The sequence below is a fragment of the Streptomyces sp. NPDC048636 genome (assembly GCF_040650655.1).
GTDB lineage: Bacteria > Actinomycetota > Actinomycetes > Streptomycetales > Streptomycetaceae > Streptomyces.
Map to the genome: position 1 here is coordinate 281,587 of NZ_JBEZHR010000001.1, position 114,894 is coordinate 396,480.

Sequence of the window (114,894 nt, forward strand, 5' to 3'; positions counted from 1 at the left end):
CGGACGGTGCCCGGCTCCGTATCGCCCGATGACACGACGATTCGCCCCCGGGTTCGCAACCGCCGCCTTCGCCAGAGAGAATGCAGGATGCGTGCCGCCGGACGGTTTGTCGGTGAGACGCTGCACGGGGCTGTATTTTTTCAAGCCCCCACGGGGAGGTGGCAGGCAAGTGGTGGAGCAGCTGACGCAGCACGATCCGAGGCGGATCGGCCCTTTCGAGGTGCTCGGTCGACTCGGCGCGGGCGGCATGGGGCTGGTCTATCTGGCCCGCTCGGCATCGGGCCGACGGGTCGCGATCAAGACGGTGCGGACCGAGCTCGCCGAGGACCAGCTGTTCCGCGTCCGCTTCACCCGTGAGGTGGAGGCGGCCCGCGCGGTCAGCGGCTTCTACACGGCCGCGGTGGTCGACGCCGATCCGCGGGCGGCGGTGCCCTGGCTGGCCACGGCGTACGTCCCCGCGCCCTCCCTCGAGGAGATCATCAACGAATGCGGGCCGATGCCCGCCCAGGCGGTGCGCTGGCTGGCGGCCGGGGTCGCCGAGGCGCTCCAGTCCATCCACGGCGCGGGTCTGGTCCACCGGGATCTGAAGCCGTCGAACGTCCTGGTCGTCGAGGACGGTCCGCGCGTGATCGACTTCGGTATCGCCTCCGGTGTCTCGAACACCCGGCTGACGATGACCAACGTCGCCGTCGGCACCCCCGCCTATATGTCGCCCGAGCAGGCGCGTGACTCCCGCAGCGTGACGGGCGCGAGCGATATCTTCTCGCTCGGCTCGACCCTGACCTTCGCGGCCACCGGACACGCCCCCTTCCACGGCGCGAACCCGGTGGAGACCGTGTTCATGCTGCTGCGCGAGGGCCCGGACCTGGCCGGGCTGCCCGATGAGCTGCGGCCGCTGATCGAGTCGTGTATGCAGATGGAGGCCGACCGCCGTCCCTCCCCGGCGGACCTCCAGTCGCAACTGGCCCCGCACCTCTTCGCCTCCAACGCCGACGACAGCGGTACGGCCTCGGCCTGGCTCCCCGGTGGCGCCGTCGCGCTCATCGAGCGCAAGCGCAGCGGGCGCAACCAGGTGCGCGGCGCCTCCGGCTCGCGCCCCGCGGCCGGTGGCGGCCGCTCGCCCCAGGGCGGGGGCAGCGGCGGTGCCGGACGTGGCTCGGCCCCGCTGCCGCCGGAGCGTCCGCCCACACCGCCGCCCTCCTACGCGCAGCCCGCCGGAGCCGCTGCCGGGGACGGCCCCGGCGGCCGCCATGGCGCGGTCCAGTCCGGAGGTGCCAGCGGCTGGGAGCCGGTGGGTGTGGGCGATCCGCGCGGCGGTCTGCGTGCGCCGGAGGCCGCGAGCCCGCCGAGCGCCCTGGGCTCCATCGGACCCGGGCGGCACGCCGCCCCCGCCGGACCCCCTTCCTCCGTACCGTCCGCGCCGCTGCCCGCCGCGGCCGACGGCCCGGTGCGGCTGCCCGGTTCGCAGGTGCCGATCGGCCCCGGGCTGCGGGCCGCCGACACCCGCGATCCGCAGCCGCGGCAGGACACGGGCCCCGCCACGGGCTGGGTGCGTCCGCCAGGCGGTATGACCACCGGCGGGGTGAACGGCGGGGAGGCCGCGGCCACGGGCGCCGTGCCGCCGCCGTCCCACGCCGCCTCCGCCGACGCGGCCGACGGACCGGGCGGCGGGGGCGCCTCCGGCCGCTGGCGGCCCTGGCGGTTCCGGATGTCCAACGATGTCTGGGGTACCCCGGCCGTCGCCGACGACCTGCTCTACGTCACCTCCTTCGAGGTGCACGCCCTGGATGTGGCCACCGGGCGGCGGCAGTTCAAGACCCGCGATGTGGCCTGGGCGATGGCCGTGGCCAACGGCCGGATCCACGCCTCCGACGGCCCGACGCTCTACGCGCTGGACGCGGCGGACGGCGCAGAGCGCTGGCGGCTGTCCACCGACGGCTGGGTCTACTCGCTCAGGGTGGACCGCGGCACGGTCGTCACCGGCACCCGCGGCGGCGGAGTCCAGGCGTGGGAGGCGGCCAACGGCGAGCTGCTGTGGGAGATGCAGGGCCTCCAGACCGACTTCGAGACGCCCGAGTCCGGTCCGGTCATCCACGACGGCACGGTCTATGTCTGGTCGGACGCCCGGCTGCGCGCCCTGGAGGCGCGCACCGGCGCGGAGCGCTGGTCGTACCCGATCGGCGACGCGGCGTCCTGCGGCGGCGTTCCGATGCGGCTGTTGTCGGCGCCCGACGGCGCCGTCTACGTCACCGCCGGGACCCGGGTGCTGGCCATCGACATCGCGCGCGGTGAGGTGCGGTGGCGTTTCGAGGCGCCCGCGGTCTTCCTGTGCGCGCCCGCGTACGCGCCGGGCCCCGCGGTGACCGGCGGCGGCGTCTACATCGCCGACTACCTCGGCACGGTCTACGCCCTGGACGCGGCGAACGGCCGCGACCGCTGGCGGATCGCCACCGAGTCGCGCCAGTCGGTCGAACCGGTGCTGGTGGCCGACGGCTCGGTGCATCTCGGCAGCGGCAGCGCGCTGTACACGCTCGACGCGGTCACCGGCACCCCCAAGTGGCGGTTCGCGGCGGGCGGCGAGGTCATCGGTTCCCCGGTCGTCGCGGACGGCCGGGTCCACTTCGGCTCGGCCGACCACTGTCTCTACACGGTGGACGCGGCGGGCGGACAGCTGCGGTGGAAGCTGGCCACGGGCGGTGAGATCACCGGCTCCCCGGTGGCCGCCGGAGGTGTGGTGTACGCGTGCAGCAAGGACCGCTGTGTCTACGCCCTGGACGCGGTCAAGGGCACCGGCCAGTCGCGCCCCTCGGCCAACCGCCCCTGACGGGCGAACGGCCCGACCGGCGCGTCCCGGGGCCCGGCGGCGGTGCCCCCGACAACTCCTGTTACCGTGACGCGCGTTCAGCGACCTCCCGGGGGAGTACGGGAGGTCGGTGAACCCTTGCGGGGAGTTCCCGTCCTGAGCACCGCGACGGGGCCCCGCCTCCTTCCTCGGTGGCAGCTCCGGTGGAACCGCGCGGCCCCCCCCGGAACCGCGGTGACGGGTGAGGTCGTCTCCGCCTACTGAGGAGCCGGGCCGGGTCCCCGATGTGACTTTGGGGTAGGAAGTGCCGTTGCTAGGGTGGCGTGCACTTGTCAATTGGGGTGCCGGTTGGCTCGTTTGTGTCTTTCAACGGGGGAGAATTTCATGCAACGCCGCTCTGTACGCCTGCTTGCCGTCGGCCTCATCGGACTGATGGCGCTCACCGGATGCGGAAAGAAGGGCAGGAGCCACGGCGGGGGAGGCTTCGGCGGTATCGGCTCGGGCGGCAGCGGCGGCGACTCCCCGGCGTCCGACCCCAGCGGTCTGCCGAGCGGTGTGCCCACCGATCTGCCCTCGGGGATGCCGTCGGGCGTCCCGTCGTACACCCCCGGGTACCCGTCGCCCTCCAGCTCCTACAGCTACTCCGCACCGCCCACCTACAACCCGGACGCCACGACCGAGACCAGCGGCTCCAACTGCCGCTACGACCAGTCCACCGGGCAGTTCAAGTACGACGTGAGGGTCACCAACACCGACACCAGCCGCAGCTTCCGCTACTCGGTCAGCGTGAAGTGGAACGAGTACGCGGGGGACGCGCTGCTCGGCTACGACAGCGAGTATGTGACCGTGCTGCCGGGCCAGAGCGAGACCGTCACCGCGACCGCCAGCTACACCATCACCAAGCGGATGCAGTACACCTGCCAGATCAGCACGGCCAGCAAGTCCACGACCAGCTGACCCGGCCGACCCGGGCCGACCGGCGCCGCCTCAGCGGAGCCGGAAGCCGGACTTCCGGGCCGCGAACCGCGCGGCCTGGCGCTCCGGCGGCAGATTGCCGAGCGCGATCAACTGCGGGGCGTGGGCGAGCGCCTGGTGCAGCGCGGCCTCCTTGGCCGCCCACAGCGCCCGTACCGTCCCCTGGACCGCCTCCGTCGGGTACGACGCCATGACGGAGGCGGCGCGTACGGCGGCCGCGGTGGCCTCTCCGGCCGGGACCACCTCGCTCACCAGGCCCGTCTCATACGCCCGGTGCGCCGAGACCCGCTCCGCGGTGCCCATCAGCGCCATCCGCGCGACCTCGCCGAACGGCATCCGCTGCGCCATGTAGACGGCCTCGTAGGCGCTGACCATCCCATAGGTGGTGTGCGGATCGAAGAAGGCCGCGGTCTCGTCGGCGACGATGAACTCCGCCTCGCCCAGCAGATAGAACGCCCCGCCGCAGGCCATCCCGCCCACCGCCGCCACCACCGGCTTCCACAGGTCGTTGGCCTTCGGGCCGACCGTGCGCAGCGGATCGTCGAGGGCGTAGGGCGACGGCGGCTGGGGCACCTCCACCGAGCGGTCGACGCCGGTGCAGAAGGCCCGTTCGCCCGCGCCGGTGAGGACCACGGCCCGCACCGACTCGTCCCGGCGGAAGCGGCGCCAGACCGCGACCAGTGCGTCCGCGGTCTCCAGGTCGATGGCGTTGTGCCGCTCGGGCCGGTCCAGGGTGACCACGGCGACGCCGCCCTCCTCGGTCCCGACACGCACCGTCACGGCCGCTCCAGCAGCCAGCGCACCACGGTGAGTCCGTCCGCCGCCCGGTGGAAGGCCGCCTTCACCGGGGCGCCGATCCGGATCCGCCCCGGTTCCACGGAGTCGAGCGGGGCGTCGGCGGATTCGACCACATTGCCCACCAGCCGGATCCGCGGATGCTCGGCCAGCTCCACCAGCGCCACGTTGTACGGGGCCTGGGCGGCGTAGCCGGGCAGCAGCGGTGGATGGGGCAGCACATACGACCAGATCCGGCCACGGCCGCTGGTCCTTGTCCACAGGTGCTCGAAGGACTGGCAGGACGGACAGCAGGGCCGCGGCGGAAAGCGCGGTACGGCGCAGGCGGCGCAGGTCTGGACGCGCAGTTCGCCTCGGGCCGCGTAGCTGAAGAAGGGCGCGCCGTCCTCGTCGGGAACGGGCTGGAGCAGCTCGGTCGTCACGGTCTCTCAACTCCTCAGCAGCAGAGCGGATGTGGGAACCCCCTCGCCCGCCGTGACCAGGCAGGTGGCGGCGCCGGGCACCTGGGCGGTGCTGGTGCCGCGCAGCTGGCCGACCCCCTCGGTGATGAGGTTGAAGCCGTGGACATACGCCTCGCTGAGCCCGCCGCCGCTGGTGTTGAGCGGCAGTCGGCCGCCGATCTCCAGCGCGCCGCCCTCGGTGAACGCGGCGCCCTCGCCCCGCGCGCAGAAGCCGTAGCCCTCGAGCGACAGCGGGATCAGGGCGGTGAAGGCGTCGTAGATCTGTGCCACGTCCACGTCCTGCGGTCCGAAGTCGGCGGTTTTCCACAGCTGGCGGGCGGCGGTCCAGGAGGGGCCGGAGAGCGGGTCGTCGTTCCAGTAGTTGACCATCCCGTGGTGCTGGGCGGGCAGCCCCTGGGCGGCGGAGTGGATATAGACGGGCCGCTGCCGGCAGTCGCGCGCCCGCTCGGCGGAGACCACCACACAGGCCAGCGCGCCGTCCGTCTCCAGGCAGTTGTCGAAGAGGCACAGCGGTTCGCTGATCCAGCGCGCGGTCATATACATCTCGCGGGTCAGCGGGCGTTCGTACATCATCGCGGCCGGGTTCTGGTTGGCCCGGTTACGGCAGGCCAGGGCCACATTGAAGAAGTGGTCACGGGTGGCGCCGTACTCGTGCATATAGCGCCGGGCCAGCAGTCCGATCTCGTCGGCGGGGCGCAGCAGTCCATGCGGCCGGGTCCACTGGGCGGGGGTGGGCAGCTGGACGCGGGTGTTGGTCCACGGCCGCGTACCGCTGCCGCGTTTGCGGGAGCGCCAGGCCACCCCGACGTCGGCCTGTCCGGTGGCGATGGCCGCGGCGAGATGGGCGACGGTGGCGCAGGAACCCCCGCCGCCGTACCCCACCTTGGCGAAGAAGGTCACATCCCCGGCGCCGATGGCCTTGGCCACCTCGACCTCGTCGGTCTCCTCCATGGTGTACGAGGCGAAGGCGTCCACCTCGGAGGGGGCGATCCCGGCGTCGTCCAGCGCGGCGAGGATCGCCCGGCAGGCGAGGGCCTTCTCGGATTCGGGGAGTCGTTTGGCGAAGGGTGTCCGGCCGATTCCGGCTATCGCCGTCGCGTCTTTGAGGGTCGCCGCCATCGCCACCTCCGTGGTCGCGGTTCCCCGGTGCCCGCGGTCACCGGTGCTGACAGCGGGGAAGGCTACCGCTAATCTGACGCTCAGTCAGCTAGAGGGTGACCGAAGGTCGGTTGGTGAGGTGCGGGCGGGCGAGAGCCCGGCGGGAGGCGGCTCATGGCGGAGGACACCATTCCGGCGCTGGTACGGGCGGCGGTCGAACGGTACGGCCCGACCGAGGCCGTGGTCGAGGGACGCTCCCGGATCTCCTACGCGGAGCTGGGCGCGCGGGTCGAGCGGGCCGCGGCGGCCTGCCTCGCCTCGGGCGTGGCGCCGGGCGACCGGATCGCGGTGTGGGCGCCCAACACCACCGACTGGATCGTGGCGGCGCTGGGCGCGGTCACCGCGGGCGGGGTGCTGGTGCCGGTCAACACCCGCTTCAAGGGCGCCGAGGCGGCGTATGTCCTGCGCCGCACCCGCGCCACCCATCTGTTCATCACCGGCACCTTCCTGGGCACCTCGTACGTGGCCTCGCTGCGCAGGGCGGCGGGGGAGGGGCCCGGCTCCGGTCCGCTGCCGGGGCTGCCGAGGCTGCGGGAGGTGGTCGTCCTCGCCGCCGACGCCCCGGACGACTTCCGCACCTGGAAGGATTTCCTGGCCGCCGGTGACGCCGTACCGGATTCGGCGGTACGGGACCGGGCCGACGCGGTGCGCCCCGACGACCCCTCCGACATCACCTTCACCTCGGGCACCACCGGCGACCCCAAGGGCGTGGTGATCACCCACGGCCAGACCGTACGGGTCTACCGCACCTGGAGCGAGATCACCGGACTGGTGCACGGTGACCGCTACCTCATCGTCAACCCGTTCTTCCATACCTTCGGCTACAAGGCCGGGATCATCGCCTGTCTGCTGCGGGGCGCGACGATGGTGCCGCAGCCGGTGTTCGGCGTGGAGACCGCGCTCGCCAACATCGCGGCCGAACGCATCAGCGTGCTGCCCGGACCGCCCACCCTCCACCAGTCGCTCCTGGACCATCCGGCGCGCGCCGCCCATGACTTGTCCGCGCTGCGCCTGGTGGTCACCGGTGCCGCCGTCGTCCCGCTGGAGCTGGTGGACCGGCTGCGCGGTGAACTGCGCATCGCCACCGTGCTGACCGCCTACGGTCTGTCGGAGGCGTCCGGAACGGTCAGCATGTGCCGCCGCGGCGATCCGCCGGATGTGGTCTCCGGCTCCTCCGGGCGCGCCATCCCGGACACCGAGATCAAGGTGGTGGGACCGGGCGGCGCCGCGGTGCCGCCGGGCACCCCGGGCGAGATCCTGGTCCGCGGCTACCACGTGATGCGGGGCTACTTCGAGGACGAGGCCGCCACCGCCCGTGCGATCACCCCGGACGGCTGGCTGCGCACCGGCGATATCGGGGTGCTGGACGCGCGCGGCAACCTCCGGATCACCGACCGGGTCAAGGACATGTTCATCGTCGGCGGTTTCAACGCCTACCCCGCCGAGATCGAGCGGCTGATCGCCCGCCACCCGGAGGTGTCCGACGTGGCCGTGATCGGCGTCCCGGATCCCCGGCTGGGGGAGGTGGCCAAGGCGTACGCCGTCCGCCGCCCCGACTCCACGCTGACCGCGGACGACCTGATCGCCTGGTCACGGCGGGAGATGGCGAACTACAAGGTGCCGCGGCAGGTGGAGTTCCTGGCGGCCCTGCCGCGCAACGCCAGCGGGAAGGTGCTCAAGACCGCCCTGCGGACGCGCTGACGCCGACCGCGCCGGGAAGGACGGTGTGCGGTCGCGTGCGGGGCTCCTCTCACGGCCGGCGGATCCGGCGCTTCGATGAGCCCTTCGCAGACCGTGGCACCGGTGTCAGTGTCAGGGTCAAGCCGGCCGGGAGAGGGAGCGTGCGGACGCCGGGGGCGTCAGCGGGGGCTGGGGGCCGGTGAGTGGCCTTCGCCCTGGGCACTCATGGTCGCGCTGCTGATGGACGAGTCCGCCACGACCACGGGGGTGTGGCTGTCATTCGCGAGCGCGAAGGAAGCGGACTGGCCGGTGCCGGCCGCGACTCCTATCGCAAGGGCCAAGGTAGCTATACCTTTTGTGGTACGAGACATTCCAGTTTCCTCCGGTACGGGGGTGGTGGATTTTTTGTAATGCAAATTGGCCATGGATGGGCTGATGGGTTCAGTCATCTGGCCTGAAATGAGCGAAGCTTGGCGCGTTGTGCCTCGCCCACGACATAGAGAGGAGCCGGTGCCGATGACGTCCCCTCCGCGTCATCGACACCGGCTCCTCAGGTCACCTCATGGGTGGCTTCGGAGCCCGATCTACTCGGGCGCCGACGGGGTGTGGCCCTCCCCCTCCGCGGCCTGCTTCGGCGGCGGCGGCGTGTGGCCTTCACCCTGGGTCGACAGCTGCGGCGGCGCGGGGGTGTGGCCCTCGCCCTGGGTCGACAGCTGCGGTGGTGCGGGGGTGTGGCCCTCCCCCTGTGTCGAGAGCTGTGGCGGAGCCGGGGTGTGGCCTTCGCCCTTGGTGGAGAGGGAGGCGGGAGCCGGGTCGGCCTCCAGCGGCCGGTAGGCGTCGGACTCGGGCTTCTTGGCTTCGTTCGTCACGGTGAACTCCATCGGATGCTGGTCGTTGGGGGGCCCGTCGGGCCCGCCCGGCGACTCCCCCGTGGGTCGCCGGACGAGCCCTGCAAGGGCCGCCCACACTACGGTGTGACCTCACAACCGACCCGTCTGCCCCCCGCGGGGACGGATCGACAGTTAAGAGAATCGCGGACGGCGATAAACGATTGATGAACGGGGGCGCCGTAGGAGGTCAGAGCGCTGCGGCGGGGGCCAGCAGGCTCTGGACATCCTCCGCCTCCGGGGTTCCCAACCGTTCGTGGATAGCCAGGGCTTCACGCCAGCAGGCTTCCGCCCGCCCGTCCTGCCCCAGCTCCAGCAGGGCCCTGCCGAGCAGCGTCAGCACCACGGCCCGACGCCAGTCGCCGCCGATTCCCCGCAATGCCAGGGCCTGTTCGGCATGGGTGGCGGCCTTGGCCGGGCTGGGGACGGCCAGATGGGCTTCTGCCAGTCGCTGGTGGGCCATTCCCTCCCACAACGGCTGGCGGTGCTCGTGGAACAGGTCGCGGGCTTCGTTGAGCTGCTCCAGCGCCTGGGCGAGCAGTCCGGCCCCGGTCAACGCGATCCCCAGCGCGTACTTACCGTTGGCGACACGCAGGGTGCGCCCCTGGCTCTCGTAGATCTCGACACCCTTCCGGGCCAGTTCGATCGCGCTGTCGATGCGGTCCATCTCCACATAGGCGCGGGAGAGGTTGCACAGCGCGCTGGCCTCGCCGGGCCGGTCGTCCACTGCCCGATACGCCTCGATCGCCTGGAGGAAATGGCGTTCCGCGTCGTCCCAGCGGGTACGGCTGAGGTGCGCCAGGATGCCGCGCTCGGTACGGGCGCGTCCCACAATGACGAAATCCTGTGCCGCGGTGCCCAGATCCAGGGCACGCTCGGCCTGCGCGTCCGCCTCGTCGAGCCGCCCGGCCAGTTGGTGCACCTTGGCCAGGCACACCCGCGCGCGGCCCTCGGCCCGGGTGTCGCCCGCCCCGCGTGCGGCCCGGCTGATGACTTGGGCCAGTGCCTCGTAGCGGGGGGCGTTGGCGCCGGACTCAGCGAGGTCGATGGCGGCCAGCAGCACGTCCGCGGCCCGGCGCAGCGTACCCCCGCGGGCGGCCTGCTGGGCGCACATCAGCAGGCAGTCCGCCTCGGTGAACAGCCAGTCGAGAGCCGCGTCCTGGTGAGGGAAGTCCAGCCCCGGGTGGGTGGTTGGCGACAGGTGGTCCACCAGCCGGTCGCCCGGCCGCTCCATCGCGTGCACCCGGGCCGCGGTGGCCAGGTAGAAGTCCAACAGCCGCGACAGAGCCGCCTCGCGGTCGGCGGTCGGCTGGTGACGCTCCGCGCAGTCACGCGCGTAGAGCCGCACCAGATCGTGGTACCGGTAGCGGCCCGGTGCGGCTGACTCGAGCAGCGAGGCGTCGACGAGCGATTCGAGCAGTTCCTCGGCATCGAAGGGGTCCAGATCCAGGGCGACCGCCGCGGCGGCCAGCGAGATGTCCGGCCCTTCCGCCAGCCCCAGCAGCCGGAATGCCTTCGCCTGTTCCGGTTCGAGCTGGCCGTAGCCGAGTTCGAAGGTGGCCCGCACCGCCAGGTCGCCGACCCGTAGTTCGTCCAGGCGGCGGCGCTCGTTGGCGAGTTTGAGTGCCAGCGTCGAGACCGTCCACATGCGGCGGGAGGCCAGCCGGGATGCGGCGATCCGGATGGCGAGCGGAAGGAAGCCGCAGGCCGCCACCACGTCCATGGCTGCCTCGCGCTCGGTGGTCACCCGTTCCTTGCCGACGATGCGGGTGAAGAGCACCAGAGCCTCGTCGGGGCTCATCACGTCGAGGTCGACGAGGTGGGCACTCTCCAGGTCCACCATGCGGCTGCGGCTGGTGATGAGGGCGGCGCAGCCTTCGGTACCGGGGAGCAGGGGCCGCACCTGGGCGGCGTCGCGGGCGTTGTCGAGCAGGGTGAGGACGCGGCGGCCGTCGAGGGTGGAGCGGTAGAGGGCGGAGCGTTCCTCGGCCCCGTCGGGGACGGCGGATTCCGGGAGGCCCAGGGCGCGCAGGAAGGAGCCCAGTACGGCCTCGGGCTCGGCGGGCACCGGCCCCGCTCCCTGGAGGTCCACGTACAACTGGCCGTCCGGGAAGTGGTGTCGGGCCGCGTGGGCCACGTGCACGGCCAGCGTCGTCTTGCCGACTCCGCCGATGCCCGCCACTGCTGACACGGCCATGACATGTCCGTCGGCGGAGGCGAGTTGATCGCTGAGCTCGGTCACGAAGGCTGCCCGGCCGGTGAAGTCGGCAACGGTCGCGGGCAGCTGGGCCGGGCGGACGAATGTGGGGCCCGCGGCCGCGCGACTGTCCGGAGGCGCCGCCAGCTCCGCGTCCGCTTGGAGGATGCGCTGGTGCAGCTCGGACAGCTCCGGGCACGGATCCACCCCGAGGTCCTCGGCGAGCAGCCGTCGGGTGTCGTTGTAGACGGCCAGGGCCTCGGCCTGGCGTCCGCTGCGGTAGAGCGCCAGCATCAGAAGCTCGCGCAGCCGCTCTCGCAGTGGATGAGCCGCAGTCATCGCCGTGAGGTCGGAGACGACATCGGTGTGGTGGCCGAGCTCCAGGTCCAGGTCGAGCCGGGTCTCGGTGAGGACCAGCTGCCATTCTGACAGCCGCGCCCGCTGCACCTCCGCGTACGGGCCAGGGAGGTTGGCCAGGGACTCGCCGTCCCACAGGTCGAGCGCCTTCGTGATGAGCTCACGGGCCTGGAGTCGGTCGCCGGAGTTCCGTGACTTCTCGGCGTCTGTCACCAGCCGTTCGGCCATCTCCAGGTCCAGTGCTCCCGCTCCCGCTCGCACCGCGTAACCGCCCGACTCGCTCACCAGGACGTCCGAGTGCGGTGCGAACGCCTTGCGCAGCCGGGAGGCGTAGGTGCGCAACGCCGCGATGGCCGCGTCCGGCGGTTCCTCACCCCAGAGGGCGTCCACCAGCTCGGGTGCGGTGGCAGTGCGTCCGCTCCGCAGCAGCAGAGCGGCGAGCAGTGCCCTCTGCTGGGGAGATCCCGTACTGATCTGCTGCTCGCCCCGCCATGCGCGTACCGGTCCGAGCACGGTGAAGCGCAAGGGCTGGTCCTGCGCTCGCTCCTTCTCGCCGGCCATGGTCTCCCCCTGCCTCTGCCTCCCAGTTGCAGGGGCCAGTTTGCCTTGTCGGCGGGCTTTACGTCAGTAGGGGCTGAACCTCTGCACAGGGCCGACACGGTTGGCGACGCTTCGTCGGTCAACGGGTCGTCAGATGGGTGGACGCCTTTCGGTCAGGGAGCCTCCCGGCAGGGACCCGCTGGTGTGGCCGGGAAAAGAATCCCCGTCCGGCAGGGGCATCCCGGGCGCACCGGCGAGCAATTGGCGCACCTCGGTGGGCTCCGGGGAGTCCAGCCGCTCCCGGAGCTCCCGCGCTTCCCGCCAGCACTCCCGCGCACGTGTCTCCTGTCCTAGGGCCATCAGGGCCTTTGTCCGCACGGTGAGGAAGGTGAAGCGGCGCCACTCGCCGCCGAAGCCCCCCAGGGCCAGCGACCGCTCGGCATACGCCAGCGCCTTGGCGGGTCGGCCGGCCGCAAGGTGGATTTCAGCCAGCCGGAAATGGGTCATCCCTTCCCATAGAGTCTGGCGGGCGTCCCGGAACAGTCCGAGGGCCCGGGTGAGCTGGACGATCGCCTCGTCCAGCCGATGGGCCCGGGTGAGGGCGATCCCCAGCGTGTACATTCCATTGGCCAGCCGAAGGGGCGCTCCGAGTCGCCGGTAGATCGCCAGCCCCTGTTCGGCCAGGGTGACCCCGGACTCGGTGCGCCCGAGCGTCACGTGCAGCCGCGAGAGGTTGGCCAACGCGCTTGCCTCGCCCGCCTCGTTGCTGTCCGCGCGGAACGCGGCCAGTGCCTGTTCCAGAAAGCCTTCAGCGTCCTCGTGCCGTCCCTGGCCGCTGACCACGATGCCAAGCTGGTTCGCGGCACGGCTCGCGACGACCGGGTCCTCGGCGGCGAGCGTCAGAGCGCGCCGTAGTTCCCGCGCCGCCTGCTCGAAGTGGCCGGTGAAGCCGTACAGATGCCCCAGGGCCGAGCGGGCGCGCGCCTCGGTGTGGCTGTCCCCCGCAGCGTGCGCTGCTTCGCTGACGGCCAGTGCGGCGCGTTCGTACTGGCGCGGGCGCGCACCGGACTCGGCGAGGTCGAGGGCGGCCATCAGCAGGTCGGCAGCGCGGCGGCGGGTGTCCGGACCGGTGCACTGTGACACACAGTTGATCAGCCCGTCAGCCTCGCTGAACAGCCAGTTCAGCCCGGCTCGTGAGGAGGGGAAGCTCAGGGCGGAGGCGCTGGTGGGTTCAAAGTGCTCCACGGTGCGGTCGCCAGGCCGCTCCAGGGCATACACCCGGGCGGCGGTGGCCAGGTAGAAGTCCAGCAGACGGGAGAGCGCGGCGTCCTGCTCGCCCGGCTGCTGGGCTCCGCGCTCCGCGCACGCCCGTGCGTAGAGTCGAACCAGGTCATGGAAGCGGTACCGGCCCGGTGCGGTGGCCTCCAGGAGTGAGATGTCCTCCAGCGAGGCGAGGAGCCGCCCGGTGTCCTCATGGGGCAGGCCGAGGACCGCCGCGGCGGAGGCGAGCGCGACGTTCGGCCCTTCGGCGAGCCCAAGCAGCCGGAACGCCCGTGCCTGCGGGGGCTCCAGCTGCCCGTAACCGAGCTCGAAGGTGGCCTTGACGGCCAGGTCCCCGGCGCGCAGTTCATCCAGCCTCCGGCGCTCGTCGGCGAGCTTGCGGGCCAGGACCGAGACGGTCCAGGTGCGGCGGGCCGCCAGCCTGGAGGCGGCGATGCGGATCGCGAGCGGTAGATGGCCGCAGGCGCTCACCACCTCCATGGCCGCTTCCCGTTCCACCTCCGCGCGCTCTTCCCCCACGATGCGCGCGAAGAGGGCGAACGCCTCGTCCGACCCCATCACGTCCAGTGCCACCCCGTGGGAACCGGCGAGGCCGGTCATGCGGGTACGGCTGGTGACCAGAGTGACGCAGCCGCTCCCGCCGGGCAGCAACCTGCGGATCTGCGCCGCGTCGCGCGCGTTGTCCAGGAGGACCAGGACACGACGGCCGACGAGTACGGACCGGTAGAGCGCCGCGCGCTCCTCCAGGCCGTCGGGTACGGCCGAGTCAGGCGTCCCCAGGGCGCGCAGGAAGCCACCCAGCACGCCATCCGGCTCGGCGGGAGTCGGGCCGGCCCCACGAAGATCGGCATAGAGCTGGCCGTCGGGGAAGCGGTGCCGCGTGGCATGGGCGACGTGCACGGCCAGCGCCGTCTTGCCGATGCCACCGGTGCCAGTGATCGTCAGCACGGTGCCGGCCGGCTCCCCGGCGGCGACGCGCTCGCTGAGCTCGGCCAGGAAGTCCGAGCGTCCGGTGAAGTCGGCGACAGTGGCGGGCAGCTGGGCGGGACGCGTCGGTGCCGACCCGGGCGCGGTGGAGATCTGGGTGAGGGCGGGGTCGGACCGCTCCATGCGCCGCCGGAGCCCGGTGAGTGTGGCTCCCGGTTCCACCCCCAGCTCCTGTGCGAGCCTTTGCCGGAGATCGTCGTACACCGCCAGCGCCTCGGAGCGCCGTCCGTCGCGGTACAGCGCCAGCATCAGCAGCCCGCACATTCGCTCGCGCAGCGGATGGGCCGTGGTCAGGCCGGTGAGCTCGGGAAGGACGTCGGCGTGGCGACCGCGCTCCAACTCCAGTTCGATGCGTCCTTCATCGAGGGCCAGGCCCAACTCTTCGTCCCGCCAGGCCCGTTCCGGACCGGGCGTGGCCGAAGTTCCCCGCCCTTCCGGTCGCTTGCCGCCGCCGACCATGGTGCCCCCCGCACGTGCCGTCTCGCTATACGGCCAGTCTGCCGCCATCGCGGCCGTACGTCAGCACGAAGCGCGGGCTCGGCGGATTCACCTAGCTGACGATCCGTCAGATCGGCGCTACCGTGACACCCATGGAGAGCTTCCCCAAGATCATCTCGGTGGACGACCACACGGTCGAACCCCCTCACGTCTGGCGGGACCGCCTCCCGTCGAAGTACCGCGACACCGCCCCGCGGATCGTCCGCGCGCCGCTGAAGGAAATGACCTTCGTCGGCGGCCGGTTCGCGCCGAAGATGGGCGCGCCCGGGGACGACGGGCCGCTCGCGGACTGGTGGGTGTACGAGGAGCTGCGGCGGCCGCTGACCCGGCTGGACACGGCGGTCGGCTACGACCGGGACGAAGTCCGGCTGGAGGCCATCACCTACGAGCAGATGCGGCCGGGTTCCTACTCGGTGCCCGACCGGCTGGCGGACATGGACGTCAACCATGTGCAGTCCGCGCTCTGCTTCCCCACCTTCCCCCGGTTCTGCGGGCAGACCTTCACCGAGGCCCAGGACCGCGAGCTGGGGCTGCTGGGGGTGCGGGCGTACAACGACTGGATGGTGGAGGAGTGGTGCGGCCCCGAGGCGCGCGGACGGCTGATCCCGCTCACCCTCATCCCGCTGTGGGACGCGGAGCTGGCCGCCGCCGAGGTGCGGCGGAACGCGGCGCGCGGAGTACGGGCCGTCTGCTTCTCGGAGATACCCCCGAACCTGGGGCTGCCCTCCGTCCACACCGACGACTGGGATCCGTTCCTCGCGGCCTGCGACGAGACCGGCACGGTCATCGCCATGCATATCGGCTCGTCCTCGCGGATGCCCTCGACCTCCGCGGACGCGCCCCCGGCGGTCGGCTCCACTATCACCTTCGCCAACTGCTGCTTCTCGATGGTCGACTGGCTGATGAGCGGGAAGTTCGAGCGCTTCCCGAACCTCAGGATCATGTACGCCGAGGGGCAGATCGGCTGGATCCCGTACATCCTGGAGCGCGCCGATGTGGTCTGGGAGGAGAACCGCGGCTGGGGCGGGGTGGCCGACAAGGTGCTGCGGCCGCCGTCGGAGCTGTTCGCGGAGCATGTGTACGGATGCTTCTTCGACGACGCCTTCGGGCTGCGGAACCTGGACGCGATCGGAGTGGGCAACGTCCTCTACGAGACCGACTATCCGCACTCCGACTCCACCTGGCCCAAGTCCCGGGAGGTCGGTGAGGCGCAGATGGGTCATCTGGCACCGGATGTGGTCGAGCGGATCGTCCGCGGCAACGCCATCGACCTGCTGGGGCTGACGGACGACGGGCTGTGGGCGGGGCCGGGGTCCTGAGCCGGTGAGGCCGTCCCGGGGCGCTGTCGGTGGTGGCCGGTAGCGTCCCGGGCATGGCGATGATGCTGCTGCCCCTCGACGACGCATGGCTCGACCGGATCCTGGAGTTCGCGGACCTGCCCTGGAGCCGGCAGGCCCATGACGACGTCTTCGTGCGCAACGGCTGGCATGTGGAGGGCGAGGACGGCGAGCCCGTGGTCGGGTGGGTGGACATGTGGCCGCTGGCCGGGGATTTCGACGAGGGCTGGCATATCGCGCTCGGCGAGTACCCCGGCTGCGCGGAGGAGCGCGCCGTGCCCACCGTGGTGTGCGACCACCCGGAGTGCCGTACGGACTGCTCGGTGATGCTGCCCGTCGCCTACAGCGCGTTCGGGGTCACCGGCCACGACGGGGCCCCGATACCGCCCGAGGAGTACTGGGACCTGGACTCCATGGGCGGCGGCACCTGGCTGCCGCGTGCCGAGGAGGACGACTGGGAGGCCGAGTACCGGCGGGTCGAGGGGCTGCTGCGCGGGCGGCTGGGCGAGCCGTCGGCGGTGGAGCCGCCGGAGCCGCTGGGCGCGGAGCGGGCGCTGAGCTGGGAGCGCGGCGGGTACCTGGTCACGCTCTTCTCCGGGCTCGAGTGGTACGCGTACGGCAAGTACGACTGGATCGGCGTCGACGTGCGCCCGCGGGTCTGAGCCGCCCGCGGGTGCGGGTGCCCTCAAGCGTCCGCGAGGCGTCCGGGGGCACTGACGCGTCCGCGAGGCGTCCGCGGGTCCGGGGGTCTCAAGTGCCCGCGCGGGGCCGCCGGTCTGAGGCGTCCGCGAAGTGTCCACCGCTCCGAGGTGCCCGGCGGGCGGCACCCTCCGGTCCGGCCCCGTCCGCCGTTCCGGTGCGGGCGGGGCCTTGTCTGATGGACCGTCAGATACGACGATGGCGGTCCACCGACAAGGAGGCACGCCATGCGCGTCCTGCCCTCGGGGCGGCTCAGTTACGGAATGCAGCTTCCGGTCCAGTCGCAGAGCACCCTCTACGCCGAGCCCTGGGAGGCGGCGGCGGGCCCGGCCGATCTGCTCGCGCTCGCCCGCGCCGCCGACCGGCTCGGCTTCGGCTATCTCGCCGTCTGCGACCATGTCGCGATCCCGCGGCGGCTGGCCGGTGCGATGGGCACCGTCTGGTACGACCCGGTGGCCACCCTCGGCGCCCTCGCCGCGGCGACCGAGCGGATCCGGCTGCTCAGCCATGTGGCGGTGGCCGCGCTGCGCCATCCGCTGCTCAACGCCAAGCAGTACGCGACCCTCGACCACCTCTCCGGCGGACGGCTGATCCTCGGCGTCGGGGCCGGGCATGTGCGGGAGGAGTTCGACGCGCTCGGCGTGGACTTCGCCGCCCGCGGGCCGCTGCTGGACGAGTCGATCGACGCGCTCAAGGTGCTGCTCGGACCGGAGGAGTTCGCCACGTTCCACGGTGAGCGGTTCACCTTCAGCGGGCTCGCGGTGGCCCCGCGCCCGGTCCAGACCCCGCGCCCGCCGATCTGGGTGGGCGGCTCCTCGCCCGCCGCGGTGCGCCGGGCGGCGGTCCGGGGCGATGGCTGGCTGCCGCAGGGTGACCCCCGGGAGCTGCTGCCCGCCCAGATCGCGCGGCTGCGCACGCTGCGCGAGCGGGCCGCCCGGCAGGACCCCGGCTGTGCGCAGCCGCTGGAGATCGGGGCCATCACCGAACCGCTCTACGTGGGGGAGCCCGGCTGGGAGGTCGGGCGGCGGACGCTGACCGGCGCCCCGGACCGGCTCGCCGACTCGCTGCGCGCGTACGCGGCCATGGGGGTGCACCAGATCCAGGTGCGGTTCCGCAGCCGCGGCCGCGCCGAACTCCTCGACCAGATGGCGGCGTTCGCCACCGAGGTCGCTCCGCACCTCGACGACTGATCGATGCGACTGATCGATACGACGGATCGATACGACTGACCGACACCGCTGACCGGGAGGCAGAAGTGGGCAAGCTGGACGGACGGGTCGTCATCATCACCGGTGCGGCGCGCGGACAGGGCGAGCAGGAGGCCCGGCTGTTCACCGCGGAGGGCGCACGGGTCGTGCTCGGCGATGTGCTGGACGGACAGGGTGAGGCGCTGGCCAAGGAGTTGGGCGAGGAGCGCGCCCGCTACGTCCATCTGGACGTGGGCCGCGAGGAGGACTGGGCGACGGCCGTCACCGCCGCCAAGGACGCCTTCGGCGCGGTGAACGGCCTGGTCAACAATGCCGGAATCCTCCGTTTCAACGAGCTGACCGGCACCCCGTTGGAGGAGTACCTGACCGTGGTACGGGTGAACCAGGTCGGTGCGTTCCTCGGGATGCGGGCGGTCGCCCCGGAGCTGGCGGCCGCGGGCGGCGGCACGATCGTGAACACCGCCTCCTATGTCGCCCTGTCCGGGATGGCCTTCCTCACCTCGTACGCCGCCACCAAGGCGGCCGTCGTGGGGATGACCCGGGTGGCGGCGATGGAGCTGGCGGACAAGGGGATCCGGGTCAACGCGATGTGCCCGGGCGCCATCGACACCCCGATGACCAACCCCGCCCGGCTCGACCCCGAGGCGGATCCGGCGGAGGCGTCGGCGGCGGTGGACGAGCTGTACCGGAAGCTGGTGCCGATGGGGCGGATCGGGCGCCCGGAGGAGGTGGCGCGGCTGGCGCTCTTCCTCTCCTCGGACGACTCCTCGTACATCACCGGCCAGCCGTTCGTGGCGGACGGCGGCTGGCTGGCCGGGGTGTCGGTGTTCTGACCCCCGGTGGTCCGCCCCGGGGTGGGAGCACCGGTCTTGACGCTCCACTCTCGCGGTGCCAGAGTCAGTCAAAATCTGACGGTCAGTCAGATAACCGTGAACGGGCGATGCCAGAGGCGGTGAACCTCCATGGAATTCGGACTGTTCGTGCAGGGGTACGTACCGGAGCGACGACGCCGCACCGACCCCGAGGCCGAGCACCACGCACTGGTCGAGGAGACCGAGTACGTCATCCAGGCCGACCGGTCCGGATTCAAGTACGCGTGGGCCTCGGAGCACCACTTCCTGGAGGAGTACTCCCACCTCTCCGCCAACGACGTCTTCCTCGGCTATCTCGCCCACGCCACCGAACGCATCCACCTCGGCTCCGGGATCTTCAATCCGCTGCCGCAGGTCAACCACCCGGTCAAGGTCGCCGAGAAGGTCGCGATGCTCGACCACCTCTCCGGCGGGCGGTTCGAGTTCGGCTCCGGGCGCGGCGCGGGCAGCCACGAGATCCTGGGGTTCATCCCGGGTGTGACCGATATGAACTACACCAAGGAGATCTGGGAAGAGACCATCGGCGAGTTCGCCAAGATGTGGCTCCAGGACGAGTATCCGGGCTTCGACGGCAGGCACTGGTCGCTGCCGCCGCGCAAGGTGCTCCCCAAGCCGTACGGCGCCGGGCACCCGGCCATGTGGTACGCGGCGGGCTCGCCCTCCTCGTACGCGATGGCGGGCGAGAAGGGGCTCGGCGTCCTCGGCTTCTCCATCCAGAAGGTCTCCGATATGGAGTGGGTGCTCGACTCCTACAAGACCGCCGTCGAACGGGCCGAACCGGTCGGCGGATTCGTCAACGACAACGTGATGGTGACCTCGACCGCGATCTGCGCCGAGACCCACGCCAAGGCGGTCGAGATCGCGGTCGGCGGCGGACTCAACCACCTCCAGTCGCTGCTGTTCCGCTACCACGACACCTTCCCCCGGCCCGAGGGCATCCCGGAGTGGCCGGAACTGCTGCCGGAGTACACCGAGGAGATCATCGAACTCCTCATCGCCGAGGAGCTGATGATCTGCGGCGACCCGGACGAGGTGTTCCGCCAGTGCAAGCGGTGGGAGCAGGCCGGGGCCGACCAGCTGTCGTTCGGACTGCCGATCGGCATCGGCTACGAGGACACCATGAACACCATCAAGCTCATCGGTGAGCAGGTGATCCCGAAGATCGACACCGATCCCGTCCACCGGACCACGCGCTTCCGCGGTACGGCCGGCCGCTAGGCGCTGTCCGGCCGCCGAGACGAAGGGACTTCCAGCCGTGCTCGACCACCTCATCCAGGGCGCCACCGTGGCGGACGGCACGGGCGCGCCGTCCCGCACCGCCGATGTCGGCCTCCGCGACGGGCGGATCGTCGCCGTCGCCGAGCCCGGGGCCGTCGGCGAGCCCGCCCGGTCCACCGAGGACGCCACCGGGCTGGTGCTCGCGCCCGGGTTCGTCGATCCGCACACCCACTACGACGCCCAGCTGTTCTGGGACCCCTACGCCACCCCCTCCATGAACCACGGGGTGACCACCGTGGTCGGCGGCAACTGCGGCTTCACCCTGGCGCCGCTCCACCCCGACCGGCCCGGCGACGCCGACTACACCCGGCGGATGATGAGCCGGGTCGAGGGGATGTCGCTGGTCGCGCTGGAGGAGGGCGCGCCCTGGAACTGGCACGGCTTCGGCGAGTACCTCGACGCGCTGGAGGGCCGGATCGCCGTCAACGCGGGCTTCATGGTGGGCCACTGCGCACTGCGCCGCCATGTGATGGGCGCCGACGCCATCGGCGGCCAGCCCACCGCGGCCCAGCTGGAGGCGATGCTGCGGCTGTTCCACGAGGCGATGGACGCGGGGGCGTGGGGGCTGTCCACCACCCAGTCCGCCACCCACGCCGACGGCGACGGCCGACCGGTCGCCTCCCGGCACGCCCGGCCCGAGGAACTGATCGCGCTGTCCCGGGCCGTCGCCGACCACGAGGGGACGCAGATCGAGGCGATCGTCGCGGGCTGTCTGGACAGGTTCGCGGACGAGGAGATCGACCTGCTGGTGGAGATGAGCGCCGCCGCCGGACGGCCGCTCAACTGGAATGTGCTGACCGTCGACGCCGCCGTGCCGGAGCGGGTGCCGCGCCAGCTCCAGGCCAGTGAACGCGCCCGTAAGGCGGGCGGCCGGATCGTCGCGCTCACCATGCCGATCCTCACCCCCATGAACATGTCCCTCGGCACCTTCTGCGCGCTCAACCTCATCCCCGGCTGGGGCGACGTCCTGGCGCTGCCGGTCCCCGAGCGGATCGCCCGACTCCGTGAACCCGCCGTACGGGAGGAGATGCTGCGGCGTGCCCAGAGCCCCGAGGCCGGGGTCTTCCGGCGGCTGGCCGACTTCGCGCGCTATGTCATCGGCGACACCTACAGCGAGGCCAACACCGGGCTCACCGGCCGGGTCGTCCGCGATATCGCCGCCGAGCGCGGTCAGGACCCCTTCGCCGCCCTGGTGGAGATCTGCGCCGCCGATGAACTGCGCACCGTGCTGTGGCCGATGCCGACCGACAACGACCCGGCCAGCTGGGAGCTGCGGCGGCAGACCTGGGAGCACGAGGACGTTCTGCTCGGCGGCTCGGACGCCGGGGCCCATCTGGACCGGATGTGCGGCGCCCCGTACACCACCCGTTTCCTCGGCGACTGCCTGCGCGGGCGGAAGCTGGTCGGTCTGGAGCGGGCGGTGCGGATGCTGACCGACGACCCGGCACGGCTGTTCGGGCTGCGGGACCGCGGCCGGATCGCCGAGGGCCACCACGCCGACCTCGTGTTGTTCGATCCCGAGCGGATCGACGCGGGCCAGGCCACCCTGGTCCACGACCTGCCCGGGGACAGCCCCCGGCTGGACTCGCGGGCGGTGGGCCTGGTCAGCGTCCGGGTGGGCGGGGTGGAGACCGTCCGGGACGACACGATCACCGGCGCCGTCCCGGGAACGGTCCTGCGTTCGGGCCGCGACACCGCGACGGTGAGCACCAGGGACTGATCCCTCGCCCCGCACCGCCCCGGTCGGGGGCGCCTCGCGGAACCCCCCCCTGGCCCTGGCCGCCGGTGGGGCCGCGGGTGAGGAGGGGCAGGCGGCGCCGCCGAGGCCCTCGGCTCGCGGGTGACCACCAGCCGGTCCACCGGGGTGGACCGGCCGACCGCTGTGGCGGAGCGGGCGGGGGAAGCCCCTACCGCTCGCCGAGCCAGATGGGGTTGGTCATGGCGGCCATGCGGCCGGGGATGCCGGATGCCCCGCCGTCGGCCGGGGCGTGGCGCACCTCGGCGCGTACATAGGCGGCGTACGAGGGCGTGGTGCGCCACTCCGCCGTGCCCGCCCCGGAGCCCGGCAGCGCCGTGCCGTACAGCTGGCCCTGGTCGGTGAGGAACCGCACCGAGCAGTCCGGTCCGGCGCCCGAGACCTTCAGCCGGACCGTGACCTCCTCCGCGCGGCCGATCTCCAGCCGCTCGCCGATCCCCGCGTGCTTCCCCCGGCCGCCGACCGCCTCGAAGGTCAGGTCGATCGAGGAGGACTCGGCGATCCAGCTGCGGCCCTTGCGGATGCCCTCCTGGATCGCGGTGCGGGACAACTCGTCGGCGAGCACGACCGTCTGCGGCAACCCGACGACCTGCGGCTCCCGGTGGGCGTCGCTGTTGCCCATCGCCGGGAGCCAGCGGCCGTCCCCCCGGGCCGCGGCCACCAGCGTGTTGTCCCATTCGGCGACCGTGGCCTCGTCGTCCGGGGTGAAGTCCGCGTTCCACACCTCGACCGCGTCGGCCTCGTTGAACCCGAACTTCCAGTTGCAGCCGACACAGGTGCCGTGCGGATGCGCGGGGACGACCAGTCCGCCCGCCTGCCGGATCTTGCGGGCGTAGTGGCCGAAGCGGTTGTCCCGGGCGCGGTAGCGCCAGTCGATGAAGACGCCGGGGTCGGTGCCGAGGGCCACCACATGGCCATTGCGGGTGGTGACCTCCTCACCGGTGAGGATCAGCAGGTCATCGCCCCACAGCCCGGCCCAGGCACCGTGCCCGGAGGTGGTGTTGTGCTCGGTGGTGGTGAGGAAGTCGAGCCCGGCGGCGCGGGCCGCGGCGGCCACCTCGGCGGGGGTGCGCTTACCGTCGGAGTGCACGGTGTGCAGATGGCAGTCGCCCCGGTACCAGGCCCGGCCGCGCCCCTTCGCCCGCTGCGGCGGGTGGACCGGCTTCGGGGTGTGCCCCGGCTCGCCGAACCGCACGGTCACGGTGACCTCGTAGGTCAGCCCCTGCGGGGCGACGGTGTACGGCCCGAGCACCACATGCCAGGTGCCCGCCCGCACCGGCCCCGCCAGATACCCCGGTGTCGCCTCCTCGGCGCTGATGGCGAACTCCGTACGCGCCCCGCCCGACCAGCCGCGGAAGCCGCGCCCGCCGAGATCGATACCGCGCTCGTCGAAGATGCCGATGTCACAGGCGTTTCCCTGGGTGCCGGTCGGGACCGACGGCTTGTCGTAGCCGTACGACACGGCGATCTCGCGGACCCCGGGGGGCACTTCGACCGGCAGATAGACGAAGTCCGGTGCGCCGGTGGGCAGCTGGCCGGTGACGGTGCGCGTCTTCTCCCGCTGCCCGCCGCTGCCGCTGTCACCGCCGTCGTCCCGCCCCTCGGCCCGCGCGAACGTCACGGGGTCGAGCGTGAACACCCCCGTCGCGCCCGCGAGCGCGGAGAGCCTGAGTACGTCGCGTCGCTGCATGGTCGCCCCCACCATCGAACGTGCCCGCCATCGGATCTGCCCTGTGCCGTGCCGTGCCGCGCCGTGCGGTGCCGTACGACACCCGCGTGACACCGTTGTACGCGTGGGTGACTTCCACGGAAAGCCCTGTGGATAACTCCATGGCGACGGGGGAACATACGCGCAGCCCCACCCGGCCCACGCGGAGGTGCAGCCATGCGCATCGCTACCACCGTCTTTCTCACCGATGAGACCGTCCGGCCCGCCCGGCTCGCCCAGGAGCTGGAACAGCGCGGTTTCGCCGGGCTCTATCTGCCCGAGCACACCCATATCCCCGTCAGCCGCGACACCCCCGCCCCGACGGGTGAGCCGCTGCCGCGTCAATACGGCCGCACCCTCGACCCGTTCGTGGCGCTCGCCCAGGCGGCCGCCGTCACCGAAGTACTCGGCGTCGGCACTGGTATCGCCCTCGTCGCCCAGCACGACCCCGTCAGCCTCGCGAAGCGCGTCGCCACCCTCGACCACCTGTCCGACGGCCGTTTCACCTTCGGTATCGGCTACGGCTGGAACGTCGAGGAGGCCGCCGACCACAACGTCTCCTGGTCCGACCGCCGCGATCTCGTCCAGGACCGGATGGCGCTGATGCGGGCCCTGTGGACCCCCGAGCCCACCGCCTACCGGGGCCGGTTCGGATCGGTGCGGGCCAGCCTCGCGCACCCCAAACCGGTGCGCAGGCGCTCCCCGGCCGATCCGCTCACCGGTCCGCGCACCCTCGTCGGCGGCGCTGCCGGGCCCAAGCTGTTCGCCCACATCGCCGCCTACGCGGACGGCTGGATGCCCACCGGGGGGCGCGGTCTGACGGAGGCGATCCCCGCGCTGCGCCGGGTGTGGGAGGAGGCGGGCCGGGACCCGGCGGCGCTGGAGGTGGTGCCGTACGGGGTGCTGCCCTCGCCCGGCAAGCTGGCCCACTACGCCGACCTCGGTATCGAGGAGATCGTCGTCCAACTCCCGGTGCCCGGGCCCGGGGCCACCGGCGCGGCCGTCGGGGCGGAGATCCTGCGTACCCTCGACGACTACGCCCAGTACCTGTGACCCACCCCGCGACCCGGGTCCGCACATGCGCCCCGCGACCCGCGCGCGGCGCCCACCCGCGCCTCGGTCCCACGATCCGCGGTCGCGATCCGCGCACGGCGCCCCCGCCGCCGCGCGGTCCGTATTCCCGCCCGCACCCCCGAACCGCCGTGACCAGACCCACAAAACCGCAGGCCCGGGCGGTCTGGTAGTGGTGGGCGCCACTCGTATCCTCGGAGGATGACCACGAGCGCGCAGGGAACCCCATCGCCCGGCCCGAACGGCCCCACCGCCAACGCGATGCGCCGCGCGCTCAAACGGGCCCGCGACGGCGTGGCGCTGGACACGGCCGAGGCGGCGGTGCTGCTCCAGGCGCGCGGTGACGACCTGGCGGACCTCACCGCCTCCGCGGCCCGGGTCCGTGACGCGGGCCTCGAGGCCGCGGGCCGCCCCGGCGTCATCACCTACTCGCGCAGCGTCTTCATCCCGCTCACCCGGCTCTGCCGGGACAAGTGCCACTACTGCACCTTCGCGACCGTGCCCGGAAAGCTGCGCCGTGCCGGACACGGGATGTTCATGTCGCCCGACGAGGTCCTCGCCATCGCCCGCCGCGGCGCCGAACTCGGCTGTAAGGAAGCCCTGATCACCCTGGGCGACCGCCCCGAGGACCGCTGGCCCGAGGCGCGCGAGTGGCTGGAGGCCGAGGGCTACGACGACACCCTCGCCTATGTGCGGGCCATGGCCATCCGCGTCCTGGAGGAGACCGGGCTGCTGCCCCACCTCAACCCCGGCGCGATGACCTGGACCGACTTCCAGCGGCTCAAGCCGGTCGCGCCGTCCATGGGCATGATGCTGGAGACCACCGCCGAGCGGCTGTGGAGCGAGCCCGGCGGTCCGCACTACGGCTCGCCCGACAAGGAGCCCGCCGTACGGCTGCGCGTCCTGGAGGACGCCGGGCGCAGCTCCGTCCCGTTCACCAGCGGACTGCTGATCGGGATCGGCGAGACCCATGAGGAGCGTGCGGACTCGCTGTTCGCGCTGCGCCGGGTCTCCCGCGCCTACCACGGCATCCAGGAAGTCATCATCCAGAACTTCCGCGCCAAACCGGACACCGCGATGCGCGGTATGCCCGACGCCGAACTGGCCGATCTGGTGGCCACGGTCGCGGTCGCCCGGCACATCCTGGGCCCCTCCGCCTGTATCCAGGCGCCGCCCAACCTGGTCGACGCGGAGTACGAGCGGCTCATCGGCGCCGGGATCGACGACTGGGGCGGCGTCTCCCCGCTCACCCCGGACCATGTCAACCCCGAGCGCCCCTGGCCCCAGCTGGACGAGCTCGCCGAGCGCTCCGCCGCCGCGGGATTCGCCCTGCGCGAGCGGCTGTGCGTCTACCCCGAGTACCTCCAGCGCGGTGAACCCTGGCTGGATCCGCGGCTGCTGCCCCATGTCCGGGCGCTGGCCGACCCGGACACCGGACTGGCCCGTGAGGACGCCCTCCCGGCCGGGCTGCCCTGGCAGGAACCCGAGGAGGCGTTCACCTCCACCGGCCGTACCGATCTGCACCACACCATCGACACCGAGGGCCGTACCGGCGACCGCCGTGAGGACTTCGACGAGGTGTACGGCGACTGGGAGGCGCTGCGCGAGGCGGCGGCCCCGGGGATGGTCCCCTCCCGGATCGACGCCGACGTCAAGTCCGCCCTCGCCAAGGCGGCGGACGATCCCACCCGGCTGACCGACCCCGAGGCGCTGGCCCTGCTGCACGCCGACGGTCCGGCGCTGGACGCGCTCTGCCGGATCGCGGACGACCTGCGCCGGTCGACCGTCGGCGACGAGGTCACCTACATCGTCACCCGCAACATCAACTTCACCAATGTCTGCTACACCGGCTGCCGCTTCTGCGCGTTCGCCCAGCGCCGCACCGATGCCGACGCCTACACCCTCTCCCTGAGCCAGGTCGCCGACCGCGCCCAGCAGGCGTGGGACGTGGGCGCGGTGGAGGTGTGCATGCAGGGCGGTATCCACCCGGACCTGCCCGGCACCGCCTACTTCGACATCGCCCGCGCGGTGAAGGAACGTGTGCCCGGGATGCATGTCCACGCCTTCTCCCCGATGGAGGTCGTCAACGGCGCCACCCGCACCGGGCTGTCCATCCGGGAATGGCTGACGGCGGCGAAGGAGGCCGGGCTGGACTCCGTTCCCGGGACGGCCGCCGAGATCCTGGACGACGAGGTGCGCTGGGTCCTCACCAAGGGCAAGCTGCCGACCGCCACCTGGGTCGAGGTCATCAAGACCGCCCATGAACTGGGTATCCGCTCCTCCTCGACGATGATGTACGGCCATGTGGACCAGCCGCGCCACTGGCTGGGCCACCTCCGGCTGCTCTCCGCCATCCAGCAGGAGACGGGCGGTTTCACCGAGTTCGTCACCCTGCCGTTCATCCACACCAACGCCCCGGTCTACCTCGCCGGTATCGCCCGTCCCGGACCCACCACCCGCGACAACCGCGCGGTCACGGCCATGGCCCGGATCCTGCTGCACCCCCATATCCCCAATATCCAGACCAGCTGGGTCAAACTCGGCGCCGAGGGTGCCGCCGAGATGCTCCGCTCCGGCGCCAACGACCTGGGCGGCACCCTGATGGAGGAGACCATCTCCCGGATGGCGGGCTCCTCCTACGGCTCCTACCGCTCCATCCAGGACCTGATCGCCATCGCGGAGCTGGCCGGCCGCCCCGCCCGCCCCCGCACCACCGGCTACGGCCCGGTCTCCGAGGAGCGCCAGGCCGCGGCGCTGGCCTCGGACGGCCATCTGCCGGAGCTGCTGCCGGTGCTGGGGGACTGAGCGCCCGTCGCCCCGGACGGCGCCGTACCCCGTAGGTCATGGCGGGGGACGGCGCCGTCGGCCGCCGTGAGGGCCCTCTGTCGCCCACGCCGCCGGTCCGCGAAACTGTTGCCTCCGCCCGACGTCCCGAACGTCCCGACGGGCCCCGGGTGTGCCCGGTGGCCCGGGCAGAGAGGTGTGGTGCCGTGCTCGACCGCAGATCCCTCGTCGAGAGGGAGTACCGGGACGACAGCCGTCTCGCGGCGCGTCAGGCGCTGTACGCGTACCAGCGCCCGCGGCACGACTTCCCGGGGCTGGCCGCCGCCGCGTTGCGCGGGGTGCGGGGCGCGGTGGTGGATGTCGGCTGTGGCAATGGGGTGTTCAGCGCCCGGCTGCGCGCGGAGCGGCCCGATCTGAGGGTGCTCGGGCTCGATCTGTCGGCGGGCATGCTGACCGGGTCGGCGGGCCGGGCCGCGGTGGCCGACGCACAGGAACTGCCGCTGGCCGACGGGGTCTGCGGCGGGGTGCTGGCGATGCATATGCTCTACCACGTACCGGACATTCCACGGGCGATCAGTGAGCTGCGCCGGGTGCTGGCACCGGACGGGATGGCCGTGGTGTCCACCAACGGCCGCCGGGACAAGGCCGAGCTGGCCCGGCTCTGGGAGCGGGCCGCGGAGGAGGTGTCGGGCGGCGCGGGCGGCTCCGAACGCCCCTCGTTCAGCGGGCGGTTCCCGCTGGAGGAGGCGGCCGGACTGCTGCGCGCGGCCTTCGCCGAGGTGCGCACGGTGGAGCTGGCCGCGACGCTGACGGTGCGCGACCCGGCGCCGGTGCTCGCCCATCTGGCGTCCTACGGGACCTGGGCCCGGGCGCGCGGGGTGGCCACGGACGAGGTGCTGGGCCGCGCGGAGCGGCTGGTGTGCGAGGAGATCGAGGAGAAGGGCGCGTTCCAGGTCTCGACCCGGGCCGGGCTGGTGGTCTGTTCCGGCTGAGCCGCTCTCTCCCGCTCCGGCCGGAACGGACGGCGAAACGCGAAACGCATGACGGCGGCGCTATTCGCGGCAACGCCGTTCCGCATTCCGAACACCTCGTGCGCGGCGCGGTCAACGGTGAGGAAAGCGCGCGGATATGGCGGAGGAATTACCGGTGCCCGCGGCGGGTCGGAATGGGTGGGTCCGCCGGTTTCCGCGTGATAGCGCCTTCACATTCGGTTTCACCACGGACGGTGGCTCAAAGCGATCATTCCGTGTCCATTACAGTGCGATGGCAGTCGGGTGCAGTGGACACCACCGGGAAAGAAATGGGGAAGGGTCGTGACCGCAACCGCCAGCGCAGCGACCGGCGTATGGGGCCGCGCCGAGCAGCAGGATTTCCGCAGCAGGGTGCGCGGCTGTCTGCTCGGGGGCGCCATCGGGGACGCGTTGGGGGCGGCCGTCGAGTTCTCCTCCCTGGACGACATCAGGGCGGCGCACGGCACGGACGGCGTCACCGACTTCCTGTCCGCCTACGGGCGGCGCGGCCGGGTCACCGACGACACCCAGATGACCCTGTTCACCGTCGACGGGCTGATACGCGCCCAGGTGCGCCGGGACACCGGCGCCTGGCACCCGCCCACCGACATCCACGCCGCCCACCGCCGCTGGTACGCCACCCAGCGCGACTGGGGGCCCGACGAGCGCCGTGAGGACGCCGGCTGGCTGGCCCGCGAGGAGTGGCTGTACGCGCAGCGCGCCCCCGGCCGGGCCTGTCTGAACGGGCTCGCCGACGAGACCATGGGCACCCTCGACGCCCCCAAGAACCCCGACTCCAAGGGCTGCGGCGCCGTGATGCGCTCCGCGCCCTTCGGACTGCTGGTCGGCTGGGAGCCCCAACTGGTCTTCCAGCTCGCCATCGAATGCGCCGCGCAGACCCACGGCCACCCCACCGGCTATCTCGCGGCCGGGGCCTTCGCCCTGATCGTGCACGGTCTGGCCCGGGGCGAGGGGCTCGACGGCGCGGTCCAGCGGGCCCTCGCCCACCTGGCCACCCGGGCCGGCCACGAGGAGACCACCCAGGCCCTCCGGCAGGCGCTCGGCGCCGTACGCCAGGGGCTGCCGACCGCCGAGCGCGTCGCCTCCCTGGGCGAGGGCTGGACCGCCGAGGAGGCCCTGGCGATGGGCCTGTACTGCGCGCTGGTCGCCGAGGACGTACGCCATGGACTGCTGCTCGCGGTCAACCACGGCGGGGACAGCGACTCCACCGGCTCCGTCTGCGGCAACCTGCTGGGCGTTCTGCACGGTGAGACGGCCCTGCCGCCCGCCTGGCTGGCCGAGGTCGAGGGGCGCGGCACCATCCTGGAACTGGCCGACGACTTCGCGATGGAGATGACACAGGGCCCCGCCCTGCACGGCCCGGGGGGCTCGTCCCCGGCCTGGCTCACCCGCTACCCGCGCGCGTAGGACGACGAGTCGCGCGGGGCCTCGGCCGGGCGGGGGAGGGACCGGGCGGCGGGGCCGCGGGCGGCGCGCAGGGTCAGCCGGGCCAGGACGGCCAGGAAGACCACGCCGATCAGCGGATAGACCGCGGTCAGCAGCATCTGGGCCGGGTTCTGGTGCAACTCGACCCGGGTCGGCCGCGCGTGCGGCACGTACCAGATCATGAAGGAGCAGAACAGCTGCCAGGTCACCACCGCCCCGGCGATCCACACCGCGGTGCGCCGCCGCGCCGCCTCCAGGGCGAGCAGCAGCGCCATCGGCACCGCCCAGACCCAGTGGTGCGACCAGGAGACCGGGCTGATCATGAGGGCGGTGACCGCGCAGCCGAGGGCGGCCCACGCGCGTGCGTACGGCAGCCGCCGTTCATCCGTGACCTGGGCCGCGACCGCCGCGGCCAGCCCCACACAGCCGATCACCGCCGCGGTGGCGACCCACCACGGCCCCGGATCGGTGGTGTGCAGCAGCCGGGCGAGCACACCACGGAGGTTCTGGTTGCCCGCGCCCTCGACCTCCCCCGGGCGGTCGGCCGAGAACACCACCTCGGTCCAGAACCGCCGTGAGTCGTGCGGCAGCGCGAGCGCCGAGAGCCCGACCGTGGCCGCGAAAACGGCGGTGGCGACGGCCGCGCGCCGCAGATCGTCGTTGCGGAACGCGGCGAGCGGCCCGAGGGACATCCGCAGCCGCCGTACCCCCGTCACCAGCCCGGCCAGGGCCAGGAAGACCACGAAGAGCCCCGGGGTCAGCTTGATCCCGGCCGCGATACCGGTGCCGATACCGGCTCCGCGGTGGCCCGCCCGGCGGGTGAGATCCCACAGCACCGCCACCGTGACCAGCAGGTTGATCTGCCCGTAGCGCAGCGTCGTCCACACCGGCTCGCACCAGACCGCCACCGCCGCCAGCGCCAGGACGGCGGCCGGACGCGGCAGCGCGCGCGGCAGCCCGGTCAGCCGCAGGGACAGGTGGGCGAGCGCGACCATCAGGGCGAGGTTGAACGCGGTGCCGAAGACGCGCAGCGTGCCCGTCGCCATCAGGGTCAGCGGGGTGAACAGCATCGAGGCGAAGGGCGGATAGGTGTTGGGCAGACTGTGGACGGTCGCCCGCATGTCATAGAGATCCGCGGCGTTGCGCACCGTCCAGCCCTCGGCCCGGTAGACCAGCAGATCGACCATCGACACCTGGGCGGCCCGCTGGGCGATCCAGAACCCCGTGAAGGACACCAGACACAGCACCGCCGCGCACAGAGTCGGACGGTGGAGGACGAAGGCGCGGACCGGATGTGTCCGGGCAGGGCGGCGCGTCTGTGTCGAGGTCACGGGGGAGGCTCCAGAGGCGGCCGTGGGGACGGCGGGTCGGCGGATCGGAGGACCAGCGGATCGGCGCGGACGGCAGACCCTCGTACGCTCCGGAGGATGACCCGGAAGCGGGAGAGGTTGCTCCGGAAGCGGGCAAGTTGACCATGGCCCGTGAGGTCATCGACATGCCCGCGGCCACCGGGTCCACGAGGACGGCCCGCACCCGCCGCCCGGACCCCGGCGGCCCGGGGCACGGCCCACCGTCTACGGTGGCGCCATGAGCGCGACCGCCGTGGAGATACGCGACGCCACCCCCGCCGACCTCGACGCGGTGGCGGCGATCTACGCCCACTACGTCACCGAGACCGTGGCCACGTTCGACGAGACACCGCCCACCACGGCCTTCTGGGCGCGGCGGCTGGCCGAACTGACCGAGCGCGGGCTGCCGTTCCTCGTCGCGGACACCGGCACCGGGTCCGGACCGGGCGGTGCCCTCGCGGGTTACGCGTACGCCGCGCCGTTCCGCCCGAAACCCGCCTACCGCCACACCGTCGAGGACACCATCTATCTCGCCCCCGGCCACACCGGCGCCGGTGTGGGCCGCGCCCTGCTCGAGCCCCTGCTCGACCGCTGCGCGCGGGCGGGGGTGCGCCAGGTCGTCGCGGTCATCGCCGACGGCGGCGACAACGCCTCGGTCGCGCTGCACCGCCGCTTCGGCTTCACCCCGGCGGGCCGGCTGGCCGCCGTCGGCCATAAACACGGCCGCTGGATCGACACCACGCTGATGCAGCGCGACCTGACGGCGGCCGGTCCCGGTACGGCGGCCGTCCCCGGTACGGCGGCCGGGGACGGCACCGGCTGATCAGGCGTCGGCCGCCGCGTACACCCGCTCGCCGCCCACGAAGGTCTGGAGCACCCGCCGTTCGGCGATCTCCTCCGGCGGGCCGTCGAAGGGGTCGCCGTCCAGCACGACAAGATCGGCGAGTTGGCCCGGGGCGATGGTGCCCGTGTCGTCCGCGTGGTTCACATACGCGCTGCCCGCCGTGTACGCGGCGATGGCCGCCTCCAGGCCGATGCGCTGCCCGGCCAGGAACGCGGGGGTCCCCGGGGCCGCGTCGGGCAGCCGCCGGTTGACCGCGACATGGATGCCCGCCAGCGGATCCGGGCTGCTGACCGGCCAGTCGCTGCCCGCGGCGAGGGTGGCCCCGGCCCGGAGCAGCGCGCCGAACGGGTACTGGTTTCCCCCGCGCTCGGGGGTGAGGAAGGGCAGCGTCAGCTCGTCCATCTGCGGTTCGTGCGCGGCCCACAGCGGCTGGATGTTGGCGGTGGCGCCGAGTGTGCGGAACCGCGGTACGTCGGCCGGGTCGACCACCTGGAGGTGGGCGAGGTGGTGCCGGTTGTCGCGGTGGCCGTTCGCGGTCCGCGCGGCCTCGACCGCGTCCAGCGCCTCCCGTACGGCGCGGTCGCCCAGCGCGTGGAAGTGCACCTGGAAGCCGTGCGCGTCCAGTTCGGAGACATACGTCCGCAGCTCCCGCGGATCGACGAAGCTGATCCCGGAGTTGTCGGAGGCGCAGCCGCAGCGGGTGAGATAGGGGCCGAGCATCGCCGCGGTGTGGTTCTCGGCGATCCCGTCCTGCATGATCTTCACGGTCGAGGCGCGGAGCGCCCGGCCGCGCCCGGTGGACTCCCGGCGGGCGATCAGCTCCGGTATCTGCTCGGCGCCGCGCGCCCGGTCCCACCACAGCGCGCCGACCACCCGGGCGGTGAGCAGCCCGCCGTCGATGGCCGCGTGGTAGACGGGGGTCGGGTCGGCCATATTGGCGTAGGCGCCGACGATCGCGTCCTGCCAGGCGGTGATCCCCAGCGAGTGCAGTACGGACTGGGCGCGCAGCAGCCCGGCGAGCTGTTCGTAGAGCGTGGCCTCGGGCAGCAGCGAGCCGACGAGTGCGGCGGCGCCCTCCTGGAGCATCCCGGTGGGGTTGCCGTGTTCATCGCGCTCGATCCGGCCGTCGACCGGGTCGGGGGTGCGGGCGTCGATGCCCGCGAGCTCGAGGGCGCGGGTGTTGGCCCAGGCGCCGTGGTGGTCGCGGTTGGGCAGATAGACCGGCCGGTCCGGGACGACGGCGTCGAGCATCGCGGCGGTCGGGGTGCCGCCCGGGAAGGCCTCCATGGACCAGCCGCCGCCGGTGATCCAGGCGGCGTCCGGATGGGCCTCCGCGTAGGCGGCGATCGTCGCCAGATAGGTGTGGGCGTCGGTGGAGTCGGCGAGGTGGCACTGTCCCAGCTCGAGACCGGCGCCCAGCGGATGGACATGGGCGTCCTGGAATCCGGGCAGCAACAGCCGCCCGGCCAGGTCCACCACCTCGGTACGCGGTCCAATCAGCTCGTCCACCGCGTCCTGGCCGACGGCCTCGATACGGCCGTCGCGTACGCCGACGGCGGTGACCCGGCCGAGTGCCGGATCGCCGGTGTGCACCGGGCCACCGGTGAAGACGAGATCGGCGGTGGTGTCGGACATCAGAAGAGCTCCAGGGGGGTTGGTCGGACGGGTCGGGAAAGAGGGCTCAGGGGGCGGGGGTCTCGGGCGCGGTGCGGGCCGGCTGGTCCATCGGCAGTCGCAGCAGGTCGCCGTCGGTACCGCGCCCGGTGACGAAGTACGGCGAGCGCCGCCGGTACTTCGCCCACGCGGCCATGACCAGTCCGCTGGCCACGATCGCGCAGGGCAGGGAGAACATGAACCAGCCGTTGTCCGGGTCGAGTTCGAAATGGTCTGCGCTGGTCAGATACGAGTAGCCGAGGTAGCCGCCGATCCCGAGCAGGGCCGCCCCGGACGCCGCCGGCACCCCGACCGCGAGCACCGCCTCGCGCATCCCCCGGCGCGTCGAGGAGCGGAAGCGCACGGCGCAGGCGAGCGCCGTCAGGCCGTAGTAGAGGGCGACGACCAGGCCGATGGAGTTGACCGCGGCCAGGATCATGTCGTTGAGCTTGGGGATGGCCAGGGCGAGCAGGGCGACGCCGGTGGAGATGGCCATCACCAGGACGGTGCCGGCGGCCGGGGTGCCGTGGCGGGGGTGGATCCGGGTCCACACCTGTCCCATCGTCCGGTCCCGGCCCATGGCCAGCAGTCCGCGGGCGGTCGGGATCACGGAGGACTGGACGGAGGCCACGGCCGAGAACATCAGGGCGAGCAGCGGCAGACTGGCCCAGGGCTCGTCCGCCAGCTTCGCGCCGAGGTAGGTGAAGCCCTGCGGACCGTTCTCGATCAGCTCGGACAGGCTCATCTCCCGCTGGAACGCGACCGAGGCGAAGATGAAGAGCCCCAGCATGGCGAAGAGCGCGATGAAGCCGCCGCGCGCCGAGTGGCCGACCTCCTTGGTCTCCTCGGTGATGCTGAACGCCGCGTCCCAGCCCCAGAAGAAGAACACGGCCAGCACCAGACCCTGGGCGAACGCCTCACCGCTCTCGATCGCGAACGGGTTGAACCAGGAGAGCGATATCGAGTGCTCACCGGTGATCAGCGCCCAGCCACAGAAGAACAGCAGCACCGCGTATTCGAAGACCAGCAGCCACGCCTGGAGACGGGTGGCGCTGCGCACCCCGCTGACCGCCATGACGGTGACCCCGGTGAGCACCACAAGACCCACGACGGTGGTCACGGCGGTCGAGTTGGGATCCAGGGTGATCCCGGCGACGCTGTTGAGATGCGCCTTGTTGGCGAACTGGAGGATCACCGATCCGGTCACCGCGCTGGTGTACGCGAGAAAGATGATCACCCCGACGACATTGACCCACCCGGTGAGGAACCCGGGCCAGGGCCCCAGTGAGGTGCCGACCCATGTATAGCCGCTGCCGCAGTTGGGCTCGGACTTGTTGAGCCGGGCGTAGGCGCAGGCGATGCCGAGGACGGGAAGGAAGGCGAGCAGAAGCAGGATCGGGGCCTGGAGACCGACGGTCAGGGCGAGGGTGCCCATACCGATGGCGATGCTGGTGGTGGCGGCCGTACTGGACGCGGCGATGGCGACGCCGTCGATGACGCCGAGCGAGCGGCGCATCTCGGGGGGAGTTCGGGACATGACGGGCTCCTCACGGAGGGCTGGGGAACGGGGAAGAGCCGTACGGGTGCCACGCATGGAACAACGGGCGCCAAGTTGCGTCAATGGTGTTGACATAAGAAGTCGGGAGGCTTTCACTGCCCAGAACGACAGCAGAGGTGAGAGCGGGGCGGCAACCGCGGAGAGGGGCCCACGATGACCGACGCAGCGGATGAACGCGTCCCCCACCAGCGCAGACGCCGTCGGCCCACCCGGTCGGGCACGCTGCTGTCCGCCGAGCTGATCGTCGACTGCGCGCTGCGGCTGATCGGTGAGCACGGCCCCGAGGCGCTGAGCGTGCGCCGTCTCGGGGCGGCCCTGGGCTGTGATCCGAGCGCGGTCTACCGCTACTTCCGCAACACAGATGATCTGCTGCTGGCGGTCGCGGACCGGATCATCGGCGATTCGATGCGGGGCTTCGTTCCGGGCCCGGACTGGGTGGCCTCGCTGCGCGAGATGGGACGGCGGGTGCGGGACGGCTATCTCGCCCATCCGCGGGCCGCCGCGCTGGCCTCGTACCGGGTCACCCGCAGGGAGAACGAGTTCCACTCGGTCGAGACCGGGGTGGGCATCCTGCTGGGAGCGGGCTTTCCCCCAGCCCGCGCCCTGCGGCTCTATCTGGCCTTCGTGGACACCGTGCTCGGCCATGCCGCCCTGGACGCGGCGACCCTGGCGCTGCCCGCCGCCCAGCGGGAGACGGACCGGTGGGCGTCACCCCTGGCCTACCGGTCGGTCGACGCCGCCGAGTATCCGGTGCTGGCGTCGGTCCGCGACGAGCTGGACATCCTGGCCGAGAGTTCCTTCGAGGACGCCCTCGAACTGGTCCTCGCGGCCCTGGCGGCCCAGGCGCCGGGCGGGGGCGGGCGCCCGGCGGTGGGGCCCGAGACCTGACGCGTCGACTAACGCATCAGCTCACCGGCGTTGACCAGCAAGGACTGCCCGGTGATCGCACGTGCCCGGTCGGAGGCCAGAAACACCACGGCCTCCGCCACCTCGCCGTCCGTCGCCAGTTCGGGAAGGGCCATCCGGTGTGCGAGCCGGTCCCGTACCGCGTCCTCGGACACGCCCTCGGAGCGCGCCGCGAGGGAGACATAGCCCTGGACCGGGGGTCCCCACATCCAGCCCGGCTGGACGGTGTTGACCCTGATCCGGTGCGGGCCCAGTTCACGCGCCAGCCCGTACATGGCCGAGACCAGCGCGCCCTTGGAGGCGGCGTACGCGGTCTGGCGCACCTCGCTGGGGGCCGCGACCGACGACTGGGTGCCGATCAGGACGACCGCGCCGCCCTGCCGTTTGAGCGCGGGCAGACAGGCCCGGGTCATCCGGAGGGTGCCGAGCAGATTGATGTCCACGACCCGGGTCCAGGCGGCGAAGTCCGCGTCCTCCAGACCGCCGAAGTGGCTGTCCAGCGCGGCCACCTGGACCACGGCGTCGATACCGCCGAACCGCTCGACGGCCAGGGCGGCCAGGGCCTCGCACTGGTCCTCGTCCGCGATGTCGGTGGCCCGCCAGGCGGTGTGCGCGCCGTCCGGGTCGAGCTCCGCGGCGGCCCGGGACAGCCGCTCCTCGGTGCGGGCGCCGAGCACCGCGTTGGCGCCGTCGCGGAGGGCCGCCGCGGCCACCTGGTGTCCGAGGCCCGGGCCGACTCCGGAGACGACCACGGTCTTGCCGCGCAGCAGCATGGCGTACCTCCTGGGGGGCCGGACATGGCTCCGAGCTCTGACGGTGCGTCAGATTAGAGCTGCCGTCCGGAGAAGGCCAGAGTCCGGCGGAAGGGAACGCGGCTGCCACACCCCTCGCCAACTGACGTAACGTCAGCTAAAGCTGGGAGGATGAGAAGCGAAGCCAGCGATCCCGGCACCGAAGCCGACCGGTACGCGGAACTGGCCGCCACCGGCCCGTACGGAACACGCCCCGGACACGCCCTGATCACCTTGGTCGAACCGCATCCGGGCCATGAGTACGCCTACAACCGCTGGTACGAGGACGACCACTTCATCGCGGGCGCGATGGCGATGCCGTGGATCTTCGCCGGGCGCCGTTGGGTGGCCACCCGCGATCTCCAGCTGCTGCGCTATCCGGAGCGGTCGGCGGTGGCCCGGCCCGTCACCGCGGGCTGCTACCTCAGCGTCTACTGGATCACCGAGGGGCGCTATGCGGAACATATGCGGTGGACCGTGGCGATCAACAAACGGCTGAACCGCGATGGCCGGGTGCACCGCGAGCGCACCCATGTGTTCACCGCTTTCCAGGACCATGAGCTCACCGTCTACCGGGACGGCGCGGCCGGTCCGCGCGATCACCATGCCCTGGACCACCCCTACGCCGGGCTGGTCCTGGAGGTCATCGACACCGACGGCCCCGAGCGGCGCGCGGAACTGCTCGACTGGCTCGGCTCCCGCCATCTTCCGCGACGGCTGGCGGGCTCCTCCGCCGCGATGGTCATCGTGTTCCGGCCGACCCCGCTGCCGGGCGACCGGATGTCGTATGTGAAACAGGTCGAGGGCGTCGACACCCGACTGACCCTGCTCTGGTTCCTGGAACGTGATCCACGGGAATGCTGGGAGAGTTGTCTGACCGGCCTCGACGGCGAGGTCGCGGACTCCGGGCTCGGCCGGGTGGAATTCGTGGCGCCGTTCATTCCCACGATCCCCGGTACGGACCGATTCGTCGAACAGCTCCGCTGAAACCGGAAATGCCACGAGCCCTCTCGGCAGGGACGGCGGCCGGTCGAGAGGGCTCGGAGGCAATACGTGGATCCGCACCGCCGACCGCTCTACCGCGGCCGTGCGAAACGGGGGTCAGCCGAGGTCGAAGGCGCCCCGACGGACGTCGGACACAAAGGCCGACCATGACGCGGGGGCGAAGCCGAGCGTCGGCCCCTGCGGATCCTTGGAGTCGCGCACGGCGATCTCGTCCATGACCGGGGAGGAGATTTCCACGCACGCGCCGTTTCCTGCGGAGTACGAGGACTTCACCCACATACTCGTCTTTCCCTGCTGAATGCCCTGCTGAATGGACACGGTTGCTCCGATGCGTTTTGTTGAGGAAGTGCGCCCCGTGTTTGGAGGCGAGACCGACGTTACTCGGCAACATCGTTGGCGCAGGGGGCCGTTCACTCGACCGGATGGCATATTCCCCTGGCCCCTTCCTCGGTGCGGTGCGGAGGTGTAACCTCCGCTCGCTTCAACCGCTCGGAGCCGCGTTGTCAGCCCTCCCCGTGCTGACGCGCGTGATCCCGGGCCACGTCGCTGATGAACTGACGGCTCTGTTCCACATTGAGCGCCTGGGCGCGCAGATGCTCGTACATCATGCTGTAGCTCTGCACGTCGCTGAGTTTCTCCAGATAGAGGTCGCTGGTCACCCCCTCGAGATAGACCACGCTGGTGTCCGACTCGTCGGAGAACTCGAGAATGGTGAACTGCCCGCTCATCCCGGGATGGGAGCCCATTCCGAACGGCAGCGCCTGCACGGTCACATGCGGCTCATGGCTCATCCGCACCAGATAGTCCAGCTGGTCGCTCATGACCTTCGGACTCCCGACCACCCGCCGCATCGCCGCCTCGTCCACCACGACCCACAGCCGCAGCGGCGCCAGCGGATCGGTGATGCGCTCCTGCCGCCGCAGCCGGACCTGTACCCGCTGGGCGACATGCTCCTGCGGCACCTCCGGCAGCGCGCCGCTGATCACCGCCTCCGCGTAGTCCGGCGTCTGCAACAGACCGGGCAGCACCTGCGGTTCGTAGACCCGCAGCGAGGCCGCGTCCGTCTCGAATCCGATATAGACGCTGTACGGAACGTCACCGAAGGCGTTCCACCAACCCTGCTGGCGCGACTCCTTGGCCATTTGCATCAGGGAATCGACCAGCGCTTTGTCCTCGACCTTGTAGGTCCGGCAGAGGTCGCGCACATCGCGCTGGCTGATGCTGCGCCGTCCGTTCTCCAGTCTGCTGATCTTCGACTGGGAGACCATCAGCTCCTCCGCCACCTCCTCCGCCGTCATGCCCTTCTCCTGGCGGAGTCTGCGCAGCTCCTGCCCCAACCGGCGTCGCCTGACAGTGGGGCCGACGTTCGATGTCACGGGACGTGCACCTCCGGCTTCATAGCGCTGATTTGTGCTGCTCAGCCTGCCACTACCGGCCGGGGCCGCGCTGGGAAATGGCTTCACAAGGGCGTGCGAACGCACGCGCGGGGTGGTGGGACGGCCGTCGTCCGGGTCGGCCGTCCCACCACCCCGCGCGCTTCAGCGGCTCCCGAACCGGTCGGTGGGGACTGCGGTGCGGTCGGTGGAGCGGATGTGGTGCTCGGTGTCGCTCGATGTCGTGCGGTTGTCACTCGACGCCCCGGTGGTGCCGGGAAACGCCCCGGACATGCCGGGAACGCCCCGGTGGTGCCGGGAACGGCGCCCACCGCCCTGCTGGTGGGTCCGGGCGCGCCGGGGTGCCCCGAGAGGCGTCAGCGCGCTCCGACGCGGGCCATGCCCGCGCGACGGGACGGCTGGGCCGGAACGCCGGCCGCGGGCTCCGCGGCCGGTGCCCCGGGCTGCCTGCCCGCGGCCGGTGCGCGCCGTGGCTGCGCCGCGACACCGTTCTGCACGTCCATCACGGCGTGCGCCACGAGCCCGCCCATCGGGTCGTGCCGGATCAGATCCCGGAGCCTGGAGCGCGAGGAGCGCCCCTCGTTCCCGGGGTACAGGTGCTTGCCCAGCCCGACCGCGTGGGCCAGGGCGGCAAGCGCGGCGGTCCGCGGGTCCGGCGGTACGCCGGTGCGGATCGCGTTGTCCAGCCGGTTCCTGATCTCCCGGCTGATCGCCGTGTCCGTCGCCTGGTAGCGAGTGGTCGGCAGCACCCCGCACATCTGGCCCGCCACGGCATGCACCATGCCGCAACGCTCCAGGTGCGTGAGGTACGTCTGGCGCAGCCCCAGTCGGGGCCCGCCGATCCAGTGGACGGCCCGAACCGGGCTGCCGCGACGGCGCAACAGCTCCAGTGCGGAGTCCAGAGTCGGATCTCCGGTCGGCCGTGGCAGCACCACGGCGATACGATCCCCGTCAGGGGCTATCCGTCCGGCCAGAGCCAGCTCTACTAGCTGCGCTCCGGCCAGACCCAGGTCGAGCGACTGCGGCTGCGCCGTGGTACCCGTGGTCGGGTCCAAAGCGAGCAGCAGAAGCTCCTCCGGAATTGTTCTGCGGCTCCTGCCCATCCATGCCTCCCCGCGTGGATGAATGACAGGGTGACCCCTCTCACATTGGTCTGTCGAGAGTGCCTGGGGGATTTAAGTGGGAACCAGTAGGTATGTCGTTCTCGTCTAGCAGGTGGGCGGCCCCCTGAAGCCGTCTCCGGCGGTGCCGCTGCGCGGCTGCGCGCCGGACACACAGGACACTGGTAGAGGTTGAGTCGCGGGACGCGGCGCCAGGGAGGCGCCGGACGTCCCGCGCGACGTACGAGGAGGCATCGGTGGCGGGCGAGTCCCCCGGCAAGTCGGAGCAGCAGAAGTCGTCGGGGGAGTCGGCTCGGGGAGAACGCGATCCGCGGCTCGCGGTCTTCCGGGAAGGCGAGGCCGCCGGGGGAGCGTCGGCGGTCGCCGTCGCGTCCGGGAGCCCGGAGGCCGAGTCCGAGGCGGCTCCCGAGGAGACCGGTTCGCCGGAGGCGGACCGGGCGACGGCGGTCTTCCGCACGGCGACGGACGCGGAAGGCGCGGAGGGCGCGGAAGGCGCCGAGGACTCCTCGGACGCCGAAGCGGAACCTGAAGCGGAATCCAAGCGGCCGGATGCCTCGGCGGACGGTGCGGACGGCGAAGACGCCGATGACGCCGAGGCGGACGACGTTCGCGATGGCGAATCCGGTGAAGGTGACAGCTCCGCGGAGGAACCGTCGCCGGAGTCCGAGCCGGAGCCCGAAGCGGAAGCCGGGGCCACGGCTTCGGGGCTGCCGACCCGGCCCAAGGCCGGTGCGGCCGACCAGGAGAGCGCAAAGCCGGAAGGCGAATCCGGCAAATCGGATGATTCCGGCAAAGCGGCTGCCGTCGATGCGGCTCCCGAGGAGCGCGACGCCCGGCTGCGTCAAGCGGTGGCGGCCTGGGTCGCCAACACGGACACGGATGCGGACGCGGAGTCCGATGCGGACGCCGACGGGGACTCCGGCGCGGATGCCGATGACAGCGCCGACGCGGCCGACGACAAGCCCTCCGCGCCGTCGGTCGACCAGCGGACCGCGGTGTTCCGCACCCTGAAGTCCACCTCCGCCGCCAAGGCCGAGGCCAAGGCGGACCCCGAGGACGAGGACGAGGCCAAGGACGAGGCCGGGGACGACGAGGATCAGCCCGTCGACCGGGCCACGGCCGCCTTCGGCGTACTCCCGGCCAAGGGCAAGGGCGCCAAGGGTAAGGACGCCAAGGACGCCAAGGACGCCAAGGACAAGGACGGCGAGGGCGGCGGGAAGCGCGTCGACCAGCCGACCACGGCCTTCAAGGCGCTCAGCACCGACAGGCCCGGCACCGACAGGCCCGGCACCGACAAGCCCGGCACCAAGAAGCCCGCGGCCGAGTCCGTGAACGAGCGGACCAGCAAGTTCGTACCGCTCCGCTCGGCCGACGCACCGGCCGCCAAGCCCGCCGCGCCCGCGAGCCCGCCCGCGCCCGCCGAAGAGCCGTCCGCCAAGCCCGCCGACGGCTCTTCGAAGGCGCCCGCGCTTCCCGAGGCCGAGCGGACCAAGCAGCAGCCGCTGCCGCCCCAGACGCCCGACGGGAAGCAGCCCGCACCGCTCGATCTGCTGGCACAGCTGACCAATACGCCGCCCAAGCCCGTGACTCCGATGCGCACGATGGTGCGCCGGGTCAAGATCTGGACGCCGCTGGTCCTGCTGCTCGTGATCGTCGTGGGCGTGGCCCAGGCCGTGCGGCCGCTGCCGGAACCGGCGTTGAAGCTCACCGCCGACGCCACCTACTCCTTCAAGGGCGGCAAGCTCTCCATGCCCTGGCCCGGCCAGGGCCAGTCCGCCGTCGAGGTCGAGGGCGTGGGCAGTCTGGGCACCTCGGGTGCGCAGAAGCCGGTGCCGATCGCCAGTGTCACCAAGGTGATGACGGCCTACGTGGTGCTCAAGGAGCATCCGCTGAAGGCCGACGCGGAGGGCCCGCCCATCAAGATCGACAAGACGGCCGCGGATGAGTCCGGTTCCTCCGACGAGTCGCGTGCGTCGGTCAAGGAGGGGCAGACCTTCACCCAGCACCAGCTGCTCCAGCTGCTGCTGATCAACTCCAGCAACAACATCGCCCGGCTGCTGGCCCGCTGGGACGCCAAAACCCTGGACGCCTTCGTCAAGAAGATGAATGATGCGGCCAAGGACCTGGGCATGAAGAACACCACCTACACCGACCCCAGCGGTCTGAAGGCCACGACCAAGAGCACCGCCGAGGACCAGCTGAAGCTGGCCAAGGCGGCCATGCAGTCCGATGCGTTCCGCTCCGTGGTGGCCACCCCCAACGCCCAGATCCCCGGTCTCGACGACCGGATCTACAACAACAACAATCTGCTGGTGAAGCCGGGTGTGATCGGTATCAAGACCGGTTCCAGCACCCCGGCCGGCGGCGCGCTGATGTGGGGCGCCGAGAAGACCATCGCGGGCAAGAAGCAGCGGATCCTGGGTGTGGTGCTGAAACAGCGCAGCGGCGGCACCCTGGACGAGAGCCTCCAGCTCGTGCAGACCAACAGTTACAAGCTCATCACCGCGTTGCAGAACGGCCTCACCTCGGCCACGGTGGTGAAGAAGGGCGATGTCGTCGGTCATGTGGACGACGGCGTCGGCGGCACGACACCGGTCGTCGCCACCAAGGACCTCACGGCGGTCGGCTGGTCCGGGCTGACGGTGGACCTGAAGCTGACCGACGGCGGCAAGAGCGTTCCGCACTCGGCCAAGGCGGGCACGGTCGTCGGCGAGCTCACCGTCGGCACCGGTCCGGGGCGGCTCAAGGCGCCGGTGGCGCTCCAGGGCGACCTCTCCGAGCCGTCGTTCGGCTCGAAACTGACCCGTATCACCTGACGGGCGGGGTAGTCCGGGGGCAGGCGACCGGCCCCGGCGCGGGACGCGCGCCGGGGGCCCGAGGCGGTTCACCGCACGCCGCGCGTGCTAGCGTCGCTCCGTCCCCGGCCCGTACCCGCCGTGACGAACCCGGGGTAGCCGGTACAGGGTTGAAAGACGATGGGGGCAGACCTCGGGGGAAGACGGGGAGAGCCACAGTGACCACCGTGGATCCGACACGGGCCGACAACGGCGGAAGCTCGGAGGAGAGCACCGCCGCGCGAATACGCGTACCCGCGCAGCGCTGGCCAGCCGAACCGGACGGGCAGCGGACGGGAGGTGATGGCGGGGGCCCCGCTCCGAGCGGACCGTTCAGACGGGCCTGGCGTGCCCTGTGCCATCCGGTGCCCGCCGCCCTGGCCGTCGCCGCGCTGCTGCACCTGCTGTGGGTGGCGCTGCTCGCCAACAGCGGCGGTGACCTCGCCGCGCAGGACGCCTGGGCGGAGTTCGCGCTCCAGCACCCGGACTCGGCGTACAACCTGGCCTGGTACGGCGGGATGCACCCGGTGTCGTACAGCGTCATCTCGCCGTATCTGATGGCGATCCTCGGCGTCCGCTCGACGATGATGATCGCCGGGACGCTGTCGGCGGGGCTGCTGGCCCTGCTGCTGGTGCGCAGCCGTGCCGTGCGCCGCCCGCTGTGGCCCGCCCTGTACGGCGCGTTCGCGCTGACCTGCAACGCGATCTCGGGCCGGGTGACCTTCGGGCTCGGCGCCATGTTCGGACTCGCCGCGGTGGCCGTGATCTTCGCCTGGCCCGCGAAGTGGCGGTCCCGGCGCTGGCACCACCGGACCGGGCGGTTCCTGCTGGCCGCCGTGCTGGCCGCGCTGTCGACCATGTCCAGCCCGGTGGCCGGGCTGTTCGTGGGGATAGTGGCCGCCGCGCTGTGGCTGACCAAGCGGCGCCCGGCCGCGTACGCGCTCGGGATCACCCCGGTGATCGTGGTGGGCCTGTCCGCCTGGCTGTTCCCGTTCTCCGGTGAGCAGCCGATGGGGATCGGCTCGGTGATCCTGCCGCTGATCACCGGTACCACCATCTGTCTGTGCGCGCCCAAGACGTGGACGACCGTTCGGGTCGGCGCCGGGTTCTACTCCGTCGGCGTGATCCTCACCTGGCTGATCCCGTCGCAGGTCGGCACCAACATCTCCCGGCTCGGCATGATCTTCGGCGGTGTGGTGCTGATCGCCGTGCTGCCCGCGCTGCGCAAGCCGCCGCGGGCCGAGCTGCGCTCGACCGGCGCGGGCCGCCGGTGGATGGCGCTGGCGCTGGCCCTGGCCACCGTCACGATATGGCAGGGGATCAAGACCGGTGACGATGTCATCCACACCACCCCCTCCGCGTCCTGGGCCCGTGAGCTGGCCCCGCTGGTCGACACCCTGAAGCGGGAGAAGGCCGACCGGGGCAGGGTCGAGGTGGTCCCGGTGCGCAGCCACCGCGAGTCCTCGGCGCTCGCCCCGTACGTCAACCTGGCCCGCGGCTGGAACCGGCAGCGGGATCTGGACCGCAATCCGCTGTTCTACGACGACACCCTGTCCGCCGACAGCTACCACGGGTGGCTCAAGCGCTGGGCGGTGCACTTCGTGGTGCTGCCCGCCGACGACCCGGACACCGCGGCCGAGCAGGAGGCGGCGCTGCTCGCCACCGATCTGCCGTATCTGCGGGAGGTCTGGTCGGACGCCAACTGGAAGCTGTACGAGGTCAAGGACCCCACCCAGATCGCCGACCCGCCGGCCTCCGTGCAGCGCGCGGGCGCCGAGCAGCTGGTGCTGAAGGTGCGCGCCCGGGGCCCGGTGCTGATCCGTATCCCGTACTCGCCGTGGCTGGGCCTGGTGGACGAGGAGGGGCGCGGCGTCCACGCTCCGAAGGCGGACAGCGAGGAGACGCTGCCGGTGAACCGCGAGGGCTGTCTGACCAAGCAGCTCCAGCCCGGTGCGGAGGGGCAGCCGGAGGACGAGTGGACCGTGCTGCACGCCCCGCGCGCCGGTACGTACCGGATAGCGGGCAAGTACCAGCTGCCGCGTGGCACCCCCTGTCCGGAAGAGATGGCACCGTAGGCCCGGGACGTTGAACGCGGACCGCCGCCGGGCCGTAACGGATAACGGCGGTCCCGACCTCCCGTGCCTGGTCCGCCGTGCCACCCCGGGCTCCGCACGGAAGGACCTACGGCATGCTGCCGCTCTTCTCGCGCTCTCGTCAGCGGCCCACGACTGACGAGACCACCTCCGCCGACCAGGACGGCGCCGCGGAGGACACCGTCGGTGCCCGGCCGCGGCGGCCGGATACCGGCGGCTGGCGGCAGCGGTATCCGGCCCTGGCACGGACCGTGGCCTGGACGGTCACCGGGCTGTCGGCGGGGCTGGTGTTCTTCGCCCTCCTGATGCCGAGCACCCTGCCCCGGCTCACCCTCGAGACCTTCCTCCGGATACCCGTGGAGGCGATCTTCGGCGCGGCCCTGCTGCTGCTTCTGCCGCCGTTGCCCCGGCGGGTGCTGGCGGCGCTGGGCGGGGCGGTCCTCGGCGCGCTGACCATCCTGAACATCCTGGACATCGGCTTCAACGAGTTCCTCGGCCGCGGGTTCAACGTGGTGCTCGACTGGATCCTGCTGGACGACGCCCAGTCGTATATGAAGGACTCGCTCGGTCCGACGGCCACCACCGTCGCCTCGATCGGTGCGGTGGTGCTCGCGGTGCTGCTGATCGTCCTGATGGCGCTGGCGGTCGTCCGGCTCAGCAATGTCATGGCCCGCAACAGCGCGGTGGCGACCCGGGGCACCCTGGTGCTCGGCACCGTGTGGGTGGTCTGCGCGGCGTTCGGGGTGCAGTCGGCCGGAGGCCAGGCCTTCGCGTCCCGCACCACCGTCGCACGCGTCAAGGACCGCGCCGAGCGGGTGGGCAAGACCCTGGAGGACGAGCGGAAGTTCGCCAAGGAAGCCAAGATCGACGCCTATGGCAGCACTCCGGGTGACCAGCTGCTGACCGGGCTGCGCGGCAAGGACGTCATGTTCACCTTCATCGAGAGCTACGGCCGCGCCGCCATCGAGGACCCGCTGATCGCGCCCGGCGTCGGCAAGGTGCTCGACCGGCAGACCGAGCGGCTGAACAAGGCCGGTTTCGCGGCCAAGAGCGGCTGGCTCACCTCCGCGACCTACGGCGGCAGCAGCTGGCTCGGCCACTCCACCTTTCTGTCCGGGCTGTGGATCGACAACCAGAACCGCTACCGCACCGTCACCGCGGGCGACCATCTGAGTCTGACCCGCGCCTTCAAGCGCACCGGCGCCTGGCGGACGGTGGGCATCATGCCGGGGGTCACCAAGGGCTGGCCGGAGGCCAAGTTCTACGGTCTGGACAACGTCTACGACTCGCGGGAGATGGGCTACCAGGGGCCGAAGTTCAGCTGGTCCACCATGCCCGACCAGTACGCGCTGAGCGCCTTCGAGCGGCTGGAGCACGGCAAGAAGCACAGCAAGCCGCTGATGTCGGAGATCATCCTGACCTCCAGCCACCAGCCCTGGGCGCCCATCCCCAAGACGATCCCCTGGAACAAGGTCGGCGACGGCTCGGTCTACAAGCCCATCGAGGAGGCGGGCAAGGACCCCAAGGACGTCTTCACCGACTCCACCCAGGTGCGCACCGAGTACGGGCGCTCCGTCCAGTACTCGGTCAACAGCCTGATCGACTACGTACTGAAGTACGGCAACAAGAACACCGTGCTGGTCTTCCTCGGCGACCACCAGCCGCTCGCCCGGGTCAGTGGGGAGAACGCCAGCCGGGACGTACCGGTGGCGATCGTCGCCCATGACAAGAAGGTGCTGGACCGGATCTCCGACTGGCACTGGCACGACGGTCTGAAGCCCGGTCCGAAGACCCCGGTGTGGAAGATGAGCTCCTTCCGCGACCGCTTCCTGCACGCCTACGGGCCCAACGGCGACGCCGGTGCCTCCCCCTCGGCCTCCCCGTCCGGGAAGCCGTCGGAGAAGCCGTCCGGAAAGCCTTCTGGGAAGCCGTCCGACGACCCTTCGAAGAAGCCGTCGAAGCCGTCGGACTCCGCGTCGAAGAAGTGACCCGGGGCGGTGCCGCGCCCGGTCAGCCGCATACGGTCGACAGCCACGGCCGGCCGGGCTCACCGCGGATCTCCCCCCGGACCCGCTCCAGACTGCGCAGCAGCCGGGCGGGGCCCGCGCCGGTGTCACTGAGGTACTCCAGGACGGCCCGCTGGAAGGCGAGCCGCATCCGGGTCGGCATCGCGTCCGAGGCGTCCAGGCACAGCGCGCCCGAGTCCCGCAGGGCGTGGGCGATCCGCCGGGCCACCGGGTCGTGGGACTGGACGCCGAGCGGCACCTCGCGGTTGGCGAAGAACGGCCGGGTGCGGCCCGGTTCGGTGTGCTCGGCCCAGGCGCGCTGGGCGGTGGCCGAGGCGAGATAGCGCATCAGCTCCCGCGCTTCCGGGGAGTCACCGAACATCGCCGCGAAGTCCCCGGAGACCTCCCGGGCGGTCGACCGCCGGTCGGCGTCCGGCAGCAGCCCGGCGGAGAACGCGAAGTCCGCCCGGGAGGGCGGGCGGTAGCCACCCCGGATGAACGAGCCCTGGTGCTCCAGCGCGCACGGCCGCCCGGCGCCGCCGAACAGTCCGCGGCCCGCCGCGCGGAAGTCGGTGATCAGCGCCCGCTCGGCGTCCGCCGCCCCGAACAGCGCACCCCAGCTCTCCCAGGCCCGCACCATCCGCGGATCGTCCCAGGCCAGCCGTCCCGTCGCCCACCGCTGATAGACCTCCGCGCCCTGCTGCTGGAGCAGCAGGTCCTCGATCCAGTCGGTGCCCGGCCAGCCGGAGGTCGCGTCCCCGCCCATCCCGACGCACCAGCGGCGGCCGTCGGCGGCGAGCGCGGGCAGCTCCCCGGGCCGCCGCCGGGTGTCGTACCAGACGATGCTCTTCAGATCCGCCTTGATCGCCACACCGTAGGTGCGCTCCGCTCCGCCCACCCGCACCCGGGGTGTCCACAGCCGCCCGTACGCCGCCCGCGGCCGGGCCGGAACCACGTCGTCCAGCGGGATCAGCCGCCCGCCGGCGGCGTAGGCGGCCAGCTCGCCGGAGCTGGGCAGTACGGCGATATCGGGCGGGGTGCCCGCGTCCACCTCGGAGGAGAGCACCTCGCGCAGCGCCGTGGTGCCCTGGTAGTCCACATGGATCCGGTGGGTGCGGCTGAAGGTGTCCAGCACACCGCGGAAGGCGTCGCCCTCGTCCCCGGTCCAGGTGGCCAGCACACTGACCGTGCCGCGGGACTGACGGCCGCCCATATCGCCCGCGCCGAGCACGGCCAGCGCGATCAGCCACAGGCTCAAGCCGACCGCGGTCACGCTCCGGGAGCGGGGCGCGGCGCTCATCGGGGCTGGAACCTGTACTCGTCGATCCGCGGCTGGAGTCCGACCAGGATCAACGCGGCAAGGGCCGTACCGCCCAGCGGGATCCAGCCGACCGCACCGGCCCGCCAGTGGGTGTCCCGCATGGTGTCCGCCACCTCCTCGGCGGTCCGGGCGCTGTGGCGGCCGATGTCCTCCCGGCTCAGCGTGGCGCGCGCGGAGGCCAGCCGCTCCTGCGTCTGCCAGGTGAACAGGGCCAGCGGCACCACCGCCAGCAGCAGTGCGCCGGCCGCGGCCAGCCAGGGGCTGACCAGTCGCCGGAAGCGGCGCCGTACGAAGCGCTGGGTGGTGACCAGCAGCCCGGCCAGGGTCAGGAAGAGCACCGGCACCAGCACCCACCAGGCGAACGACAGCAGCCAGCCGAACGAGGTCTGCCGGTCCAGGACGGCGCGCTGGGTCCGCTGCACCCCGGCCAGCCGCTCCAGGATGCCGCCGTCGGCGCGCCGCAGCATGGTCTCGGCGTAGCTCAGATAGGCGTCGCGCAGATCCTCGTTGGCGCGGTGCACATACGCCTGCTCGATGATGTCGCCGTAGGAGGAGACCAGTCCGGCGACGGTGAGCAGCGACTGCCGCGCCACCTCGCCCCCGGTGGTGCTCTTCACCGCCTGCGCCAGGCTCTGCCCGGCCGCCGACAGCTCCTTGCGGTAGTCCTCGCCCAGCCCCTCCACATCGGCCGTGGAGCCGGTGAGGCTGCCCTCGGCCTCACGGTACGAGCGCTCGAGGGCGGTGTCGGCCGCGGCCACCTGGAGTATGGCCGGGGTCGAACGCCCGGTCACCGCCCGGGAGTTGCGGCTGACGCCGTAGTACGCGCCGAGCAGCGCCGTCACGGCCAGCGCGGAGACCACCAGCAGCGCGGTCAGCCTGCGGACCAGGAACGCGCGGGTGCCGCTCATGGCGCCCCGCCCGGCCGCCCCGGGCGCAGCGGGGTGTCGCACCGCTGGCAGAAGGCGGCGGAGCCGGGCGAGGTGCGCCCGCAGCCGGGGCAGTCCACATCCGGTCCGGCGGGCGCGCCGGGGCCGGGGAGCGCGGCGCCGGTGAAGCGGACGCTCTCATCCGTCACGATCATCGCGGAGTTGAGGTCGAGCGGGCGGACGGTCTCCCGGATCCGTACGGTGCCGGTGGCGGCGTCGTCGATATGGACCAGACCGCGCAGCCGCGCCAGCGTCTTCCCGCCGCCCAGGTGGTGCGCCAGCCGTACGGCCAGCCCCCACTGGCGCCGCGCCTCCTCCCGGTCGCCCGCCTCGTAGGCGTCGCAGCCCGCGGTGATGGCCCGGCCCAGATCGGCGTCGGCGCCGTAGTGCAGCAGCCGGGGATCGACACGGGACGACAGCAGGACGTCGTCGGTCCACCGCACCAGTACGGACCGGGGCTCGGGCGGGGTGAGCCCGGTGTCGCCGTCCAGCGCCAGCTCCACCACGGCCAGTTCGACCTCCTCGTCCGCCGGATCGCCCCGCGGATCGGCCAGCACGCACAGATGGAACTCGCGGAGCTCGTCGCCCCAGGCGTCGGCGCGCCACTCCCAGGTGCGCGCGTCCGGCCGGGTGCCCTCGGCGGTGAGCTCCACCCGGGTGGGATGCACCTGTGTGAAGAAGCCGACGCGACCGCCCGCGCGGGTGCGCACCCGGATCCGCACCCCGGCCGCCGCCCTGGCCATCGACGCGCTCACCACCTCCTCGAACGCGGCGCCCAGCGCGGCGTCCTCCAGCACCGCGTCCGCCCGGCCGTGCAGCCGCCGTACGATCTCTCGCAGCTCGGTGGCGTCCCAGCCGTCGCCGATCCCGCGGGCGTCACAGGTGAAGTGCCGGGCGCAGGCGCCCAGCACCTGGTCCAGACGGCCGGGCGGATCGTGTTCGTTGCGGCCGTCGGTGAGCAGCAGGGTGTGCCGGACGGCGGCGGGCCGCTCCAGATGCAACCGCCGGGCGAGATCGAGCCAGCTGCCGATGGCCGTACCGCCGACGGCGGGCAGGACGGCCGCGGCGCGGGCGGCGGCGGCCCGGGTGTCGGCACCGGCGACCGCCATCCCGCCGCCGGGCGGATAGGCCACATCCGCCCGCTCGGTGCCCTGGACGATCGCGAAGCGGGTGCCGTCGCGCAGCAGTTGGACGGCGGCGGCGGTGGCCCGCCGCGCCGCCGCGATCTTCGTGGGCGGCCAGCTCATCGAACCCGAGCAGTCGATCACGATGACCTCGGAGGCGGTGCCGCGGGCGGCGGCCCGGCCGAGGCCCCGGGTCTCGACGCCGATGACGGCGTGCATCTCGGTGGGGCCCGCGGCGGCGGGCAGATACGGGTTCTGGTGCACCCGCAGGGTGATGGCGGCGTCCCGCGCGGCCGCCGCGTCCCGCTCCGCCGCCGCGTCCCGCTCCGCCGCCGCGTCCCGCTCCGCCTGTTCGTTCATCCGGTCTCCCTGTCAGACACGGGTCATGGGCCGTATGGCGTTGGCACGGTCGACCAGCGCCTCCAGCGCCCCGGGGCTGTCCGCCTGCCGGGCCAGCCGGCGCAGCGTCCGCTCCAGCCGGATGCGCACCGACCGTTCGTCGTCCGCCTCGCCGAAGAGCAGACCGGGCTCGGCGCCGTCCGCCCCGGCGGTGGTGAGCGCCAGGTCGAGCGCGGTCTCCAGCACCTCGGCGGTCAGCCGCTCCCGGGCGGGTCCGGAGGGGCGCCCGTCGTCCAGATACAGCCGCGGCAGCCGGGTCAGCACCTCCACCAGCTCCTCGGCGGTGGGCAGCCCGGCCCGGCCGCCGAGCCGTCCCGCGAGCACCCGGACGGTGGCGATCCGCGCGGCGTCGTGGTGGCGCGAGACCTTCGGCACCCCGCCGAGGATGTCGGCCGCGCCGCCGCGGTCGCCCGCGGCGAGCCGCAGCCGGGCCAGCCCGAAGGCGGCACTGCCCTGGGAGCGGTTGCGCTCCCACACCGCCTCGTAGAAGCGGTGGGCGGCGTCATGGTCGCCCAGGTGCTCGGCGCAGTAGCCGAGCGCCAGCTTGGGCGCGTACTCCCCGGGCAGTGCGCTGTAGACGGTGTCGAACGCCGCCCGCGCGGCATCGACCCGGCCCTCGGCGAGCCGCACCAGGGCACGGTGCCACCACAGCCGCCAGTCGTGGCGGGCGGCGCCTCCGACGATCCGCGCGGCGGCCGTCAGCTCGCGGTCCGCGAGGTCCACCTCGCCCAGCTCGAGATGGGCCCGGCCGATCCGGAACCGTATCTCCGCCGACGGCCGCGGAAACGCCCTCAGCTGCTCGATCAGCCGCCGCGGACCGCTCTCCGTCGGTGTCCTCAGCAGCGCGGCACCCGGGTCCGCCTCGTCCGGGAACGGCACCGGAAGCCCCGGCGGCACCTGTTCTGGCCGGGGCGGACCGTGGTCGAGCGGCGGGCGCGGATCCGCCGCGAGCCAGCGCTCCAGCCCCGGGACCCGGCCGAGCGCCGCGTCCAGCAGCGCCGCGGTCGGGGCGAACAGCGTGGACGGCTCGGGCTGTTCACGCCGCAGCCGCAGTGCGTGGATCTCCCGCAGCACCCCCCACAGCTGCTCGGACATCTCGGCCGCGGAACCGAACCGCCGGGCCGGATCGGGGTCGGTGGCGCGGGCCAGGACCCGGCGGTAGGACTCGGCGCCCAGGCCCGGCGGACGCTGCGCCGCGCGGACGGCCTTGTCCGAGAGCGCCTTGAGGGTCATCCCGACGCCGTAGAGGTCATGGCGCTCGGTGAGGGCCGCGGCCCCCCGCGCCAGGACCTCGGGGGCGGCGAACTGCTCGGTGATGACCGGCTGTTCGCCGTCGTCCCGGCCGAGCCGCCGGACCGCGCCGAGGTCGATCACCTTGACCCGGTCCTCGTGGTGCATCACATTGCTGGGCTTCAGATCGCAGTAGAGCAGCTTCTCGCCGTGCAGATAGCCCACCGCGCGCAGCGCCAGACAGCCGTAGGCCAGCAGGTGTTCATACAGCCGCGGCCCGTCGAAATGCGGTACGGCGTCCGCCACACAGTCCCTGATCTGGGCCAGTGTCATCCCGCCGACGAACTCCATCACGATGTGCCCGGTCAGCCGGTCGCCGTTGCGGGGGTCGGGCCACGCGACGTAGTTGATGATCCGGACGATGCCGGGATGGTCGAGCATGGTCAGATAGCGCCGCTCCTCGACCGCCGCCCGCAGCGCCGCCTCGTCCTCGTCGTCGATCAGCCCCTTGATGGCGACGGGCTGATCGTCCAGTTGGGTGTCCTCGGCGAGATAGACCCAGCCCAGACCGCCGTACGCGACACAGCCCACCACCCGGTACTGATCACCCAGCAGATCCCCGGGGCGCAGCCGCGGGGTGAAGTCGAACGGATGGCGGCAGCGCGGGCAGTAGCCCGCCGGGAGCGCGGGCTGACCCGCGTACGGCGCGCCCACCGTCGCCCCGCAGCCGGGCCGTCCGCAGATCCGGCCGCGGGCCGGGGGACGCGGATCGCGCAGGATCAGGTCGCGCAGCGAGGGCAGTTCGACACGTGGCAGATCGAGCAGCCCCTCGCCCGCCGGGCGCACCCTGAACCTCCGCGCGGCGTCCCTCCGCCGGGCGCGGTCGGTGTCCGCGGTCGCCTCCGACGACAGGCTCCCGGCCGAGCCGGGGGAGCGCGATCCGGGCACCCGGGCCGGAGGCGGCGCGGCCGGGGGAGGCGCGGCCGGGGGAGACGGCGGGGGCCTGCGGCCGCACTCCGCGCAGAAGCCGCGGGAGTTGATCCGGGCGCCGCCCGCGGCCCCGCAGTCCGGGCGGACGCATATCCGGTCCGTCATACCGGCCCTCCCTCCGGTGGCGGCTCCGGCTCCCCGGGCGGGGTGTGCACGGCGCGGACGAAGCGGTCCACGGCCCGCCGCGCCTCCGGTACATCGCAGGGCAGCGCGTCCAGCCGGGCGTGCGCCTCGCGCTGGAGCGGGAACAGCTCCGCGCGCTCCGAGGCGGCCATCGCCCCGAGCATCGCCGAATACGCCGCGAGCAGCCCCCGTAACTCCGCCACCGCCGCCCGCTGGACGGCCGCCGCGCGCAGCGCGGCCTCGGCCCGCGCGCCCACGGTGCGCACCGCGTGCTCGAAGGCGGCCAGTTTGGCGACGATGTGGTGGGAGCGCAGCTCGGGATCGGCGCGCAGCCGTAGGAGGTTGAGGCGCAGCGCGGAGGTGTGCCCGCGCGGGGCGGGCACCGAGGTGAACCGGGCGCCGCACCCGGCCGCTTCCCGCTCGCGCTCCCCGGTGTGGGCCACGCTCGCGGCCAACTCCTCCAGCCAGGCGTCCACCTGGGCCGGATCCGGCCGGAACAGCCGCTCGGCGAGGAGCAGTCCGGGCGCCCCGGGATCCCGGAAGACCAGCATCAGCCTGCTGCCCCGCTCGGCGAGCAGCCGCATGAAGCGGACCAGCGCCTCCTGGTCCACCGCCCGGTCGAGGCCCACCGCCACGATGGTCAGCGGCACCGCGTTGGCCCGGATCCGGCTGAACGGGGAGGTGTCGCCGTCCGCGGGCAGATCCATCCGGTCCGCGACCCGCCGGGCCACATCGGTAGCGGACCAGCCGCTCACGTCAATGGCCAGATGCAGACTGCCGATCGGCGGCACGGTGCCGTGCGGGGCGGCCGACACCGCGTCCCCGTCGCCACCGGGCAGCTCCCGGTCGGCGAGGGTCACGGCGCGGCTCAGCGCCTCATAGCGAGCGCTGTCGCCGTCCGCGATCACCACGGTCTCCACATCGACGATGCCCTCACGGCCCACCGGCCCGCCGCGCCGCAGCCACAGCGCCAGCCGCTGCGCGAAGCCGATGTCCTGCACCCCGCCGACGAGCCGGGAGACCAGCGGGGGATCCACCCCGCGGTCCCCGCTCACCCAGCGCCGCACTCCCGGCAGATGACGGACGATCGTCTCGACCGGGATCATGTACGAAAGCCGTCGGCGCTCCGCGCTGGGCACCCGGCAGGAGTCGTCATAGCGGCTGACGATCATGCCGATGATGTGGCGGCTGGTCTCGTCCTGCACCCCGGCGCCGCTGAAGCCGGGCCGCACCACGTCCCCGGGGGAGTCCGGGTTGAGCTGCACCCATTCCGAACGCGGTCCCGCGGGCCCGGCGATCCGCGCGGTGAACCACAGACCGGCGGGGTTGTCGTCGGGAAAGCCGAACATCCACACCGGGCGCCGGGGGAGCGGCGGCAGCCGGTAGAGCGGCGCCGCGTGCTCGGCGGGCTGTGGTGCGCTCAGCCGCAGCAGCGCCACATCGCCGCAGCTGTCGGGGAGTTGGGGCACCCAGCAGCCGTCGTGCACCCGTGCGGGCACCGGGCGGGCGTCACGCACCCCGACCAGGTCGACCAGGACGGGGGTGGCGGGCGGGGCGCCTCCGTCGTCGGGGATCACATGGGCGCAGGTGAGCACCGTGTCACTGCCCAGCAGAATTCCGGCGCCCAGCACCTCACCGGACGCACTCCGGATCCGCACCCGCCAGGTGCCCCCACCGAAGGGATCATCGACGGGAATGTCCGTTTCCGCCCCCATGTGGCACGAGGATACGCCCGGTATCGGCGGAAGGACCCCGTCCGGCGGGAGGGTCACGGGAAAGGGTGAGGGGCGTGCCGGACCTGGCCCCGGGGCGGGGTGTCGGGCCCGGCGCATCCGGTACGACGGCCACCCCGCGCCGCGCGCCCGGCCATTCGGGTGACGTGGCGTCAGTCTTCTTGTCGGGAACTACGTCAGATGGATTACTGAATGTGCGCGGCAGGTCCCCGTCGGTGTCTTCGGCGAAGGGACGGCCGTCGCATCCCTCGTCGGTCCCGGGCGCCAGGTGCACCGCGAGCGGGCACAGCCCACCATCCCCTTCGAACGCGTCCCCAGGACGCCGTCATCGAGGAGACATCGTCATGCCCATCTCACCCAGCCAGGGATCCACCGGCGGTGGTACCACGGTCACCATCACCGGCACCAACCTCGGCGGAGCCACCGCCGTGCACTTCGGCAGCAAGCTGGCCACCATCACCGCGAACACCCCCACCTCGGTCACCGTGACCTCGCCCTCCGGCACCGGGGTCGTCGACGTGACCGTGACCACCCCAGGCGGTACCAGCAACCCGCTCCAGTTCTTCTATGTGGGCGCGCCCTTCAAGTCGTCCCTGAGCGCCAGTTCGGGCCCGCTGATCGGCGGCAACACCCTCACCATCAACGGCACCGGTCTGTCCACCGCGACCAATGTGGCCTTCGGCACCAACAACGCCACGCCCGCCATCGTCTCCGACAGCACCCTCACCGTCACGGTCCCCGCCGGCACCGGGGCGGGCTCGGTCCCGGTCACCGTGACCACCGCGGGCGGCACCAACAACGGGCTGACGTACACCTATGTGGACGTTCCCACCGTCACCGGCTTCGCCCCGACCTCGGGCCCGGCCTCCGGCGGTACGGCGGTGACCATCACCGGCACCAACTTCGGCACCACCCAGTCGGTCACCTTCGGCGGCGTCGCGGCGCCGTTCACGGTCATCAACTCCACCAGCCTGTCCGCGGTCACCCCGCCCACGCCGGACGGCCAGCCCGGCCCGGCCACCGTCGCCGTCACCAACGCGGCGGGGAGTGCCGCCGCGGCGGCCCCGTTCACCTACCTCGCCAGCCCCGGTATCTGATCACTAGTGGGACGAACCGCCGAAGGAGAAGCACGTTGAGCATGCCCTATTCAGGTGCGGACACCGGCCCCGCGGCGGCCTTGGCATCCCCTCCCGTGATCAGCTCCGTGAGCCCCGCCGCCGGTGCACCCGGCGGCGGGACGCTCGTCACTCTGACCGGGATCAACTTCCAGCAGGCCACGGCCGTACGGTTCGGCACCACGATCGCCACGTCGTTCACGGTGGTGTCGCCGACCCAGATCACGGCCGTGTCCCCGCCGGGGACCGGTTCGGTCCAGATCACCGTCACCACGCCGAACGGCACCAGCAACGGTGTGCCGTTCAGCTTTGTGGGCGCTCCCGCGCCCGTGCTGACCTCCCTGGTGCCGAACCAGGGCCCCGCCGCGGGCGGCACCGCCGTCACGATCACGGGTACGGCGCTGTCCGGCGCCACGGCGGTGCGGTTCGGCGCCACCAACGCCACGTCCTTCCTGGTCGTCTCGGCCACCCAGATCGTGGCCATCGCGCCTGCGGGCAGCGGCACGGTCCAGGTCACGGTCACCACCGCGGGCGGCACCAGCAACGGTCTGGCGTACACCTATGTGATGGCGCCGTCGCTGATCTCGGTGACACCGAACCAGGGCCCGGGCGCCGGTGGTAACACGGTGACGATCACGGGCTCCGGACTGTCGGGCGCCACGGCCGTGCGGTTCGGCTCGACCAACGCCACGTCGTTCACCGTGGTGTCGCCGACGCAGATCACCGCCGTCGCTCCAGCGGGGGGCGGTACGGTCCAGGTCACCGTGATCACCCCCGGCGGTACGAGCAACGGGGTGTCGTACACCTATATCTCGGTGCCGTCACTGACCTCGGCGGTGCCCAATCAGGGCCCGACCGGTGGCGGCAACAATGTGACGCTGACCGGCTCCGGGCTCTCCGGCGCCACCTCGGTGATGTTCGGATCCACCCCCGCCACGTCGTTCATCGTGGTGTCCCCGACCCAGATCGTGGCCATCGCGCCCCCGGGCACCGGTACGGTCCAGATCACCGTGGTCACCCCGGGCGGTACGAGCAACGGAGTGTCCTACACCTATGTGGTGGCGCCGTCGCTGATCTCGGTGACACCGAACCAGGGCCCGACCGCCGGTGGTAACACGGTGACGATCACGGGCTCCGGACTGTCCGGTGCCACGGCCGTGCGGTTCGGCGCGACCAACGCCACGTCGTTCACGGTGGTGTCACCGACCCAGATCACCGCCGTGGTCCCGGCGGGCAGTGGCACGGTCCAGGTCACGGTGATCACTCCGGGCGGTACGAGCAACGGAGTGTCCTACAGCTATGTGGTGGCGCCGTCGCTGACCTCGGTGACACCGAACCAGGGTCCGGCAGCTGGCGGCAACACGGTGACGCTGACCGGTTCCGGGTTCACGGGCGCCACGGCGGTCTTGTTCGGTTCCACCCCCGCCACGTCGTTCACGGTGGTGTCGCCGACGCAGATCTCGGCGGTGGCTCCGGCGGGCAGTGGCGCGGTGCAGATCACGGTGGTCACCCCGGGGGGTACGAGCAATGGGGTGCCGTACACCTATACCTCGGCGCCGGTGTTGACGTCGGCGGTGCCCAATCAGGGTCCGACCGCTGGTGGCAACACGGTGACGCTGGCGGGTTCCGGGTTCACCGGTGCGACGTCGGTGTGGTTCGGTTCTACTCCGGCCACGTCGTTCACGGTGGTGTCGGCGACGCAGATCGTGGCGGTCGCGCCCGCGGGTACCGGTACGGTGCAGATCACGGTGGTCACCCCGGGCGGTACCAGCAATGGGGTGCCGTACACCTACACCTCCGCCCCGGTGCTGACGTCGGTGTCCCCCCCGCAGGGCCCGGCCACCGGCGGGAACACGGTGATCCTCACCGGTTCCGGGTTCACCGGTGCCACCGCGGTGATGTTCGGTTCCACGCCCGCCACGTCGTTCACCGTGGGGTCCCCGACGCAGATCAGCGCCGTCGCGCCCCCGGGCACCGGTACGGTGCAGATCACCGTGATCACCCCCGGCGGTACGAGCAACGGGGTGAGCTACACCTACACCTCCGCGCCCGTGCTGACCTCGATCTCGCCCAGCCAGGGTTCGGTCAACGGCGGGAACACGGTGACCCTGACCGGTTCCGGGTTCACCGGCGCCACCGCGGTGACGTTCGGCTTCCAGCCGGCCGTCTCGTTCACCGTGGTGTCGTCCACCCAGATCACCGCCGTCGTCCCGCCCGGCAGTGCCGGGGCGGTGCCGGTGACGGTGACCACCCTGGGTGGCACCAGTGGCAGCGTCACCTATATCTATCTGGCGGCCCCCGCGCTGACCAGTGTGGTCCCCAACCAGGGGCCGACAGCGGGCGGTACGACGGTCACCCTCACCGGCAGCGGGCTCCTCGGGGCCACGTCGGTGCTGTTCGGTGCGACGCCCGCCACGTCATTCACGGTGGTGTCGGCGACCCAGATCACGGCCACCGCTCCACCCGGGAGCGGCACGGTCCAGATCACGGTGACCACCCCGGGCGGTACCAGCAACGGCGTGCCGTTCACCTATGTGCCGCAGCCCGTGCTGACCTCGCTGTCCCCCACCCAGGGGCCGACCACCCCGGGGACGACGGTGACACTGTTCGGAACCGGTCTGACGCTGACGAACGGGGTGCTCTTCGACTCCACGCTCGTCGCCTTCACGGTCGTCTCCGACACCTGGGTCACCGCCACCGCCCCGGCGGGGCCCGCCGGAGCGGTCTCCGTCACGGTGACCTCGCCCGGCGGGACCAGTAACGCCCTCATCTACACCAGGGTCAACGGCCCCGGTATCTAGGGCGGCGGCCCCTTGTGCGTGGCGGACAGGGGGCGGTCGGCGCACGGCCGGGACCACCACACTCCCGCGCCGTGCGTCAGACCGGGCAGGGCCCGCTCGACGCCGTGCACCCGGCGGGCCGGGAGCTCACCCCGGATCAGCCACCCCATGTCACCGTCCACGCCCTCCGCGATGTCCGCCTCGGCGGCGGAGAGGGGCGGTGACCGCTGCGAGCGCGTCCGCCGGAGCCTCCGACTCGAGGCTGACGGGTGTCGGTCGCCGACATCCTGGGCGGGGCGGTGCGGGGGCGCAACCGAATCAGGGGCCGCCGCCGGTCGTCCTGGCGAGAGCGCGGATCAGGGGGTCGCGTCTCCCGGTCAGCCAGGCGAACGCCCAGCGGACGGGTGCCGCGTCGCGGACGGGGACATAGACCAGATCGGGCCAGGCGTAGAAGCGGGCGGCCTCGGCCGCGGCGGCGGAGACGGACTGCCCGACGCTGGCCGTCTTCAGCTGGTCCTCCCAGTTGGCGATCTCGGGGCCCCGGGCTACGGGGCGTCCCGAGGGGGTGCGGAAGGGCTGGAAGACCTCTTCCATGGAGGCCGGAATCGGCGAGCGGTGGGATACGAAGGTCAGATCGCCGTAGTCCTCCAGGCAGACCGAGTCGCGGTCGGCGTAGGGGTGGCCGGCGGACATCATCAGCACGATCGGCGAGGTGTGGGTGACCGGGCCGGTGGTGATATCGGGTTCGTGTACCGGCAGCCATACGTGCGCCACGTCGATATCGCCCGATCTCAGCGGTGTGAGCGGGTCGACGGCGCTCAGTTCGCGGTGGACCAGTCGCACGGTCGGATGGTGGGTCTGGAAGCGGTCGACGAGGTCGCGGATCATCCAGCTCTGTGGGCCCATGACGCCGAGGGTGAGGGTGCGGCCGGTGTCGGCCGCGGCGGCCTTCACCGCGTCGATGCCGTCGACGATCTGGTGGTAGGCGGGGTGAATGGCCCGGTAGAGCTGCTGGCCGAGTGGGGTGAGACGGATCCGGCGGCGGTTGGAGCGGTCGAACAGCCGCCCGCCGAGGCGACGTTCCTGCTGGCCGATCGCCTGGCTGACACGGGCCTGGGAGATGTGCAGGCGGTCGGCGGTCCGGCCGAAGTGCAGCTCCTCGGCCAGGGTCAGGAATATTTCGATGTCCCGCAGCTCCATCGGTGTCCCCCCCCCGCGGTCATAACGCGCGTGTTATCGATGGGAGTTCGCATCGTACGTTGATCCGGACCCGGCCCGGGGTGAGAGTGGGTGCCCGTCACACCGGGTGGAGGTAGCGAGAGATGAGTGCTCGTCGGGTCACGATGCGGGCGTCGTATTACGCAGCGCACACGTACATGATCACGGGAGTGGTCTCCGGGCTCTTCTACCGCGAATTCACCAAGATCAATGAATTCACCGGTGAGACCCAACTGGCCGTCATCCACACCCATTTGCTGGCACTGGGCATGCTCGGCTTCTTGATCGTGCTGGCGCTCGACAAGCAGTTCCAGCTGTCGGGGACGCGGCTGTACACGAACTTCTTCTGGTTCTACAACGCGGGTATCGCGGTGACCGTCGGCATGATGGGTGTGCACGGCTGTCTGACCGTGCTCGATGACGACGTGCCAAAGGCCGTGCCCGCCATGGCCGGAGCCGGCCACATCCTGCTCACGGTCGGGCTCATCCTGCTCTTCGTCCTCCTCGGCAAGCGCCTGAAGGAGCCGGTCCGCGAGCAGCCGTCACCTGAGCAGCCGTCTCCCGAGGAGCGGGAGCGCGCCACGAGTTCGATCTGAACCGGGCGCTACCGCGGAGCCTCGTCCTCGTCCTCATCGCCGCACATATCCGGCTCCGATGACCGACAGGGCGCGTCGTGGGCCGCCAGGCGGCGTACGACCCGCCGCAGCTGCTCCGCGTAGTGCTCGCGGAACTCCGGTGAATCGGGGTCGGCGCCGAAGAACCGGCGTACGGCGTGCGGCATCGAGAGGGGCGCGGAGACCAGGCTGACGCAGAGCAGCATCGCCATGGCCGGGTCGATGTCCTCGGCGAGCTCGCCGTCCGCCTGGCGGCGCCGCAGATCGGAGAGGTCTTCGGGGTCCTCCTCCGGTACGGCCCCGGCCAGACCGCACCACGCGTTGAGGCGGGTGCCCCGGGGGTCGGCGAAGGCTTGCCGGAGATAGCGGAGGACCAGCTCGTCGAGGGGGAGAGCGGGGTCGTTGAACTCCGCCTCGCGCCGCAGCCACTGACGGCCGAGCTCCTCGTAGAGACCCTCCTTGCCGCCGAAGTGGTAGTTGATCAGCTGCTTGTTGACGCCCGCGCGGTCCGCGATGTCCTGGACGCGGGCGCCCGCGTACCCCTTCTCGGCGAACTCGTCCATGGCCGCGTCCAGCAGCAGCCGCCGGGAGCGCTCCGGGTCCAGCTTGCGCTCCTCGGGCGCGGGGGCACGGCGGGGCTTCTTCGGCGACCCCTGCATCTCGCTCATCTCCTCTGTCCGGCCGGGCATCTCAGCTGACCGCCCGGACCAGGCTAACCGGGTCGGCCACACCTTCATCCAGCTATATGTTTGACAACTTCATCCGGTTGGATGAATCTAAGAGGGCGTCACCGCAACACCGCTTCCAAGCAAGGAGATTCGTCATGTTCGTGGTCACCGGAGCCACCGGAAACGTCGGCCGCTATGTGGTGAAGGAGCTGGCCGAGGCGGGCGCCGAGGTCCGCGCGCTGACCCGGAACCCCGAGACGGCGCGGCTGCCCGCGGGCGTCCGGGCCGCCCGTACCGAGGATCTGCCCTTCGAGGGAGCCACCGGGCTCTTCCTCAACCCCGCCGTGGTGCGGAGCGGCGCGGACGCGCTGCTCCAGCGGGCCAAGGAGGTGGGGGTGCGGCGGATCGTGCTGCTGTCGTCCTCCTCCGCCCTCGACCCCGGCCCCGGCAACCCCATCGGCACCCTCCACCGCGACCTGGAGCTCGCGATCGAGGCGCTGGATGTGGAGTGGACCTTCGTCCGGCCGGGGGCCTTCGCGGCGAACGCGCTCCAGTGGGCGGACGAGATCCGGTCCGGCGACGTGGTCCATGGCCCCTACGCGGAGTGCCGGACCGCCCCGATTCATGAGGCCGACATGGGTGAGGTCGCCGCCCGGGCGCTGCTCGGTGACGACCTCGTCGGCCGGGCGCCGGTGCTCACCGGACCGGAGTCGCTGTCCTTCGCCGAGCAGGCGCGGATCGTCGGCGAGGCCCTCGGGCGTCCGCTGCGGTACGAGGAGCTTCCGCGCGAGGTGGTGCGCGAGGGGATGATCAAGGGCTTCGCCACCCCGGAGATCGCGGACTCACTGCTGGACATGTTCGCGGCGGCGGTCGGGCAGCCCGCCGAGATCTCCCCGGAGACCGAGCGCGTCACGGGACACCCGGGGCGTACGTTCGCCCAGTGGGCGGCGGACCACCGGGCCGACTTCAGCTGATGGGGTCTGCGCGGGTGGCTGTCAGGACGCGGTCCTGGAACCCCGCCTGCCGGTCGTCTTCTTGGCCGCGGTCTTCTTCGTAGCCGTCTTCTTCGCGCTCGCGGCCGTCTTCTTCGCGGCCGTCTTCTTGGCGGGCGTCCGCTTCTCCGCGGTCTTCGCGGCCGACGTGGCGGTCTTCTTCGCCGCCTTCCCGCCCGTCGAGGAGGCGCTCCGCTTGGCCGGGGCCCTCTTCGCCGCCTTCTTCGCCGTCTTCTGTCCCGCCTTCTGCTCTGTCTTCTTGCGTCCGCGCAATTCGGTGACGGTGGCCTCCGCCCCCTCCTCGGCCGGTTCGCCCCGGGACTGCCGGGCAGTGCGGACGCTGTCCTTCAGGGCGGCCATCAGGTCGACGACCTGACCGCCCTTCGGCTCCTCACCGGGCCCGGCGGTGGTGGTGACCCCGGAGACCTTCGCCGCCACCAGGGATTCCAGCGCCTCGTGGTACTCGTCGTGCAGCTCGCTCATCTCCACTTCGCCGAGCGTCGCCATCAGGGTGTCGGCCAGGTCGAGTTCGGCGGGCTTGACCTTCACCTTCTCCTTGGGCGCCACGCCCGCGGACTCCCGTACCTCGTCCGGCCAGAGCAGCCGGTGCAACGCGAGGGTGTCGCCCACCACCCGCAGCATCCCCAGCCGCTCCCGGCCGCGGTGTACGTACTTGGCGATGGCCACCTTCTCGCTGCGCCGGAGCGCCTCCCGCAGCAGCGCGTACGGCTTGGCCGCGGCCGTGCCGTTGACCCCCAGGTAGTAGGCGTCACCCATTTGCAGCGGATCGATCTCCGAGGCGGAGACGAACGCCTCGATCTCCAGGGCGCGGGTGGTGGGCAGCGGAACGGCCGCCAGGTCCTCCTCGGTGATCGGGATCAGCGCACCGTCGGCGTCCTCGTAGGCCCGGCCGATCTCGGCCGCCTCGACCTGCTTCTCCTCGAGCTCGCAGACCTTGCGGTACCGGATGCGGCCGCCGTCGGTGGTGTGGATCTGCCGGAACGAGACGGAGTGGTCCTCGGTCGCCGGGTACATCTTGATCGGGATGCTCACCAGACCGAAGGAAATGTTCCCATTCCAGATAGATCGCATGCTTGATCCCTTTCGTGAGATTCTTATCCTATGTCCCCGATCACGGAGGTGGAGGGGCGGCGGATCGCGCTCAAGAACCTCGACAAGGTCATCCATCCGGCCACCGGCACCACCAAGGGTGAGCTGCTGCACTACCTGGCCTCCGCCTCCGCTGCCCTCCTCGGCCATCTCCACGGGCGGCCGCTGGCGTTCCTGCGCTACCCGGACGGCCCCGACGGCCAGATGTTCTTCACCAAGAACCCGCCCCCCGGCACCCCCTCCTGGGTGACGACGGCCGAAGTCACCCGCCATGAGGGGGAGACCGCCAGCCAGGTCCTCGTCCAGGACCTGCCCTCGCTGATGTGGGCGGCCAATCTGGTGGTCGAGTTCCACGCCCCCATGTGGCGGATCGAACTGGGCGAGGGCATCGCCGACCGGCTGGTGCTGGACCTCGATCCCGGCCCGCCCGCGACGATCGTCGACTGCTGCGCCGTCGCCCTCTGGCTGCGGGAGCGGCTGGCCGCCGACGGGCTCACCGGCTACGCCAAGACCAGCGGCTCCAAGGGGCTGCATCTGCTGGTCCCGCTGGAGCCGACGCCCTCCCGGCAGGCCACCGCCTACGCCCGGCGGCTCGCCGCCGGGGCCGCCGAGGCCCTGCCCGACCTGGTCATCCGCAAGATGACCCGCTCCCTGCGGACCGGAAAGGTCTATGTCGACTTCAGCCAGAACGCGGCCGCGAAGACCACCGCGGCCCCCTATACGGTCCGCGCCCGCCCCGAGCCCACCGTCTCCACCCCCGTCACCTGGGACGAGATCGCGCGGACGGCGCAGGCGCGGGGCGCGGACGCGGCCGGGCGGCTGGTGTTCCGGATCGATGACGTCTCCGACCGCCTCGAGCGCCACGGAGATCTGCTCGCCCCGCTCCTCGACCCGGGCGAGGCCCATCCGCTGCCCGCCGGTGACGACCGATGACCTCGCCCGCGCCCCTGCTGCCACCGGTGGAGGTGGCGCTCGCCCGCTCCGTTCCCGCCCTGCCCGTCGCCACCGAGGGGCGACGGCTGGCGTACGAACCGAAGTTCGACGGCCATCGGCTGGTGATCTTCCGGCTGGAGGACGCCGTACGGATGCAGGCACGCTCCGGCCGCATCGTCACCCGCGCCTTCCCCGACCTGGAGGCCGCCGCCCGGGCCCTGCCGGCCGGTACCGTCCTGGACGGCGAGGTGGTGGTGTGGGCGGGCGGCCGCACCGACTTCGCCTCCGTCCAGAAGCGCGCCTTCGCCGCCACCGAGGCCCGCGCCGCCCGGCTCGCCCGCGAACTCCCCGCCTCCTACGCGGCGTTCGACCTGCTCGCACTGGCCGGTGCGGACCTGCGGCCGCTGCCCTACGAACAGCGCCGCGCCCGGCTGATGGCCCTCCTGGAACCCCTCGGGCCCCCGCTCCAGGCCGTCCCCATGACCACCGACCCGGAGCTGGCCGCCACCTGGTACGAGGCGCTCACCGCCATCGGGGTCGAGGGACTGGTGGTCAAAAGCCTCGACGCGCCCTACCGGGTGGGCCGCCACTGGCGGAAGGTGCGCCACGCGGAGACCCGGGACGCGGTGGTCGTCGGCGTCGTCGGCCCGCGTCTGCGTCCGCGCTCGCTCGCCCTGGTGCTGCCGGGTGACGACGCCCCGGTGGTCTCCAGCCCGCTGTCCCCGTCCGTCCGCGCCCAGCTCGCCGCCGCCCTGCGAGACCTTCCGGCCTCCGGACCTCCGGCCCCGGCCGCGGACCTGCCCACCGCGCTCGACACGGTGGGCACGCGTATCGCCTACCGCCCCATCCCACCGGAGCTGACGGTCGAGGTCCGCCAGGAGAGCACGGTCCGCCACGCGGCGACGACGGTGATCCGACTGCGGGGCGGGGAGTGACGGAGCCGCTGCCGCGCCCGGCAGCGTGTCCCCGTGAGGGCCGTACCCGCGTGGCACCGCCCCTGGGGGACGGCTACGCGCCGGACGTGACCGGGTCCGGGGGGCCGGTGATGACGGCGGTGATCCGGGTCGCGGGCGGCAGCGCCCCCCGCTCCGCCAGGTCGTACACACACCACAGCATCTTCGCCACGTACCGCCGCTCCACCGCGATGCCGTGCCGGTCCTCGAACTCCGCCGCGAAGGCTTCGAGTTCGGCGGGGACCCGGCCGTAGCCGCCCCCGTGGTGGTCGTGGTCGATCCACCAGCCGTCGAACGTCCGCCCCCACCCCTCCCGGTGCAGCCGCGCCACCTCGTCGTCCAGATACCGGGCGCCCCGGACCACCGCGACTCCCAGCGCGCGTGCCCCGGCCGGGAGCCCGGCGGCGATCCCGGCCAGCGTGCCGCCGGTGCCCACCGCGCAGCACAGGACGTCACGCGCGCCGAGGTCCGGCAGTTCGGCGGGAAGCTCCGCGGCGCCCCGCGCGGCCAGTACGTTCGTGCCGCCTTCCGGCAGCACCCAGCAGCGTCCCCACCGCTCCTCCAGCGCCCGTCGCGTGGCAGGGTCGTCCAGGGTGCGCAGGATCTCGCGGTAGCCCGTACGGTCCAGGAACGCCAGCTCCATGCCCTGCGCCTCGGCCCGCGCCAGCGACCAGTTGCGCGGCGCGTCGGCCAGCTCATCGCCCCGGACGACCCCGACGGTGGCGAGCCCGTGGGCGGCTCCGGCGGCGGCCACCGCGCGGAGGTGGTTGGAGTACGCCCCGCCGAAGGTGAGCAGCCGGGTGTGGCCGTGCTCGAGCGCGGCCCGCAGGTTCGGGGTGAGCTTGCGCCACTTGTTGCCCGGTACCAGTGGATGGATGAGGTCGTCCCGCTTCAGCCGCAGCTCCAGGCCGAGGCCGGCCAGCCGCTCGTCGTAGACGTCCTGCAACGGGGAAGGCAGCCGGGGCTGACAGCGGGCGGCGAGGTCTGTCGGGGGTCTCACCCGTCCATTCTGGCCGCAGCGTCCCACCCGAGCGATCTGCGCCATGGCGGAGGAGGGCCGGGCCATGTCAGCCGAAGCGGGTGAGCACCGTCATCGTCGGCCGCAGGTTCCGCACCACGGGCAAGCGGTGGATCAGCGGGGCCACCGCCCCGTGGTACAGGCCACGGCCACGTGGCGCGGGCAGTTCGCGGACCTCGGTGATGGCCGGATGGGCGGTGCGCACCTTGGGCAGCTCCCCCGCGTCCATGCCCCATGGCATGGGCGGCGTCCGGTAGCCCTGCGCGGTGCGCATCCCGCCGCGCAGCGTACGCGCGCTGAACCAGCGCGGCACCGCGTCGAAGACCAGCGCCCCGCCCCGGAAGCGCTCGGCGCACCCGGCGATCAGGTCCCGTACCTCGCGCGGCCGCAGATACATCAGCAGCCCCTGCGCGGTGATCAGCACCCCGCGCGAGGGATCGATCTCGTCCCGCCAGGAGAGATCGAGCGCCGAGCGGGCGAGGGTGCGCCGCCGGTCCTCGTCCGGCAGCAGCGCCCGGCGCACCTCGGCGGTCTCCGGCAGCTCCACGCACAGCCAGTGCGCCCGCCCGTTGTCCACCCGCCAGTACTGGGTTTCCAGCCCCTCGGCGAGTGCGACGACCGTGCCTTCCGGATGCTCGTCGAGGAAGGCCCGCACGGCACCGTCGAAGGTACGGACCCGCAGCGCCTGGCCCTGCGCCAGCAGCGGGGCGGGCGGGCCGAAGGTCTCCTCAAAGGGGTAGTCGACGCGCTCGACCAGCTCCACCGCCTTGGGGTCGTCGAGCACCGGCCGGGGCCGACGGGCCTCGGCGGCACGCATATAGAGGTTCCACAGCAGGGTCTCGGGCACCCCGCTGAGCTCGACGCTCCGGCCCCTGCCGGCGCCGTCCGCTGCCTCCGCCATGGCGCTGCTCCTCGGATGTCGCGTGCGCGGTGCTGTGCGGTTCTCCCACTCCATTCAACCTCTCATCCACGCATCCACCCCACTCAAGGGCTGCCGGAGCGTCGAACGCCCCGTTCCGGCGAGGACGGGCCGGAACCGGGGCGTTCGGGAGGGGGAGCCGGAGGGCAGTCGGTCAGGCCGACTCCTTCGGGACCGGGCCGATGGCCCGCCCCGCCCACTCCGGCGCCTTCTCGACCAGGGCGGACAGCCGCTCACGGACCTCGTCCGGGAAGGGAGCCGCGCGGCCCTCGTTCCGATCGGTGTGGAGGGCGAGCAGCTCGATCGTGGCGACCGGCGCCCCGTCCGGCTGGCCCACGTGCATCTCGTGCGAGAACCGCACCTTCTTCTCGTCCACCCCCAGCACCCGCGTGCGGATGGTGAGTTCGGCGCCCTCCGCGACCTCGCGCAGATACCGGAGGTGTGACTCCACGGTGTAGAGCGAGCAGCCGGTCCTGGCGCGGTAGCTGGAGTCGAGCCCGGTCTCGACCATCATCTCGTCGGTGCTGTGGCCGAAGACAAGGACGTAGAACGCCTCGCTCATATGGCCGTTGTAGTCGATCCACTCGGGCCGGACGGTCTGCTGGTAGTCGGGGAGCGGGGTGCTCATGAGTCGCCTCCCTGGGGCGCGTGGGTGGTGCGTTGCCGCGGCAGCGGGCTGGTGTTCTCGGTGGGGTCGGTGGTGTCGGGGTCGGTGTCGGGGTCCGTGCGTTGTCCCGGAAGGCGTCCGGTGGCCCGCAGTACGTTGATGACGCCCTGGTCGCGTTCGGCGACGAGCTGGGCGATGCTGCGGCCGTCGGCCGCCGTCTCGCAGCCCTCTACCATCGCCGTGCGCAGCGCCTCGTCCAGCTCCGGCGCCTCCAGACGGGTCCAGGGCGACTTCAGCGACGGTCCGAAGTGGTCGAGCATATGGCCCATCCCGCCCTCGCCGCCCGCGAGGGCGAACGTCAGACAGGGGCCCATGAACGCCCACCGCAGCCCCGGCCCTTCGGTGATCGAGTCGTCGATCTCCCGCACCGTCGCCTCACCGCTGGCGACCATGTGCAGGGCCTCGCGCCACAGTGCCTCCTGGAGGCGGTTGGCGATGAAGCCGGGCAGCTCGCGCTCCATGGTGATCACGGACTTCCCGGCCACCGTGTAGAAGCGCGAGGCCCAGTCGACGGCCGCGGCGTCCGTCCGCTCACCGCCCACGACCTCCACCAGGGGGATGAGGTAGGGCGGGTTGAAGGGGTGGCCGACGAGGAGCCGGCCGGGGTCGGCGGCCTCGGTCTGCATATCCGTCATCGGATAGCCGGAGGTGGACGACGCGATGACCACACCCGCGGGCGTCGCGGCGTCGAGCTCGGCCAGCAGCCGTCGCTTCAGCTCCAGTTTCTCGGGAGCGCTCTCCTGGACGAACTGTGCCTCGGCCACGGCCGCGTCGAGCGTCGCGGCGAAGGTCAGCCGGTCGGGCGAGGCGCCCTCGGCGAGGCCGATCTGCTCCAGCGCGGGCCAGGCGGCCGTGACCAGACGGCGCAGTCTTTCCTCGGCGTCGGGGGCCGGATCCCAGGCGGTGACGTCATAGCCGCGCGCCAGGAAGTGGGCGACCCAGCCGCCGCCGATGACTCCGGCGCCGATACAGGCGACCCGCCGAACACCCTCGGGCGGGCAGGGGGGAAGGGGCATGGGGGCGTGGTTCCTCACGGTGGGGGACAGGAGCGGGGGAGGGGTGCTCGGGGATCACCCGGCGGAGCGGGCGCGGGGTCCGCGGGTTCCGCGGGCTCACCCGGGGCGGTCAGCCGCGGGGTTTGAGCCCCAGCCGCTGCCGCGCCTCGTCGGGGGTGGCGACCCGGGCGCCCAGCAGCTCGGTGATCTGGACGGCCCGTTCGACGAGCTGACCGTTGGTGGCCTTCACACCCCGGCTGAGGTAGAGGTTGTCCTCCAGCCCGACCCGGACGTTGCCGCCGAGCAGGATCGACTGCGCCACCCAGGGCATCTGCATCCGGCCCAGCGCGAAGCTGGCCCACTGCGCGCCCTCCGGCAGCAGATCGACCATCGCCTTGAGGACGCCGGGCTCGGCCGGGGCGCCCCAGGGGATGCCCATACAGAGCTGGAAGACGGTCGGATCGTCCAGCAGCCCCTCGGCCAGCAGCTGTTTGGCGAACCACAGCTGCCCGGTGTCGAAGATCTCCAGCTCGGGACGTACGCCCAGCTCCTGGATCCGCTTGGCGCCGCTGCGCAGCATGTCGGGGGTGGAGACGTAGAGGTTGCTGCCGTCACCGAAGTTGAGCGATCCGCAGTCGAGGGTGCAGATGTCCGGCAGCAGCTCCTCGACATGCGGAAGCCGCTCGAGCCCGCTCACCAGATCCGTGCCGGGAAGCTGCTTCAGCGGCTCCTCGGGATCGATGACCAGGTCACCTCCCATCCCCGCGGTGAGGTTGATGACCACATCGGTCCCGGTCTCCTTCACCCGCTCGACGACCTCGCGGTACAGCCGCGGATCGCGCGCGGGCGCGCCGGTCTCGGGATCCCGGACGTGGACGTGGACCACGGCGGCCCCGGCCTCGGCGGCCTCGACGGCGGACCGGGCGATCTGGGCGGGCGTGACGGGGACATGGGGACTGCGGCCCACGGTGTCACCGGCGCCGGTGAGGGCGCAGGTGATGATGACGCTGTCGTTCATGGGCATGGCTATCACTCCGAATCTGCGGAACCGGAACCTAGGGCCCGTCGGCGGGGTGGTGGGGCGGGTCGGATATGTCGGCGGCGGTGGCGGCGGGGCCGTGGCCGTGACCGGTGTCATCGGCGCCGGTGCCCGTACCGGTGGCGGGGCCGTTGGCGGTGTCCGCGCCGGTGGCCCCGGACCACGTTTCGCCCCCGTCGGCGCGAGTGGCACGGGGTCGCGTTTCGCCCCTATCGATGCCAGCGGCACCCGTCCGCGTATCGCCACCGTCGGTGGCCGTGGCCCCGGATCGCGTATCGGCCCCAGCGGCACCGGTGGCCCCGGACCACGTTTCGCCCCCGGTGGCGGGCCGCCGGCGGCCGTGTTCGGTGGCCAATACGGTGTCCACGTAGCCGACGCAGGCGGTGTGCATGGCTCCGGCGCTCATCCCGACGCCCTCCGCCCCGGCCTCGCCGGGGGCGGCGGCCAGCACCTGCGCCGCGAGCCCGTCCATCAGCGCGGTCAGCCGTACCGCGCCCGACTCCGGGTCCACACCGCGGAAGACGCCCTGCGCGATCCCGCGCCGGATGACCTCGGCGACGGTCTGCCGCCACTGCCGGTAGAAGTCGGCGTGCAGCCGCCCGATCGCCGTGGACCGCGCGGCCTCCGCCCACAGGTCCATCCACACCAGCCACTGTCTGCGCTGCTGCGCGGTATACGGCACCTGGAGCGTGATCAGCTGCCGCAGCTCCTCGTACGCGTCGTCGGCGTCCGCGATCCGGGCGGCGCGGCGCGCGGTGTCCTCGTCCATGCACCAGCGCACCGCGGCTTCCAACAGTTCGGCGCGGCCGGGGAAGTGGTAGTGGATGGCGGCGGTGCTGGTGTCGCAGGCGGCGGCGATATCGGCGACGCGTACGGCGTGGAAGCCGTGCTCGGCGATGAGCCGCACCGTCTCCCGCACGATCTGCAACGGCCGCCCGCCCTCGGGCGCGGCGGCGGCGCGCCGCGGAGCGGACTCGGTGGCCACCGCGGACTCGGCCGGTTCGGCCGGTTCGGCGGCTGTGGCGGTGCCCAGCAGCCAGCCCGCGTCCACGTTCCCGGCGTCGGCGATCCGGGCCAGTTCGGCGACGGTGAACCGGCGGCTGCCGCCGAGCGAGCGCGACAGCTTCGACGGGTCCATCACGACCCGCCGCGCGAACTCCCGCTGGCTGCACCCGACTTCGTCGATCACCTGGCGCACGCGTGCGGCCACCTCGGTGCCGGACTGCTCCTGCATGGCCGTCACCGTACGGATGCGTTGAGATAAGCGCAATGGATGAGTGTCGCGTATGCCCACTAGGAAGAGAAATGCCAGCTAATTGACGTCGGTGGCCCTTCGTACCTCAACTGACTCGAAGATCAGTTCCGCCGGGGGCGACCGCTCACGGCTCGCGGCTCCCGCCGCCACCTCACCGCTTCCGCCCCCGCCCCGGCTTACCGTTCGGCGCGGGCCACGGCACCTCGGGCCGTACCAGCGCACGGGCCAACGGCTCACCGCTGTCCCGCGCGTACGCGATCCGCTCCCGTACCTCGGCCCAGGTGCGCGGCCGGTACCCGGGCCCGCTGCTGCACCCCATGTGGAACCCGATGCCCGCGTGCAGCAGCGGCGAGAGCGTCCGCCATCCCTCGGTGTCCCGGCGCGGGGGCGGTGCGAAGGCGGCCCCGACATGGATCAGCGGCTGCGCGCAGCGCGGACAGCGCCGTTGCGGAAGGCCGGTGCCCCGCGGCTGCTTGCAGGAGGTCCGGCAGGGAAGGCAGACCCATGAGGTCTTCACCGACGGCATGGGGCCGAGCGTAGGTCCGCCGCGGACCGCCCCGCCAGGCGTTTTCCCCGTCCGCGGCCGCCGCGGCCACCGCTCAGAGCTGTTCCTTCTTCTCCTTGAGCTTGGTCCACACCCGGCTGAGGGCGGTGAGGTCGTCCTCGTCGAGGAGGTCGGTGAAGACGGGGGCGAGACATGCCCGGCGGGTGGCGTCGGCCTCCTCGAAGAGCTGACGCCCCTCGGCGGTGAGGCTGATCTCCACGGAGCGGGCGTCATGCGCGGCGGGCGTACGGGTGACCAGTCCGCGGTTCCGCAGGGCGTCGATCACCCGGGAGACCTGGCTGCGGCTGAGCATCGTGCTGTTGCCGAGCACGGACGCGGGGACCGGATCGGGGCTGGCGGCGAGCCAGAGCATCACCTCGAACCAGGAGACCGGCAGGTCGTGCGCCTTGATCAGGGCACGGTCCACACGTTCGGTGAGCACTGTCCCGGCCCAGACCAGCCCGTAGAAGGCGTGGTCGGCGACGGGCATCTCCGCCTGGGTGAGTTTGCGCTGTGCCATGGCCCGAGCATACCCGGGTTGCGTGTGCACGCACACAATGCTTAAAGTGTGTGTGCACGCACATAAACGGGTCGCCTCGGCGGCCCCGAAGAAAGGCCCTCGTATGTCCGCCACCGCCCCCGCCGCCTCCACCGCCCCCTCCGCGATCGACCCCAAGGTCGTTGTGATCACCGGCACCTCGTCCGGTATCGGCCTGGCCGCCGCCGTCGCCGCGGCCGAGGCCGGCTGGCGCACCGTCGCCACCCTCCGCGACCCGGCCCGCGCCGACGCCCTGCGCCAGGCCGCCTCGGACGCGGGTGTCGAGCTGGACGTCCGCCGCCTCGACGTCACCGACGAGGCCGCCGCCACCGCCCTGGTCGACGCCGTGATCGCCGACTACGGCCGCCTGGACGCCGTCGTCAACAACGCGGGCGCGGGTCACCTGGGCACCCTCGAGAACGAGACCGTCGCCGATGTCCGCGAGGTGATGGAGGTCAACTTCTTCGGCGTCCTCCACCTCTCCAAGGCCGCCCTCCCGCATCTGCGCGCCACCGGTGGTCGCCTGATCACCGTGACCAGCGTCGGCGGCGTCATCGGCCAGCCCTTCAACGAGGCGTACTGCGCCGCCAAGTTCGCGGTCGAGGGCTACATGGAGAGCCTGGCCCCGGTCGCGAAGGCCCTCGGTGTGACGGTCTCCGTCGTCGAACCGGGCGCGGTCGCCACCGAGTTCGTCAACAACATCAACCTCGACATCGACGCCGAGGTCGCCAACGCCGGTGCGTACGCCCCCACCCTGCGCGCCTACCTGGAGCGCACCACCGCCCAGTTCCTCAACGGCGCTCAGACCCCGGCCGAGGCGGCTCACACCGTCTTCGAGGCCCTCACCGCCGACGCCCCCGCCTTCCGCCTCCAGACCTCCGACTGGGCCCGCGCCTTCACCGCCACCAAGCTGGCGGACGGCGACGGCTCCGCGGTGCTGGGGCTGACGAGCACCTGGATCGCCTGACGGCGGCCCCGGCCACCGCGGGCCGTATGCCCCTCCTCTGCCTCCCGGCCGCGTAGCGCGCCTTTACCACCCACACCCCCTCGAGCTCAAAACCATGTGACGGCCGACCGTGTCGTCCACGCTCTCGGGCCTGGTGTGTGCCCGTACGGATACGCTGGGTCATGCGGACCCGGGTTCATCGACGGGCCGACACCAGGGGGGTTGGGATGGCTGACGGCCCGCTCCTCGCGGACCTGCACTTCGGGCGCGAGGACGCCGAACGGGATGTGACCGACGGGCTGCTGTTACGCGGGGCCTTTCTGCCCACGGCCGCCTACCGCGGGGCGGTCACCGGGCGGAAGATGCTGATCATCGGGCGGAAGGGCTCCGGCAAGAGCGCCATCTGTATGCAGTTGATGGCCGACGGCGCCCACACCGACGGGAAGGTCCTCGTCACCCCGGACGAGACGGCGGGGGAGGAGATCCGCCGGTTCGAGCTCCAGGGGCTCCCCGCCGATTCGGCGAAGGCGCTGATCTGGCGGTATGTCTTCGCGGTGCACGCCGCCCGCCACCTGGTGGCGCACAGCAGGGAAGCGCACGCCGAGAAGCCCCGCTCGGTCAAGGCGCTGGCCCGCTTCCTGAAGCAGAACGGCGAACTCGACAGCGGACGGCTGGACGGCCGGCTGGCGCGCGGGGCCCGGGGCCTCCAGACCTCCCTGTCCCTGGAGGCGTTCGGCATCAAGGCGGGCGTCGATCTGGCGTCGTCGCCGTCGGAAGGCGCCCGCGCCGCCCGGCAGTTGGAGGTCGTCGAGCAGGGCGTGGCGAGGGTCCTCACCGACCTGGGCTGCGACGGGGCCCATGGACCTCTGCTGCTGATGGTCGACCAGCTGGAGCAGGTGTGGTCCGCGGAATCCGACAGCAACTCGATGGTGATCGGCCTGCTGCTCGCGGCGAAGCACGCCGCCGGCCGCTACGGGCGTGCCATACGGTTCCTGCTCTTCCTGCGCTCGGACATCTACGACTCGCTGTCCTTCGGTGAGGACGACAAGTTCCACGGCGACGAACTGCGGATCGCCTGGACCGAACAGGCCCTGCGGGAGCTCGCCCTGGCCCGCGCACGGGCCTCCGCCGGAGCAGGACTGACCGCGGAGCGGCTGTGGCGGCAGCTCTTCCCGGAGACCGTCCGCGGTGAGGGGCCGAAGCGGTACGCGAGGCCGAGCGCACGCTCTACGAGGGCAAGCGGGAGCTAAGCCTCTTGGTGCAGCGCCGCGAGGACATCAGCACCGAGATCTCCCGCGGCCAGGACGTCCTGGAAGCCCCGAGTCCTTCGAAACCCCGGGCCTTTCGCCCCGTCGGGGAGAGGGCGCGGGATGAGGCGCCGCCCGCCGTGTGCTGAACACACAACCTCTGCTATCGGCAGCTCCAGACCGCGGATTGAGCCGGCACTCCTTTCCGTGAAATCTCCGTCCGTCTCGCCGAATGGCGACCGGTGAGGTGGTTCTCTTCTGGAGGAACCCGACGAGCGATCCGGACCAGGATGGAGAGCAAGTGGTGACGACGACGTCGACGCCCGCGACATCGCGGTGGTGCACCTCTGAAGACCCTCTGTGGCCTTCGGGCACGTTTCTTTCAGAGCTGCCGCAGGGGATCCGCAGAAACATGCTCGACCTGGGGATCCGAGACCGTTTCGCGCCGGGCGAGCGCCTGATGCGTGAGAACGAGCGGGACACCCACCTTGTCTTGCTCCTCTCCGGGCTGGTGAAGGTTACGTCATGTCTGGGCAATGGCCATGAGGCGCTTTTAGGTATCCGAGTGCCGGGAGATGTCGTTGGCGAGATGGCGGCGTTGGAAGAGACCCCTAGGTCCGCCACCGTCACTGCCTGTAGCGGCACAGAGGTGAGGGTGGTGTCCAGTGCCGAGTTGCGTCTGTTCCTCGTACACCATCCGGAAGCGGCAGTGACGATCTACCGGACGTGCGCACGGCGCTTGCGTCGCGCGAACCGCTGGAGACTCGAATTCGGCGGATTCCCGGTCAAGGTTCGACTGGCCCGGGCATTGGTAGAGCTGGCCACTGCGCATGGGCGGAAGGGCTGGCGGGGCGTGATCGTCGGAGTGGACCTCAGCCAGTCGGAACTGGCCGCGCTGATCGGCTCCACGAAGGAGACCGTTCACAAGGCACTGGCCGAGCTGCGTCGGGACGGTGTCATCGAGACCCGGTGTCAATACATGACCGTTCACGAAGAGCGACTCCGGAGAGTGGCACAACTAGAACGGGGTGCCTCCTAAACCGCGTCGGTATCCCGCCAGAACCGTATTTCTACGATCGGAGGCGGTGTTCTTCCGACCTGGAGTCACAGTTGGCGATGGAAAGCCCGGTCGGCAACCTCAAGGCAGGTGACTCAGTTCGTGAAGGACCTAGTTCGAACACAGAAGCGCGAGGCTGATCAGCGTCGTTTGTGTATGGCGGCGGACATTGAGCAGTACGGACGACTCGACACCCCCGGTCAGGGAGGTGTGCAGGCCGATCTGGTCCGGGGTTTGACCGAGGCCGCTGAACTCAGCGGCCTTGATCGACTCGACTGGGCTCGTCAGGGGCAGGGAGACCAGGAGTTCGCTGTACTTCCGCCCGGCACCTTGGAACCGGTGGTGCTCGCCGACTTCGTCAGGAACCTGGCAGCCTGGCTCCGGCAGCGCAATGCGGGCCACGCGTGGGAAGAGCGGATGCGCCTCCGGCTGGCCATTGACGCGGGGGTGGCCCATGCCGCCGCCCTCGGGCATTCCGGCCCCGCCCCGGTCGCGGTGGCCCGATTCCTGTCCGCACCGGAGCTCAAGAGCGTCCTGGCCGCTCTGGACGCCGCTCCCCTCGCGGTAATCGTGTCCGACCGGCTCTACCAGGACGTCGTGAGGTCACGGACCCGGGGCCTCGACCCGGATCAGTACCTCAGAGTGCATGTGAGTCAGAAGGAGTTCCGGGGCTACGGCTGGCTCCACGTACCGGGGCACGTTACGCGTGATCTGCTGACACTACTGAACGGGCCCAGCTCGGTGGGAAACCCTCCTGTGCTGTCGCCCGGGCCCCGGGACGAATCGCAACACGTCAACGAAGGAGTTGCCTTCAGGGGTGACGTCACGGGAGACGTCACCTTCGGATACGCCCCGGGACGCGGCTCCGACCTGCCTGCTGGATCGCGATGAGCACCCCGGGGCTCGCTTGGCACCCGTCGGATGCGTGGCGGAGCGGGCAGCAAGTGGATCACGGGATGGCCTTCCACGGATCTGTGAACGGAAACCTCAACTTCTATGCGGCGGCGCCCGCCGCCGAGAACAACTCACGCTGCACAACAAACGCGTCGAGGAGCCCTTCCCCTGCGGCCCACCAGGAATTCAGAAGAGGACTGCATGAGCTCGCACTCGGGTGTGGGCGTCTCATCGACGCGCTCGCACCGGAATCTCGCACGGGAGGAGTAGGACGATGGCGCTGACCACTTGCATGCCGAGGCCCAAGGGCTCCTTTCACCTGGTCGAGGAGTGGATGTCCACATCGTCGTGGGCCGAGGCAGTGCGCCTTGAGTGGGATGAGGGCCCCCGACACATCGCCCTGTCCCCTTTGCAGGCCCGGAAGCTCCTCTACGGCAACGACAGCGGTAGCGCTCTGTGTGCGGCCGTTTGGCGGCACTCGGTTCGCATGACGCGTAGCCAGGCCGCGGAGGAACACTGGCGGCTACTAGTGGTCTGGCTCGCCTTGCCGCGTCTGTACCGTACGGTCCGCCGCGCCTCGGAGCTGTTTCACGTGGACCTGGAGGATGTCGAAGCCGAGGCGGTTCTGGGCATCCTCGCCTCCCTGGGGACACTGGACGGGGAGGAACCCGGACTCGATGACCTGATCCTGCGGGCGGGATACACGCATGCCTGGCGGTTCGCTCGCAGGGCCGCACAAGAGATGCCCGTCGCCGACCTCGCCTCCGTCGCGGCAAGGCGCAACACCACGCTGCTGGCTCCTCAAGAACTCGCTGTGGAGGACGCGTGGGAAGTGGATGTCGCGCCCCCGCCCAGGGCGGACGGCCTCTCGGCTCCCCTGCGTTTCACCGTGTCGAGGACACGAGTCGAGGGAGAGCGCCTCGGGTCGCTTGCCGACCGACTGGGTCTGCGCGATGTCATCTTCCGGGCACGCCGGCCAGGGGACGGGGAGCCCATCGGAACGCTCTCCCTTCGCCCGGCGGGGGCCAAGCGATGACCCCCTCCCGCGGGCGACCGCTCTCCTTCTCGGAACTCTTCGACCTTCCCCTCGTCCTGGATGTGCGTACGACGGCCCGTGTCTTCGGCGTCTGCCCGGACACCATGTACCGGCAGATCCGCAGGGGCCGCCTCTCCTTTCCGGTCCACCGGCTCGGCTGGCAGTACCGGATTCCCACGGCGCCGATGCTGCGTTCCCTCGGAATCGAGGAACTGCCCGTCTACGCCGCCGACGTTGAGGCGGGAGCAGCCCATGCGCGCACACACCCCCCGACCCCTTCATGAGTGGAGGAACAAACGTGACTGCTCTCACGGCGATTGCTACTCCGGACCCATCGGCTCTGCCCGAACAGCCGCTGACATGCTTCGTCATCGGACCCATCGGCGACTGTCGCGCCCCGGCGGACAGCCTGGAGCTGAAGGTGTACGAGGATGCGCTTGAGATCTTCGAGCGGGTGATCCTCCCCGCCTGCGCCAAGTCTGGTATCGCCCCTGTCCGCGCGGACAGAATCGCCCACGCGGGCGAACTGACGGAACAGATCTGCCGACAACTCATCGAGGCGGACCTCGTCATCGCGGACGTCAGTGGTGGCAATGCCAACGTGATGTGGGAACTGGGCGTAAGGCATGCCATGGGCAAGCCCACCATTCACCTCGGAGAGTACGGGCAGCTTCCCTTCGACATCTCTATGGTGCGAACCATCCGCTTCAAGCGGACCGAGAGCGAACTCATCGGCGCTCGCAAGGAGCTCGAGAGCGTCATGGAAAGCGGCTTCAGCAAGGGGTTTGACCTGCTGACTCCCGCACGAGTCCTGCGCGGGATGCGGGTACCGGCGCTGGAGCCGGGCGCTGTTGGAGCCGAGGACGATGAGAGTCCTGGGCTGATCGAACGCCTGGCGCAGGTTGAGGACCAGATGGACGCGATGACTGAGACGATGGACGCGATCGGTGGTGCGATCAATGTCATCGCCTCCTTGACTGAGGAGGCCAATCCCGCCATGGAGCGTGCTTCGAGGCCCGGAGCGCCGGTAAGCGCGCGGATCCCGGTGATGGCTCAGTATGCCGCTTCGATCAGCGCGCCGGCAGTCGAACTCAAGGAACACGCGACGAGGTTCGCCGGCCAGATGGCAGAGGTGGATGCGGCGGTCCTCGCCTCATTGGACTTCCTCCAAGGGATTCCACCAGAGGAACGGGGCGCGGAAACGCAGCAGTTCCTCGACCAGTTGGTCGGCACCTCCGCCGCGACCAGGGAAGGTATGGAGGCCCTCAGGCTGTTCGAGACCGTGCTCAAGTGGATGATCGGCATGAGCCGAGAGCTGCGCGGACCGGGCAAGGACATTTCATCCGCTGTGAAGCAGGTCAGCCGAGCGATGGCGCGCATCGACGAGTGGGATAAGCGGGCCCTCGCGATGCGCTAGGCAGCTCACCCGGAAGGGCCCCACCGGCGAGCGGTGGGGCCCGTGTGTTATCTGGCCTGGTCAGCGAAGTGCGGCTGGCTCGGCGCAGGAGCGTTCAGCGGTCCGACGCGTACTCCGGCGCGCAATAAGCGCATCAAGTCCGCCCCGCGCACTCTGCCCTAGTGCGCCCGTACCTGCTCTCCTGGTCCCGACGACTTGCCCGGGGCATTGACGGACCAGAGTGCGAGCGGTGAAGGAGAGGGAACATCCTTGACGGTACAGCCCGAATCCCGAAGTCAGGAGAATTGGCCCGCCCGTTGCTTCCTCGGCGGCCTGTCCGAACCCATACGCACCGAGTTGCTCGGGCTCGGTACCCGCTGCCGCTACCTCCCCGAAGAGATCTTGATCCGTGAGGGCGATCATTCCAATCACGTCGTGCTTTTACGCTCCGGATTCGTCAAGGTCACCGCACGCTTGGACAACGGGCACGAGGCACTGCTCGCCATCAGGGTCGGTGGCGATGTCGTCGGCGAGATGGCCGCCATGGACGACGCACCGAGATCGGCCACGGTCACCGCATGCGGGGAGATCGCCGCCAGCATCGTCCGCGAGTCCGACCTCCGGCACTTCCTCGCCACTCATCCGGAGGCGGCGCTTGCCATCGCCGGGATCGTCACCCAACGGCTGCGCTGGGCGAACCGCCGACGGGTCGAGTTCGGCGGCTATCCGGTCAAGGTACGACTGGCCCGCGTACTTGCTGAATTGGCAGCTTCGTACGGACATCGGGTACCGCGCGGCCTCGTGATAGGCGTCGACCTGACACAACCGGAACTGGCTGCGCTCACCGGCGCGGCAGAGGTCACGATTCACAAGGCTCTTGCCGAACTACGCAAGGACGGTCTCATCACCACGGGCTATCGGCGGACCACGGTCCTTGATCTGAACCGACTGCGAAGGGTCGCCCGGTTGGGCCCGACCGTCGGGTAGCCACGGGCACCGCTGAAGAAAACCATATTTCTACGACTCGCTCGGTGTTTTCCGTCCCCGGCTGCAAAGTTGACGCCCGAACTCGTCAACCACGGCAGACAGGTGACCGGAACCATGACATCGCAGTCACAGGAGATCATCACCCGCCATCTGTGCATGGCAGCCGATGTGGAGCAGTACAGCCGCCTCGACACCCCGAGCCAGGAGATCTTCCAGAACGATCTGGTCCGGGTGTTGGAAGAGGCGGCCGTACTGAGCGGCCTGGACCGCACGACATGGTCCCGTCAGCCGCAGGGCGACCAGGAATTCGCCGTACTGCCGCTCGACACCCCGGAACCGGAGGTGCTCGGCGGCTTTGTGCGCAATCTGGCCATCCGGCTCGGCGAGCGCAACGCCAACCTCGCCGAGCACCAGCGCATGCGGCTCAGGCTGGCCATCGACTACGGCGTCGCCCGCACGGCCGCCCTCGGCCACAGCGGGCCGGCCCCGGTGGCGGTTGCTCGTTACCTCAACGCGGACCAGCTCAAGCGGGTGCTGATAGCCATCGACTCGACAGACCTCGCGGTCATCGTCTCCGACCGGCTCTACCAGGATGTCGTCAGGCTCCGTGGTGAAGGGCAAGGCCTCGACCCCGCTCGGTATGTCAGGGTGCACGTTCAGCAGAAAGAGTTCGGCGGCTACGGCTGGATCCACGTACCCGAGCACGGCCGGGACGAACTGGGCCCGCTTGTCGCCGACCCGGAGCCGGAGGTTCCTACAGCCCTTGCGGCCCCCGCGGCCACCAACGTGGTGAAGCGCAACAAGGGCGGCGTCTTCCACTTCGGCAGCGGTGACGCGGCCGAGACCATGCACAAGAACTACCACCGGTGACGGCGCGCCAGGCATGGACGACGTGACCGATCCCATGAACGAACCCCTGGAGGAGCCGTCGGCAGAGCCGCGCGGCGACGAGGTTGGTGCGTTCCCGACGGCTGGCGTGGACGGGGAAGACGAGCAGGCCGACCGTATTCGCCAACTGCGTGAACGTGGCCTTCCGCTGACTCTCGTCGAAGGAGCCCTCAAGAGCGGGGCCATCGGCTTCGGCAGCGGCGACGCGGCTAAGACGATGTACAAGATCCACTACGGTGCGCCGACCGGCGAACCGGCGATCGACGGGAGGTGTCCGGAGGAGGAACTGGACTCTCGGCGCGCGAGGTACGTGCGACCCAGCAGTCACGACGCCCTCGTCGCGCACTTGAGCAAGTACTGGGTGGCGGTGTTGCGTGGGGCTCCTGGTTCCGGGCGTTTTACCACGGCGCTGCTGGCTGTCCGGGAAGTGATGGATACCGGCGTCATCCTCCTGGACGCGAAGGCGGGTGCGCGGCGGCTGGTGAACGAGGGCAAGGGGCTTCAGGCCACCCGGGGGCACGTTGTCGAGGGCGGCGACAGTGTGTGGGCGGCCGAGTTGACCGCCCAGCTGCTCACCCGACTGCGCGAAGCGACCTATCGTCGTTCCCCACTGGTGATCATCATTGACGACCAGCTTCCGGTGACAGGTCTGGAAGGGCATGTCGTCGAGCACGAGGCGCCGGACGAGTTGCGTTCCCAGGTACTGAATCGACACCTGACGGTTTTGCTCGAAGATCATCCAGAGGGCTGCCGCAAGCTGTTGGAGCACGAGCGGCTCAAGGCCGATCTCCGTGGACGCAGGTCCATGGCACAGATCGCCAGACTGGCCGGGCAACTGGCTCGGCGCCTGCGCAACGGCGACGACGCCGACCAGATCGTAGAGGGGCTCGGGGCCGAGCTGCGGGCCAAGGCGGAGAGGCTTCTCAGCCTGCCGAAGCTCGGGTCCGGTGACTCCAAGAAGCCGGACATGTCCTTGTGGTCGCGGGCGTTCCTGCTGGCCTGCGTCGTGCTCGACGGGTCGACGCTGAGCCGGGTCAGTCGGGAGTCTCACCGGCTCGCGGAGCTGCTGTACGGGGTGCGTTCACCGTCCTCCGTGCCCGAGATGCCGCTGTTCGAGGAGAGCCTCAGTGACTGGCTGAACCATTCCGAAGTGGAGTTCACGGATCACGCTGGGCTGCTGGTGGAACCCCGCCATCCGGAATGCCTGGTGCAGATGCGTCAACCCGGCCTTGGCGAAGCGGTTATGGAGGTGCTGTGGCACGACCACAGCGGAGCGCGGTGGCCACTGCTGGAATGGCTGGACAGCCTAGTCCTTCGAAGCGAGGAGGACATCCGGGTAGCGGCAGCACAGACCGTCGGTCTGCTCACGACCTTCGACTGGGCCTATGTGCATGAGGAACTGCTCGTACGCTGGGCCTCCGAAAAGGGGGAGCACGAGGAATCAAAACGGTTCGCCGCGGCGTGGGCACTGGAACGGGCTGTGGTCATCGACCCACTACTGGCCCCCCGGGTCCGGCAACTGCTGTCGCGCTGGTCTCAACTGCGCGAGTTCAAGGACTGTGCCCAGGCAGCGTACGGGACCTCCATCGGCGCGATGTTCCCTACCGAGTCCTTGAGTAATCTGGAGCGAATCGCGGAGTCGCGAATGCAGAGCGTGTGGACCGCGGTTCGGGAGATCTACGCAGCCGGATCGCGGGAGCAAGTCCTGGAACGGCTGGCTCACTGGTCGGCCTCGCCACGCTACCGGCTGCGCGACGACGCAGCGAGGTGCCTCCATAGACTCAGCAAATTCCGTGGCGAACGGGCCGTCATCCCCTTCCTGGGAAATCCGGGTTCGCGAGCACATCTGCTCCTGCTGACCCGACAGACCCTGCTCAGCCGTACCAGTCTGCATCGTCGGTGGGGCTGGGATGCCATGCGGTTGTGGGTGGAGCGTGCCGAGGACGCGCCAGGCCTCGACGAACTGGTGGCCCACTTCATCGCCGACCTTCCCGAACCGGGCGTCGAGGGTAATGACCTGCGTGAGCAATTCCTGTTCTATCTGCGGCTGTGGAGCTACCAACTCCGGGGCAGCGGCGTGGCCGCTCGGATCAAATCTCTTGTGAGGGAAAGGTGGTCGATGTGACCAGCACACCACGCCGTGGCCCCTTCGCCTGGATACGTGCTTGGTTCGGCGGAGACATGGAACCTGCGGCGAACCCCTTCGTGCAGGTGGATGTGGCTGAGCTCGAGACGATACACCGCAGTACCCAGGTGACGTTCGAGACACCCGCCAAGGGGGGCGGGTTCGACTTCCTCGTCGAGATTCGCTGCGATTGGTGCGCGGAAGGGCGCCTCGACCTGGAGACGCTGCGCGGAGCCATCGACAGTTATCAGGCGGCCATGCCTCAACGCCTCTCCGAACGGATCCGCGACATCGCCCGCCGTTACGAGCCATTCCACGTCGAAGAGGCGGAGCGTTCCATCAACGACGCTCTCAAGACGGGAGAGTGCTTCGAGGGCGGGCTCGTGAGCTGCCGTACCGTTGCCTCCCTCCAGCCCGCACCGGAGGTGGTGGAGCAGCAGCGCAAAGCGGCCCTGGAATTACAGGAGATCGAGCACCGATACGCGAAGTCCGCACTCCGCGTGAGGTTGTTGGCGAATGCCACCCAGGAGTGGAGAGAGTTCCTCGCCAGCGGATTGGTCGGTGCGCGGCGAGACGGCGACTCGTTGTCCTGGCTTACGCCATGGGCGGTTCTGTTGGCCGAGCAGCCGGACAAGGCGGCCACTGAGGTCAGCGTCATGTACCAGCAGCGGCAGGAGCACGTTGCCGACTTCATCAAGCTTTTGCAGGGGCAGACGAAGAACTACCAGTCACAGGACATCTTTGAGTTTGTTGTCGCAAACGAGCGGCACCTCGGCCACGCGATGCGCCTCTTTGGCCTCCCGCTGCCCGGCGAGTCGGGGACCGGGGACGGCCCGGCTGAGCCGCTTCCCCGGCCATAGCCCGCTTAAGGCTGAGGCGAGATGGCGTGCTTCAGGCCAGCAGCGGACCAGCGAGGAAGGAGAGGCCGGCGGCCGCTGCCATCAGGCCCGTCCAGGCCACTCCTCGGGTGATGTACCGGTGCTTGGTCATCGTCACCCGGGCCAGCAAGGGAATCAACTGCCAGATCTCCTTCCGCTCGCTGCCGGCGTCCGGCCGCGGAGGGTTGCCATCGGCGGCTGCCAATAGCGGCAGGCTAAACCGGTTAGGGGTGGGCGGCGGCCCCAGCCGGGGGCGGAGCGCCTGAACGACGCAGTACACGGCGGGCAGGAACGCCGCAACGTGCAACACCAGTAAGCCGACTGCGATCCAAGCACCGGGCCCGCCGCGCTCCCATGCCCCGCGTACGAGGTCGCCCTGAGGGACGGCCGTGGCTATCAGCCCTACCTGGATGGCACAGAGGATACCGACCTTCGCGTCGGCGAACTGGGCCGACGCCTGGAGCGAGGTGTAGACGGCCAGACCCGACTGGAGGCCGACGGCTCCGTCCCCCTCGGGGGCGGAGCGCACGGGGCGGCTTCCGGCGGTGTTTCCGGCGACGGAGATGGACACAGGGAGCCTCCTGGTACCGAGCGGTCGAAGGCTCCCAGTAACGCCTGTAGCACTGCTCAAGAACAGTCACAAATGCGCATTTCACTCAATTGGAGACCCCCATGAGCCCCTTGCCGCGAGCGTTACCCATCCGATTCCTCGCTGCAACCGTCGTCCTGACCGCGGTTCTGGCAGGCAGTGGCTGCGGTGCCTTCGAACCGGCGAAGACACGGCCCTGTGCCTGGATGGACCGTACGTCCGACGACACCCGGCAGCGCACCGTCGTGCTTGTCGACCGCAGTTCCTCCACCCGCCCGCTGAGGACTACGGCACCCACAACTCGGGTACCGGACTGGTCGGCCACTCTCTTGGCTGACCACGGGCTCACGCTGCCGGCACTAGAGGGCGGACTCCTCTCCGCCGCCGGGTTCGACGGGACGCGGGCCACCGTCGACTGGGAGGTGGACCATGCGACCGTTACCCCGGTAACAGGTAACGACACACTCAAGAAGGACCGGCGGAGTGTCCGACACGCCTGCTTGGAGAAGCGGTTGCGACAGTTGTCCGCCGGAACGCCGAGCACCGATCGTACCGATGTGCTGGGTGCCCTCGCGGCGGCGTCCGACCAGCTCGGTCAGGGCAGTGGACGGCGTCGGATCATCATGGCGACCGACGGGTTGACCAACACCGGGTGCGTGGACCTGCGTTCCGCCGGATTCGACGGTACCGCGGAGATCACGACGATGGTGAGGCGCTGTCGCAAGGCGGGGGAACTCCCGAATCTGACGGGTACCGAGGTAAGTCTTGTCGGCATAGGCCGGGCCGCTCGCCGTGAAGTGCCGTCCTCCTCGCAGACCGCCTGGTTGACCACGCTGTGGACCCGGATGTGCGAGGCCACCGGCGCCGCGGACTGCCACGTGGCGGCGACAGCGCGTTCTCACGAGGCGGGGCCCGGGACCGGGGCCGGTAAGTCCGAACCCGAGGTGACCTTCCCTGCCGTCTCGGAACGGCCGGCAGGCAAGGTCACCACCATCACCCTTCCCGGGTCCGTCCTGTTCGCGACCGACCACGCGGAGCTTTCCCCCACGGCGCGGAGCACGCTGGACGACGCGGTGCGCCGGATCAACGAGCTTCATCCCAGCTCGGTGACCGTCTCCGGACACACCGACTCCCGGGGGAGCGAACAGCACGGAAGGCAGCTCTCTCTGGCCCGCGCACAGGCTGTCCGTGCCGCCCTCGTCCAGCGCGGGATCAGGGTGACCTCCACCCATGGCTACTCCGACGACCAGCCCCAGTGCACCCCTGAGTACCGCGACAGCGTTCCGGACTACGCGGCGATGGCCTGCAACCGCCGAGTGGAGGTGGCCGTGACGGTCCATCGCTGACCCCCGTGACCGAGTCCGTAACCGTTCGGGAAGCACCTCGCAGAAAAGGACTTTGTCCATGTCCCAGATCCACCGAGGCATTCCTTGCCACCACGGCTGTGGATGCGATATTCGGCATTTAGTGAAAAGCGCAGAACAGGGGCCCGAGCGGGACCCGGAGCGTCTCGACAACGGTGAGATGCGGATGCTGCTGCGCGCGGCCCGTGAGGTCGCCGAACTCGTCAGCCGCAACCGCGAGCAGCTCGCCGCCGCCCGCGCGCGTACGATCGGCACTCATGCCAGGACCGAGGAAGCAGTCCAGTCCCTCGCCCGATTCGAAGCGGCCGCCTCACTACGGACGGCGCGCGTGGCCCAGGAGGGGGTCGAGGCCCGCCACGCGGAGGACGGGGCTCACGACCGGCGTCGTCGCGAGACATGGATACGGGTGCTGCGCTGGCCGGTCATCGCTGCCATGGCCGTGTTCGACGCCTGGTACTTCATGCGGGTCTTCCAGTACCTCACTACCAGCGAGGAGTCTGTTTCGCTGGTCGAGCAGACGGTCTCATTCCTTCCCGGGATCGTCCTGGCTCTGGCCTTGATGTTGTCCGGACACGCGATCGCGGCCCCCCTCTATCGGGTGCGCGAGCAACTGCATGCCCTCCGCGAACGCCGTCCAGGACTCGCCCTGCTCAGCTCGCTCGCCCTGCCTGTCCTCTACCTCGTCGCCGTGCTGATCACCGTCACCGTGTGGGCGGTGCTACGTGCCCGTGACACTGCGGTGGGGGAGGCGGGAGTCGAGGGCGCCCGGTATGCGCCGGGCTGGGTCGCCGTGCTGATGTTGGTACTCGCGATCACCGCCGTGGCCATGAAGGTCGTTGCCCACAACCCTTACGCCGACAGCGCGGACGAGGCCCGTCGTGGTCTGCTGCGGGCCCGACTGACCTATGCCCTGCTGGTACGGAGAGTCGGCGCGGCCCTGCGCGAGCACGAGCGGGCCTGGAGCGACCTGTGCGCCCTACGGGACGAACTGGCCTCGCACGTGCGGTTGGAGAGCATGCGTGTCTGGGAAGCCGCCATCCTCAACGCCCGTATGCTCCATGGTCAGGCTGGCCACACGCCGCCTGCCCCGGCACCTGCTTCGCCGGATGACCCGGAGGTGCAGGCACCGACAGCCGCCTGGATGGCACCGCTCTTCACCGGGGTGGTCGAGCCCCCACCGGAACTCGGCCCTCTGGTCGAGGCCCACCGCATTGCCGTCACCTGTGCCCCGGCTGAACTGCGCGCTCACCGTGCTGAGCTGATCAGCCGCATCGACCGGCAGCTGACTGCGGCTTGATGGCGGAATGCGCTCGACTTGATGTCAAGGATGGATGTCAGCCAGTGAGTTCTACAGGGCTATCTCATGCCGCTCCCGCCATGGTCCGATGGAGTCACGGGTTGGTAGTGGGTTCTGGGAGTGGCCCGGGCAACACCAGTGGTTGCGCCCTGGTGCAGTCCTTCGAAGCCAGTCGGGCAATCGACCTATAGGGGCGGCGCATGCAGTGGTCAACAATTGTGGCAACAGCTGTGGGCACGATTCTTGGTGTGGTCAGCACGCTCATCGCTGACCGCCTTCGGTGGCGCCGCGACGCCTCGGAGCGGGATCGAGACGCGTTGCGTGCCGCGTTCACGGCGTACCTCACAGCGCTTGCTCGGGCCCGGGATGCGTTTTCCCGAACAGAACCTTCTCCAGAACGCGTTGGCAAGGGCCACATAGCGATCGTTGAGCACGATGTATACGCAGCACAGCAGCAACTGGCATTGGTGGCCCAGCAGCCAATCCTCGACATGGCCAGTCGAGCGACCCTCAGTGTGCTCGACTTTCACGACGTGGTGGTGGTCGGCCGTGACTCGGACACTGCGGAGTACGTCCATGCCTGGAGGGCCGTGCGTGAGGCCCGCCAGGTGCTAGTCGACGAGATGAGGACAGCCTTGCGGCGAACCTGAGAAGAAGGATCACAAGTGATCGGGTTTGAACCCAACGACCTCTTCGTCCTGAGGTTAGTTAGGACGGTGAGACACGCAGAACTGGTCTCCTAGGTCAACGTGGAGCTCGCCCGTGTTGTTCGTAGAGGCGTCTTACCTGCCTGATCCAGAAGCTGTCCTTCTCGTCTTTCGATGCACTCAGGGGGAGGAGTCGAAGGTCCTTGGCCAGCTGGTAGAAGCCGGGCCCAGCATCGTTGGCGGTCAAGTAGTTCACTAGAGCTGACAGCATCAGCGGGGGATCAGAGGGATTGATCTGCTGGTCGCGTTCTACGATCAGCCCCAGCAGGTGCCCCATAGCTGCTCGCTCGTCGGCACGCTCAAAGTCGAAGGCACGATACCCAGTTCGTCTGGACAAGGTGACGTTGAGTTCTGTGTATGAGGTGAGCTTGCCCAGCTTGGCCCGCTCAATGAGGAACTCGCGGCCTGCGTCTACCAGCCTGTCCCACTCGCTGCTCTCGCGGCCGTATGCAGACATCCCGCTCCCTGTAAGCCCAATCAGTCCGTGGGCGTGAACGTACTCTGTCTGCCGAAAACTCACAATCTCTCGATGAGCTTGTCAGAGCAGCCACTTGCGACCGGGCCCTCGCTATCAATCTGCTTGTGGCAGCTGTCACTGTCGGTCGCCTATGGTCGGCCTCGGGCGTCCTAGCTCGGTCCAGGGAAGGCCAGGCCAGAGCGGCTCATCCAAGCGGAGCTGGCGCCACCGACAGCTGTTCGCTGTGGAGCCAGGTGAAGGTGCGATCCGGTTCCAGGCGGGAGTCTCCCCAGTAAATGACGTGGATGCCACCCTCTGGATCCGCGGTGAAGAACAGACATACGAGTTTGGTGGAGGCGCCGAGAGCCTCGAAGGTCTCGTGCAGATCCGCGTATTCCTCGGTCGTGTACTCGTCACCCAGAGAGAAGAGGCCTTCGTCCGGTCCCGGCCCGTGACCCAGGAGCATGCGTCGGCGCGTGGGGGAAGCATTGGCAGCCAACCGCGCACGGTCGAGGGGCCTGGGACGGTCGGCATACTTAAGGGGGAAGAGCGCGTGGTCGTTGATGACGGCGTACTCGTACCCGCGTACGTCCCGGACAGCTTCGTCCAGCTCACGGGCCATGTCGGCAAGGTGCTCGCGCACGGCCTCGGCCAAGGTCACGCCGTAAGGGCTGCGCTTCTTGAGCCTCGCGGTGCGGTGCACGGCGTGTGCCTTCGCGTGAGCCCTGGCCAGTTGCGCTGGTATCGCCTCGACGAGCCTTCCGGCGTGCCGCCCGAACTTCTTCATAGCCCACTCCGACGGCCCATCTTGGTTGCCACCTTGCACGGGCATACGCAATCCCTCCCCCACTCCCCGCGTATCAACTGTGTGACATGCGCACGAAGCACGAGCAAGAGACAGGATCAGGCCACAGGCGCAAAAACGCCTGAAACAACGCCCGGTTCCGGTACCTGTTCGAGTACAACTGGCCACGTCTGCCCGGGGGTCGGGGCGGCGGAAGGTGCGACATCCGCAGTAGGTCGCCACTGCCCCTCCATGGCTGGGCCGCCGACCGTGCGTAACTTTCGGAGCCACCAGGCGAGGTGATCGATCGACGCCCCGTCCTGCGCGAGGTCGAAACGGTAACCGAGCACTGCTCGGCTGTGGGGTCCTCCTGCACATCTTGGCCCGGCGACTCCACTGCCATGCCGCGTCGCGCTCGCGGCAGATGGGCGTCTGTCGCTATCACGGAAACTGGCCACGCGAACTGTGAATGTTTACTGTTCCCGGTGTAGTTTTTCGGCTGCGGCCCGAGCGCGGCTTGCCGTCCCGCCGGCCGCTCGCGTTGTCCTCGACCGCGAAGCCACGGCTTCTCCCGTGCCCGTCTCCCGGGATGGGGCGGTTGCCTTCCTCCGTGCTGCCTGTGCCTGCGGGGCCACGGCGGTGGCCGAGGAGGCCGACGGATATTTCGGTCGAATACGGGCGAGCGTCGACGGCGCATATCTCATGCCGCAACTACAGAAATGGCTACTGGTGCGGTAAGGATTTTTTACGCTCTCGAAAGCCTCGGGATCAAGTGCCGCGCATGGCCGCCGGTGCCGTGCTACCGTCGATCCAGTTGCAGTTGTGGTTCCCAAGACTTCATGTGTGCTCGCCGTCACATATGGCGGAGCGCTTTCGTATTTCCGGTGTTCCGGACGGGCAATCAACGCAGCGACACGGGGCTCACACGGTGTGGGCTCCGGGCACTGCCCCGAAGGAGACAAGACATGGCTACTGGCACCGTGAAGTGGTTCAACGCGGAAAAGGGCTTCGGCTTCATCGAGCAGGACGGCGGCGGCGCCGACGTCTTCGCCCACTACTCGAACATTGCCACCCAGGGCTTCCGCGAGCTGCAAGAAGGCCAGAAGGTGACGTTCGACGTCACGCAGGGCCAGAAGGGCCCGCAGGCCGAGAACATCGTTCCCGCCTGACGCTCACGCGTAACACCGTAGCTGGGGCCGCACCTTGGGTGCGGGCCCCAGCTCGTTGCTTTTCGGTGTTCCCGTGTGCCTGTAACAGCCGCATACGCGGCGTGCGGGCGGCCCGTCGCTCTTCTTTGCGGCATTGCCGGTTCCGCTTCGGCGCGCAGGGTCGACATATTACCGACCCGCTTCGTTCTCTCTCATTTCATCGGTTCGTCCTTGCGATTCTCTGTGCGCGGCCCATTGCCGCCGGGAATTCCTCGACGTACCGCTTCGAGGAAGGTTTCCATGAATCGCACAGCCCGCACGAATGACCGCTACTCCCGCTCCGCCGGTTCGTCCGGTTCGGGCCGCGGCGGCCAACGCTCCGGTAGGCCGAACCGCTCGGGCACGGGTCGTTCCGGGGGCCCCGGGAAGCGTCCGGTGACACCGCAGGGAGAGTTCGCCCCGCCCGTCACCCACACTCCCGCCCTGCCCCCGGCCGAGACCTTCGCCGCGCTGGACATGCCCTCGGCGCTACTGGCGGCCCTCACCGCGGAAGGCGTGTCCACCCCGTTCCCCATCCAGGCCGCCACGCTGCCGAACTCGCTGGCCGGACGCGATGTTCTCGGCCGCGGTCGCACCGGCTCGGGCAAGACGCTGGCCTTCGGCCTGGCCCTGCTGGCCCGTACCGCCGGGCAGCGCGCCGAGCCCCGCCAGCCGCTGGCACTGGTCCTGGTCCCCACCCGGGAACTGGCCCAGCAGGTCACCGACGCCCTCACCCCCTACGCCCGGCCGCTCAAGCTGCGGGTGGCCACCGTCGTCGGGGGAGTGTCGATCGGCCGTCAGTCCAGCGCACTGCGCGGCGGGGTCGAGGTGGTCGTCGCCACGCCGGGGCGGCTCAAGGACCTCATCGAGCGCGGTGACTGCCGACTGAACCAGGTCGGCATCACCGTCCTGGACGAGGCCGACCAGATGGCCGACATGGGCTTCATGCCCCAGGTCACCGCGCTGCTCGACCAGGTGCGGCCCGAGGGGCAGCGCATGCTCTTCTCGGCCACCCTGGACCGCAACGTCGACCTCCTGGTCCGGCGCTACCTGACGGACCCGGTGGTCCATTCCGTCGACCCTTCGGCGGGCGCGGTCACGACGATGGAGCACCACATACTGCACGTCCACAGCGCCGACAAGCACGCCACCACCACCGAGATCGCCGCCCGTGAAGGCCGGTCGATCATGTTCCTGGACACCAAGCACGCGGTGGACAACCTCACCAAGCATCTGCTGAAGAGCGGTGTCCGCGCCGCGGCCCTCCACGGTGGCAAGTCCCAGTCCCAGCGCACCCGCACGCTGGCCCAGTTCAAGACCGGCGATGTCACCGTCCTGGTGGCCACCAACGTCGCCGCCCGCGGCATCCACGTCGACAACCTCGACCTCGTCGTCAACGTCGATCCGCCCAGCGACCACAAGGACTACCTGCACCGTGGTGGCCGCACCGCGCGCGCAGGCGAGTCCGGCAGCGTCGTCACCCTCGTCCTGCCCAACCAGCGCCGCACCATGGACCGCCTGATGGCGGACGCGGGCATCGTCCCGCAGACCGCCAAGGTCCGCTCCGGCGAGGCCGAACTGAGCCGCATCACCGGCGCCCAGGCACCCTCCGGCGTCCCGGTCACCATCGCCGCACCGGTCGTCGAACGTGCCAAGCGCAGCGGCTCGTCCACACGCGGCCGCCGCAGCCGGACCGCCCAGGCCCGCCGTGCCGCGGGATCGACCCGTACCGCGAAGCCGACCGCACGTCGGACCTCCTCGGCCCCGACCGCCTAGGACACAGGTCGCCGAGAGCGCCGGACTGCGGATCACCCGGAGTCCGGCGCCCGGCGGGGTGATCGCCGCCTTCGACGGCAGGTCTGGATGTCAAAGAGCACCTACCAAAACTGGTAGGTGCTCTTTTGGCTGGTGCCCCCGGCAGGATTCGAACCTGCGACACCCGCTTTAGGAGAGCGGTGCTCTATCCCCTGAGCTACGGAGGCCCGACGGTGCTGCGGCGGTGTGGCCGGTGAGGGCCGCGGTGCCGCAAGACAGTGTAGCGGGTGGTGATCCGTAGGCCCCGGGGGTTGGGGCGGGTGGGGTCAGGCGGTGGCGGCGTGGTGCCAGAAGGCGCGCATCAGTGGGGGTGGGGTGGGGCCGGACATCTGGAGCTGGGTGAGGAGGATCGTGACCGCGCCGGTGGAGGGGGTGAGGTGGCCCGCCGTACCGGTGCCGCCGACCCAGCCGTAGCGGCCCGGGACGTTCCAGGGGGCGGTGGGCGTGATGTCGACCGAACCGCCGTAGCCCCAGCCCTGGCCCTCCAGGAAGAGCGCACCGGCCTCGCGCTGGGCGGGGGTGAGGTGGTCGGTGGTCATCCGGGCGACGGAGGCGGGGGAGAGGACGCGGTGCCCGTCGGGGCCGGTGCCGTCGGCGAGGAGGGTACGGGCGAAGGCGAGCCAGTCATCGGCGGTGGAGACCAGGCCGCCGGCGCCGGACGGGAAGGCCGGGACGGTGCTCCACTGGCCGTCGGGGGCGTCGAGGAGTTGCGGGGCGCCGGAGTCGTCGAGGCCGTAGTAGCCGGTGAAGCGGTCGAGTTTGTGGGGCGGGACCGCGAAGCCGGTGTCGGTCATGGCGAGGGGCTCGAAGAGCCGTTCCGCCAGGAACTCGGGGAGGGGCCGGTCCGTGACGCGGGAGATCAGGACGCCCTGGATATCGGAGGAGGTGTTGTACAGCCAGGCGTCGCCGGGCTGGTGCAGCAGGGGGATGCGGGAGAGGGTCGCCATCCAGGCGTCCGGGGGCGCGATGTGCTGGGGCTGCGGCGGGCCCTGCTTCAGTTCGCCGAAGAGCGGGGCGAGGGCGGGGAGGGAGAAGTCGTCGGGGAAGCCGTGGCCCGCGCGGGAGGTGAGCAGGTCGGCCACGGTGATCGGCCGGGCGGCGGGGACCACGTCGTCGACCGGGCTGGACGGCGTACGGACGACCATCGGGGACGCCAGTTCCGGGAGCCACTGCGCGACCGGATCGTCCAGCTTGATCCGGCCCTCGTCGATCAGCGTCAGCACCGCCGCGGCCATGATCGGCTTGGTCATCGAGGCGATCCGGAAGATCGAGTCCCGGGCCATCGGGACGCCGCCCCGGAGATCGGCGGAGCCGACGGCCGCCACCTCGACCTGGTCGCCGCGCGCCACCAGGGCCACCGCCCCCGGCAGCGGTCCGTCGTCTACATGGGACTCCAGGAGGGTGCGCAGAGTGGACATCGGGACTTCTCCTTCGCGTGGGCGCGGGCCAACGTAGGACCCGCGGCGCGGTGAAAAATCATCGGACCCGGCCCGACGTGGGCGATACGGTCCTCTGCCATGCGCGGAAGATGGACGGGGGTGCGCGAGCGGGTGCTCTCGCTGCGGGAGGCGCCGGGGGCGTCGAAGGTCTTCGGGGCGTCGTGGGGGAAGTACGGGCATGGCTTCGACCTGCGGCCGCCCCTCGCCGAGGCCGAGCTGGTGGCCGCCGAGCGGGTGTGGGGGGCCACCCTCCCCGAGGAGTACCGCGGCTTCCTGCTGGAGGTCGGGGCGTCCGGGGCCGGGCCCGACTACGGGTTGTTCCCGTTGCGGCTGCCCGGCCCGGAGCGGGTCGCCCCCGGGTCGGGGCATCTGCGGCGGGCCTTCCGGCCCGCCACCGTGATGGAGCTCCTCGACGCCCACGAGGAGGCCGAGCCGCGCCGGGACGCGTACCCCGACGACGACGCGTATCTGGCGGCCTTCCGCGTCTGGGACCGGCGGGACGACGAGCTGCGCGACCAACTCACCGACGGAGCCCTGTACATCGGCGAACAGGGCTGTGCCTACTACACCCTCCTCGCCGTCACCGGGCCCGAACGCGGCACCGTCTGGGACGACGTCCGGGCCGTCGGTGAGGGTGTGCTCCCCGTGCGGCGGCTGGACAAGGAGCGGGTGACCTTCGCCGAGTGGTACCTCGACTGGCTCACGGCGGCCGAACGGCAGGCGTGGGCGGCCGCGGAGGCGGGCTGACCTCCGACCGGTTGCGCCGGGTCTTCTTGACCGCCGGTCGGGGGACACCCGGCCCCGGGCCACCCCGATTCGCGCCCCGCGCCCTTCACCATGGGGGAGAGGGACGGGAACCGGGCGGGGGCACGAGGCGAGGAGACCACGGTGAGCGCTGCGACACCGGGCTTCGAGGAGTTCGTGGCCGCGCGCGGACCGCGGCTGCTGCGCGTCGCGTGGCTGCTGACCGGGGACGTCCACCTGGCCGAGGATCTGCTCCAGACCGTGCTGGCGAAGGTCTGGCCGAAGTGGCGGCGGATCGCCGCCGACAACCCGGAGGCGTACGTCCGCAAGGCCCTGGTCAATACGCACGCCTCCTGGTGGCGGCGGCGCTGGCGCGGGGAGGTGCCGCATGACGAGGTGCCGGATGTGACGGCCGTGCCGGACGCGTTCGAGGGCATCGATCTGGAGCAGTCGCTGGCCGCGGCGGTACGGCGGCTGCCGGGGCGGCAGCGGGCGGTGGTGGTGCTCAGGTACTTCGAGGACCTGAGCGTCGAGGACACCGCCGAGGTGCTGGGGTGCACCGCCGGGACGGTCAAGAGCCAGGCGTCGAAGGCGTTACGCACCTTGCAGTCGCTGGTGCCGCGGACCGAACTGGTGGAAGACGGAGGGTGAGGGCGGTGACGGGCGTGAGTGGTGAGCGGCCGGGGCGTGACGAGTCGGGGCGTGACGAGCCGGGACGTGATGAGCGGGAGCTGAGGGCGCTTCTCGAACGGGCCGTGCCCCGGCCGGGCCCGCCCGCCGATCGGATGCGGCAGGTACGGGACCGGGTGCTGCGGCGGCGACGGCGGCGGGTCGCCGGGCTGGCCGGGGGAGCGGTCGCCGCGCTGATGGTGATCAATGTGGTGTCCCCGGTCCGGGGTGGGGGCGAGGCGGTGTACCGGCCGAACGCCGCTCCGCGCGCGGCGGCGGGCAGCTCGTTCCGGTTCGCCGCGCTGGCGGAGATGACGGTCCGGCTGCCGGACGGCTGGAGCGGACGCGCGCTGCGCGCGCGGCCGGGGCGGGATCCGGTGGGGCTGGCCGGTAGTCGGCCGACGGTCATGTCGGTGTCGGCATCGGGGTCGTCAGTGGCCGGTTCACGGGCTTCCTGCCCGGACGTCCAGCGGTACTGCGTACGCCGGTCGACGCTCCGGGCCGGTGAGGGCCTGATCGTCTTCCGCTTGCAGCGTGGCCATGTGGGCGAGGGCGGTGCGGAGGCCCGGCTGATGGACACCGGACGGGGGAAGTCCTGCCGGGCGGCGGGCGGTACGCGCGAGTTGACCGGCTGGCGCGCGGTGGAGGAGGGCGCGGGACGCGCGGGCGACGAGCTGGTGCTCGCCTCGGCCTGTCTCCACCGGCCTTCCGCCGCCACGCTCGCCCAGGTGCGGTCCGTCCTGCGGACGGCGGTCTTCCGGGAGGCGTGAGCCCCCTCGTTCCTCAGCGGGGTCCGGACACCGATCCCCCGCCCGGCCCCCGGACCGGCCCCCATTCCGGTCCGGGGGCCGGGCTCCGCGCCCCCACTGGTGTCGCCCCGGCACGCCGCGTCCCGAGGCGAGACGCTCCGAGGCGCGGCTCGCCTCAAGGGCGTTCCTCCCCGTGCCGGGGTGACGGGCATATCCTCGCTCCCCTGCGTGGGGACCGGTCCCGGGCTCCACGAGAGACCAGACGGGGCCCCGCCCCAGGAGACCGTTCCTGGGGCGAGGCCCCGTCCTGCGCGATCCGCTCAGCCCTCCGGGCGGAAGCGCGCGATCGGGTTGCGCAGGGTGCCGATCAGCTGGAGCGCTCCGGCCGGGTCCTGGAGGTCCACCATCTCCTTGTTGTTGCGGAGCTGGAGGCGGTTGAGGCAGGACAGCGCGAAGTCCTCCGCGAACAGGTCGTACTGGGCGAACTTGTCCGCCAGCTGCGGGGCGGACTCCTGGTAGGCCGTGACGCAGTCGGCCACCGTGCGCCAGAAGGCGTCCTCCGTCAGCAGACCGTCGTCGACCAGGATCCCGTTGAGGAAGCGCAGGAAGCAGTCGAAGACATCGGTGAAGATCGACAGCAGCTTCAAATCCTCGGGGACGTCCGCGCGGATGCGCTCGACGGCCGGGGGCAGCACCGCGGACGGGTCCATGACCGCGATCTCCTCGGCGATGTCCTTGAAGATCACCCGCCGGACCGCGCCGTCCTCGATCACCAGGATGGCGTTCTCGCCGTGCGGCATGAAGACGAGGTCGTACGCGTAGAAGCTGTGCAGCACCGGGGTGAGGTACCCGTCCAGATAGCGGCGCAGCCAGTTGGCCGGGGTGAGGCCGGACTCCTCGATCAGGGCGCTGACGAAGGAGTTGCCGTCGGTGTCGGTGTGCAGCAGGGAGGCCATGGTGGCCAGTCGCTGGCCCGGCTCCAGCGAGGGGACGGGGCTCTCGCGCCACAGCGCGGCGAGCATCTTGCGGTAGGGGGAGTAGCGGTTGGTGGCGGCCTCGTACTGGCGGTGGTGGTAGCCGATGGCCGCCCGCTCGCGGATGATCGAGAAGCGCGCCGCCCGGAAGACGTCGTCGGCCTCGATGACGCCCGCCAGCCAGTCGTTGATGGCGGGGGTGGCCTCCATATAGGCGGCGGAAAGGCCCCGCATGAAGCCCATGTTGAGGACCGAGAGCGCGGTCTTCACATAGTGCTTCGACGGGTCGCTGGTGTTGAAGAAGGTGCGGATCGACTGCTGGGCGAAGTACTCGTCCTCGCCCGCGCCGAGGTAGACCAGGTGCTGCCGGGCGACCTCGGCGGCGAACGAGACGGACAGCTTGTTCCACCACTGCCAGGGGTGTACCGGCAGCAGGTGGTAGTCGGCCAGGTCCAGGCCCAGGCCGGTCATGGTGTCCGCGAAGCGGGCGAGGGTCTCCTCGCCCAGCTCGGAGCGGACCAGCCCGTCGTAGTCGAGGTCGGCGCAGGCGGTGAAGGTGGCGCGGTCGCGGCGGGCGGCCAGCCAGATCAGCTGGACCGGGCTCGCGGTCTCCGGGGCGTACGAGAGGTATTCGTGGACGCCGAAGCCGAGACGGCCGTTGTTGGCGACGAAGCAGGGGTGGCCCTCGGTCATCCCCGTCTCGATCTCCTGGAAGCCGGACTTGGCGAGCTGGGCGGCGCCCACCGGCTCGGCGGCAAGTTTGTACGCGGAGCCGGAGAGGGTGGAGCTGATCTCCTCGAGGTAGACCGGCAGGATCTCCTCGCTCAGCCCCAGTGTGGAGCGCATCTCGAGGAAGAAATCGAGCGCGTCGAGGGGGAGTTCGGCCCCGTCGCGGCCATGGCGGCTGATGCTGTCGGCGTCGACCAGCCAGTGGTCCAGGGTCAGTACGCGGGCGGCGAAGCGGTAGGTCGAGGCGCCGTTGTCGCTCGGTACGGCGTAGCGGCCGTCGTCCTCGCGTACGGGCGTCAGCAGCCGCTCATGGCTGAACTCGGCGAGGGCCTTGCGGATGAGCAGGCGGCCCGCCCGCTCCCACAGGCCGGGTGTGAGGTGGGAGACGGCGTCGCGGGGGCTCATCGGGTCACTCCTCGGGCGGTACGGGGTTCGGCGGCGGCGCCGTCGTCGGCGGCACCGGCGGCACGCGCGGCCTCGAACCGCTCACGCGTACACACGCTCAGACAGGCGTCCTTCTCCGGTTTGGCGATCTTCTCGACGACCTCGAACCCGACGGCCGCGTTGAGCGCGTGCACCGCCGCGTTGCGGACGTCGGGTTCGACGACCACGCGCCGGACGGCCGGGTCGGAGAAGCAGAACTCCATCACCGTCGTGATGACGGCGAGGGTGAAGCCGTGCAGCGGGGTGTCGGTCGGCGCGCACAGGAAGTGCATACCGAGGTCGCCCTGCTGGGGTTCGTAGAGCCCCACCAGCTCCACATGGGCCGGGTCGTAGGCTTCGGCGAGGAACGCGGGACGGCCCTCGTGCAGCCCGATGAACGCGTCGTGGTGCGGGTGTTCATGGATTCGCCGGTACTCCTGCTCGACCTCGGTGAGGTCGGAGTCCTGCATCATCCAGAAGGCGGCCTTGGGGTCGGTGACCCAGCCGTGCAGCAGCGCCGCGTCGGCCGCGGGGTCCAGCGGCCGCAGCGCGAAGGCGCCGAGCCGCTCGTCGTCGCGGGTGAAGAGGGTCATGACACGGCTCCTTCCGGCGCGCCGAACTCCTGGAACGCGATGGACTTCTCGATCGGGTACTGCTCACGGCCCAGCAGCTCGCGGATGATCCACGAGTTGCGGTAGGGGCCCATGCCCAGGTCGGGCGAGGTGAGGCTGTGGGCGTGGGTGGCGGCGTTCTGGAGGAAGATGCCGCGCCCGGTGGTGTCGACGCTGTAGTTGCGGGCGACGTCGAAGCGGCCGTGGCCGTCCCAGCGGATGCGGTCGCGCACCGGCTCCAGGAAGGCGGGCACCTGGTAGCGGTAGCCGGTGGCGAGGACGAGCCCCTGGGTGGTGAGGGAGAAGTCCCGGCCCTGCTCGGTGTGGTGCAGCCCGAGGGTGTACGTCCCGCTGGTCTCGTCGTACGAGGCGGCGGTGAGCGCGGTGTTGGTCAGCAGCCGGGTGGGCACCGGACCGCTCACGCTCTTCTGGTACAGCAGGTCGTAGATGGAGTTGATGAGCTCCGCGTCGATGCCCTTGAACAGGCCCTTCTGCTCGGACTCCAGCCGGTAGCGGGTGTCCTCGGGCAGCGCGTGGAAGTAGTCCACGTACTCCGGCGAGGTCATCTCCAGCGTGATCTTGGTGTACTCCAGCGGGAAGAACCGCGGCGAGCGGGTGATCCAGTTGAGCCGGTAGCCATGGGTGTCGATGTCGGCCAGCAGGTCCTGGTAGATCTCGGCCGCGCTCTGGCCGCTGCCCACGACGGTGATGGACTCCTTGGCCTGGAGGGCTTCCTTGTGCTCCAGGTACCGCGCGTTGTGCAGCAGATCGCCGCCCAGGTCCCGGCAGGGCTCGGGGAGGTACGGCGGGGTGCCGGTGCCCAGGACGAGGTGGCGGGCGCGGTGTGCGGTGGTCTCGCCGGAGGCGGTGCGGACCGCGTGCACGGTGTAGACGCCGTCGGCCTCGTCGTACTCGACGCGGGTCACCTCGTGGCCGAAGCGGACGCTGCGGAGCTTGGCGGCGGCCCAGCGGCAGTAGTCGTTGTACTCGGCGCGCAGCGGATAGAAGATCTCGCGGATGTAGAAGGAGTACATCCGCCCGGACTCCTTCAGGTAGTTGAGGAAGGAGTACGGCGAGGTGGGGTCGGCCAGGGTGACCAGATCGGCCATGAACGGGGTCTGGAGGGTGACACCGTCCAGCAGCATGCCCGGATGCCAGTCGAAGTCGGACTTGCTCTCCAGGAACAGGCCGTCGAGTTCGTCGATCGGCTCGGTGAGGCAGGCGAGGCCCAGGTTGTAGGGGCCCAGTCCGACCGCGATGAAGTCGTGGGTGTGTGGGGTGGACACGGGGGTCTCCGAGTGGGGTGGGCGGTCAGCGGCTCAGCTGGCGCGGGAGTGGCTGAGTTCGGGCTCGATGTGGAGGGCCAGGTACTGACCGGCGTGCTCGGCGAGGAGGTCGAGGACGAACGCGATATCGCTCAGCGATGTCTCCGGGTTGAGCAGCGTGAACTTCAGGTAGTGGCGGCCGTCGACGACGGTGCCCGCCACCACGGCCTCACCGGAGGCGGCCAGGGCCTCACGGGCGTGCAGATTGGCCCGGTCGACGAGGGCCGGGTCGCAACTCGCCCCGGCGGGCGGGACATAGCGGAACACCAGCGTGGACAGCTGGGGCCGGGTGACGACCTCGTAGCGGGAGTCGGTGTCCAGCAGCGTCCAGCCCTCGGCGGCCCGGTCCACCACCTCGTCGAAGAGCCCCCCGATGGCGTCCGCGCCCATGATGCGCAGGGTCAGCCACAGTTTGAGGGCGTCGAAGCGGCGGGTGGTCTGGATGGACTTGTCGACCTGGTTGGGGATCAGGTTCTTGGCGCTGCGCTCGGGGTTGAGGTAGTCCGCGTGGTATGTGGCGTGGCTGAGCGTCACACGGTCGCGGACCAGCATCGCGCTGGAACTCACCGGCTGGAAGAAGGACTTGTGGTAGTCCACGGTGACCGAGTCGGCGCGCTCGATGCCGTTCAGCAGATGGCGGCGGGTCGGGGAGGCCAGCAGTCCGCAGCCGTACGCGGCGTCCACGTGCATCCAGGTGCCGTACCGGGCGCACAGTCCGGCGATCTCCGGCAGCGGGTCGATGGAGCCGAAGTCGGTGGTCCCGGCGGTGGCGACGACGGCCATGACCACCTGGTTCTCCCGGCGGCAGCGGTCCAGTTCGCGGGCGAGGGCGACGGTGCGCATCCGGCGGTCCTGGTCGCACGGGACGGGGATGACGGCCTCGTAGCCGAGTCCGAGGATGGCGGCGGCCTTCTGGATGGAGAAGTGGCTGGCCTCGGAGGTGAGGATGCGCAGCCGCGGCAGGATCGCGGACTTGGGCGGGATCTCGCCGGATCCGGTGGCCGCCGCCTCCTTCTCCACCACCTTGCAGGCCTCGTCGCGGGCGAGCAGCATCGCCTGGAGGTTGGACTGGGTGCCGCCGCTGGTGAAGATGCCGTCCGCGGCGTCGCCGAGGCCGATGCGCTCGGCGGTCCAGTCGATCAGACGGCGCTCGATCAGGGTGCCGCCCGCGCTCTGGTCCCAGGTGTCCAGCGAGGAGTTGACGGCGGACAGGACCGTCTCGCCGAGCAACGCCGGAATCACCACGGGGCAGTTGAGGTGGGCGAGATAGCGGGGGTGGTGGAAGTAGACGGCGTCCTTGAGGTAGACGCCTCGCAGCTCCTCCAGCGCGGCGTCCGCGTCGCCCAGCGGGCGTTCCAGGTCGATGGCGGAGACCTCGGGGACCAGTTCGGCGGGGGTGACACCGGTGAACGGGCGGTCGGCGCGGGCGACGGTGGCGGCCACCAGGTCGACGCCGTCGGTCACGGAGCGCCGGTAGCGCTCGGCCGTACGGTCGTTGAAGAGGTGAGCTCTGCCATCCGTCGCCCCGGGTATCGACTCCGGCGACGGGTCCTCAGCGGTCTGCGCGAGGAAACTCACGGGTTGTCCCTTCGTGGAAGCGGCATGCGGGGGTAATGCCTCCGCGGGCGGGTGGGCGTGCGGACGTCCCGGCCGGCGGGACCGGGGCGCGCCGGAGCGCGCCGCCGGTCAGCTGCCCGTCGGCCAGTGGTGTTCGGTGTGCGGGATGGGTTCGGGGAGGGGAGACGAGGGGGTCAGTCGTCTTCCGGGGGGACGGCGCCCGACACGGCTTCCTCGACGAGCTGTTCCTCACAGGCGCCCAGGCGCCAGTAACCGGTGAAGGTCACGGCCCTGCGGTCGAAGCCGCGTTCGCGGACCAGATGGCGGCGCACCTCGCGCACCGTCCCGGCCTCGCCCGCGATCCAGGCGTACGGGGTGCCCCGGGGCAGCTCGGCCGCGCGCAGCGCGTCCAGCACGAGGGCGTGGCGCGGGGTGCCGGGGGCGGCGCCGTCCCTGACCAGCCAGGTGATCTCGGCGTCGGCGGCGGTGGGCAGTTCCTGGAGGTCCTCGGCGTGCTGGACCTCGATCCACACCCGGGCGCGGGTGCCAGCGGGGAGCCACCGGAGGCTTCCGGCGACGGCGGGCAGTGCCGTCTCGTCGGCGGTGAGGAGGACCCAGTCGGTACCGGGCGGCGGGCGGAAGTCGACTCCCGCGTTGTCCGCCTCGGTGGGGCCGAGCAGGGTGACGCGGTCGCCGGTCTCGGCGCGGCCGGCCCAGCGCGCGGCCGGGCCGCCGTCCTCATGGAGGGCGAAGTCCACGTCTATCTCGTCGGATTCCTGGCGCTGTTCGCGCACGGTGTACGAGCGCATGACACCGCGGACGGCGGGGTCCATGGCCCGCCAGGCGGCGAACCAGCCCTCGCCGTGTTCGACGGGCACGACGGGGGCGGGCTGCCCCGGGTGCGGCAGGAAGAGTTTGAAGCGCTGGTCCCGGCCCCCGGTGGCGAAGTCCCTGAGACACGCGCCGCCGAAGGTGATCCGGGCCATGGACGGTCCGAGCGAACGGGTACGCACCACCCGCGCGGCGAAGAAGCGGAACGGGACGGCGGTGGGGGTGGTGGTGGCTGCGGTGGTCATGGGAGGAGGACTTCCCTTCGCTTGCCGTGGATCGGCCGGGGCGGCGGGTCAGCTGACCTTCTTCGCGTCCTGGATCGCCTTGGTGAGGGACTCGATGAGCGGGGCCGCGCCCGCGTACGAGAACCGCGGCTCGCTGCTCCAGGGGGCGATCTGGCCGGCCTTGACGGCGGGCAGCTTGGACCAGGTCGGCTTGCCGGTCAGGGCCTCGGGCTGGAGGGTGGCGGTGCGGTTGTCCAGGAAGAGCACATCCGCGTCGTACTTGTCGGCGTTCTCCCAGCTGAGGCTCTCGAAGTAGCCGCCCTTGTCGGTCTTGCGGGGCTGGACGAAGTCGACACCGAGCTCGCTGAAGTAGATCAGGTCGGCGTTGACCTTGGGGTTGGAGACATAGAAGAGGTCGGCGCTCGCGGAGCAGGCCATGACCTTGATCCGGTGGGATTTCACCGTCTTGCGGAGCTCTTCGGCCGCCTTCTCGAAGCGCTTCTTGGCGTCGGTGACCTTCTTGGCCTGGAGGTCCGCGCCGAGGGCCTCGGCCAGCTCGGCGTAGCGCTTGATGGGCTCCAGCATGGAGACGCGGCCGGTGGTGATGGCGGCGCTCGGGGCCAGCTCCAGGATCTTCTTCTTGCTGTCGTCCGGGATGTAGAAGAGCGCACCCGGGTCGTACATGTTGGTGATCAGCAGATCGGGGGTGAGCGAGGCGTACTTCTCGACGTTGAACTGCCCCCAGACATTGCCCAGGGAGGTCGCGCGGTCCACCGGGAAGTCGCCCGCCTGGACGTCCGGCTTGCCGTTCTTCAGCTTGCTGGGGCCGAAGACGCCGGTGATCTGCTTGTCGACGCCGAAGTCGTGGAGCGCGGCCGCGGCGGCTATGTACGCCACGATGTGCTGGGGCCGGCCCTTGAGGCTGATCTTCTTCTTGCGGTCGTCGGTGAACGACCAGGAGCCGCCGCCCTTGCCGCTGTCGCCGGAGTCCGAACCGTCCTTGCCGCCACAGGCGGTGACCAGGGCGCCGAGACCGACGGCGCCGCCCGCGGCGAGGAGTCCGCGGCGGGAGAGGGGGAGTGCTCTGGCCTGGCGCATGGAGGCGTGCCTTCTCTCGTATTGCATGGTGCACAGGGGACGTGGCCCGGGACGGCGGCCCGAGGACGTAGTTAGGTTAGCCTAACCAACTGGATTGTCCAGTGGTCGGGGTCCCCTGCCGCCCGGTGAACGAGAGGCACCGAGGCGTGTGCGCGGCCGATACGCAGGCCGGGGGCGGCTGTTGGGCAAGCGGCGCTTCGCCGTCGGACCGCGACGGACATCACATACGCGGCACCCCGCGGCAGTCACATCCGATGTGCTGCCGCGGGGTGCGGGGGCGTGCCGTTGTGGGACGGCCGTGGGTCAGCCGCCGAACTGCCAGAAGACGGACTGGTCCAGGGTTACCAGGACGACGAGCAGGATCACGTCCACGACGCCGAGCGCGATCCCGAGCAGTGCCCGGCCCCGGCGGCCGGTGCCCCGGGCGAGTGCGAGCGTCCCGAGGACGATGGCGCACGGCCCGAAGACGGCGTTGAAGAGCAGGGTGCCGATGAGCCCCAGGACGAAGGAGGCGACGGCCATGCCGTCGGCGTCCTTGCGTGCCCGGACCGGCGAGGTGCGGGTGGGTGCGGTCAGTGCCATGGGTCAGCTCCCCTTGTGCCCGGTGCGTTCGCGGATGAAGAAGACCATCAGCCAGACGCCGATGGCGGCGGAGGCGGTGAGGAACAGCGGGAGCGGGGTGTGTGCCGCCGCACCCAGCAGGATCCCCATCAGGGCGAGAGCCGCGACGATGAACAGCATGTGAGCCTCTCTCGAAGAGATGGATCCGGAAGCGGTTGGCGTGCGGGTGGTCTTTCGGTGAACAGTTGGAATCACACTTGTTCACTGACTTCCAGAGTACCCCCCGAACCCCTGGCCAAAGTCAGCAAACAGCTGTTTACTGAATGATATGAGTCACACGTCCGGGGTCCGGCAGGCCCAGAAGGAGAAGACGCGGCGCGCGCTGCTGGACGCGGGGCTGCGGCTGCTGGAGGAGCAGAGCCTGAGCAGCCTGGGCCTGCGTGAGGTGACCCGGGTGGTGGGGGTGGCACCGGCCGCCTTCTACCGGCACTTCCGGGATCTGAGCGACCTCGGCGTCGCGCTGGTCGAGGAGTCCCTGGACAGTCTCCACTCCCTGATCCGCGCCATACTCGCCGACCAGGTCGGCGACGAGGAGCGCATCGAGGCCAGCGTCGAGGCGGTCGCCGAGCAGGTGCGCCGCTACCCGGCGCACATCCGGTTCATCGCACGTGAGCGGCATGGTGGAGTCCGTCCGGTGCGGGAGGCGATCGCCGCCGAACTGGACCGGTTCGCCGACGAGGTGGCCGACTCCTTCGCCCCGACGCTGACCCCGGAGGGCTGGTCCGCGGAGGATGTCCGGATCCTCGCCCAGATGTATGTGGACCACATGGTGATGACGGCGACCGCGTTCCTGGAGGTCCCGCCGGACCGGCCGGAGGAGGAGCGCCGGGTGGCCGACTCCGCCCGGAAGCAGCTGCTGCTGATCAGCCTCGGGCGCCGCCACTGGCGCGACGGGTGACCTCTATGCCGTAGGCGCCGCTGGCGTCCTGGCCGATCACCCGGATCTTCACCCGGGTGCCGCCCGCGCTGCCGGTGAAGGTCTGCCCGGGGCCGAAGGCCGCGTCGCTCAGCCCGGGGTGGACATTGCGCTCCCGGGTGCAGCCGCGGCCTTCGGGGGTGCTGTCCATGACGGTGACCGGACCGCCGCCGGAGTCCACGCGGCTGTCCACCCAGGAGACCAGTACGCCGGGTTTGCAGACGGCCTCGTCGTTGCCGCCGTTGGTCCGCACCTCGATGGCGTAGCCGGTGGACGCCGAGACGGGCACGAAGACCATCTTGGTGCCGTCCGTCCGGTGCAGCGGTGCCAGCGTGTGGGCCGAGACGCCGGACCGGGAGGCACAGGCCACCTGGCCCGGACCGAACCAGCCCAGCTTCCACTTGTGCCAGGCCAGCAGGTCGTTCCCGGCGCCCCAGTCCTCGGACATCACATCCCAGTGGCCCACCTTGTCCCCGCCGCCGCGGGTGTAGAGGTCGGGCAGTCCGAAGACGTGGCCGTTCTCATGCGGCAGTACCCGGTAGCCGGTGCGGTGCAGCGAGCCGGAGCCGTCGTCCTGGCGGCTGTAGACGAAGGAGACATTGGCCAGCGGGACTCCGTCGGCGATCGGGGCGCGCTGGTTGTCGGCGTAGGTCACCGAGAGCACGGCATGGGCCGCGGGCGGTCCGGCGTTCGGTGTCACCAGCACGTTGACCAGGTCGTAGCGGCTGAAGTCGACCTTGCGGTCGGCCGCCTTGGCGAGGTCGGCGACCAGCTTGCGGTAGCCGGGCTCGAACGGGCTGCCGCGCTTTATCCCATAGGACTTGAAGGAGTGCGGCATCCGCAGCCAGCGGCCTATCGGCATCGCCGGACGGTAGTGGAGCCGCCCGTACGAACTCTGCGCGAACCAGCGCGTGGTCTGCGGGAAGAACTCCTCGAAGCGCTCCCGGGCCGTGCCCTTGCCCCGTACATCCGGGAAATCGATCATGAGGTTGAGGGCGCGGACCGTCCCGGTGCTGCGGCTGTAGCCGCGGCTGGTGGGGATCCCCTCCGACATCTGGAGACCGTGGCCCGGGGCCAGGGTGCACGGTGCGAGCGATCCGGTGGCCGGACGGGCGGACAGGGCGGGCGCCCGCTCGGGGGACGCGGGCGCCGAGGGATGAGGGGTCGCCGCCGGGGCCACCACCGCCACCGTGAGCACGGCGGCGGTGGCGAACGCGCTGCCTCGGCGGGGCCTGCGTATTCGCGGGTGGGAGGTCTCACGGCTCTTGCTCATCGCCGACCACGGTGTGTCGGCGCGCGGCGCGCCGCCCGTGGGGTGCGGCCGTGCGGGGGAAATCGCTGGTCCGTCCGGGCGGCCGCACCGCCGGTCGAGTGTGAGGCAGGTCACCCACGGACTGTGAAATTCCGGGGACCGATTCCCCGTTTAACCCTGTGATCGCACAAACGGGGACTGACTCCCCGGAAAAGTTGAACGTCGAAACGTCGGAACCGGACCCTCCGGAAGCCGGAGGCCGGGCGTCGGACGTCGATACGAAGAGAGGAGCGCTGCCATGGGCCGCACGGCCACCCCGAAGACGGCTCCGGTCACCCCGGAGACGGCTACGGCCACCCCGAAAACGGCGAAGTCGGCCCGGTCCGGGCAGCACCGGCTGCGCGCGGACGCCCTGCGCAACCGGGAGCGGATCCTCGTCACCGCCCGGGAAGCCCTCGTCGAGTACGGGGCGGAGATCCCGCTCGATGAAATCGCTCGACGTGCGGGTGTCGGCAATGCCACCATCTATCGGCACTTCGCGGACCGCCGCGAGCTGATCCACCACGTGACCCTTTCGGTGATGTCCCGCACCGCCGACCAGGTCGAATCGGCCCTGGCCGAGGAGCCGGACGCGTTCCTCGCGCTACGGCGCTTCGTACACGCGGCGGCGGACGAGCGGATCGGAGCCCTGTGCCCCCTGCTCTCCGACACCATCGACAAGGAGCACCCTGATCTCATCGCCGCCCGCGACCGTCTGGACCGCGGTATCGACGCCCTGATGGGGGCGGCGCGAGCCTCCGGCCAGCTGCGCACCGACATCGGCGTCGGTGATCTGATGGTCGCCCTGACCCAGCTCACCCGACCGCTGCCCGGCAGCGGCTGTGTGGACTTCGACACCTTTGTGCACCGGCACCTTCAGCTGTTCCTGGACGGTCTGGCGGCTCCGGCGCGCTCCGAACTACCCGGCTCCGCCGCCACCTTGGAGGATTTGCAGCAGCGGCAGTGATCTGAATCTCACTCGGCCGACCGCCGAGCACCGCTTATTTATCGCTCGTTCACAGGTCTTCTCCGTGGACGTGCAAGCCTCGCGTTACTTCCGCTTTTCTCCTGCTCTGCCCTGACGCCAGACCCAACGACTTCACGCCGGTGATCCACCGGCCCCTTCCGTCCCGTTTTTCACTCTCCGCACCGCTAGGTAGGCCCACTCATGCCTGAAACGGCACAATTCGTCGATCCCCGGCGCTGGAAAGCGCTGATATTCATCGCCATCGCCCAGCTGATGGTCGTGCTCGACGCGACCATCGTGAACATCGCGCTGCCCTCCGCCCAGACCGACCTCGACATCTCGGACGGCAACCGGCAGTGGGTCATCACCGCGTACGCCCTCGCCTTCGGCGGACTGCTGCTGTTCGGCGGCCGGATCGCCGACCTGTGGGGCCGTAAGCAGACCTTCATCGTCGGTCTGGTGGGCTTCGCGGCGGCCTCGGCCGTGGGCGGCGCCGCGCTCAACAGCTCGATGCTGATGGGCGCCCGGGCGCTCCAGGGTGTGTTCGGCGCGCTGCTCGCGCCCGCCGCGCTCTCGCTGCTCGCCGTGATGTTCACCGATGCCAAGGAGCGCGCCAAGGCGTTCGGCATCTTCGGTGCCATCGCCGGTGGTGGCGGTGCCGTGGGTCTGATCCTCGGCGGTGTGCTCACCGAGTACATGGACTGGCGCTGGACGTTCTTCGTGAACATCCCGTTCGCGGCCGTGGCCGCGGCCGGTGCGGTCGCGGTCATCCGTGAGCCGGTCGAGAGCCGCAACCCGTCCCGGCTGGACATCCCCGGCGTGATCCTGGCCACCACCGGTCTGGTCGCGCTGGTCTACGGCTTCACCCGCGCCGAGTCCGACGGCTGGACCGCGGGCTGGACCATCGGGCTGTTCATCGCGGCGGCCGTGCTGCTGGCCGCGTTCGCCGTCGTCGAGACCCGGGTGAAGGCCCCGCTGCTGCCGCTGCGGGTGGTCACCGACCGGAACCGCGGCGGTGTCTACCTCTCGCTGGGCCTCGCCATCATCGGCATGTTCGGTCTGTTCCTGTTCCTCACCTACTACATGCAGATCGTGAAGGGGTACAGCCCGGTCAAGACCGGTTTCGCCTTCCTGCCGATGGTCGTCGGCATGATCGTCGGCTCCACGCAGATCGGCACCCGGCTGATGACCCGGGTCCCGGCCCGGCTGCTGATGGGTCCGGGCTTCGCGGTCGCCGCGGTCGGCATGCTGATCCTGACCCAGATCGACCTGGACACCTCGTACACCTGGCAGATCCTGCCCGGGTTCATCCTGCTCGGCCTGGGCATGGGTACGGCCTTCATGCCCGCGATGAGCCTGGCGACGCACGGTGTCCAGCCGCGTGACGCGGGTGTCGCCTCGGCCATGGTCAACACCTCGCAGCAGGTGGGCGGCGCCATCGGTACCGCGCTGCTGAACACCATCGCGGCCAGCGCCACCACCGACTACGCCAAGTCCCATATGCTCAGCGCCCCCTCGGCCACGGCGCTGAAGATGCAGGCCATGGTGCACGGCTACACCACCGCCATCTGGTGGGCGGTCGGCATCCTGGTGCTGGCGGCGCTGATCGCCGTCACCTTCGTCAACGCGGGGCGGCAGGACGGCGGGGGTCCGGTTGCCAGCGGCGACGGTGAGGGCAAGGGCGCGATCGAGGACGCCGTGCCGGTGATGGTGCACTGACAGGTCCCGCGATACGGCGGTGGGCCCGTCCCACGCGGTTCCCCGCCGGACAGCGGTGAGGGCCCCGCTCCCCTTCGAGGGAGCGGGGCCCTCGTATGTGCCGGGTCGGCCGTATGTGCCGGGTCGGCCGTATGCGTCGGGTCGGCCGTATGCGTCGGGTCGGCCGTATGCGCTGGGTCAGCGCAGCCAGGGCAGGTCGGCGCCCTCCGGCTGGAGTCCCTCACGGATGATCTGGCAGATGTCGCCGAACTGCTCGACCTGCTCGGGGGTGAGCCGGTCGAAGATCGCGGTCCGTACGGCGGCGACATGGCCGGGCGCGGTCTCCTTCAGCACGGCGAAGCCCTTGCCGGTGAGAACCGCGTTCTGTCCGCGCTTGTCGGAGGCGCAGTCCTCGCGCCGTACCCAGCCGTCCTTCTCCATCCGCGCGATGGCATGCGACAGCCGGGAGCGGGTGATCTTGGCGGCCTCGGCGAGCTCGGTCATCCGCATCCTGTGGCGCGGCGCCCAGGAGAGCTTCACCAACAGGCCGTAGTAGACATGCGGCATCCCCGCGTCCCGCTGCAACTGGCGGTCGAGGTGGTCCTCCAGAAGCATGCTCGCCTGGATGTACGCCAGCCAGGTGCGCTGTTCGTCTTCGGTCAGCCAGCGGGCCGCTTCGCCGTCTGTGGCTTCGTCGTGTGTCGTTTCGCCGTCTGCTGGGGTCTTCATGGCGTCCACGCGTTCATTGTACGGAGCATTCCTTGAACTTTGAACAACTAAATGTTACCGTCGGGCGTATTACTTGAGACTTCAAGTGCCTAGCTGGAGGAGTCATCATGTCCGTGCTCGACGGGCGTATGCCCGCCCTCTATCTGAGCCATGGTGCGCCACCTCTCGCCGACGATCCGGTCTGGCCGGGACAGCTTGCCGCCTGGTCGGCGGAGCTGCCCCGGCCCCGGGCCATTCTCATGATTTCCGCCCACTGGGAGGAAGCGCCGCTGGCCCTCGGCGCCACCCAACAGGTCCCGCTGGTCTACGACTTCCGGGGTTTCCCCACGCACTACTACCAGGTGCGGTACGCGGCGCCGGGCGCCCCGGAGCTGGCCGAGCGCGTCCGTAAGACGCTGCGTACGGCGGGCACCCCGGTACAGGACATCCCCGATCGCGGGCTCGACCACGGTGCGTATGTCCCGCTGGTCGAGATGTATCCGGAGGCCGATATCCCGGTCCTCCAGGTGTCGATGCCGACGCTGGACCCGCGGAAGCTGATGGAGATCGGGCGGAAGCTGGCACCGCTGCGGGACGAGGGCGTGCTGATCGTCGGCAGCGGTTTCTTCACCCACAACCTGGCCGCGCTGCGGGACACCGGCCCGACGCCGCCCAACTGGTCCGCCGAGTTCGACGACTGGGGGCGGCGTGCCCTGGACGCACAGGACATCGACGCCCTGCTGGACTTCGAGCACACCTCCCCGGCGGGGCGGCTCGCCCATCCCCGCACCGAGCACTTCGCGCCGCTGTTCGTCACCTTGGGGGCCGCCGAGTCGGAACTCGGCAGTCAGCGCAGCGTGATCGACGGCTTCTGGAGCGGACTGGCGAAGCGGTCGGTGCAGTTCGGCTGAGGTGACCGCGGCTGGTGTGACTGTGCGGGTTGTGCGCTTACGGGGCCGTCGGCGGCGGGTCGATGAGCGCGCAGCCGTGCAGGGCCGCGGCGAGGGCGGGCTGGGGGTCCTCGTCGGCCGCGGCGGCGTCCCGGGCCACGTCGAGCGCGGTGTCGGTCAGCTTGATGGCGTGCTCGTCGCCGTGTGCGGCGGCCCGCGCGAAGACCTCCTCGGGCGCCATGTCGGCCGCGGCGGCGGGGCGGGGGAGCGGGTCCGAGGGCCCGTAGGCCGCCGTGACCGCGGCGCTCGCCGCCCAGGCCGCGTCCAGGCTCGGCGCCCAGAGCTCACGGGGGAGCGCGGGCAGGGTGCGCAGGACGGCGTTGGGCGCGGTCGCGGCGTGGACCAGCATCACGGGTTCGCCGTGACCATGGGTGAGGTAGCGGAGGGTCGCGGCCCGGACGAGCTCGGCCAGCCGGTCGTGGGCGGCGTCGGGGCCGATGGCCCTGGTGTCGGGTTCCGCCTGCCGCGCGGGGTCCGTCCGCTGCGTGGGTTCCCTCCGTTGCGCCGGTTCCCTCCGCTGCGCGGGCCAGGCGGGGAACGCCGTGAGCTGCGGTAGCCGGTCCCGTATGCCACCGCTCTGGTCCGCGACGGGAAGCACGGCCGCCAGCGCGTCGGCCGCTGATCCGGACGGCGGCCCGGGCAGTCGGCCGAGCGGCGGCAGCGGTGCGTGGCGGGCCGCCCAGTAGCCGAGGGCATGGGCCAGCTCGGTGGTGCGGGGCGCGGGCGGTTCACCGGGCACGTCGAGCAGGGTGCGTACGGCGTGGCCGACGCGGATCACCGGATGGGTGGCCCCACCGGCGATCCCCGGCAGCAGCCGCGGCCACCACAGGGCGAGTACGTCACGCCACGGGCGGTCGGCCAGCTCATGGCCGAAGTACGCGGTCCAGTCGGCGATATGACGGGGGTCGCCGAGCGCCTCCCGCCAGTTCTCCTCGGTGATCGGAGCGTAGGCCCCGGGCATGTCCTCCAGCTTGCCTCGGTAGTGGCCGAGCCAGCGGTGGACGGAACCGCCCTGGCCGTGGCGGACCAGGGCCTCGACCGCCATCGGTCCGTGGTTGCTGAGCCAGCCGCCCCGCTCGGGGCCCGCGGCGTGCAGCCGCTCCAGCGCCTCGTCGAGCGTTCCAGAGGTGTCATCGGTCATATGGCCACGCTAGGAACGGGGGCGCGGTGCCGGGAACGGGCCGTGGACGTACGGGGCGGGGGACGGCGGACCTACGTCGGAGAGCCGGGGCAGGGCCCGCACGAGACCGCCGAGCTGTGGTGACCGCTCGATCGCCTGACTGCTCAGTCGTCGTGCACATGGAAGACGTAGAACGCCGCGACCCCCATGGCCAGTCCCACCCCGAGCCCCATCCCCGAGGCCCGGTAGTTCGAGGCGCCGCTGATGTTGTAGAGGAAGCCGATCGCGCAGCCGAAGACCGTGCCGTAGAGCGCCGCCCGGACCTCCGGCAGCACCTTCGACTGCACTCTGCCGACGCCGTAGCAGACCGCCCCGAAGACGATCGCCGCCACGATGCCGAGGACGAAGGCCGCGGGGATGGAGGAGCCCTGGTTGTGATCGATGAAGATCGCCCAGCCGCCGATCAGGATCCCCAGGATGACCGGGGCCATCCAGGAGGCGGAGGGGTGCATGGGCAGATGGAGCCGGGAGTGGCGCTGCTCGCGTGCGGTGATGGCGGCAGGGGCGTTCATGGCAGGACCTCCTCATCGCCCGCCGGACCGGTCCCTTCCAGCGCACACCCGCGTCTCACCACCGGCAACTCGGGCCCCGGAGCGCACCGCTCCGGTCCGCTGGCACATCGTCCGCGGCCCGTTCGTGTACGACCTGGCCCGTCGGCGGCCATTTCGGGCAACCGTAAACCCGTGGAATTCGTCCTGAAGGGTGGGAGGGCAGCCGCGGACGCGGCGTTCGAGGCCCTGACCTGCGCTTCCCGGTGATCCGACGCCACGCTGACGCGTCTGTGGCGGGACAGGATACTGCATGATCGTAAAAAGGTGAGCGCAGGTTGGGAATTCTGTCCGGATTCCAGTCGTTGTTTCCATCGGACGGGGCACCCGGCAGGGGCAGGTCCGTCCATAGTCCGCGCCCGATCCATCTGTAAGGGAGCACGCATGGCAACCCGTGCCGTCGCCCGTCATCAGTCCGCCAGTGGTGGCGCTGATGGGGCCAACAGTGTTCGCGCCTCAGGCGGGGAAATCGCCGATCGCGACCTGGTCGGCATGTATCTCGACGAGATCGCTCGCACTCCGCTGCTGGACGCGGCGAAGGAGGTCGAGCTGTCCCAGTCCATCGAGGCGGGCGTCTACGCCCAGCAGATTCTGGACGGGGAGGTGGAAGACGCCGAAGCCGCCGGTGCGAGCCGTGAGGAGCTGGATGCGATCGCCACCGAGGGTGCCCGCGCCAAGGACGTCTTCATCCGGTCCAACCTGCGCCTGGTCGTGGCGGTGGCCCGCCGCTATCCACGCAGTGGGCTGCCCCTCCTCGATCTGATCCAGGAGGGAAACGCGGGCCTGGTGCGCGCGGTGGAGAAGTTCGACTACACGAAGGGCTTCAAGTTCTCGACGTATGCCACCTGGTGGATCCGTCAGGCCATCACCCGCTCGATCGCGGACCAGTCCCGTACGATCCGGCTGCCCGTCCACCTGGTCGAGGAGCTCGGCCGGATCCGCCGGGTCCAGCGGGAGTTCAACCGTGAGCACGGCCGGGAGCCGGAGCACGCGGAGATCGCCAAGGAGCTCGGTTCCACGATGGAGCGGGTCTCGGATGTGCTCGACTGGGCCCGTGATCCGGTCAGTCTGAACATGTCGGTGGACGACGAGGGGGAGACCCAGTTCGGCGATCTGCTGGAGGACACCTCCGCGGTCTCGCCCGAGCAGTCGGTGATGACGCTGCTGCGGAGCGAGGAGCTGGAGGACCTCATCGGCCGCCTCGACGACCGCACCGCCTCGATCATCAAGGCGCGTTACGGCATCGACGACGGCCGGGAGCGCACGCTCACGGAGGTCGGCAAGCAGCACGGGCTGACGCGTGAGCGGATCCGTCAGATCGAGAAGCACGCGCTGCTCGAGCTGAAGAAGATGGCCCGCCAGACCGGTTTCGACGCCGCGGCGTGAGTCGGCCGCGGCCGAGGATCCGCCGGATCCCAGCTGGGGATCCGCTGGATGATTCCTTCAACCCCATAGACCGAGCCCCGGCGCCCTTCCCCCCCCGGCGCCGGGGCTCACTCCGTCCCCCGTCCCCCCGCCCCCCGCTTGTGATCAGGCGGCGAAACCTCCGTCCACGGAGATCGACGCCCCACTGATGTAGTGGCCGTCGTCGCCCGCGAGATGGGCCACGGTCGCGGCGATCTCCGACGGCTGTCCGTAGCGGCCCAGGGAGGTCAGACCGCTCTGCATCGCGGCGCTCTCGCCGTCGGCCGGGTTCATATCGGTGTCGATCGGACCGGGGTGCACCAGGTTGACCGTGATGCCGCGGGGGCCGAGCTCACGGGCCAGCGCCTTGGTGAGGCCGGTCAGCGCGGTCTTGCTGGTGGCGTAGAGGCTGCCGCCCGCGAAGACCGAGCGCTCGGCCAAGCAGCTGCCGATGTTGATGATCCGCCCGCCGTCGGACAGCCGCTCCAGTGCCGCCTGGGCCATGAGGAGTGGCGCCCGCACATTGACGGCGAGAACGCGGTCGACGTCCTCGAGGGAGAGATCGCCGATCGGGCCGAGGGCCCCGACGCCCGCGTTGTTGACCAGGATGTCCAGCCGCCCGAACGCGGCGGCGGCCCCCGCGACGGCGTCGCGCACCGCGGCGGCGTCGGCGCTGTCGGCCCGTACGGCCCAGGCCCGGCGGCCCAGCGCCTTGATCTGGTCGACGACATCCGCCGCACGCTCGGCCTGGGAGTGATAGGTCAGCGCGACATCGGCGCCGTCCTCGGCGAGCCGGAGCGCCACGGCCCTTCCGATACCGCGGCTGCCGCCGGTGACCAGGGCCGCCTTGCCGTCGAGTGTCATATCCGCTCCATGAATGATCTGGACGTGAATGTGGTGAGATCCCCGGTTTGAGGTGATCCCGGGGGACATGACTCGATCCTGGGCGTCCGTGCGGAAGAAGTCCGGCGGCATTCGGACACGGTGCTGGGCGCGATGCCGGGGGCGGAAGCCCGGGTCCGGACGGAACCCATGGGG

96 protein-coding genes, 1 tRNA gene and 2 pseudogenes are annotated in these 114,894 nt (G+C 71.0%); 51 read left to right on the forward strand and 48 right to left on the reverse strand.

Annotated elements, in window-relative coordinates; genetic code table 11:
* The first annotated feature begins 169 nt into the window (after positions 1–169).
* Positions 170–2,824: a PQQ-binding-like beta-propeller repeat protein gene (locus tag AB0C66_RS01370; RefSeq protein ID WP_362431322.1), complete on the forward strand. Its 2,655-nt coding sequence runs from the start codon at positions 170–172 to the stop codon at positions 2,822–2,824.
* Between the two features lie 363 nt (positions 2,825–3,187).
* Positions 3,188–3,760 carry a hypothetical protein gene (locus AB0C66_RS01375; RefSeq protein ID WP_362431324.1) on the forward strand — a complete coding sequence of 191 codons (573 nt, stop codon included), beginning with the start codon at positions 3,188–3,190 and terminating at the stop codon, positions 3,758–3,760.
* Between the two features lie 30 nt (positions 3,761–3,790).
* Here the strand turns inward: AB0C66_RS01375 and AB0C66_RS01380 are convergent, their stop codons facing one another.
* From AB0C66_RS01380 to AB0C66_RS01390, 3 genes are read right to left on the reverse strand one after another with little or no spacing between them, the layout of a single operon-like run.
* Entirely contained in the window at positions 3,791–4,558 is a 768-nt protein-coding gene (locus AB0C66_RS01380; protein WP_362431329.1) for an enoyl-CoA hydratase/isomerase family protein, read from the reverse strand.
* On the reverse strand, positions 4,555–4,995 hold the full coding sequence (locus tag AB0C66_RS01385; RefSeq protein WP_362431331.1) for an OB-fold domain-containing protein: 441 nt from the start codon (positions 4,993–4,995) through the stop codon (positions 4,555–4,557). The genes AB0C66_RS01380 and AB0C66_RS01385 overlap by 4 nt, the downstream gene beginning before the upstream one ends.
* Before the next feature lie 6 nt (positions 4,996–5,001).
* On the reverse strand, positions 5,002–6,153 hold the full coding sequence (locus AB0C66_RS01390) for a lipid-transfer protein (RefSeq protein WP_362431333.1): 1,152 nt from the start codon (positions 6,151–6,153) through the stop codon (positions 5,002–5,004).
* 153 nt (positions 6,154–6,306) lie between these two features.
* Between AB0C66_RS01390 and AB0C66_RS01395 the strand changes: the two genes are divergently transcribed.
* Positions 6,307–7,893, forward strand: a complete 1,587-nt coding sequence (locus AB0C66_RS01395; protein ID WP_362431335.1) for a FadD3 family acyl-CoA ligase — start codon at positions 6,307–6,309, stop codon at positions 7,891–7,893.
* A 563-nt stretch (positions 7,894–8,456) separates the two neighbouring features.
* On the opposite strand, the gene AB0C66_RS01400 is transcribed toward AB0C66_RS01395, so the two are convergent.
* The 3 genes from AB0C66_RS01400 to AB0C66_RS01410 form a co-directional block, all read right to left on the reverse strand.
* Positions 8,457–8,741 (reverse strand): hypothetical protein, encoded by a 285-nt coding sequence (locus AB0C66_RS01400; protein WP_362431337.1) that lies wholly within the window; start codon positions 8,739–8,741, stop codon positions 8,457–8,459.
* A gap of 208 nt (positions 8,742–8,949) precedes the next feature.
* On the reverse strand, positions 8,950–11,874 hold the full coding sequence (locus tag AB0C66_RS01405; RefSeq protein WP_362431339.1) for a BTAD domain-containing putative transcriptional regulator: 2,925 nt from the start codon (positions 11,872–11,874) through the stop codon (positions 8,950–8,952).
* 129 nt (positions 11,875–12,003) lie between these two features.
* Positions 12,004–14,580, reverse strand: coding sequence for a BTAD domain-containing putative transcriptional regulator (locus AB0C66_RS01410; protein WP_362431341.1), 2,577 nt, complete (start codon positions 14,578–14,580; stop codon positions 12,004–12,006).
* Between the two features lie 131 nt (positions 14,581–14,711).
* On the opposite strand from AB0C66_RS01410, the gene AB0C66_RS01415 reads away from it, so the two are divergent.
* The 6 genes from AB0C66_RS01415 to AB0C66_RS01440 all read left to right on the forward strand — a co-directional run bounded on the left by AB0C66_RS01415 (position 14,712) and on the right by AB0C66_RS01440 (position 21,733).
* Positions 14,712–15,938: an amidohydrolase family protein gene (locus AB0C66_RS01415; protein WP_362431344.1), complete on the forward strand. Its 1,227-nt coding sequence runs from the start codon at positions 14,712–14,714 to the stop codon at positions 15,936–15,938.
* Between the two features lie 53 nt (positions 15,939–15,991).
* Positions 15,992–16,618 carry a hypothetical protein gene (locus tag AB0C66_RS01420; protein WP_362431346.1) on the forward strand — a complete coding sequence of 209 codons (627 nt, stop codon included), beginning with the start codon at positions 15,992–15,994 and terminating at the stop codon, positions 16,616–16,618.
* A gap of 264 nt (positions 16,619–16,882) precedes the next feature.
* On the forward strand, positions 16,883–17,845 hold the full coding sequence (locus AB0C66_RS01425) for a TIGR03619 family F420-dependent LLM class oxidoreductase (protein ID WP_362431349.1): 963 nt from the start codon (positions 16,883–16,885) through the stop codon (positions 17,843–17,845).
* Positions 17,846–17,910: 65 nt separating this feature from the next.
* Positions 17,911–18,696 carry a glucose 1-dehydrogenase gene (locus AB0C66_RS01430; RefSeq protein ID WP_362431351.1) on the forward strand — a complete coding sequence of 262 codons (786 nt, stop codon included), beginning with the start codon at positions 17,911–17,913 and terminating at the stop codon, positions 18,694–18,696.
* A 129-nt stretch (positions 18,697–18,825) separates the two neighbouring features.
* A complete protein-coding gene (locus tag AB0C66_RS01435) occupies positions 18,826–19,953 on the forward strand; it encodes an LLM class flavin-dependent oxidoreductase (RefSeq protein ID WP_362431354.1) in 1,128 nt (375 codons plus the stop codon).
* Between the two features lie 37 nt (positions 19,954–19,990).
* Positions 19,991–21,733 carry a D-aminoacylase gene (locus AB0C66_RS01440; RefSeq protein WP_362431357.1) on the forward strand — a complete coding sequence of 581 codons (1,743 nt, stop codon included), beginning with the start codon at positions 19,991–19,993 and terminating at the stop codon, positions 21,731–21,733.
* Between the two features lie 187 nt (positions 21,734–21,920).
* Here the strand turns inward: AB0C66_RS01440 and AB0C66_RS01445 are convergent, their stop codons facing one another.
* Entirely contained in the window at positions 21,921–23,459 is a 1,539-nt protein-coding gene (locus AB0C66_RS01445) for a CehA/McbA family metallohydrolase (protein WP_362431360.1), read from the reverse strand.
* 195 nt (positions 23,460–23,654) lie between these two features.
* Here AB0C66_RS01445 and AB0C66_RS01450 point away from each other — a divergent pair, with 195 nt between their 5' ends.
* From AB0C66_RS01450 to AB0C66_RS01465, 4 genes are all read left to right on the forward strand, one after another.
* Entirely contained in the window at positions 23,655–24,530 is an 876-nt protein-coding gene (locus AB0C66_RS01450) for a TIGR03619 family F420-dependent LLM class oxidoreductase (protein ID WP_362431363.1), read from the forward strand.
* A 219-nt stretch (positions 24,531–24,749) separates the two neighbouring features.
* Positions 24,750–27,353 (forward strand): bifunctional FO biosynthesis protein CofGH, encoded by a 2,604-nt coding sequence (locus AB0C66_RS01455; RefSeq protein WP_362431367.1) that lies wholly within the window; start codon positions 24,750–24,752, stop codon positions 27,351–27,353.
* 185 nt (positions 27,354–27,538) lie between these two features.
* Positions 27,539–28,324, forward strand: a complete 786-nt coding sequence (locus AB0C66_RS01460) for a class I SAM-dependent methyltransferase (protein WP_362431370.1) — start codon at positions 27,539–27,541, stop codon at positions 28,322–28,324.
* Between the two features lie 321 nt (positions 28,325–28,645).
* Complete coding sequence (locus tag AB0C66_RS01465; RefSeq protein WP_362431372.1) at positions 28,646–29,770, forward strand: ADP-ribosylglycohydrolase family protein; 1,125 nt, start codon at positions 28,646–28,648, stop codon at positions 29,768–29,770.
* On the opposite strand, the gene AB0C66_RS01470 is transcribed toward AB0C66_RS01465, so the two are convergent.
* Positions 29,755–31,119 (reverse strand): glycosyltransferase 87 family protein, encoded by a 1,365-nt coding sequence (locus AB0C66_RS01470; protein WP_362431375.1) that lies wholly within the window; start codon positions 31,117–31,119, stop codon positions 29,755–29,757. The two genes, AB0C66_RS01465 and AB0C66_RS01470, sit on opposite strands and share 16 nt — an antisense overlap.
* Before the next feature lie 256 nt (positions 31,120–31,375).
* Between AB0C66_RS01470 and AB0C66_RS01475 the strand changes: the two genes are divergently transcribed.
* Positions 31,376–31,960 carry an N-acetyltransferase family protein gene (locus AB0C66_RS01475; RefSeq protein WP_362431378.1) on the forward strand — a complete coding sequence of 195 codons (585 nt, stop codon included), beginning with the start codon at positions 31,376–31,378 and terminating at the stop codon, positions 31,958–31,960.
* On the opposite strand, the gene AB0C66_RS01480 is transcribed toward AB0C66_RS01475, so the two are convergent.
* Positions 31,961–33,616, reverse strand: a complete 1,656-nt coding sequence (locus AB0C66_RS01480) for an amidohydrolase (protein WP_362431381.1) — start codon at positions 33,614–33,616, stop codon at positions 31,961–31,963.
* A 46-nt stretch (positions 33,617–33,662) separates the two neighbouring features.
* Positions 33,663–35,171, reverse strand: coding sequence for an APC family permease (locus AB0C66_RS01485; RefSeq protein WP_362431384.1), 1,509 nt, complete (start codon positions 35,169–35,171; stop codon positions 33,663–33,665).
* 174 nt (positions 35,172–35,345) lie between these two features.
* Between AB0C66_RS01485 and AB0C66_RS01490 the strand changes: the two genes are divergently transcribed.
* Complete coding sequence (locus AB0C66_RS01490; protein WP_362431387.1) at positions 35,346–36,080, forward strand: TetR/AcrR family transcriptional regulator; 735 nt, start codon at positions 35,346–35,348, stop codon at positions 36,078–36,080.
* Between the two features lie 8 nt (positions 36,081–36,088).
* Here AB0C66_RS01490 and AB0C66_RS01495 read toward each other — a convergent pair whose 3' ends face one another.
* Positions 36,089–36,871, reverse strand: coding sequence for an SDR family oxidoreductase (locus AB0C66_RS01495; RefSeq protein ID WP_362431390.1), 783 nt, complete (start codon positions 36,869–36,871; stop codon positions 36,089–36,091).
* Positions 36,872–37,021: 150 nt separating this feature from the next.
* Here AB0C66_RS01495 and AB0C66_RS01500 point away from each other — a divergent pair, with 150 nt between their 5' ends.
* Positions 37,022–37,876: a hypothetical protein gene (locus AB0C66_RS01500; RefSeq protein WP_362431393.1), complete on the forward strand. Its 855-nt coding sequence runs from the start codon at positions 37,022–37,024 to the stop codon at positions 37,874–37,876.
* A gap of 114 nt (positions 37,877–37,990) precedes the next feature.
* On the opposite strand, the gene AB0C66_RS01505 is transcribed toward AB0C66_RS01500, so the two are convergent.
* From AB0C66_RS01505 to AB0C66_RS01515, 3 genes are all read right to left on the reverse strand, one after another.
* Positions 37,991–38,173: a DUF397 domain-containing protein gene (locus tag AB0C66_RS01505; protein ID WP_362433282.1), complete on the reverse strand. Its 183-nt coding sequence runs from the start codon at positions 38,171–38,173 to the stop codon at positions 37,991–37,993.
* A 224-nt stretch (positions 38,174–38,397) separates the two neighbouring features.
* Positions 38,398–39,270, reverse strand: a complete 873-nt coding sequence (locus AB0C66_RS01510) for a helix-turn-helix transcriptional regulator (protein ID WP_362431396.1) — start codon at positions 39,268–39,270, stop codon at positions 38,398–38,400.
* A gap of 374 nt (positions 39,271–39,644) precedes the next feature.
* Positions 39,645–40,391, reverse strand: a complete 747-nt coding sequence (locus AB0C66_RS01515) for a GPP34 family phosphoprotein (RefSeq protein WP_362431399.1) — start codon at positions 40,389–40,391, stop codon at positions 39,645–39,647.
* Between the two features lie 254 nt (positions 40,392–40,645).
* Between AB0C66_RS01515 and AB0C66_RS01520 the strand changes: the two genes are divergently transcribed.
* From AB0C66_RS01520 to AB0C66_RS01530, 3 genes are all read left to right on the forward strand, one after another.
* Positions 40,646–43,225, forward strand: coding sequence for a D-alanyl-D-alanine carboxypeptidase (locus AB0C66_RS01520; RefSeq protein WP_362431402.1), 2,580 nt, complete (start codon positions 40,646–40,648; stop codon positions 43,223–43,225).
* Positions 43,226–43,422: 197 nt separating this feature from the next.
* The gene (locus tag AB0C66_RS01525; protein ID WP_362431405.1) at positions 43,423–45,318 is read left to right on the forward strand and encodes an MFS transporter; all 1,896 of its coding nucleotides are present in this window, start codon (positions 43,423–43,425) and stop codon (positions 45,316–45,318) included.
* A 113-nt stretch (positions 45,319–45,431) separates the two neighbouring features.
* Entirely contained in the window at positions 45,432–47,324 is a 1,893-nt protein-coding gene (locus AB0C66_RS01530) for a sulfatase (protein ID WP_362431407.1), read from the forward strand.
* Positions 47,325–47,346: 22 nt separating this feature from the next.
* Here the strand turns inward: AB0C66_RS01530 and AB0C66_RS01535 are convergent, their stop codons facing one another.
* Genes AB0C66_RS01535 through AB0C66_RS01555 form a run of 5 tightly spaced genes read right to left on the reverse strand, consistent with a single transcriptional unit; the run spans position 47,347 to position 55,170 of the window.
* Positions 47,347–48,642, reverse strand: coding sequence for an extracellular solute-binding protein (locus tag AB0C66_RS01535; RefSeq protein ID WP_362431409.1), 1,296 nt, complete (start codon positions 48,640–48,642; stop codon positions 47,347–47,349).
* Complete coding sequence (locus tag AB0C66_RS01540) at positions 48,639–49,571, reverse strand: hypothetical protein (RefSeq protein WP_362431411.1); 933 nt, start codon at positions 49,569–49,571, stop codon at positions 48,639–48,641. The genes AB0C66_RS01535 and AB0C66_RS01540 overlap by 4 nt, the downstream gene beginning before the upstream one ends.
* Positions 49,568–51,073 (reverse strand): VWA domain-containing protein, encoded by a 1,506-nt coding sequence (locus AB0C66_RS01545; protein WP_362431414.1) that lies wholly within the window; start codon positions 51,071–51,073, stop codon positions 49,568–49,570. Before AB0C66_RS01545 ends, AB0C66_RS01540 begins: the two co-directional genes overlap by 4 nt.
* 12 nt (positions 51,074–51,085) lie before the next feature.
* Positions 51,086–53,437: a tetratricopeptide repeat protein gene (locus AB0C66_RS01550; RefSeq protein WP_362431417.1), complete on the reverse strand. Its 2,352-nt coding sequence runs from the start codon at positions 53,435–53,437 to the stop codon at positions 51,086–51,088.
* The gene (locus AB0C66_RS01555) at positions 53,434–55,170 is read right to left on the reverse strand and encodes a serine protease (protein WP_362431420.1); all 1,737 of its coding nucleotides are present in this window, start codon (positions 55,168–55,170) and stop codon (positions 53,434–53,436) included. Before AB0C66_RS01555 ends, AB0C66_RS01550 begins: the two co-directional genes overlap by 4 nt.
* 362 nt (positions 55,171–55,532) lie before the next feature.
* Here AB0C66_RS01555 and AB0C66_RS01560 point away from each other — a divergent pair, with 362 nt between their 5' ends.
* The 3 genes from AB0C66_RS01560 to AB0C66_RS01570 all read left to right on the forward strand — a co-directional run bounded on the left by AB0C66_RS01560 (position 55,533) and on the right by AB0C66_RS01570 (position 59,307).
* Entirely contained in the window at positions 55,533–56,285 is a 753-nt protein-coding gene (locus AB0C66_RS01560) for an IPT/TIG domain-containing protein (protein WP_362431423.1), read from the forward strand.
* A 95-nt stretch (positions 56,286–56,380) separates the two neighbouring features.
* Positions 56,381–59,104, forward strand: coding sequence for an IPT/TIG domain-containing protein (locus AB0C66_RS01565; protein ID WP_362431426.1), 2,724 nt, complete (start codon positions 56,381–56,383; stop codon positions 59,102–59,104).
* Positions 59,105–59,175: 71 nt separating this feature from the next.
* Entirely contained in the window at positions 59,176–59,307 is a 132-nt protein-coding gene (locus tag AB0C66_RS01570) for a hypothetical protein (RefSeq protein ID WP_362431428.1), read from the forward strand.
* 94 nt (positions 59,308–59,401) lie between these two features.
* Here AB0C66_RS01570 and AB0C66_RS01575 read toward each other — a convergent pair whose 3' ends face one another.
* A complete protein-coding gene (locus tag AB0C66_RS01575; RefSeq protein ID WP_362431431.1) occupies positions 59,402–60,283 on the reverse strand; it encodes a LysR family transcriptional regulator in 882 nt (293 codons plus the stop codon).
* 122 nt (positions 60,284–60,405) lie between these two features.
* Between AB0C66_RS01575 and AB0C66_RS01580 the strand changes: the two genes are divergently transcribed.
* Positions 60,406–60,897, forward strand: coding sequence for a DUF2871 domain-containing protein (locus tag AB0C66_RS01580; RefSeq protein ID WP_362431434.1), 492 nt, complete (start codon positions 60,406–60,408; stop codon positions 60,895–60,897).
* Positions 60,898–60,905: 8 nt separating this feature from the next.
* On the opposite strand, the gene AB0C66_RS01585 is transcribed toward AB0C66_RS01580, so the two are convergent.
* Positions 60,906–61,583 carry a TetR family transcriptional regulator gene (locus tag AB0C66_RS01585; RefSeq protein WP_362431436.1) on the reverse strand — a complete coding sequence of 226 codons (678 nt, stop codon included), beginning with the start codon at positions 61,581–61,583 and terminating at the stop codon, positions 60,906–60,908.
* A 155-nt stretch (positions 61,584–61,738) separates the two neighbouring features.
* Between AB0C66_RS01585 and AB0C66_RS01590 the strand changes: the two genes are divergently transcribed.
* Positions 61,739–62,557 (forward strand): NAD(P)H-binding protein, encoded by an 819-nt coding sequence (locus AB0C66_RS01590; RefSeq protein WP_362431439.1) that lies wholly within the window; start codon positions 61,739–61,741, stop codon positions 62,555–62,557.
* Between the two features lie 21 nt (positions 62,558–62,578).
* On the opposite strand, the gene AB0C66_RS01595 is transcribed toward AB0C66_RS01590, so the two are convergent.
* A complete protein-coding gene (locus AB0C66_RS01595) occupies positions 62,579–63,667 on the reverse strand; it encodes a Ku protein (protein ID WP_362431442.1) in 1,089 nt (362 codons plus the stop codon).
* Between the two features lie 30 nt (positions 63,668–63,697).
* Here AB0C66_RS01595 and ligD point away from each other — a divergent pair, with 30 nt between their 5' ends.
* The gene (gene ligD / locus AB0C66_RS01600) at positions 63,698–64,618 is read left to right on the forward strand and encodes a non-homologous end-joining DNA ligase (RefSeq protein WP_362431445.1); all 921 of its coding nucleotides are present in this window, start codon (positions 63,698–63,700) and stop codon (positions 64,616–64,618) included.
* Positions 64,615–65,553, forward strand: coding sequence for an ATP-dependent DNA ligase (locus AB0C66_RS01605; RefSeq protein ID WP_362431447.1), 939 nt, complete (start codon positions 64,615–64,617; stop codon positions 65,551–65,553). Before ligD ends, AB0C66_RS01605 begins: the two co-directional genes overlap by 4 nt.
* A 73-nt stretch (positions 65,554–65,626) precedes the next feature.
* On the opposite strand, the gene AB0C66_RS01610 is transcribed toward AB0C66_RS01605, so the two are convergent.
* The 8 genes and pseudogenes from AB0C66_RS01610 to AB0C66_RS01645 all read right to left on the reverse strand — a co-directional run bounded on the left by AB0C66_RS01610 (position 65,627) and on the right by AB0C66_RS01645 (position 72,528).
* On the reverse strand, positions 65,627–66,571 hold the full coding sequence (locus AB0C66_RS01610; protein ID WP_362431450.1) for a pyridoxal-phosphate dependent enzyme: 945 nt from the start codon (positions 66,569–66,571) through the stop codon (positions 65,627–65,629).
* A gap of 67 nt (positions 66,572–66,638) precedes the next feature.
* Positions 66,639–67,490 (reverse strand): class I SAM-dependent methyltransferase, encoded by an 852-nt coding sequence (locus AB0C66_RS01615; RefSeq protein ID WP_362431452.1) that lies wholly within the window; start codon positions 67,488–67,490, stop codon positions 66,639–66,641.
* 172 nt (positions 67,491–67,662) lie between these two features.
* On the reverse strand, positions 67,663–68,136 hold the full coding sequence (locus AB0C66_RS01620; RefSeq protein ID WP_362431454.1) for a thioesterase family protein: 474 nt from the start codon (positions 68,134–68,136) through the stop codon (positions 67,663–67,665).
* On the reverse strand, positions 68,133–69,191 hold the full coding sequence (locus AB0C66_RS01625; RefSeq protein ID WP_362431456.1) for a 3-hydroxyacyl-CoA dehydrogenase NAD-binding domain-containing protein: 1,059 nt from the start codon (positions 69,189–69,191) through the stop codon (positions 68,133–68,135). Before AB0C66_RS01625 ends, AB0C66_RS01620 begins: the two co-directional genes overlap by 4 nt.
* A 109-nt stretch (positions 69,192–69,300) precedes the next feature.
* Positions 69,301–70,188 carry a 3-keto-5-aminohexanoate cleavage protein gene (locus tag AB0C66_RS01630; protein ID WP_362433284.1) on the reverse strand — a complete coding sequence of 296 codons (888 nt, stop codon included), beginning with the start codon at positions 70,186–70,188 and terminating at the stop codon, positions 69,301–69,303.
* A gap of 370 nt (positions 70,189–70,558) precedes the next feature.
* Positions 70,559–71,443, reverse strand: a pseudogene (locus tag AB0C66_RS01635) (TetR/AcrR family transcriptional regulator); the annotation flags it as partial.
* Between the two features lie 172 nt (positions 71,444–71,615).
* A complete protein-coding gene (locus tag AB0C66_RS01640; protein WP_362431458.1) occupies positions 71,616–71,990 on the reverse strand; it encodes a deoxyxylulose-5-phosphate synthase in 375 nt (124 codons plus the stop codon).
* A gap of 73 nt (positions 71,991–72,063) precedes the next feature.
* Positions 72,064–72,528, reverse strand: coding sequence for a MarR family winged helix-turn-helix transcriptional regulator (locus AB0C66_RS01645; RefSeq protein ID WP_362431460.1), 465 nt, complete (start codon positions 72,526–72,528; stop codon positions 72,064–72,066).
* A gap of 103 nt (positions 72,529–72,631) precedes the next feature.
* Here AB0C66_RS01645 and AB0C66_RS01650 point away from each other — a divergent pair, with 103 nt between their 5' ends.
* The 11 genes and pseudogenes from AB0C66_RS01650 (at position 72,632) to AB0C66_RS01700 (ending at position 83,982) form a co-directional block, all read left to right on the forward strand.
* Positions 72,632–73,513, forward strand: a complete 882-nt coding sequence (locus AB0C66_RS01650; protein WP_362431463.1) for an SDR family oxidoreductase — start codon at positions 72,632–72,634, stop codon at positions 73,511–73,513.
* Positions 73,514–73,719: 206 nt separating this feature from the next.
* A pseudogene (locus AB0C66_RS01655) lies at positions 73,720–74,685 on the forward strand (hypothetical protein); the annotation flags it as partial.
* A gap of 286 nt (positions 74,686–74,971) precedes the next feature.
* Positions 74,972–75,778, forward strand: a complete 807-nt coding sequence (locus tag AB0C66_RS01660; RefSeq protein ID WP_362431465.1) for a Crp/Fnr family transcriptional regulator — start codon at positions 74,972–74,974, stop codon at positions 75,776–75,778.
* Between the two features lie 108 nt (positions 75,779–75,886).
* A complete protein-coding gene (locus AB0C66_RS01665) occupies positions 75,887–76,687 on the forward strand; it encodes a hypothetical protein (protein ID WP_362431467.1) in 801 nt (266 codons plus the stop codon).
* Positions 76,688–76,964: 277 nt separating this feature from the next.
* Positions 76,965–77,726 carry a hypothetical protein gene (locus AB0C66_RS01670; RefSeq protein WP_362431469.1) on the forward strand — a complete coding sequence of 254 codons (762 nt, stop codon included), beginning with the start codon at positions 76,965–76,967 and terminating at the stop codon, positions 77,724–77,726.
* The gene (locus AB0C66_RS01675) at positions 77,723–78,010 is read left to right on the forward strand and encodes a helix-turn-helix domain-containing protein (RefSeq protein ID WP_362431471.1); all 288 of its coding nucleotides are present in this window, start codon (positions 77,723–77,725) and stop codon (positions 78,008–78,010) included. The genes AB0C66_RS01670 and AB0C66_RS01675 overlap by 4 nt, the downstream gene beginning before the upstream one ends.
* Before the next feature lie 14 nt (positions 78,011–78,024).
* Positions 78,025–79,143: a hypothetical protein gene (locus tag AB0C66_RS01680; protein WP_362431474.1), complete on the forward strand. Its 1,119-nt coding sequence runs from the start codon at positions 78,025–78,027 to the stop codon at positions 79,141–79,143.
* Positions 79,144–79,392: 249 nt separating this feature from the next.
* The gene (locus tag AB0C66_RS01685) at positions 79,393–80,109 is read left to right on the forward strand and encodes a Crp/Fnr family transcriptional regulator (protein WP_362431476.1); all 717 of its coding nucleotides are present in this window, start codon (positions 79,393–79,395) and stop codon (positions 80,107–80,109) included.
* A 114-nt stretch (positions 80,110–80,223) separates the two neighbouring features.
* The gene (locus AB0C66_RS01690) at positions 80,224–80,979 is read left to right on the forward strand and encodes a hypothetical protein (protein WP_362431478.1); all 756 of its coding nucleotides are present in this window, start codon (positions 80,224–80,226) and stop codon (positions 80,977–80,979) included.
* A gap of 13 nt (positions 80,980–80,992) precedes the next feature.
* A complete protein-coding gene (locus tag AB0C66_RS01695) occupies positions 80,993–83,122 on the forward strand; it encodes a hypothetical protein (protein ID WP_362431480.1) in 2,130 nt (709 codons plus the stop codon).
* A complete protein-coding gene (locus tag AB0C66_RS01700; protein WP_362431483.1) occupies positions 83,119–83,982 on the forward strand; it encodes a hypothetical protein in 864 nt (287 codons plus the stop codon). Before AB0C66_RS01695 ends, AB0C66_RS01700 begins: the two co-directional genes overlap by 4 nt.
* Positions 83,983–84,013: 31 nt before the next feature.
* Here the strand turns inward: AB0C66_RS01700 and AB0C66_RS01705 are convergent, their stop codons facing one another.
* A complete protein-coding gene (locus tag AB0C66_RS01705; RefSeq protein WP_362431485.1) occupies positions 84,014–84,571 on the reverse strand; it encodes a hypothetical protein in 558 nt (185 codons plus the stop codon).
* Positions 84,572–85,101: 530 nt separating this feature from the next.
* On the opposite strand from AB0C66_RS01705, the gene AB0C66_RS01710 reads away from it, so the two are divergent.
* The 3 genes from AB0C66_RS01710 to AB0C66_RS01720 all read left to right on the forward strand — a co-directional run bounded on the left by AB0C66_RS01710 (position 85,102) and on the right by AB0C66_RS01720 (position 87,900).
* Positions 85,102–85,935 (forward strand): OmpA family protein, encoded by an 834-nt coding sequence (locus AB0C66_RS01710; RefSeq protein WP_362431487.1) that lies wholly within the window; start codon positions 85,102–85,104, stop codon positions 85,933–85,935.
* Positions 85,936–85,993: 58 nt separating this feature from the next.
* A complete protein-coding gene (locus tag AB0C66_RS01715) occupies positions 85,994–87,250 on the forward strand; it encodes a hypothetical protein (protein WP_362431489.1) in 1,257 nt (418 codons plus the stop codon).
* Between the two features lie 248 nt (positions 87,251–87,498).
* The gene (locus tag AB0C66_RS01720; protein WP_362431491.1) at positions 87,499–87,900 is read left to right on the forward strand and encodes a hypothetical protein; all 402 of its coding nucleotides are present in this window, start codon (positions 87,499–87,501) and stop codon (positions 87,898–87,900) included.
* A gap of 94 nt (positions 87,901–87,994) precedes the next feature.
* Here AB0C66_RS01720 and AB0C66_RS01725 read toward each other — a convergent pair whose 3' ends face one another.
* Together AB0C66_RS01725 and AB0C66_RS01730 are read right to left on the reverse strand one after the other, a co-directional pair.
* The gene (locus AB0C66_RS01725) at positions 87,995–88,414 is read right to left on the reverse strand and encodes a hypothetical protein (RefSeq protein WP_362431493.1); all 420 of its coding nucleotides are present in this window, start codon (positions 88,412–88,414) and stop codon (positions 87,995–87,997) included.
* A gap of 205 nt (positions 88,415–88,619) precedes the next feature.
* Positions 88,620–89,201: a hypothetical protein gene (locus AB0C66_RS01730; RefSeq protein WP_362431495.1), complete on the reverse strand. Its 582-nt coding sequence runs from the start codon at positions 89,199–89,201 to the stop codon at positions 88,620–88,622.
* Between the two features lie 962 nt (positions 89,202–90,163).
* Here AB0C66_RS01730 and AB0C66_RS01735 point away from each other — a divergent pair.
* The gene (locus tag AB0C66_RS01735; RefSeq protein WP_010986199.1) at positions 90,164–90,367 is read left to right on the forward strand and encodes a cold-shock protein; all 204 of its coding nucleotides are present in this window, start codon (positions 90,164–90,166) and stop codon (positions 90,365–90,367) included.
* A 279-nt stretch (positions 90,368–90,646) separates the two neighbouring features.
* On the forward strand, positions 90,647–92,161 hold the full coding sequence (locus tag AB0C66_RS01740) for a DEAD/DEAH box helicase (protein ID WP_362431497.1): 1,515 nt from the start codon (positions 90,647–90,649) through the stop codon (positions 92,159–92,161).
* Positions 92,162–92,291: 130 nt separating this feature from the next.
* Here AB0C66_RS01740 and AB0C66_RS01745 read toward each other — a convergent pair.
* Positions 92,292–92,367 (reverse strand) — tRNA-Arg (locus tag AB0C66_RS01745).
* A 99-nt stretch (positions 92,368–92,466) separates the two neighbouring features.
* A complete protein-coding gene (locus AB0C66_RS01750) occupies positions 92,467–93,618 on the reverse strand; it encodes a serine hydrolase domain-containing protein (RefSeq protein WP_362431499.1) in 1,152 nt (383 codons plus the stop codon).
* A gap of 99 nt (positions 93,619–93,717) precedes the next feature.
* Between AB0C66_RS01750 and AB0C66_RS01755 the strand changes: the two genes are divergently transcribed.
* From AB0C66_RS01755 to AB0C66_RS01765, 3 genes are all read left to right on the forward strand, one after another.
* On the forward strand, positions 93,718–94,386 hold the full coding sequence (locus AB0C66_RS01755; RefSeq protein ID WP_362431501.1) for an SMI1/KNR4 family protein: 669 nt from the start codon (positions 93,718–93,720) through the stop codon (positions 94,384–94,386).
* 141 nt (positions 94,387–94,527) lie between these two features.
* A complete protein-coding gene (locus tag AB0C66_RS01760) occupies positions 94,528–95,034 on the forward strand; it encodes a SigE family RNA polymerase sigma factor (protein ID WP_362431503.1) in 507 nt (168 codons plus the stop codon).
* Between the two features lie 5 nt (positions 95,035–95,039).
* Entirely contained in the window at positions 95,040–95,822 is a 783-nt protein-coding gene (locus AB0C66_RS01765) for a hypothetical protein (RefSeq protein ID WP_362431505.1), read from the forward strand.
* Between the two features lie 299 nt (positions 95,823–96,121).
* Here AB0C66_RS01765 and AB0C66_RS01770 read toward each other — a convergent pair whose 3' ends face one another.
* From AB0C66_RS01770 to AB0C66_RS01805, 8 genes are all read right to left on the reverse strand, one after another.
* Positions 96,122–97,909, reverse strand: coding sequence for an IucA/IucC family siderophore biosynthesis protein (locus AB0C66_RS01770; RefSeq protein ID WP_362431507.1), 1,788 nt, complete (start codon positions 97,907–97,909; stop codon positions 96,122–96,124).
* A complete protein-coding gene (locus tag AB0C66_RS01775) occupies positions 97,906–98,520 on the reverse strand; it encodes a GNAT family N-acetyltransferase (protein ID WP_362431509.1) in 615 nt (204 codons plus the stop codon). Before AB0C66_RS01775 ends, AB0C66_RS01770 begins: the two co-directional genes overlap by 4 nt.
* The gene (locus AB0C66_RS01780; protein WP_362431511.1) at positions 98,517–99,824 is read right to left on the reverse strand and encodes a lysine N(6)-hydroxylase/L-ornithine N(5)-oxygenase family protein; all 1,308 of its coding nucleotides are present in this window, start codon (positions 99,822–99,824) and stop codon (positions 98,517–98,519) included. Before AB0C66_RS01780 ends, AB0C66_RS01775 begins: the two co-directional genes overlap by 4 nt.
* Positions 99,825–99,857: 33 nt before the next feature.
* A complete protein-coding gene (locus tag AB0C66_RS01785) occupies positions 99,858–101,441 on the reverse strand; it encodes an aspartate aminotransferase family protein (protein ID WP_362431513.1) in 1,584 nt (527 codons plus the stop codon).
* A gap of 173 nt (positions 101,442–101,614) precedes the next feature.
* Complete coding sequence (locus AB0C66_RS01790) at positions 101,615–102,496, reverse strand: siderophore-interacting protein (protein ID WP_362431516.1); 882 nt, start codon at positions 102,494–102,496, stop codon at positions 101,615–101,617.
* A gap of 48 nt (positions 102,497–102,544) precedes the next feature.
* Entirely contained in the window at positions 102,545–103,573 is a 1,029-nt protein-coding gene (locus AB0C66_RS01795; protein ID WP_362431518.1) for an ABC transporter substrate-binding protein, read from the reverse strand.
* Positions 103,574–103,876: 303 nt separating this feature from the next.
* Positions 103,877–104,155 carry a DUF4190 domain-containing protein gene (locus AB0C66_RS01800; RefSeq protein WP_362431520.1) on the reverse strand — a complete coding sequence of 93 codons (279 nt, stop codon included), beginning with the start codon at positions 104,153–104,155 and terminating at the stop codon, positions 103,877–103,879.
* A gap of 3 nt (positions 104,156–104,158) precedes the next feature.
* Positions 104,159–104,314: a hypothetical protein gene (locus AB0C66_RS01805; RefSeq protein ID WP_362431522.1), complete on the reverse strand. Its 156-nt coding sequence runs from the start codon at positions 104,312–104,314 to the stop codon at positions 104,159–104,161.
* A 148-nt stretch (positions 104,315–104,462) separates the two neighbouring features.
* On the opposite strand from AB0C66_RS01805, the gene AB0C66_RS01810 reads away from it, so the two are divergent.
* Positions 104,463–105,092: a TetR family transcriptional regulator gene (locus tag AB0C66_RS01810; protein ID WP_362431524.1), complete on the forward strand. Its 630-nt coding sequence runs from the start codon at positions 104,463–104,465 to the stop codon at positions 105,090–105,092.
* Here AB0C66_RS01810 and AB0C66_RS01815 read toward each other — a convergent pair.
* Positions 105,058–106,383 carry a M6 family metalloprotease domain-containing protein gene (locus AB0C66_RS01815; protein ID WP_362431526.1) on the reverse strand — a complete coding sequence of 442 codons (1,326 nt, stop codon included), beginning with the start codon at positions 106,381–106,383 and terminating at the stop codon, positions 105,058–105,060. The two genes, AB0C66_RS01810 and AB0C66_RS01815, sit on opposite strands and share 35 nt — an antisense overlap.
* Before the next feature lie 277 nt (positions 106,384–106,660).
* Here AB0C66_RS01815 and AB0C66_RS01820 point away from each other — a divergent pair, with 277 nt between their 5' ends.
* Positions 106,661–107,368 (forward strand): TetR/AcrR family transcriptional regulator, encoded by a 708-nt coding sequence (locus AB0C66_RS01820; RefSeq protein WP_362431529.1) that lies wholly within the window; start codon positions 106,661–106,663, stop codon positions 107,366–107,368.
* A gap of 201 nt (positions 107,369–107,569) precedes the next feature.
* A complete protein-coding gene (locus AB0C66_RS01825) occupies positions 107,570–109,087 on the forward strand; it encodes an MFS transporter (RefSeq protein ID WP_362431532.1) in 1,518 nt (505 codons plus the stop codon).
* A 177-nt stretch (positions 109,088–109,264) separates the two neighbouring features.
* Here the strand turns inward: AB0C66_RS01825 and AB0C66_RS01830 are convergent, their stop codons facing one another.
* Complete coding sequence (locus tag AB0C66_RS01830) at positions 109,265–109,795, reverse strand: MarR family transcriptional regulator (RefSeq protein ID WP_362433287.1); 531 nt, start codon at positions 109,793–109,795, stop codon at positions 109,265–109,267.
* Positions 109,796–109,902: 107 nt separating this feature from the next.
* Here AB0C66_RS01830 and AB0C66_RS01835 point away from each other — a divergent pair, with 107 nt between their 5' ends.
* Complete coding sequence (locus AB0C66_RS01835) at positions 109,903–110,685, forward strand: class III extradiol ring-cleavage dioxygenase (protein ID WP_362431534.1); 783 nt, start codon at positions 109,903–109,905, stop codon at positions 110,683–110,685.
* 37 nt (positions 110,686–110,722) lie between these two features.
* On the opposite strand, the gene AB0C66_RS01840 is transcribed toward AB0C66_RS01835, so the two are convergent.
* The gene (locus AB0C66_RS01840; RefSeq protein ID WP_362431536.1) at positions 110,723–111,865 is read right to left on the reverse strand and encodes a questin oxidase family protein; all 1,143 of its coding nucleotides are present in this window, start codon (positions 111,863–111,865) and stop codon (positions 110,723–110,725) included.
* Here AB0C66_RS01840 and AB0C66_RS01845 point away from each other — a divergent pair, their 5' ends adjacent.
* The gene (locus AB0C66_RS01845; protein WP_362431539.1) at positions 111,866–111,988 is read left to right on the forward strand and encodes a hypothetical protein; all 123 of its coding nucleotides are present in this window, start codon (positions 111,866–111,868) and stop codon (positions 111,986–111,988) included.
* Positions 111,989–112,008: 20 nt separating this feature from the next.
* On the opposite strand, the gene AB0C66_RS01850 is transcribed toward AB0C66_RS01845, so the two are convergent.
* Positions 112,009–112,416 (reverse strand): hypothetical protein, encoded by a 408-nt coding sequence (locus AB0C66_RS01850; protein ID WP_362431541.1) that lies wholly within the window; start codon positions 112,414–112,416, stop codon positions 112,009–112,011.
* A 420-nt stretch (positions 112,417–112,836) separates the two neighbouring features.
* On the opposite strand from AB0C66_RS01850, the gene AB0C66_RS01855 reads away from it, so the two are divergent.
* Complete coding sequence (locus AB0C66_RS01855) at positions 112,837–113,838, forward strand: sigma-70 family RNA polymerase sigma factor (protein WP_362431543.1); 1,002 nt, start codon at positions 112,837–112,839, stop codon at positions 113,836–113,838.
* A gap of 144 nt (positions 113,839–113,982) precedes the next feature.
* Here the strand turns inward: AB0C66_RS01855 and AB0C66_RS01860 are convergent, their stop codons facing one another.
* The gene (locus AB0C66_RS01860) at positions 113,983–114,720 is read right to left on the reverse strand and encodes an SDR family oxidoreductase (RefSeq protein ID WP_362431546.1); all 738 of its coding nucleotides are present in this window, start codon (positions 114,718–114,720) and stop codon (positions 113,983–113,985) included.
* Between the last annotated feature and the right edge of the window lie 174 nt (positions 114,721–114,894).

Coding starts and splice junctions, on each gene's coding strand:
- AB0C66_RS01375 (WP_362431324.1), top strand. CDS start 3,188: ATGCAACGCCGCTCTGTACGCCTGCTTGCCGTCGGCCTCATCGGACTG.
- AB0C66_RS01390 (WP_362431333.1), bottom strand. CDS start 6,153: ATGGCGGCGACCCTCAAAGACGCGACGGCGATAGCCGGAATCGGCCGG.
- AB0C66_RS01395 (WP_362431335.1), top strand. CDS start 6,307: ATGGCGGAGGACACCATTCCGGCGCTGGTACGGGCGGCGGTCGAACGG.
- AB0C66_RS01405 (WP_362431339.1), bottom strand. CDS start 11,874: ATGGCCGGCGAGAAGGAGCGAGCGCAGGACCAGCCCTTGCGCTTCACC.
- AB0C66_RS01410 (WP_362431341.1), bottom strand. CDS start 14,580: ATGGTCGGCGGCGGCAAGCGACCGGAAGGGCGGGGAACTTCGGCCACG.
- AB0C66_RS01415 (WP_362431344.1), top strand. CDS start 14,712: ATGGAGAGCTTCCCCAAGATCATCTCGGTGGACGACCACACGGTCGAA.
- AB0C66_RS01420 (WP_362431346.1), top strand. CDS start 15,992: ATGGCGATGATGCTGCTGCCCCTCGACGACGCATGGCTCGACCGGATC.
- AB0C66_RS01425 (WP_362431349.1), top strand. CDS start 16,883: ATGCGCGTCCTGCCCTCGGGGCGGCTCAGTTACGGAATGCAGCTTCCG.
- AB0C66_RS01435 (WP_362431354.1), top strand. CDS start 18,826: ATGGAATTCGGACTGTTCGTGCAGGGGTACGTACCGGAGCGACGACGC.
- AB0C66_RS01445 (WP_362431360.1), bottom strand. CDS start 23,459: ATGCAGCGACGCGACGTACTCAGGCTCTCCGCGCTCGCGGGCGCGACG.
- AB0C66_RS01450 (WP_362431363.1), top strand. CDS start 23,655: ATGCGCATCGCTACCACCGTCTTTCTCACCGATGAGACCGTCCGGCCC.
- AB0C66_RS01455 (WP_362431367.1), top strand. CDS start 24,750: ATGACCACGAGCGCGCAGGGAACCCCATCGCCCGGCCCGAACGGCCCC.
- AB0C66_RS01475 (WP_362431378.1), top strand. CDS start 31,376: ATGAGCGCGACCGCCGTGGAGATACGCGACGCCACCCCCGCCGACCTC.
- AB0C66_RS01480 (WP_362431381.1), bottom strand. CDS start 33,616: ATGTCCGACACCACCGCCGATCTCGTCTTCACCGGTGGCCCGGTGCAC.
- AB0C66_RS01485 (WP_362431384.1), bottom strand. CDS start 35,171: ATGTCCCGAACTCCCCCCGAGATGCGCCGCTCGCTCGGCGTCATCGAC.
- AB0C66_RS01490 (WP_362431387.1), top strand. CDS start 35,346: ATGACCGACGCAGCGGATGAACGCGTCCCCCACCAGCGCAGACGCCGT.
- AB0C66_RS01495 (WP_362431390.1), bottom strand. CDS start 36,871: ATGCTGCTGCGCGGCAAGACCGTGGTCGTCTCCGGAGTCGGCCCGGGC.
- AB0C66_RS01500 (WP_362431393.1), top strand. CDS start 37,022: ATGAGAAGCGAAGCCAGCGATCCCGGCACCGAAGCCGACCGGTACGCG.
- AB0C66_RS01505 (WP_362433282.1), bottom strand. CDS start 38,173: ATGTGGGTGAAGTCCTCGTACTCCGCAGGAAACGGCGCGTGCGTGGAA.
- AB0C66_RS01515 (WP_362431399.1), bottom strand. CDS start 40,391: ATGGGCAGGAGCCGCAGAACAATTCCGGAGGAGCTTCTGCTGCTCGCT.
- AB0C66_RS01530 (WP_362431407.1), top strand. CDS start 45,432: ATGCTGCCGCTCTTCTCGCGCTCTCGTCAGCGGCCCACGACTGACGAG.
- AB0C66_RS01535 (WP_362431409.1), bottom strand. CDS start 48,642: ATGAGCGCCGCGCCCCGCTCCCGGAGCGTGACCGCGGTCGGCTTGAGC.
- AB0C66_RS01540 (WP_362431411.1), bottom strand. CDS start 49,571: ATGAGCGGCACCCGCGCGTTCCTGGTCCGCAGGCTGACCGCGCTGCTG.
- AB0C66_RS01545 (WP_362431414.1), bottom strand. CDS start 51,073: ATGAACGAACAGGCGGAGCGGGACGCGGCGGCGGAGCGGGACGCGGCG.
- AB0C66_RS01550 (WP_362431417.1), bottom strand. CDS start 53,437: ATGACGGACCGGATATGCGTCCGCCCGGACTGCGGGGCCGCGGGCGGC.
- AB0C66_RS01555 (WP_362431420.1), bottom strand. CDS start 55,170: ATGGGGGCGGAAACGGACATTCCCGTCGATGATCCCTTCGGTGGGGGC.
- AB0C66_RS01560 (WP_362431423.1), top strand. CDS start 55,533: ATGCCCATCTCACCCAGCCAGGGATCCACCGGCGGTGGTACCACGGTC.
- AB0C66_RS01575 (WP_362431431.1), bottom strand. CDS start 60,283: ATGGAGCTGCGGGACATCGAAATATTCCTGACCCTGGCCGAGGAGCTG.
- AB0C66_RS01580 (WP_362431434.1), top strand. CDS start 60,406: ATGAGTGCTCGTCGGGTCACGATGCGGGCGTCGTATTACGCAGCGCAC.
- AB0C66_RS01585 (WP_362431436.1), bottom strand. CDS start 61,583: ATGAGCGAGATGCAGGGGTCGCCGAAGAAGCCCCGCCGTGCCCCCGCG.
- AB0C66_RS01590 (WP_362431439.1), top strand. CDS start 61,739: ATGTTCGTGGTCACCGGAGCCACCGGAAACGTCGGCCGCTATGTGGTG.
- AB0C66_RS01595 (WP_362431442.1), bottom strand. CDS start 63,667: ATGCGATCTATCTGGAATGGGAACATTTCCTTCGGTCTGGTGAGCATC.
- ligD (WP_362431445.1), top strand. CDS start 63,698: ATGTCCCCGATCACGGAGGTGGAGGGGCGGCGGATCGCGCTCAAGAAC.
- AB0C66_RS01605 (WP_362431447.1), top strand. CDS start 64,615: ATGACCTCGCCCGCGCCCCTGCTGCCACCGGTGGAGGTGGCGCTCGCC.
- AB0C66_RS01615 (WP_362431452.1), bottom strand. CDS start 67,490: ATGGCGGAGGCAGCGGACGGCGCCGGCAGGGGCCGGAGCGTCGAGCTC.
- AB0C66_RS01620 (WP_362431454.1), bottom strand. CDS start 68,136: ATGAGCACCCCGCTCCCCGACTACCAGCAGACCGTCCGGCCCGAGTGG.
- AB0C66_RS01625 (WP_362431456.1), bottom strand. CDS start 69,191: ATGCCCCTTCCCCCCTGCCCGCCCGAGGGTGTTCGGCGGGTCGCCTGT.
- AB0C66_RS01630 (WP_362433284.1), bottom strand. CDS start 70,188: ATGAACGACAGCGTCATCATCACCTGCGCCCTCACCGGCGCCGGTGAC.
- AB0C66_RS01640 (WP_362431458.1), bottom strand. CDS start 71,990: ATGCCGTCGGTGAAGACCTCATGGGTCTGCCTTCCCTGCCGGACCTCC.
- AB0C66_RS01645 (WP_362431460.1), bottom strand. CDS start 72,528: ATGGCACAGCGCAAACTCACCCAGGCGGAGATGCCCGTCGCCGACCAC.
- AB0C66_RS01650 (WP_362431463.1), top strand. CDS start 72,632: ATGTCCGCCACCGCCCCCGCCGCCTCCACCGCCCCCTCCGCGATCGAC.
- AB0C66_RS01660 (WP_362431465.1), top strand. CDS start 74,972: ATGGCGACCGGTGAGGTGGTTCTCTTCTGGAGGAACCCGACGAGCGAT.
- AB0C66_RS01670 (WP_362431469.1), top strand. CDS start 76,965: ATGGCGCTGACCACTTGCATGCCGAGGCCCAAGGGCTCCTTTCACCTG.
- AB0C66_RS01675 (WP_362431471.1), top strand. CDS start 77,723: ATGACCCCCTCCCGCGGGCGACCGCTCTCCTTCTCGGAACTCTTCGAC.
- AB0C66_RS01690 (WP_362431478.1), top strand. CDS start 80,224: ATGACATCGCAGTCACAGGAGATCATCACCCGCCATCTGTGCATGGCA.
- AB0C66_RS01695 (WP_362431480.1), top strand. CDS start 80,993: ATGGACGACGTGACCGATCCCATGAACGAACCCCTGGAGGAGCCGTCG.
- AB0C66_RS01715 (WP_362431489.1), top strand. CDS start 85,994: ATGTCCCAGATCCACCGAGGCATTCCTTGCCACCACGGCTGTGGATGC.
- AB0C66_RS01725 (WP_362431493.1), bottom strand. CDS start 88,414: ATGTCTGCATACGGCCGCGAGAGCAGCGAGTGGGACAGGCTGGTAGAC.
- AB0C66_RS01730 (WP_362431495.1), bottom strand. CDS start 89,201: ATGAAGAAGTTCGGGCGGCACGCCGGAAGGCTCGTCGAGGCGATACCA.
- AB0C66_RS01735 (WP_010986199.1), top strand. CDS start 90,164: ATGGCTACTGGCACCGTGAAGTGGTTCAACGCGGAAAAGGGCTTCGGC.
- AB0C66_RS01740 (WP_362431497.1), top strand. CDS start 90,647: ATGAATCGCACAGCCCGCACGAATGACCGCTACTCCCGCTCCGCCGGT.
- AB0C66_RS01750 (WP_362431499.1), bottom strand. CDS start 93,618: ATGTCCACTCTGCGCACCCTCCTGGAGTCCCATGTAGACGACGGACCG.
- AB0C66_RS01755 (WP_362431501.1), top strand. CDS start 93,718: ATGCGCGGAAGATGGACGGGGGTGCGCGAGCGGGTGCTCTCGCTGCGG.
- AB0C66_RS01770 (WP_362431507.1), bottom strand. CDS start 97,909: ATGAGCCCCCGCGACGCCGTCTCCCACCTCACACCCGGCCTGTGGGAG.
- AB0C66_RS01775 (WP_362431509.1), bottom strand. CDS start 98,520: ATGACCCTCTTCACCCGCGACGACGAGCGGCTCGGCGCCTTCGCGCTG.
- AB0C66_RS01790 (WP_362431516.1), bottom strand. CDS start 102,496: ATGACCACCGCAGCCACCACCACCCCCACCGCCGTCCCGTTCCGCTTC.
- AB0C66_RS01795 (WP_362431518.1), bottom strand. CDS start 103,573: ATGCGCCAGGCCAGAGCACTCCCCCTCTCCCGCCGCGGACTCCTCGCC.
- AB0C66_RS01800 (WP_362431520.1), bottom strand. CDS start 104,155: ATGGCACTGACCGCACCCACCCGCACCTCGCCGGTCCGGGCACGCAAG.
- AB0C66_RS01805 (WP_362431522.1), bottom strand. CDS start 104,314: ATGCTGTTCATCGTCGCGGCTCTCGCCCTGATGGGGATCCTGCTGGGT.
- AB0C66_RS01810 (WP_362431524.1), top strand. CDS start 104,463: ATGAGTCACACGTCCGGGGTCCGGCAGGCCCAGAAGGAGAAGACGCGG.
- AB0C66_RS01815 (WP_362431526.1), bottom strand. CDS start 106,383: ATGAGCAAGAGCCGTGAGACCTCCCACCCGCGAATACGCAGGCCCCGC.
- AB0C66_RS01820 (WP_362431529.1), top strand. CDS start 106,661: ATGGGCCGCACGGCCACCCCGAAGACGGCTCCGGTCACCCCGGAGACG.
- AB0C66_RS01825 (WP_362431532.1), top strand. CDS start 107,570: ATGCCTGAAACGGCACAATTCGTCGATCCCCGGCGCTGGAAAGCGCTG.
- AB0C66_RS01830 (WP_362433287.1), bottom strand. CDS start 109,795: ATGAAGACCCCAGCAGACGGCGAAACGACACACGACGAAGCCACAGAC.
- AB0C66_RS01835 (WP_362431534.1), top strand. CDS start 109,903: ATGTCCGTGCTCGACGGGCGTATGCCCGCCCTCTATCTGAGCCATGGT.
- AB0C66_RS01840 (WP_362431536.1), bottom strand. CDS start 111,865: ATGACCGATGACACCTCTGGAACGCTCGACGAGGCGCTGGAGCGGCTG.
- AB0C66_RS01845 (WP_362431539.1), top strand. CDS start 111,866: ATGGCCACGCTAGGAACGGGGGCGCGGTGCCGGGAACGGGCCGTGGAC.
- AB0C66_RS01850 (WP_362431541.1), bottom strand. CDS start 112,416: ATGAACGCCCCTGCCGCCATCACCGCACGCGAGCAGCGCCACTCCCGG.
- AB0C66_RS01855 (WP_362431543.1), top strand. CDS start 112,837: ATGGCAACCCGTGCCGTCGCCCGTCATCAGTCCGCCAGTGGTGGCGCT.
- AB0C66_RS01860 (WP_362431546.1), bottom strand. CDS start 114,720: ATGACACTCGACGGCAAGGCGGCCCTGGTCACCGGCGGCAGCCGCGGT.